Below are 113333 nucleotides of genomic sequence, written 5' to 3'. Positions count from 1 at the left end.
TCGTAGACCCGGTGGCCGACCTCGTCCCAGCGGTCGAGGAAGGCCTGCTTGTCCATCTCCGGCGGCTGCGACGGATTGAAGTGGACATTGCCGTCGCCGATATGGCCGAAGGCGACGATCCGGGTGCCCGGGATCAGGTCGACTACATATTCCGATGCCTCGGCGATGAAAGCGGCCATCCTGGAGACCGGCACGGACACATCGTGCTTGATCGAGCCGCCCTCGTATTTCTGCGCCTCCGACATGCTTTCCCGCAGCTTCCACAGCGCCTGGGACTGGGCCTCGGACGCCGCCATGGTGGCGTCCAGCACGCGCCCCTGCTCATAGCCCTCGACCAGGATCGCCTCCATCGTCTCTTTCAGGGCGCCGGTGTCGCGGCCAGCCGACAGTTCCATCAGGACATACCAGTCGTGGCGGCCTTCCAGCGGATCGTGGGTGTCGGCGACATGGCGCAGCACCATGTCCAGGCCCAGCCGGGGCACCAGCTCGAAGGTCGTCACCTGGTTGCCGCTGAGCGCCTTCGCCGTGCCGAGCATGGCGACCGCGGCCGCGACGTCCGGCACCGCCATGAAGGCGGTTTCCACCGCCGCAGGGCGCGGGTAGAGCTTCAGGACCGCGGCGGTGACGATGCCCAATGTGCCTTCGGCACCGATGAACAGCTGCTTCAGGTCGTACCCGGTATTGTCCTTCCGCAATCCCCGCAGGCCGTGCCAGATGCGGCCGTCGGGCAGCACCACCTCCAGCCCCAGGACAAGGTCCCGCATATTGCCGTAGCGCAGCACCGCGGTGCCGCCGGCATTGGTGGACAGATTGCCGCCGATCTGGCAGCTGCCCTCGGCCGCGATCCGCATCGGGAACAGGCGCCCGGCCTCCTCCGCCGCCTGCTGCACGTCCTGCAGGATGCAGCCGGCCTCCACCGTGATGGTGTCGTTCTCCAGGTCGATCTCGCGCACGGCGTGCATCCGCGACAGGCTGAGGACGATCTCGTCGCCGCCCTCGAACGGCACCGAGCCGCCGCAGAGCGAGGTATTGCCGCCCTGCGGCACCAGCTTGGTCCCCGTCTCCGCGCAGAGGCGCACGATCTCCGCCACCTCTTCCGTGCTGGCGGGCCGCAGGATCAGCGGCGACACGCCGTGCCACAGGTCGCGCCATTCGGTCAGGTAGGGCCGCATCTCCGCAGGGTCTGCGATGACACCCTTGTCGCCGACCACGGCGCGGAGGCGGTCGAGGATGTCCGGCGCGATCTGGTTCATGGCTGTCACCTGTCGTCTGGGATATCGGCGGCGGAGTCTATCGCGGGGCCGCCGCCCGGGCGAGGCGGTCGTTGATTGCCGCCCCCAGGCCGGCCCGGGGCACCGGCATGACGGCGATGCGGTCCGCCAGCGCATCCAGCTCCCGCAGCATGCGGAACAGGTTGGCCGCGGCCTCGACCGGGTCGCCGGCGGGGGAGAGGTTGCGCACCGGCCCGGCGCAGGCCGGCACCGTCGGGCCGAAGGCGAGCAGCGCCTCGCCCGGTTCGGCCGCGGCGGCATCCAGGCGCAGGCGGGCCGCGGGGGCATAGTGGCTCAACAGCATGCCCGGTGCCTGCACCCTGTCGTCGCCGGGCCGGCCGAGCGGGCCGCAGACCGCTTCCAACTCCTCTTCCGCGATGCCGCCCTGGCGCAGCAGCACGGGCCTTTCCCCGGCGAAGCCGACGATGGCCGATTCGACCCCGATGGGGCAGGGCCCGCCGTCCAGGACCAGGGAAAGCTGTGCGGCGTCGAAGGCGCCGGCCACGTCGGCGGCCCGGGTCGGGCTGAGCCGGCCGGACGGGTTGGCCGATGGCGCGGCAATCGGCAGGCCGGCGGTGCGCAACAATGCCCGGGCCACCGGATGGGCCGGCACCCGCAGCGCGATCGTGTCCAGGCCGGCGGAGACCAGATCCGCCAGCCCGCTGTCGGCCCGCCGGGGCACGACCAGGGTCAGCGGACCGGGCCAGAAGGCCTCGGCCAGGGCCCGGGCTGCGTCCGTGAGCTGGCCGAGCCGGCCTGCCGCCGGCAGGTCCGGGACATGCACGATCAGCGGGTTGAAGGCCGGGCGGCCCTTGGCGGCGAAGATCCGCGCCACCGCCAGCGCATCGCCGGCCGCCCCGGCCAGGCCGTACACCGTCTCCGTCGGCAGGCCCACCAGGCGGCCGGCGGCAAGCGCGGCCGCGGCGGCGGCGAGAGCCGTCCGGGCCGGCGCGACGATGGGGGGGCGGCAGTGTGCCGACAGTGCGGCATCTGGCCGCCGATTGGCAGACAGGGACATGGTATCCATTTCACGGGCATTGCTGGCCGCGAGACCGTTTCCGTATCCGCGGCGCGAACCTACACTCCGGCGGTAGGGTCCGCTCTCTGGGGCAGGCCCGCGGCCGGAGAGCCACCCTATCGGCGGGAGAGGACGTCCAGATGAGCTATACCGCACCTTTGACCGACATGCGCTTCGCGCTGGACCATATCGCCGGACTGCCGGCGCTCGCCAGCCTGCCCGCCTACGAGGCGGCCGAGGCCGATGTCGTGACCGCGGTGCTGGAAGAGGCGGCGAAGCTGGCGGAGAACGTCTTCGCGCCGCTGAACCGGGTCGGCGACGAGGACGGCGCGAAGATCGAGAACGGCGTGGTGCGCACCAGCCCCGGCTTTCCCGATGCCTACCGGCAGTTCCGCGAGGGCGGCTGGAACTCGGTGCCGGTCTCGGCGGAGATGGGCGGCGGCGGCCTGCCCTGGGCAGTGGCGATCGCCGTTCAGGAGATGCTGTCATCGGCCAATATGGCGATCACCCTCTGCCCGATCCTGACCCAGGGCGGGATCGAGGCGCTGCTGGCGCATGGCAGCGACATGCAGAAGGAACGCTACCTGCCGAAGCTGATCTCCGGCGAATGGACCGCCACCATGAACCTGACCGAGCCGCAGGCCGGGTCCGATGTCGGGGCGCTGCGCACCAAGGCGGAGCCGCAGGACGATGGCAGCTACCGGATCACCGGCACGAAGATCTTCATCTCCTTCGGCGACCATGACATGGCGGAGAACATCGTCCACCTGGTGCTGGCGCGCCTGCCGGGCGCGCCGGCGGGCACCAAGGGCATCTCGCTGTTCCTGGTGCCGAAGTTCCTGGTGAACGAGGATGGCAGCCTGGGCGCGCAGAACGACCTGCGGCCGGTCTCCCTGGAACATAAGATGGGGATCCACGGCAGCCCGACCTGCGTGATGTCGTTCGGTGACCAGGGCGGCGCCACAGGCTGGATGATCGGCCCGGAGAATGGCGGCATGCGCTGCATGTTCACCATGATGAACAATGCCCGCCTGGCCGTCGGGCTGCAGGGGCTGTCGGTGGCGGAGCGGGCCTGGCAGCAGGCGCGCGCCTTCGCGCAGGAGCGCCGCCAGGGTCGCGCCGCCGGCGGCAGTGCGGATCAGGCCAGCCCGATCATCGACCATCCGGACGTGCGGCGGATGCTGCTGCTGATGAAGTCGCAGACCGAGGCGATGCGCGCGCTGATCTACCTGAATGCCGGCTGCATCGACCGGGCGCATCACGCCGGAAGCGAGGCGGAGCGGGCGGAGGCGCAGGCCCTGGTCGACCTGCTGACCCCGGTGTCGAAGGCCTGGTGCACCGATCTGGGGGTCGAGATCGCCTCCCTCGGCGTGCAGGTGCATGGCGGCATGGGCTATGTCGAGGAGACCGGCGCCGCGCAGTACTACCGCGATGCCCGCATTGCGCCGATCTATGAAGGTACCAACGGCATCCAGGCCCTGGACCTGATGACCCGCAAGCTGCCGCTGCAGGGCGGTGGCGTGGTGCAGGCGCTGCTGGCGCAGATTCGCGCCGATTGCGCGGCCTTGTCGGGCCGGGACGAGGCGGCGTTCGGCGACATCCACCGCCACCTGCAGCCCGCCGTCGAGGCGCTGGACAAGGTCACCCGCGCGGTGTTGCAGGGGCTGAGCGGGGATATCGCCGGAACCATCGGCGGGGCAACGCCTTTTCTACGCATGATGGGCACGGTCCTGGGCGGCTGGCTGCTGGCCAAGTCCGCCATTGCCGCCCGCGAGGCGGATCCGCAAGGGGACCGGGCCTTCACCCGCGCGAAGGTGGAGACGGCGCGGTTCTATGCCACCCAGGTGCTGAGCCAGGCGCCCGGCATGGCGCCGGCTGTGCTGGAGGGGGCGGAGAGCCTCGCCAGCTTCGATACGGACCTGCTGGTGGCATAGCGGCAGGAACGGACCCGCGGGCCGGCATCCTGGCGACCGGCGCCGCAACGACGACGAGGAGCATCCGACGATGGCCCAGAGCAACCTGCCCGACGGGTTTCCCGGCACCGCCGCGCCCCGCACGGTGCGGCCGCGCGCCGCGGCCGTGGCCGACATGACCCCGGCCGAACGGCGCTGGCGCATGCTGGGCGGCGGTGTCGCCACCGTCGCGATGCTGGCGCTGCTGCTGGCGGCGTCGCCGGTCTGGGCGCAGAGCGATCAGGCCGGCGATGGCCGCGTGCAGGGCGAGCCGCCGAAGCCGCTGGGCACCATGACGGTCACCACGACCACCGACAGGCCGGGCGCCGACGGGGGCACCGACGGGCGGGTTCCGGTGGGCACCCGCGGGCCGAGCCCGGAGGACAATCTGCAGCTGCCGGGCAAGGTGGAGCAGCAACGGGTCATCGTGCAGGAGCGCAGCGGCGATACCTGCGTCGCCGACATCGTCTGCGTGACCACGGAAGCGCGCGACGACTATGCCAGCGTGGTGGCCGACCTGACCGCGCCGCTGATCGTTACCGCCTTCGTCGATATCGACGCCGGCAATATCCCGAATGCGCCGGAACGGGTGCAGGCGCTGCTGGAGGGGGAGGGGCGCCACGTGCTGACCCGCCTCGGCCCGATTCCGCAGGAATACCGGCTCTCCACCCTTCTGCGGGCGCGCCTGGGCGCGGTCGGTGCGCAGCCGGACGGCACCGTCTACAACCTGCCTTTCGGTGCCGAGAAGCGGCGCGAGGTGATCTGGGTCGGCAGTGCCGGCACGGCGCTGCAGCAGGGCTATGTGCAATGGGCGGCGGAGCCCGGCACCGCGGTGCGCGCGGCCCGTGGCGGCGTGGTCGGTGCGGTCCGCACCCAGACGATGCAGGGCGGGCTGGCCGAATATCCCGCCATCTTCGGCAACATGATCGCGATCGTGCATGACGATGGCACGGTCGGCGTCTACGGCCGGCTCGACTTCCGTGGCGTCCAGGTGCGGGTCGGCCAGCGGGTCGCTGCCGGCGACATCATCGGCACGACGGGCCTGACCGGCTACGGGCCCGATCCCGGCATGTCCTTCACGCTGCTGACCCCGGTCGGGCCGGGACAGGAGCTGCAGGTCTGGCCCGTGCAGTTCCAGACGGCGGACGGGGTGATGACGCCGACCACGGGTGCGGAGGTCTCCGCCCTACGCTAGCGGGTCAGCCGGGCGCCGGCCGGCCCGCCGGCGCGCCTTGCATTCGCTGCAACCCTGTCGCGCGGCAGCCCGAATTGACGCTAACGTCAACCGCGGTATGTTGCAGTGCGATAGGACCAGTCAAACGGCCGCGCGCCGGGGATTCGCCCCGGCCGACGCGATGCGGCCGTCAGCGAAAGGGGCTTCCGTGAACGTAGCGACCGTCAGGACCGATCCGAACGCACTCGTCTATCCGATTGCCGGCCGCCCGGAGCAGGGCGAGGTGATGGAGGTGGCCGAGGGCGTCTTCTGGGTCCGCATGGCGATCCCGATCAAGGGCCTCGACTATATCAACCTCTGGCTCCTGGACGATGGCGACGGCTGGACCCTGGTCGATACCGGCCTGCGCACGCCGTCGATCCGCGAGACCTGGGAGCGGATCATCGAGAGCCATCTGGGCGGCCGGCCGATCCGGCGCGTGATCTGCACCCATTTCCATCCCGACCATATGGGCCAGGCGGGCTGGTTCGTGCGGCGCTTCGATGCGCCGCTCTGCATGACCCTGGGGGAATGGCTGTTCGGCCGCTGCCTGCTGCTGGAGCAGGAGGCGCATCCGCCGGCCGCCGCCGTGACCTTCTACCGCCGCGGCGGCTTCTCGGAGGAGGAGCTGGAGGTCTATAGCAAGCGGCCCTACGACCGCTTCAAGGAGGCGGTCTGCCACCTGCCGACCGGCTTCAGCCGGATCGAGGACGGGCAGAGCCTGCGGATCGGCGGTCGCACCTGGCGGGTGATGGTCGGCCGCGGCCATTCGCCGGAACATGCCTGCCTGTACTGCGCGGAACTGGGACTGCTGATCTCCGGCGACCAGATCCTGCCGCGGATCACCCCGCATATCGGCGTCTACCCGATGGAGCCGGAAGCCGATCCGCTGCGCTTCTACCTGAATTCCCTGGGCCTGTTCCGCGGCCTGCCGGCCGATACCCTGGTGCTGCCCGCCCATGGCGACCCGTTCCGGAATCTGTCGGCGCGCCTGGACCAGATCGGCGCCCACCATCACGACCGCCTGCGCGCGCTGCTGGAAGCGCTGGCGGAGCCGAAGACGGTGGTCGAGGTCCTGCCGGTCCTGTTCCGTCGCGACCATAGCGGCGAGCACAAGTTCCTCGCCCATGGCGAGGCGCTCGCCCACTTGCACTGGCTGCTGGGCGAAGGGCTGATCGAGCGCAGCACGTCCGCCGACGGCGTCCACCGCTTCCTGGCGGACGGTGCCGACGCGCCGGCCGCGCTGCGGATCTGAGTCGGCGCCCGGGCCCCGGCCCGGGCGTGCAGCGGACTTTTCAGGCCGCCCGGCGCAGCTCCAGCACCTGCCAGACGTCCAGCAGCGCGGCGACCAGCGCGTCCATGTCCGCCGCGCCGTGGTGCGGGCCCGGTGTGATGCGCAGGCGTTCCGTGCCGCGGGGAACCGTCGGATAGTTGATCGGCTGGATGTAGATGCCGTGCATCTCCATCAGCAGGTCGCTGGCGGTCTTCACCAGGGCGGCATCGCCGACCAGCACCGGCACGATATGGCTGTCGCCGTCTAGGACAGGCAGGCCCACCTCAGTCAGCCGCCGCTTCAGGTCCGCCGCGGCGGCCTGCTGGGCCTGCCGCTCCGCATCGCTGCCGCGCAAGTGCCGGATGCTGGCCAGCGCACCGGCGGCCACCGCCGGCGGCAGCGCGGTGGTGAAGATGAAGCCCGGCGCATAGGAGCGGACGGTATCCACCAGGTTGGCGGAGCCGGCGATATAGCCGCCATGCACCCCGTAGGCCTTGGCCAGGGTGCCCTCGATCACGTCGATGCGGTCCATCGCCCCCTGTGCGGCGGCGACGCCGGCGCCCTGCGGTCCGTACATGCCGACGGCATGCACCTCGTCCAGATAGGTGAAGGCGCCATAGCGTTCGGCGAGCGCGCAGATCCCCGCCACCGGCGCGATGTCGCCGTCCATCGAATAGACGGATTCGAACACCACCAGCTTCGCCCGGCCGGGTCCGGCAGCGGCGAGCAGTTCCTCGAGATGATCCAGGTCGTTATGCCGGAAAATCTGCTTCTCGGCGCCGGAATGGCGGATCCCGGCGATCATCGAGGCATGGTTCAGCTCGTCCGACAGGATCAGGCAGTCGGGCAGCCGGGCGGCGATGGTGGCGATCGCGGCATCGTTGGCGACATAGCCGGAGGTGCAGACCAAAGCCGCCTCCTTGCCGTGGAGGGAGGCCAGTTCCCGCTCCAGCTGGACGATCGGATGGTGGGTGCCGGAGATGTTGCGGGTGCCGCCGGCGCCGGCGCCGAAACGGTCCACGGCCTGCTTCATCGCCTCGCGCACCACCGGGTGCTGCCCCATGCCCAGATAGTCGTTGGAGCACCAGACGGTGATTTCCCGGACGGATCCTTCCGGGCCATGCGCCAGGGCCTTCGGGTAGCGCCCCACCTGCCGCTCGAGTTCCGCGAACACGCGGTAGCGGCGCTCAGCCTTCAGCCCGGCGATCGCATCGGCGAAATATCGTTCGTAGTCCATTGCGGCGGTCCTTGTCCTCGCGACGGTCCGGTCCACATCTCCCAGAAGCCTTGGGCGCCAGAAGCCTTGGGCGCCAGAAGCCTTGGCGACTGCGCCGAGGCGGCGATCCGGCGACGGCATCGTTCTTTCGGTTCGTTGCGCCGCCCGCCCCTTCCCCACTAGTAAATAGGGGTAGGGTTTCTACCAAATAGTGCGGCCTGTGTCGCATCCCGAGGTGCCGCAGATGGCCGCATGCGTCACGGCGCCACGCAGGCCACGGTACAGGTGCAGGTCACGGTAGAGGGCAGGTCACGGACCAGGGAATGTCGGTAGGCGATCTCAGCCAGGTGAGCGTCCTTGTCGTGGACGACAACCTCCAGATGCGCGCGGTCGTCCGAGCCATCCTGCGCGGCCTCAGCGTCGGGCAGGTGCTGGAGGCGGAGACCGTCGAGCAGGCCTTCGATCAGGTGCGCCGGCACAATGTCGACGTGATCTTCTGCGACTGGGTGCTGAACCCCGGCTCCGGCATCGACTTCGTGCTGCGCCTGCGGCGCGACCCCAGGAGCCCCAACCCCTACCTGCCGGTGATCATGATGAGCGCCCATGCGGAACGCAGCCGGATCGAGCGTGCGCGAGACGCCGGGGTGACAGAGTTCCTGGTCAAGCCGATCACCATCAACGCTGTGCTGGCCAAGTTCGTCGAAATCATCGAGCGCCCCCGGCCGTTCATCCGCTGCAACGGGTATTTCGGGCCCGACCGGCGGCGCCGCAACGATCCCCGCTATGCCGGTCCGGAACGACGGCAACCGGACGGGGTGGACGGCGCGGGCCGGCCGTCCGGCGACCAGAGCGACGGGGAGACGGTGCTGCTCTGACGGCGCCGGACCGGTGCCGGCCAATTGTTTCCGGGATCTATTTCAGCTTCCGCCGCACCAGCTCTTCCAGTTCCCGGACCAGTGCCGCACCGGTGGCGCCGCCATCGCCGGCGACCCGACCCCGCAGGATCGCGGCGAGCGCGTCGACATGGGCGCTCACGATGGTCAGGTCGGGCAGCTGCTCCCGTTCCAGCTGGCCCTCGATATAGTGGCAGAGATGCTTCGCCACCTGGGTGACCAGCGGATAGCCGAAGGTGGCGCCCTGGCCCTTCATGTCGTGCGCCGTCTGAAACAGGTCGAGCACGCGCTGCCGCCGGTCCGCCGTCTCCGCCCGGATCGCGGCGAGTCGGGCCTGCAGCTCCGCCAGGTCCTTCAGCGCCCAGTCGATATAGCTTTCGGCGAGCTCCGCCACGGCGGCCTCCGCCTTGGCGATCCGGTCGGGATCGACGCCGCCGCTGCCGACCTTCATCTTCAGCAGGTTCGGCGGGTGGATGATCTCCACCTTGCCGCCCTTTTCGCCGTTTCCGGTGCGGCCGGCATCCGTCTTGCCGTTCTTCTGTGGGATTGTCGCCATGCCAGCCATGCCTCTGGGCAGTCTCCCCGACGGCGTCCGCCACCCGGCCGCGCCAGCCAGGATGATCGGCGCCCTGCCGGCGGCAGTCTAACAGATTCACCCCGGGCCGCGCCTCTTCCCTCCGGCGGAGCCGGGAGCGCGACATCGCGGCCGGCCGATGCCGGTTCATGCCCCGGCCGCCGCGCGGCTATGATACGGGCAGGCATGCGCCGGCCCTGCCGGCGCCAGGTGCAAGCACGGCTCCCGCGCATCCGGCGGGAGAGAGAGGATCGGCGGCCGCATGACGACCCTGCTGTTTTCCCACCAGGACTGCCTGGAGCACAATCCGGGACCCGGCCATCCGGAGCGGCCGGACCGGCTGCGGGCCGTGCTGGCGGCGCTGGAAGGCCCCGGTTTCGAAGCTCTGGAGCGCCGCGATGCGCCGCTGGCGGAGCTGGCCCAGATCGCGCGGGTCCATCCGGAGGACTTCATCCGCAACCTGCTGGACTCTGTGCCGGCGGAAGGGCAGGTCGCGATCGACATGGACACCGCCATGTCGCCCGGCTCCGGGCAGGCGGCGCTGCGCGCCGCCGGCGCGGTCTGTGCGGCGGTGGATGCGGTGATGGGCGGCGCGGCACGGAACGCCTTCTGCGCGGTGCGCCCACCCGGCCATCATGCCGAGCCGGAGCGGTCGATGGGCTTCTGCCTGTTCAATAATGTGGCGATCGGCGCCGCGCAGGCGCGGGCCGCCTGGGGGGCGGGCAAGGTGGCGGTGGTGGATTTCGACGTCCATCACGGCAACGGGACGCAGGCGGCCTTCGCCGCCGATCCGGCTTTGTTCTATGCCTCCACCCATCAATGGCCGCTCTATCCGGGTACCGGCCGGCCGGACGAGCGCGGCTGCGGCAATATCCTCAATGCCGTGCTGCCGCCCGGTGCCGGATCGGACCGGTTCCGTGCCGCCATGACGGACCAGGTGCTGCCGGCGCTGGACGCCTTTGCCCCCGACCTGGTGATGATCTCCGCCGGCTTCGACGCGCATACCGGCGATCCGCTGGCGGAGCTGGACCTGCAGGATGCCGACTATGGCTGGGCGACGGCCGAGCTCTGCGGCCTGGCATCGCGCCATGCCGGTGCGCGCCTGGTCTCCGTCCTGGAGGGCGGCTACAGCCTCTCCGCGCTGGGAAGCGCCGCGCGGGAACATGTGGCGGCGCTGATCCACGCCCCGGCGCCGGCTTGAGGCGCGGCGCCGCCCAACGGCGTTGGTTGCGCCGGGCCGGCGGCGTGGTCACACTGCGCCGCCGCCGCGAGCCGCGGCGGCATGACGGCAAGTTTGGGTGAGATCAGGTCAGGCGAGAGAAGGCGGACAGGATGCAGGAGCGGACGGAAGGCTGGCGGCGGCCGGCGACGGGACCCGGAATGGTGCGATGCCTGCCGGGGCGTTCGGGTGCGGCGGCCCTGGTCGGCGGCGCCCTGCTGCTGGCAGCGGCGGCCGGCGCCGCGTCGGCGGCGGACATGGCGCCGATCACCTCCGTCGACGACAACAGCCCGAAAGCGGTGAGCTACCAGTGCGAGGGCATGAAGCACAGGGTCGATCTGGAGCTTCGGGCCGATACGGCGGAGGATTTCTACATCCAGGCCGCCGGCCCCGAGGTCATGATCCCGGTCACCTGTGCCACGGCCACGCAGGGGCTGTCTGCCTCGGGGGCGACGATCTCCTGCAACAAGCAGGTGAAGGGCAACGAGCCGATGTCTGCGGTGGACGGCCGCGACCTGGCCGATGCCCTGGCCATGGCCGTCGGTTCGAGCGGCTGCCGGCGGGTGAAGTGAGCCGGGCCGGGAGAAAGCTGCCGGGCGCCGGGATGTCAGGCATGGAGGAGTGCGTCCGACGATGACCGATACTGCCGAGCCGGCCGCCGACGCCCTGCCGGCGGATATCGCCGCGATGAGCTTCGAACAGGCCCTGGCAGAACTGGACGAGATCGTCGGCCGGCTCGAGGCCGGCGATGTCGACCTGGAGGAGAGCATCGCCATCTATGCGCGCGGAATGCACCTGCGGCGCCATTGCGAGGCGCGGCTGAAGGCGGCGGAAGAACGGATCGAACGGGTCCGGCTGGGCCCCGACGGGCTGCCGGCCGGCACCGAGCCCTTCGACCAGCAGGACTGAGCGGCATGGCGGATCTCAGCCCTGCCTTCCTTCCCGCACTGGAAGGCATCGCCACCGCTGTCGAAGCGCGGCTGGAGGCGGTCCTGCCGCCGGTGGAAGGGCCGGAGCACCGCCTGCTGGCGGCGATGCGCTATGCCGTGCTGGGCGGCGGCAAGCGGCTGCGGCCGTTCCTCACTGTCGCCACCGCCGACATGTTCGGCGTGCCGCGGGCGCAGTCGCTGCAGGCGGCGGCGGCGGTGGAACTGCTGCACACCTATTCCCTGGTGCATGACGACCTGCCGGCGATGGACGACGACGCCCTGCGCCGGGGCCAGCCGACGGTTCATGTGAAGTTCGATGAGGCGGTCGCGATCCTGGTCGGGGACGCCCTGCTGACGATGGCCTTCGAACTGCTGGCCGATGCCCGGCTGCATCCCGACGCCAGGGTCCGGGTGCAGATGGTCCAGGCGCTGGCCCAGGCGGCCGGCCCGCAGGGCATGGTCGCGGGCCAGGCGATCGACCTGGCGGTTTCCCATGACGAGGCCGACCTTGCCGCGATCACCCGACTGCAACAGATGAAGACGGGCGCCGTGATCGGCTTCTGCTGTGCCGCCGGCGCCCTGCTGGGCGCGGCAACGGAGGAGCAGCGGCTGGCGCTGAAGGCCTATGCCCATGACCTGGGCCTCGCCTTCCAGATCACCGACGATGTGCTGGACGTGACCGGGAATGCGACTCAGTTGGGTAAGAGTCCGGGCAAGGACATGGCGGCCGGGAAGGCGACATTCGTTGCCCTGCTGGGGCTCGAGCAGGCACGCCAGCAGGCGGCGATGCTCGGCGACCAGGCCAGCCAGCACCTTGAAATATTTGGCGAAAGAGCCAAACTGCTGCGCGACTTGGCGGCTTTTGCCGTGGTCCGGGAATTCTGACGCAGGCCGGGGTGGAACAGCCCGGTCGGAACCAGGGATGCCGGGCGTAATATGGAATGGCCATGCGGCGCCGCGATGGGCGGCGTCGGGTCGAACGGGTTCCCGCGGGGCGGGACCGGGCCGGCGTGGCGATCCGGAACCAGCGGGTCCAGGCTTGATGCGGGCAGTGGACGGAACCGCGATGGACGCGGTCCCGGCGTTCCTGCCGTGCCGGCCGCGAATGGAGATGAGAGATGGCCGATAGCGGCAAGCCTGGCCGGACCGGCGACGCCCGCGACGGCGCGGATGGCGCCCCGGGGGCCGGTTCGGACGAGATGGCGCAGCGCCATATCAGCAACCGCACGCCGCTGCTGGACAGGGTTCATCTGCCTGCCGACTGCCGGGGTTTCGACCTGGAGGAACTGCGGCAGCTTGCCGACGAATTGCGGGCGGAGACCATCGACGCCGTCTCGCATACCGGCGGCCATCTTGGGGCCGGTCTCGGTGTCGTGGAACTGACCGTCGCGCTGCACCACGTCTTCCGCACACCGACGGACCGGCTGATCTGGGATGTCGGCCACCAGGCCTATCCGCACAAGATCCTCACCGGCCGCCGCGACCGGATCCGCACCCTGCGGCAGGGCGGCGGCCTGTCGGGCTTCACCCGCCGCAGCGAGAGCGAGTACGACCCGTTCGGCGCGGCGCATTCCTCTACCTCGATCTCCGCCGGCCTGGGCATGGCAGTCGCCCGCGACCTGAAGGGCGAGAAGAACAACGTCGTCTGCGTAATCGGCGACGGCGCGATGTCGGCCGGCATGGCCTACGAGGCGATGAACAATGCCGGTTCGATGGACAGCCGGCTGATCGTGATCCTGAACGACAACGACATGTCGATCGCGCCGCCGGTCGGCGCGATGAGCGCCTATCTGTCGCGGCTTCTGTCGTCGCGCTCCTATCTCAGCCTGCGCCAGCTGGCGAAGCAGGTCGCCAAGGCGCTGTCGCGCCGGGTGGAGGAAACGGCGCACCGCGCGGAGGAATATGCCCGCGGCCTGGTGACCGGCGGCACCCTGTTCGAGGAACTGGGCTTCTACTATGTCGGCCCGCTGGACGGCCACAACCTGGAGCATCTGCTGCCGGTCCTGCGCAATGCCCGGGACGCCCCCGGCCACAAGCCGATCCTGATCCATGTCGTGACCCAGAAGGGCAAGGGCTATGCCCCGGCGGAGGCGGCGAAGGACAAGTATCACGGGGTCTCGAAGTTCGACGTGATCACCGGCGCGCAGTCCAAGGGCACGCCCAAGGCGCCGTCCTATACCGGGGTCTTCGCCGACGCGCTGATCGGCCTGGCGGAGCGCGACGAGCGGATCTGCGCCCTGACCGCCGCGATGCCCTCCGGCACCGGGGTCGACAAGTTCGCCGCCCGCTTTCCCGACCGCGCCTTCGACGTCGGCATTGCCGAGCAGCACGGCGTCACCTTCGCCGCGGGCCTGGCGGCGGAAGGCATGCGCCCCTTTGCGGCGATCTATTCCACCTTCCTGCAGCGGGCCTACGACCAGGTGGTGCACGACGTGGCGATCCAGTCGCTGCCGGTGCGCTTCGCCATCGACCGGGCCGGGCTGGTGGGCGCCGATGGCGCCACCCATGCGGGCAGCTACGACATCACTTACCTGGCGAGCCTGCCGGGCTTCGTGGTGATGGCCGCGGCGGACGAGGCGGAACTGGCGCGGATGACCGCGACGGCGGCGGCCATCGACGACCGGCCCAGCGCCTTCCGCTATCCGCGGGGCGAGGGGACCGGCGTGGAGATCCCCGCCCGGCCGGAGCCGCTGGAGCTCGGCCGCGGCCGGATCCTGCGGGAGGGCGGCACCGTCGCGATCCTGTCCTTCGGCGGCCGCCTGCAGGAGGCGCTGAAGGCGGCGGAGGAACTGGCCGCACGCGGCCTGGGCACCACGGTCGCCGACGCCCGCTTCTGCAAGCCCCTGGACGAGGACCTGGTGCGCCGCCTGGCGCGGGAGCATGAGGTGCTGATCACGGTGGAGGAAGGCGCCATCGGCGGCTTCGCCAGCCATGTCATGCACTTCCTGGCGCATGAAGGCCTGCTGGAGAACGGCCTGAAGCTGCGGCCGCTGATCCTGCCCGACCGCTTCATCGACCATGACAAGCCTGACCGGCAGTACGAGATCGCCGGCCTGGCCGCCCCCGACATGGTCGCCACCGCCCTGGCGGCGCTCGGCCGCAGCGCGGAGCAGCCGGCACGGGCCTGAGGCGGCGGCAGGGCCCGAAAGCAAGGGGTCAGCTGGTCTTGCCCTGCATGGCGCAGGTCAGCCCGGTGAAGCGGTCGTTCGCGAACTGGTACCTGGCATAGTTGTCATAGATCGGCTTGTAGATCGCGCTTGTGCAGGTGATCCAGGGGCCGTTCCAGCCGCGCTGGATCTTGCCCTCGACCAGATAGTCGCCGCTGCAGCTCAGCACGGCCTCCAGATGGCGGCTGTTGTGGCCCACCTTGCTGAAGATCGCCTCCGCCTTCTGACCCGGATCGGTCAGGCAGCGCACGGAGACGGTGCCCGAATAATCCTTGTCCTGCTGGTGCAGGTTGCCGCTGCCGTAGGTGGCGAACAGGTACCAGAGGTGGTCGCGTGCGGCGGTTTCCGCCGCGGCAGGGGTGAGGGCGGCGCCCGTGGCCAGGGCGGCCAGCAGTACGGCGGTCGATGCGGCGGCCCGGCGGCACGTCCGCGAGATCCATTGTTTCGGCATCACATCCTCCATGCCCGTCGCCGGCCGTGGCGGCGGATCGGCACTGTTCTGACCCGGAAACCCGCCGGCTTGATGGCCGCACGGAGGTGCAGCCGGGGCGGTTCCATGGCCGGATTGCGGCCATGCGACCGGGCCTGACAAGACGGGCGGACTGGGGTAAAGGGGCGGCCCGGCGCGATTTGGGATGCCGGGCCGGGCGGCGGCCGTCGCGTCCGGAACCTCCGCCGAGGCTGCCATGGTCGATCACATTGCCGGCGTGCGGGCGCCGCCCGGCTCCGCCCCTGCGGGCCGGCCGTCGCGCGGCCCCTGGCTGCGCGAGCTCGCGGCGACCTGGGCGCTGGGCCTGCCGCTGGCCGGCAGCCAGCTGGCGTGGATGGGGCTGGCCGTCACCGACGTCGTGGTGATGGGCTGGTACAGCCCGGAGACCCTGGCGGCCGGCGGCCTGGGCGCGAACTATTTCTTCATGCCCTATGTCTTCGGCCTCGGCGTCGTCAGCGCCGTGTCGCCGCTGATCGCGCAGCGCCTGGGCGAGGGCGGGCGCGGCCATGTGCGGGCCGTGCGCCGTGCGGTGCGGCAGGGCCTCTGGGTGGCGATCGCCCTGGCGATCCCGGCGATGCTGCTGTGCCTGGCTGCCGGCCCGGCTTTCCGGGCGATGGGGCAGGAACCGGCGGTCGCGACCGATGCCGGTCTGTATGTGCTGGCTGCGATGCCCGGCCTGCTGCCCGCCTTCGCCATTGCCGCACTGCGCGGCTTCATGGCCTCGCTGAGCCGCGGCCGGCCGGTGCTGCTGGTGTCGCTGGCTGCGCTGCCGGCGAACGCGGTGCTGGACTATGGCCTTGTTTTCGGCGCCTGGGGCCTGCCGGAACTCGGCGTGGTGGGCGCCGGGCTGGCCTCCACGGCGGTAGAATATGCGATGCTGGCGGCGCTGGTTGCCCTTGTCCTGGTCGACAGGCAGTTCCGGCGCTATGCGATCTTCGGCCGCTTCTGGCGGGCGGACTGGCAGATGTTCGGCCAGTTGCTGCGGATCGGCGTGCCGATCGGCATCACCCTGCTGCTGGAGGTCGGCATCTTTTCCGCCGGGGCCTTCCTGATGGGCTTCTTCGGCGTGACCGCCCTGGCGGCGCACCAGATCGCGGTGCAATGTGCCGCGGTGACCTTCATGATCCCCTATGGCCTGTCGCAGGCCACAACCGTCCGGGTCGGTCTGTTCGCCGGCCGGCGCGATGCTGCCGGCGCCCTGCGCGCGGGCAAGGCCGGTGCCGCCTCCGCCCTGGCGGTGATGGCGGTGATGGCGGTGATGTTCTGGCTGGCCGGCGGGCCGATCGCCAGCCTGTTCCTGGACCTGTCCGAGCCGGGCTCGCCGGCGGTGGCGGAAATGGCGGCCGCCTACCTGGCCATCGCCGCCGTCTTCCAGATCGTCGACGGCGCGCAGGTGGCGGCCAATGGGGCGTTGCGGGGCCTGAAGGACACCGCGGTGCCGATGGCGATCGTCGCTGTCGGCTACTGGGTGATCGCCTTCCCCCTGGCGCTCTATCTCGGGTTCGAGCTGGACCTGCGGGGCGAGGGGCTGTGGTGGGCCCTGGCCGCCGGCCTGGCCGTGGCGGCGGTGACCCTGACCGCCCGCTTCCTGTTCCGGATGCGCCGGCTGACAGCGCTATGGTCGTCCGCGGCAAGAGCGGCGGCGGCATGAGCGGCGGCGGCAAGCCGCGCGGCCGGCAGCGGCTCGACCAGGCGCTGGTCGAGCGCGGCCTGGTGGAGAGCCGGGCGCGGGCACAGGCGCTGGTGATGGCCGGGCAGGTCTTCTCCGGCGAACGCCGGCTGGACAAGCCCGGCATGCCGGTGGCGGGCGACATGGCGCTGGAGCTGCGCGGCCAGGACCATCCCTGGGTCAGTCGCGGCGGGCTGAAGCTGGCCCATGCCATCGACCGTTTCGGCATCGACCCGGGCGGGCGGACCTGCCTGGACATCGGCGCCTCCACCGGCGGTTTCACCGATGTCCTGCTGGCACATGGCGCCGCCCGCGTCTATGCGGTCGACGTGGGCCGCGCGCAGCTGGCCTGGAAGCTGCGGGAGGATGACCGCGTCGTGGTGCTGGAGGGGGTGAATGCCCGCCACCTGACAGCCGAGCAGGTGCCGGAGCCTGTCGACCTGCTGGTCTGCGACGCCAGCTTCATCGGCCTGCGCACCCTGCTGCCCGCGCCGCTGGCGCTGGTCCGCAGCCCCGGCGAACTGGCGGTCCTGGTGAAGCCGCAGTTCGAGGCGGGGCGGGAGCGTGTGGGCAAGGGCGGCGTGGTCCGCGACCCGGCCGTTCACGAGGAAGTCTGCGCCACCATCGCCGACTGGCTGGCGGTGCAGGACGGCTGGACCGTGAGCGGGATCGAGCCGAGCCCGATCACCGGTCCCCAGGGCAACCGGGAGTTCCTGCTGCATGGCCGCAAAGCCTAGGCGCGGCCGGCAGGGCCGGCCGCCACGCCGCACGGCGCCGCAGCCGGCAGTGGAGGGTCGGATCATCGGCCTGGGCCGCGGCGGCGACGGCCTGGTGGAGAGCGCGGACGGCCGGCGCCTGTTCGCGGCCGGCACCGTGCCCGGCGACCGGGTGCGGGTGCGGCCGCAGGCCGGCGGGCCGGGCAGCGGCAAGGAAGGCCCCGTGGCGGCGGATCTGACGGAGCTTCTGGAAGCCGGCGCAGAGCGGGTGGCCGCGCCATGTCCGCATTTCCCGCCGCCTGGCGGCCAGGGGTGCGGCGGCTGCCAGATGCAGATGCTGGCCTGGCCCGCCTATCTGGACTGGAAGGCGGGGCTGGCGCGGGACGCGCTGGCGCGGGCCGGCGTGCCGCCGGAGCAGGTGCCCGCGCCGGTCGTGGCGCCGGAACGGTCGCGCCGGCGGGCCGGCTTCGCGCTGCTGCGGCAGCCGGACGGGGTGCGGATCGGCTTCCGCGGCCGCCGCAGCCACCGGGTGGAGGACCTCTCCGACGCCTGTCTGGTCTGTGCGCCCGAACTGCTTGCCGTGCTGCCGCCGCTGCGCGCCCTGGGGGCGGAACTGCTGCGCCCCGGACAGGCGCTGGCCGTCCAGGCCACGGCGACGGAGGGCGGGCTGGACCTGGTGCTGCGCGGCGCCGCCGTGACGCCGCCCGATGTCTGGCCGCAGCTGGTCGACTTCGCCGAGACGGCCGACCTGGCGCGGCTCTCCACGGCGGCCGACGACCGGCGGCCGGCGGAGCCGGTGCTGCTGCGCCGCACGCCGCTGCTGCGGTTCGGGCCGGTGCCCGTCGTGCCGGCGCCCGGCGGTTTCCTGCAGGCGGTGGCGGCGATCGAGGCGCGGATGCAGGCGGACGTCGCCGGCTGGCTGGACCGTGCCAGCCGGATCCTGGACCTCTATGCCGGCTGCGGCACCCTTTCCCTGCCGCTGGTCGACGCGGCCACGATCCATGCGGTCGACGGCGACAAGACGGCGCTGGCCGCCCTGCAGGCGGGGGCGGATGCGGCCGGCCGCGGCGGCCGGGTCGGCGTGCAGGCGCGCGACCTTGCCCGCTTCCCCCTGGTCGGTCCGGATCTGGCCGGCTACGACGCGGCGATCCTGGACCCGCCGCGCCAGGGCGCGGCCGAACAGGCCGCCGCCCTGGCGTCGGCGGCGCCGGCCGGGCTGCGCCGGCTGGCGGCGGTGTCGTGCAACCCGGTCACCCTGGCGCGCGACCTGGAGCGGCTGTTCGCGGGCGGCTGGCGGCTGGGCGCAGTACGGCTCTACGACCAGTTCCTCTGGACGCCGCATCTGGAGGTGGTGGCGCTGCTGGAGCGGTAGCGGCTATTCGGCGACAAGGGTGCAGAAATAGCCGTCCTCCCGGCGCAGGGAGATCGAGGCGCGGTAGGTCTTCTCCGAGCCCGGCTCCGGATCGTCGATCGCGTCCTGCTGGCACTTGTGGAACAGCACGCTGGTGTCGAAGATCTCCCACCAGTCGGGATTGGCGCCCATATCGCCGTCGGTGAGGTAATTGTTGCGGCCGATATTCTCGATCATCCGGTCGAAGAAGCTGTCGGAATGCGGTCGCCGCAGGATCTTGCCGTGCAGCACGATGTCCGTGCAGCCGGCCGGCAGCCAGACGATCTGGATGTGCTTCTTCTGCTCCGCCGCGCTGGCGGTGCCCCTGTCGTAGTCCTGCAGGGTGCCGTGCAGGATCGAGCGCATGCGGTTGCCGCAGGTCACCGAGACCTGCACCGGCAGGCCGATGAGGTTCCCGGCATCGCCGGCATCCCGCGTCAAGGTGCTGAGTTCCACGGCGATGTCGCTGGGATCGTGCGCCCGTGCCGCCGGGACGATGACGGCGCAGGCCAGCAGGGCGGCCAGGAAGGGACGGGTCAGGTGGGGGATCAGGGTATGCACGGCCCCGCATCGTTCCAGGTCGATCATCGGCAGCTCTCCCGCTTTGCCAGTGGTCCAGGGCCCGGAGGTCCGCAGTTGAATGCGGAGCACGCGGTTGCACATTAACGGCATGATGCAGTCGCCGGCCATGCCTCATTCCGGATCTGCGCGGCTCGCCGACCGGCGGCGCGGCGCGCCGCCGTCGCCCGCGATGCTGGGGCGCAGGACCGCCTACACCGCCTATCAGGCGGTGCGGGTTGCCTGGTATGCGGGTCATTATGCTCTGGCGTTCCGCAGCCTCGCCTCGCTGGGCCCGCCGCCCTGGCCGGTCGGCCCGGTGCCGGATCGCGCCGCACTGATGCGCGACCTTGCGGGCCTGTTCCGGCGCGACCTGGCCAACATGGAGGCATGCGCCTATCGCGCACCGATCCGGGCGCCTTCGCCCTGGCGGGAGTTGCGGCGCAGCCGCCTGTTCCGGCGCGACCTTCCGGTCGTCGACCGGCGGCGGCAGTCGCGGGAGGTCATCGCCGCCACCGGCGATCCCGCGCTGGACGAGGCCGATCTGGCGGACCTACCCGCCTATTTCCGGCAGGCCTTTCATTTCCAGACCGGCGGCTATCTGACGGCGGAGAGCGCCGAACTCTACGACATGCAGGTGGAGGTTCTGTTCACCGGCGCGGCCGGCGCGATGCGCCGCCAGGTCCTGCCGGAGATGCGGGCCGCCCTGGCCGGCCGGCCGCAGCGCCGGCTGCGGCTCCTGGACCTGGCCTGCGGAACCGGCCGTTTCACCGCCACGCTGAAGGACAACTGGCCGGGCGCCCAGGTCACCGGGCTGGACCTGAGCCCGGCCTATCTGGAGCATGCGCGACGCCGGGCCGGACCGCGCCCGCGGATGGACTGGCGCCAGGGCGCGGCGGAAGACCTGCCCTGGCCGGACGGCCATTTCGACGCCGTCAGCGCGGTCTTCCTGTTCCACGAACTGCCGCGGAAGGTGCGGGCCCGGGTGGCGGCCGAGATGGTGCGGGTGACCCGCCCCGGCGGCGCCATCGTCCTGGTGGATTCGCTGCAGAAGGGCGACCGCCCGGACTGGGACGGGCTGCTGGACCTGTTCCCGCACGGCTTTCATGAACCCTATTTCCGCGACTATGTGCAGGCCGACCTGCCGGCCCTGTTCGCGCCGCACGGCGCCGCCCTGCAGACGGAGGGAATTGCCTTCCTTTCCAAGCACCAGGTCTTCCGCCGGCACGGCTGACCGTCGGCTGCCGGCCCCGGTCGACCCGACCGTATGTCCTGAAATCCGCGCGGATCTTCCAGGATCGCAGGCTGCGGCAACTGCACCGCTTGCCGTTGCCTGCGGGTGGTGGTGGATAGCTCGCAGGAATGATTGTTGCGTGCAGGGCTGCGGAATGACGCCAAAAATCTGGCTTGGGACTGTTGCGGCATGCGCCGTGCTGGCGCCGACTGGCGCGGCGCAGGCGATCTCGATCCGGGACGACGCCGCGCCCGACGGCATTGCCGCCTACTACGACAGCGGCAACGCCTATCCGAATGTCGGCGCGATCCGCATCGGCACCGAATCCTACTGCACCGGCACCCTCCTCAATGCCCGGTCCATGCTGACCGCGTCGCACTGCTTTTTTACCGGAACCACCAACCAGGCCGACGGGCTGGGGCGCCTGACCAATGTCAGCTTCAGCCCGGAGGCCGGCGCCGCTGCGACGGCGCAGGCGACATCGGTGCGGGTCAACGCCGCCTTCGCCGGCGAGATCCCGACCGGCGACATCGCCCTGATCGCCTTCGACCGTCCGGTGACCGGCCTCACGCCGGTCGTCGTGGCGACATCGGAACAGGCGACGGGCCAGCGGGTGATCCTGGTCGGTTATGGCCTCTCCGCGCTGGGCAGCGACCCGGATGGCGCGATCTCCGACAGCCGCAGGCGGGTGTCCTACAACGTTCTGGATTTCGTCGGCGCGGCCACCGGCCTGCCGCCGACCCAGGACGGCAGCAGCCAGGACAGCAGCCAGGTGGTGGCCGCGATCGACTTCGACGCGCCCGGCTATCCCAGCACGAACAGCCTGGGGGCCGCCGTCGCGATTACCGGCGAAGGCTCGGTGCTGCCCGGCGACAGCGGCGGGCCGATGTTCGTGACTCTGGCCGACGGCCAATTGCTGCAGATCGGCGTGCTGAGCGGCGGCTACCCGCCGCAGGGGGTCGATTTCGAGGCGGCCGAACTGCCCGACGGTACGACCGTCATCACCTATGGCGATGTCGACTTCTGGCCCGCCGTCTGGACATTCCAGGACTGGCTGTCGAGCAACAGCTTCCTGCAAACGGCCAGTGCGGTTGCCGGCGACGGCTCCTGGTCGGCGGCCTCGCACTGGTCCGGTGGGGTCGTGCCGAACAACGCCTCCGGCTTCGTCGCGGGGGGCGCGGCGCGCTACTACGACGTCAGCCTGAACCAGGCCGGCACCACCGCCCTGGACATGAACGCGACCGTCGACACCCTTACGGTGAACAATGACGGCGCCGCGCTGGCGCTGGCTTCGCCCTGGACCCTGACGACGGAGGTCGGCACCACCCTGGCAGCGGGCCAGGTGGATGTCGCGGGCGGCCTGGTGGCGCCCTGGCTGCGGGTGACCGGCGGCACCCTGTCGGGCAGCGGCACGGTAACCGCGGCGGTGACGCAGACCGGCGGCACGATCTCGCCCGGCGGGGCGGGGGCGATCGGCACCCTGACGGTGACCGGACCGGTGAGCCAGACCGGCGGCGTGCTGCTGGCGGAGCTGTCGTCGACGGCGGCCGACCGCCTGAGCGCCAGCGGCGCGGTCAGCCTGGCTGGTGGGCTGCAGGTGGCGCTGCTGGGCACGGCGCCGCCGGCGGACGGGGCGGTGTTCACGGTGGCCAGCGGCGCCAGCATGGACGCGGCCGCGCTGGCGGCGCCGGCGGATATCGGTGCGGTGACGTTCAGCCTGCGCGCGGCGGGAAGCGACCTGCAGGTGGTGGTCGGCCGGCAGGCCCTGGCCGGCCAGGCGGACGGCGCGACGGGCCGGTCGGTCGCCGGGGCGCTGGACGGCATGCGCGGGCAGGCGGCCTTTGCCGGCCTGTTCGACAGCCTGGACCCGCTGCCGTCGTTCCAGATGGCGCGGGCGCTGGACCAGCTGGGCGGCGTCTCCACTACGGCCGGCGCGACGTCGCGGACGACCTCGGCGCAGTTCCTGGGGGCGGCGTCGCAGCGGGTCGGGGCGGTGCGCAGCGGCGGCGGCGAACTTGGATCGGCGAACGCGGCGGGCCTGCGGGCGCTGCTGAGCCCGGCGCCGGAGGCGGCAGCTTTGCTGGCGGCGGAACAGGCACCGGCGGGGGAGCGCCTGGTGCGGCCGCGGCTGTCGGGCCCGACGGATGCGCAGGGTGCCACACTGGCGGAGGCGCCGGTCTTCGCACTGGGCCGGGACAGCGGTTTCGGCCTGGCCTCGACGGAACTGCGCTGGGGCGTCTGGGCGCAGCCCTACGGGGTGCGGGCGGCGCGGCGCGGCGATGCGGTGGGCGACCGCTGGGACACGACGGTCGGCGGGGTCACCGGCGGCGCGGACTATCTGCTGCGCGGCGACGGGGTGACGGAAGGCCTGCTGGTGGGCGCCAGCCTGGGCTATGCGAAGGCCGATACCGGCTATCGGGAGATTACCGACGAGGTGAAGAGCCGGGCCTGGCAGGCCGGGGTCTATGGCGGCTGGTGGCAGGGTCCCTGGTCTGCCGATGCCGGCCTGGGTTTCGCGCTGAACCGCTACGAGAGCCGGCGCGACCTGAACTTCGGCACCACGAACGCCACGGCGGAAGGCCGCTATGACGGCCGCGAATATTCCGCCTATGCGGAAGGGCGCTACCGCCACGAGGTGGCTGTGGGCGGCCCCGGCAGGCTGGAACTCGTGCCGCTGGCGGGCCTGCAGGCGCTGCGGCTGCAGACCGACGGCTATACCGAGACGGGCGCCGGGGCGATGAACCTGTCGGTGGCGTCCGACACGGTGACCAGCCTGCGGTCGAGCCTGGGCGCGGCCCTGGCCTATCCGATGGCATTCCAGGACGGCACCACCCTGCGGCCGGAGCTGCGGGCGCGCTGGAGCCACGAGTTCGGCGACACGGACACGGTGGTGGATGCCAGCTTCGCCGCCGCCGGCGGCGGCGCGTTCCAGGTCTCCTCCGGCGATCTGGGGCGCGATGCGGCGCTGCTGGGCGCCGGGCTGGAGGCGCAGTTGAGCCCGCGGCTGACCCTGGGTGCCGCCTATGACGTGCAGCTGCAGGAGGGCTATTCCGCCCAGGCCGTCACCGGCCGGGTCCGGGTCGCGTTCTGACCGGGGCCGGCTGGGTTGCGGACGCAACAAGAAAAGCGAGGAAACGATGGCCGGACAGGGCAAGACGAAGCGATTCCTGCTGGGAACCGCGGCGGCCGCAGGGCTGCTCGCGCCGCTCGCGGCGGCGCATGCGATCTCGGTCCGCGACGATGTGGCGGCGGCGGCCGGCGGCGTCGCCGACTGGTACGACAGCGGCAATGCCTATCCGAATGTCGGTTCCCTGCGGCAGGGCGGGCAGAGCAGCTGCACCGGCAGCCTGATCAATGCCCGCACCCTGCTGACCGCGGCGCATTGTTTCGAGGACGATGCCTCCCAGACCGTTCAGTCCGACGCGGCGGGCCCGCAGATGGAGGTCAGCTTCAGCCCCGTGTCCGGCACGACGGTCGCGGCGAACGTGCAGTCGGTGGTGGTGCGTCCGGATTTCCGCACGGCAGAGGGCAATTTGGCTTTCCACGACATCGCCATCGTCGCGTTGGACAGGCCGGTTGCCGGCATCACCCCGGTCATCCTGACGACCAGCCAGCCGGCAGCCGGCGGCAGGGTCCTGACGGTGGGCTATGGCGGCGCCTTCACCGGCAGCGACCCGGCCGCCCTGGTCTATGACGGCAAGCGGCGCTTCGCCTACAACGTGCTGGACTTCGTCGCTGCCGGCAGCGGCCTGCCGGCGGACCGCGACGGCGATCCGCTGGCCGACAATGCCCTGGTGGTGCTGGCGGCAGATTTCGACCGGCCGGGCGATCCCTCCTATTCCAGCCTGGGCAGTGCCGAGGCGCTGGAGGGCGAGGGGGCGACGGTCGCCGGCGACAGCGGCGGGCCGCTGTTCCTGGTCATGCCAGACGGCAGCCTGGTGCAGGTCGGCGTCCTGGCCGGCGGCGACGGCACCGCGGTGGCGCAGAGCATCGCGGTGGAGATCGGCGGCCAGGTCTATACCGGCTATGGCGACCTGGAGATCTGGACCAACGTCGCCAACTACCTGGACTGGCTGTCGACCAACGCCTTCCTGAAGGAGGTCGCGGGCCAGGCCGGGGACGGCAGCTGGTCGTCCGCCGCCCACTGGTCGGGCGGGGTCGTGCCGGACAATTCCACCGGCTATGTGAACAACGGGGGCGCGCGCTACTACAACGTCACCCTGAACCAGGCCGGCACCACCGTGCTGGACATGGACCCGCGCATCGACAGCCTGATGGTCGACAATGATTCGGCCGTGCTGGACATCGCCGCCGGGCGAACGCTGACCGCGGAGGTCGGCAGCACCCTGGCGGCCGGCACCGTCGCGGTGGCCGGCAGCCTGGTCTCGCCCTGGCTGCGGCTGAGCGGCGGCACCCTGTCCGGCAGCGGCACCGTCACGGCCTCCCAGGGGGTGACGCAGACGGGCGGCACGATCTCTCCCGGCGGGACGGGTGCGATCGGCAGCCTGGGCATCGCCGGCCCCTTCACCCAGAGCGGCGGCATCCTGCTGGCGGAGCTGTCGTCGACGGCTGCGGACCGGCTGGCGGTCAGCGGCGGCACGGCCAGCCTGAAGGGCGGCCTGCAGGTGGCGCTGCTGGGCGAGACGCCGCCGGATGCCGGCACCCGTTTCGCGGTGGTGACCGGCGATGCGGTGGACGCCGCTTCGCTGGCGGACCCGGCGGCGATCGGTGCGGTGACCTTCACCCTGGAGCGCAGCGCGACCGGGGTCACCGTACTGGTCGGCCGCGAGGAACTGACCGATATCGGCGCCGATGCCGACCAGGACGGGGTCGCGGCGGCGCTGGATGCGCAGCGCGGCAATGCCGCCTTCGAAGGGGTGTTCGACGCGCTCGACGACCTGCCGCAGGGGCAGATCCGCGAGGCGCTGGAGGACATGTCGGAGGTGCCGACCACTGCCGGCGTCACCGGGCGGGCGAGCAGCGCGCAGTTCCTCGGCGCGGCGTCGCAGCGGGTGGCGGCGGTCCGGCTGGGCCTGGCCGGCGATGCGGGGGAGAGCATGCTGGCGCTGCAGGCGCTCGGCGCGGCGCCGCTGAGTCCCGCCGGACTGGCGGAGGCGAGCCGGCTGGCCGCGGACGCGACCGGCCCGGCGCGGCTGGCGCGGCCGCGCTTCGCCGGGCCGGTGGACGGCCTTGGCAGCGCCGTGGCGGCGGGACCGGCCCTGCATGTCGGCGCAGGCTCGAGCCTGGCCGCGATGACCGGCACCGAGACTGACTGGGGCGGCTGGCTGCAGCCCTACGGCACCCGCACCCTGCGGCGCGGCAACGACCAGGGCTCGCGCTACGACGCCACCCTGGGCGGTGCGGCGGCCGGCATCGACTACCGGCTGGCCGACGGCCTGATCGTCGGCGCCAGCCTGGGCTATGCGCGGGCCGATGTCGGCTATCTGGACAGCAGCAACAGCCAGCGCATGCGCAGCTATCAGGGCGGGCTCTATGCCGGCTGGTGGGACGGGCCCTGGTCGCTGGAGGGCGGGCTGGGCCTGGCGCTGAACCGCTACGAGAACCGCCGCGACATCGTCTTCGGCACCGTCAACACCTCGGCAGAGGGCCGCTATGACGGCACGGAATATTCCGCCTATGCCGAGGGCGGCTACCGCTTCGACCTCGCTTTGGCCGGGCGGCCGGTCGCGCTGACCCCGGTCGCCAGCCTGCAGGCGCTGCGGCTGGACACCGGCGGCTATACGGAGACCGGCGCCGGTGCGTTGAACCTTGCGGTTTCGGGCGACCGGGTGAGCAGCGTGAAATCGGGTCTCGGCCTGTCGCTGGCGACACCCTTCATGCTGGACGACGGCCGCCGGATCACGCCGGAGGTCCGCGGCCGCTGGCTGCACGAATTCGCCGACACCAACGTCTCGGTCGACAGCCGCTTCGCCACGGCCGGCGGCGCCGCCTTCCAGGTCGCCTCCGACAGCCTGGGCCGGGATGCCGCGGTGCTGGGCGCCGGGCTGCAGGCGGAGCTGGGCCCGCGCCTGGGCTTCGCCGCGGGCTATGACGTGCAGCTGCAGTCCGGCCTGACCGTGCATGCGGTGACGGCGAAGCTGCGGCTCGGCTTCTGAATGGCGCTGCGGCCAGCCGGGCCCTGCCCGTCAATCCGCGCCCGGCGGCCCGCCTGCCGGCGCCATGCCGTCGGCGTCATGCCGAACTGCCGTCGGAAGCGGTTGTTGAAGGTCGACAGGTCGCCGAAGCCGGCATCGAAGGCGATGGCGGCCACCGGCTCCGCGGTCAGGCGCAGTGCGACGGCCGCATGCTGCATGCGGGCGCGCAGCAGGTAGCGGTAGGGGGTCGTCCCCACGATCGCGGCGAAGCTGCGCAGGAAGTGGAAGCTGCTGACCCCGGCCGAGGCGGCCAGCGCCTCCAGGGAGAGCGGCTCGGCCTGCTCCCGCTCCAGTCGCTGCAGAGCCTCCGCCACCCGCCTTCGGTCCTTCGCGCCCGGCGATCGCGGCACCGGGGGGGCGCCTTCCTGGCCTGCCAGGACGGCCCCGGCGAGCGCCAGGGCCAGTTCCTCCAGCGCTGCCGGATCCGGTGCGGCGGCCAGCGCTTCCGCCTGCGCGGCGAGCGGCAGCAGGGACTCCAGCGGCGGCAGGTGCGGCCGTGCGAACCGCCGCTGGCGGATCCCGGGCAGATCGCGACATATCGTGTCGAGCAGGGCCTCGTCATAGTGAAAGGCGATGCAGGTATCGCCCCAGCTATGGTCGTGGCCGCATTCATAGACCTGGCCGGCATTGCCCAGCATGACGCCGCCGGGCGCCAGTTCCGCATCGCCGAGGGTTGAGCGGTAGCCGAAGGTCCCTTTCGTCACGACGGCGATGCAGGACCGCCCGTGGCATTCCTCGAACGGCCGGTCCGCCGGGCCGGCGCGGCAGGTGATCGCCACGGCGCTCCAGCCGCCGCGCGGATCCTCTGCCAGGGGGCGCCAAGTCGTGCTCATGCCGCAAGGATAGCAATTATCCCCAAGCCGCCGCCCGCGGAATCCGGCCTCCTTCACCGCGGCCGGCGACAGGGCGTTCCGTGCCCCGGCGAGCGGCATCGGACAGGAGGATAAGGATGCTGAACCATGTCTCCATCGGCGTTGCCGACATCGCGCGCGCCCGGGACCTCTACGATGCGGCGCTGGCGCCGCTCGGCTATCGCTGCCTGGACAGCGGCGAGGCCCATCTGGGCTATGGCGCCGACGCCATCGGGCTGTGGCTTCTGAAGGAGGAAGGTGTGTCGCCCGGCGATCCGCGGCCGGGCCTGCATCTGTGCTTCGAGGCGCCGGACCGGTCGGCGGTGGCGGCGTTTCACGAAGCGGCCCTGGCCCGGGGCGGGCGCGACAACGGCGCCCCGGGGCTGCGGCCGGACTATGGCGCGGACTATTTCGCCGGCTTCGTCATCGACCCGGACGGTTACCGGATCGAAGCCTATTGCGGCGGCTGACCGGCCGGCGCGGCATGGCGGCCGGTCCGTGGCGGGCCGGCCGTCCTACCGCCGCGGACGTTTCGGCCAGTCGACATAGTCGGCCGGTTTCTTCCGCACCCAGCGCACGAAGCGGGCAATGTCGGGATCGCCGGCGACCGCCGCGGCCGTGTCGTAGGCGGCCGCCAGCTCCGTCTCGCTGAAGCGGCGGTGGATCATCCGGTGGCAGACCAGGTGCAGCCAGCTCCAGTCGCGGCCGCCATGCGACTTGGGCCGCCAGTGATGGCGGTCGATGCTCGGCCCGTCGACCAGCGGCCGGCCGCAGATCGGACAGTTGCCGGGCAGGGCGGGCGGCATGCCGCTCAGGCCGTCGCCTTCCGCCTGCCGCCTTTGCGGGCCCGGGCTGCGGCGGCGCGGTCCGCCGCAGACATCCCCGCCGCCGCCTTCGCCCCCGCGGCTTCGGCCGCGCTGGCGCGGTGCGGCTTCGCGGCGCCGGCCCTGCGGCCTCGCGCCAGCCGGGCCTTGGTCGCGGCCTCGGATTCCTCCGATTCCGCCTGGGCGACATGCTTCGCCGCGGCGCCCTTGGCGCTCTTCGCCTTCTTGGCCCCCTTCGGCTTCGCGCTTGACGCCTGGAGATGGCTCTTGCGGGCGCCGGAGCGCAGAGCCTCGGCGATCGCCGCAGCCGGGGCCCCGTCCTTGCGGGCACGATCGCCCCGCGCCTGGCCGTGGTATTCGAGGTTCGGCATCATGTCGATCGCCGCCGCCATGCGGTTCGACATGTTGAAGAAGCTGGCCGTGGCGGCGATGTCCCAGATGTCGCGGTCGGTCCAGCCGGCCTTGCGCAGCGCCTTGCGGTCCTCCTCCTCCATCTTGTCCGGCGTCTCCGTCAGCTTGGCGGCGAAGTCGAGCATGGCGCGCTGCTTCTTCGGCAGGTCGGCGGCGCGGTAGTTCATCACCATCAGCTCGCCCAGGACCGGGTCGCCGGACAGCTCCCGCACAGCCGCGCCATGCGCGGTCAGGCAGTAGTAGCAGTGGTTGATGCTGGACACCGTGACGGCGATCATCTCCCGCTCCAGCTTGCTGAGGCCGGAGGGGCCGAGCATCAGCTCGTTGTACATGGCGGAGAAGCCGTTCAGCTTGTCCTCGTCGAAGGCATAGGCGGCGATCACGTTGGGCACCATGCCCAGCTTCTCTTCGCACTTGTCGAAGTATTTCTGGGTACGCTCCGACATCGCCGACCGCTTCGGCTGCGGGATCTTCAGCGCGTGGACGTGTTTCGGCTGGCTCATCCGTTTTCTCCCTTGATGTCGCCGCGATGCCCGGGGCGGTGCAGCGGGACAAGCTTCGCCGCCAAGCCGCCGGACGGCAACGGCGCGGGCGGCGGGTGCGTCAGTCGGTCCGGCGTTTCAATCGGACCGGGGAAAGCGGGCCGGTTCGCCCACCTGGCCGCGATGGCGCAGCAACTGGTCCGCCAGCACGCAGGCGGCCATCGCCTCGCCCACCGGAACCGCGCGGAGGCCGACGCAGGGGTCATGACGGCCCTTTGTCGCCACATCGATATCCCGGCCGTCGATGTCAACCGACCGGCGCGGCGTGGTGATCGAGGAGGTGGGCTTCACGGCGAAGCGGACGATCAGGTCCTGGCCGGTGGAGATGCCGCCCAGGACGCCGCCGGCATGGTTGGACAGGAAGTCGATCCCGGCCGGCGTGTTGCTGCCGGGAGGTGCGGGGCGGGCCCGCATTTCGTCCGCATGGGCGCTGCCGGTCGCCTCCGCCGCCGCGAAGCCGTCGCCGATCTCCACGCCCTTGACGGCGTTGATGCTCATCATTGCCGCGGCGAGTTCGGCATCGAGCTTGCCGTAGATCGGTGCGCCCAGGCCCATCGGCATGCCGGAGGCCACGACCTCGATCACCGCGCCGGTGGAATCGCCGGCCCGCCGCAGCTCATCGATATGCCGCTCCCAGACCGGCACCATTTCGGGATCCGGGCACCAGAACGGATTGCGCTCCACCTCCGCCCAGTCCCAGCGGGCGCGGTCGATGCGGTGCGGGCCGACCTGCACCAGGGCGCCGCGGATCGTGACGTCAGGCCCCAGGACCAGCCGGGCAACACCGCCGGCAGCCACCCGCGCCGCGGTCTCCCGCGCCGAGGAACGGCCGCCGCCGCGATAGTCGCGGATGCCGTACTTCGCCCAATAGGCCAGGTCGGCATGGCCGGGGCGGAAGGTGCGCGCGATCTCCGAATAATCCTTCGAGCGCTGGTCGACATTCTCGATCAGCAGCTGGATTGGCGTGCCGGTGGTCTGCCCCTCGAAAGTGCCGGAGAGGATACGAACCTGGTCCGGCTCCCGCCGCTGCGTGGTGAAGCGCGACTGGCCGGGGCGCCGGCGGTCGAGCCAGCGCTGGATCGCTGCCTCGTCGAGGGGCAGGCGCGGTGGTACGCCGTCCACCACGCAGCCGAGCGCGGGCCCATGGCTTTCGCCCCAGGTGGTGACGCGGAACAGAGTGCCGAAGCTGTTGGCGGACATGGCGGGCGGCGGCGGCCGGGTCCTATTCCTTGCGGAAGCTGGTCAGCAGCTCGCCCACCTGGCGGGCGGCGTCGACGGCCACCATGCCGACGGTGTGATAGCCCGAATCGACATGGTGCACTTCGCCCGTGACCCCCGCGCCCAGATCGCTGAGCAGGTAGAGACCGGCATTGCCGACCTGCTCGATCGTCACGTTGCGGCGCAGCGGCGAGTTCAGCTCGTTCCACTTCAGGATGAAGCGGAAATCGCCGATGCCGCTGGCGGCCAGGGTGCGGATCGGGCCGGCGGAGATCGCATTCACCCGGATATTTTCCGGCCCCAGGTCGGTGGCCAGATAGCGCACGCTGGCCTCCAGCGCGGCCTTGGCGACGCCCATCACGTTGTAGTGGGGCATCACCCGTTCCGCACCATAGTAGGTCAGGGTCAGGATCGAGCCACCGGCCGACATCAGCGGCACGGCGCGCTGGCAGACGGCGGTGAAGGAGTAGCAGGAGACCTGCAGGGTGCGGGCGAAATTCTCCGGCGTCGTCTCCAGGTAGCGGCCCTTGAGCTGGTCCTTGTCGGAATAGGCGATGGCATGGACCAGGAAGTCCAGCCCGCCCCATTTTTCCTTCACCTCAGCGAACAAGGCGTCCAGCGAGCCCGCGTCGGTGACGTCGCATTCGGCGACGAGGTCGGCCGAAACGCTCTCCGCCAGCGGTCGCACCCGCTTGGCGAGCTGTTCGCCCTGATAGGTGAAGGCCAGGCGGGCACCCTGGGCGGCGCAGGCCTGTGCGACGCCCCAGGCGATGGAGCGATCGTTGGCGACACCCATGATCAGGCCGCGCTTGCCAGCCATCAGTGATTGCGCTTCGGACATATGAAAAGCCTCGGAAGGGGAAAATGCCCCGCAGAAGTGGCAGCCGGACGCGGCAGGCCGGAACCGCCGGAGCCGGGCACCGGAACCCGCAGGGGCAGCAACGTATACTAAAGCCGGTCATGGCGGCAAAGTAGGGTGCGCGACGGAATGCATGCGACCAGGGAGCCAGGCGTTGAACGGCAGGGCTGAAGCGGACGAGGCCGCGGCGGGCGCGTCGTCGACGGAGGACGAGGCCTGGGACGGCGAGGCCGAGGTGACGGCGCCGGACGCGCCGGATTCGCCCCCCGGGGCAGGCGACGGTGCGACCGCCGGCGCAGGGCCGGCAAACACGGCATGGGCGCTGCCGGACTGGATGCCGCGCCAGGCGGAGGCGCTGCGGCAGCTGGTGGTGGCGGTCGTGCGCCGCTTCCTGGGCGACAATGGCCCGCAGGTGGCCGCCTCACTGACCTATACCTCGCTGCTGTCGCTGGTGCCGGTGCTGGCGCTGTCCCTGGCCATCATCGCCGTCTTCCCCTCCTTCTCGTCGTTGCGGGGGGAGTTGCGGGAACTGTTCACCGACAACTTCCTGCCCGGCTCCGTCGCCGCCATCGACCAGTACCTGGATACCTTCACGCGCAACGCCGGTCAGCTGACCGCGGCCGGCCTGATCGGCCTGGTGGTCACATCGGTGCTGCTGTTCGTCACCATCGAGAACGCCTTCAACCGGATCTGGCGCGTGTCCCACAACCGCTCCTTCGTGGTGCGGCTGATGGCGTTCTGGACCCTGATGAGCCTGGGTCCCCTGGTCTTCGGCTTCAGCGTGTCGATCTCCGCCACCCTGTCCGACGCGGTCAGCGGCATGCGCGGGACCTTCCAGAGCCTGGCCGCCTTCGGCCCGCCGCTCCTGGCCTTCTGCGGCTTCATGGGGCTGTACTGGATGCTGCCGAACTATCCGGTGCGCTGGAAGCATGCCGCGGCCGGCGCCCTGGTCGCCGCGCTGCTGTTCGAGGTGCTGAAGCGGGGCTTTGCGGTCTACGTACAGTCCTTTCCGACCTACCAGATGATCTATGGCGCCCTGTCGATGGTGCCGATCCTGCTGATCTGGACATACCTGGCATGGTGCGTCGCGATCATCGGTGCGGTGGTGACCGCGGTGCTGCCGAACTTCCAGATGATGTCCGGGATGCCGGAGGAGGAGGCGCGGGACCGCCGCCAGCTGGAGATCGCGCTGCTGCTGCTGGAGGAACTGCGCCGCTGCGCGCAGCAGGGCGTGCCGCTGAAGCTGCCGCCGCTGGTGCGCCGGGCCGGCATCGCATCGGATACCCTGGACCTGGTGATCGCCCGCCTGGTGGCGGCGCGGATCGTGCTGCGCAAGGGCCGGCTGGAGCTGGTTCTGTGCCGCGACCTGCGGCAGCTGCGGCTGTTCGACCTGCTCACGGCCCTGCGGCTGCTGCCCGGCCTGGCCTGGCGGGAACTGCCGCAGCCGGTACGGGGCGACCGTGCCGCAGGCGGCCGTGCGTCACGGCCCTGGGCGGGCGAACTGCAGTCGCGCATGCTGACGGCACGGGGCGCGGCGCAGGATGCCCTGGCCGTCGACCTGGACAGCTTCCTGGCGCAATATTCGTCCGACGCATCGGTCGAGACGCCGCGCCGCGGCCTCCGCCGACTGCTGCGCTGAGGGGCCGGACGGGAAGCCGGCTCCCGAGAGGGAGGAAGAACAATGCATTCACAGTCCGCATCCGCGGGCCATGCCCACTCTGTGTCCCGGGGCCCGCTGTTCCGGGGGCCGCTGTCCCGGGGACTGGCTGCAGCCGCGCTGGCCGGCAGCCTGTTCCTGGCCGGTGCCGCGTCGGCGGCGGACCTGCCGCAGGGCGATCCCGCCAATCTGGGCCTGGCGCCGGACAGGCTCGAGACCATCACGGCGATGCTGAAGGAGAAGGTCGACCAGCAGTTGTTCCCGGGTGCCGTCCTGACGATCGTCCGGCACGGAGAGGTCGGCTATCAGCAGGCCGTCGGCAAGCGCACCCCGGGCGGGCCGGAGATGACGACGGACTCGCTGTTCCGGATCTACTCGATGACCAAGCCGATCGTGACGGTGGCGGCGATGATGCTGGTCGAAGAGGGCAAGCTGACGATCGGCGATCCGGTCGCCCGCTACATCCCCGAATTCAAGGAACTGCAGGTCGCCGTCGACCAGCCGGGCGGCGGCGAGGCCCAGATGGAGCCGGCGCGTCGGCCGATCACGGTGCAGGACCTGATGCGCCACACGGCGGGGCTGACCTACGGCTTCTTCGGCGCAGGCGCGGCCCGCAAGGCCTATCTGGACAATGGCATCGGCGATCCCGCCAAGACCAACGAGGAATTCGCCAAGGCGATCGCCCAGATGCCGCTGGAGCACCAGCCCGGCACGACCTGGGAATACAGCCACGCCACCGACGTCCTCGGCCGGGTGGTCGAGGTGGTGTCCGGCCAGCCGCTCGGGGCCTTCCTGAAGGCGCGCATCTTCGATCCGCTGGACATGCAGGATACCGGCTTCGAGGTGGCCGACACGGGCAATCACGGGCGGATCGCCGAACCGATGGAAAGTGACCGCCAGATCGGCCCGGTGGCGCTGTACAATCCGGCGGAATCCCGGGCCTGGGAATCCGGCGGCGGCGGGCTGGTCTCCACCGCCCGCGACTATTCCCGGTTCCTGCAGATGATGCTGAACGGCGGCGAGCTGGACGGCGTCCGGATCCTGGGCCCGAAGACCATCGCCTTCATGACGGCCGACCATCTGGGGCCCGACATCAAGCCGGGCAAGTACTACCTGCCGGGCCCGGGATACGGTTTCGGTCTGGGCTTTGCGGTGCGGACCTCAGAAGGGCTGTCCAACGTTCCCGGCAGCGTCGGCGAGTATTACTGGGGCGGCGCCGCCGGGACCTATTTCTGGGTCGACCCGGCGGAGGACATGTTCGTCGTCTACATGATGCAGTCGCCGAAGCATCGCGTGCCGATGCGCTCGGTGCTGCGCGACATGGTCTACGGCGCGGTGGTGGAGAGCGGCGCGCAGATGCAGCAGGGCTCGAACTGACGGGCGGTTGCGGCGGGCCGGCGCGTGCCGGCCCGCCGCACCTCAGTCGACCGTGAAGCGGCGGCGTACGTCGTATTCGCCGCCCCATTTGCGGATGGCCTTTTCCAGTTCCGGATCCGGCACCTCCGGCAGGGTGACGACCAGCTTCACATACTGGTCGCCGCGCCGCTGGGCCTTCTCCCCCGGAACGCCCTTCTCCCGCAGGCGCAGGACGGTGCCCGAATTGGAGCCTTTCGGCACGGTCAGGTTCACCATGCCGTCGATGGTGGGCACCTGGATCCGGCTGCCCAGCACCGCTTCCGAAAGGGTGATCGGCAGGTCCAGGTGGATGTCGTCGCCCTTGCGGGTGAAGAAGGCATGCGGATCGACATTCACCTCGATCAGCGCATCGCCGGAAGGCGCCCCGTGCGGCCCGGCCTCGCCCTGGCCCTTGAGGCGGATCTGCTGGCCGCTGTCGATGCCGGCAGGGATCTTCACGTCCAGGGTCTTGCCGCTGGGCAGGGTGATGCGCCGCTTGGTGCCGCGGGCGGCGTCCAGGAAGCCGATGCGGATCGCGTAGCTGCGGTCGGCGCCGCGCTCGGTGAAGGGATTCGACCGCTGTTCGCGCCGGCCCCCCTGTCCGAACAGGTCGGAGAAGATGTCCTCCGGCCCGCCGCCGGCGGAAGCCCCTTCGAAGCCGAACTGGCGGAAGAACTCGCTCTCCTCCCGGGCGCGGCTGCGCCGGCCGCCGGCCCCGCGGAAGCCGGACCTGAAGCCGTCGGCGTTGCAGCCCCCCGCCTGGGAGCCCCCCGCATGGAACCCCCGGGCACGGTCGTTGCCGTTGCCGTCGATCTCGCCGCGGTCGTAGCGCCCGCGCTGCTTGATGTCGCCCAGGATCTTGTAGGCGCTGGAGACCTCCTTGAACCGGTCGGCGACGATCCGGTCGTCCGGGTTGTGGTCCGGGTGCAACTCCTTTGCCAGCCGTCGATAGGCCTTCTTGATATCGTCCTGGCTGGCGGTGCGGGGCACCTCGAGAATGGTGTAAAGGTCGCGCATCTCAGATCAGTCTGGGGCCGGTCCCGGCATGGTTCACCCGGCACGATTCACATTGTGCGCCGTACGGCCGGCCGGAAAGTATAGGCCGATTTGCGGTGCCGGCCGCACAGATTCGGCGCACCGTTAAGGTTTGCCTCCGGGCGACGAATGCAAGTCCCCTGCCGTTTTGCTGCCGGCATGGGCGGCCGCTGCCCGCAGTCGCATCACCGGCCGCGGATCAGGCGGTTGCGGGCCGCCTCCCGTGCGGCCGGGTCGATCCGCCGCTGCAGGTCCTCCAGCGCGCGCCGCCCCTCGAAATCGCCGCCGGTGCTGGCCCGCATATACCAGTAATAGGCCGTCGCCGGGTCCGCCGGAGCGCCCAGGCCCTGTTCGTTCAACCAGCCGAGCAGGTATTGCGCCCGTCCCACACCGGCATCGGCCAGGGGCTGCAGTTCGGTGCGGGCCATTCCATAGTCGCCGGCGCGATAGGCCTGCAGGGCCTGTGGCGCGACTCCCTCCAGCGGACCGAGGTCGCCCGGTGCGGCCGAGGCGGCATCCGTGCCGCCGGGTGTCGCCGTCCCAACCGGGCTCGGCGGCGCTGCCCCCTGCGTTGCGGGCTCGGCCGGAAGCGGCTGGGTGGCAGGCGGCTGGGGCGCGGCTGGCGTGGCCGGTGCATTCTCGGGTGAAATCGCGTCGGTGATCAGCGCCAGCACCCAGTTCTCCGCATCGCTGCGGCTGTCGGCGGACGGCGGTGTCTCCTCGGCATCGCGGGATGGGGGCGGCCTGGCCGCGACACGCGGTGACAGGGCGCCGCTTTCGGCATCGGGGCGCGGGGTCGGCAAGGGCGGCGGCGATTCCTCCGACGCCCCGCCGAAAACGCCGGCCAGCCGGTCGACGATCTCCGGCGATTCGCTGCTGGCCGGCGTTTCAAGGCTTTCCTCGCCATCGGTATCCACCGGCGCCGTTGGATTGGCGCCGGCCGCCGCGGCGGTCGCACCATCCGCGGCGGATGGCTGCGGCGGGGCAGCGGGAATTGCCGGGGGCGTGGTGGGCGGTGCGGCAGGCGGCGGATCCGCCGGGCCTTCCCGCTTCTGCAGGCCGGGATCGGGTGGCGGCGCCTCGGCCACCAGGGCGCCGAGCTGCGCCAGCGCCTCGGGATGGCCGGCCTTCGCGGCACGCTGCAGCCAGCCCAGTGCCAGCGCCTCGTTGCGCTGGACGCCGCGCCCCTGCTGGTAGAGCTGTGCCAGATTGTACTGCGCCACGGTATGGCCCTGGATCGCGGCCTGGCTGAACCAGTAGGCGGCCTGGGCGGGGTCTTCCTCCACGCCCTGGCCCTGCAGGTACATCATCGCCAGGTTGGCCTGCGCCCGGTCGAGGCCCATCTCGGCCGCCCGCCGGTACCAGTCGGCCGCGGCGGCGAGGTCCTGCGGCACCCCCTGTCCCCAGCGGTACAGATGACCGACATTGCGCATCGCCGCCGGGTCGCCGTCGCGGGCGAGCTCGATCCATTCCTCGAAGGCGGCCGGGAAGTCGCCCCTCTGATAGGCCCTCAGGCCTTCCTCGAAACCGGCGAGGGCGCCGCCCGGCGCCGGCCAGGCGAGCAGCAGCAGGGCGAGCAGGAACAGTGCCGGCAGAAAAAGTGCCGGACGGGCACGCACAGATCCAGACATCCGTCTTTCCGATTGCCGCGGCGACGTCCGGCGTCGTGTGCGAAACGAAGGCCCGCCAGATGCGGGCCGGCAGAGGTCCGGCCGGCCGCTTCGATGCGGCCGCCGGTCCCTCCCCCGGTCGGAGACCCTGCGCTGGATCAGTTCACCACTTTCCAGCTGCCGTCGGGCTGGCGGCAGGCCTGGCCATAGGCCTTCTGGGATTCCCCGCCCACGACGATGGTCTGCTGGTATTCGCGGCAATACTGGCCGGATGCCTCCTGATAGGTCCGGGTCGGCGTCACTGTGCCGTAGTTGCCGCTGTCCGGATTGCGCCAGGACGCCGGCCGGCCGGAGGGGTTGTTCTCCAGCGCGTTGGAGGTGGCGGAAGACATCGCCTGCTTGTCGGCGCGATCCAGCGACTTGCCGATCTCGCTGCCCAGGAAGGCACCGGCCAGGGTGCCGGCGGCCACGGCGGCGAGCTGGCCGGTGCCCTTGCCGAACTGCGCGCCGGCAACGGCGCCGCCGACGCCGCCCAGCAGGGTGCCGAATGTCTGCTTCGTTCCGGTATCCTCGGCGCAGGCCGTCAGGAGGCCCGCGGAGACGACCACGATGGCGACCTTGCCGGCCGCCGATTTCGCGAAGCTCAGCATGTTTACGTCTCTCCTCGCTTCCCGCGGCCGTCCAGGACAGGCCGGCCCGGCGGGACAATGTTTCACTGCGCAGTCGCGCGACCGATTTTCGCGCCGGCGGACGGATCCCGCCAAAGGGCGACACTTTCGAACACACAGACTGCGGGCGCCAGCCTGAACGACGGCTGAACGTCCTGATGCCGCCTGCCGAAGACGCTTCGGGCAGCGCGAATTCCTGTCCCGGGCGCCTCCGGCCGGCGCAACCCGACATTGCCAGGATACACGCTCCGCCGCCGGGATCGAACCGCTGCCTCAACCCGGCGGGCCGGCCCTGCGCCAGAATACCGGCGCATCTGGCCTCTGGACTCCGCCTGCTTGCTGCCGCATGGAATAAGCGCGTAAACGCGGCGATTTCAAGGCCATGGCCCGAAAGGCTGCCGCGGCCGGCATTCACGCTTCCGGTCGCAGCGCCGCGACCGGGCATCCTGGCGACACAAAGGCAAAGGTGGCGGCATGTTTCCCGGTCCCGACGACGACCCCTTCCGGTGTTTCGCCGCCTGGCTGGCGGAGGCCGAGGAAAGCGAACCCAACGACCCGAACGCGATGGCGCTGGCCACCGTCGATGCCGATGGGTTGCCCAGCGTGCGCATGGTGCTTCTGAAGGGCGCCGACCCGTCTGGCTTCGTCTTCTACACCAACCTCGACAGCCGAAAGGGCGGCGAACTGGCTGGTAACCCGCAGGCCGCCCTGCTGTTCCATTGGAAGAGCCGGCGCCGCCAGATCCGGGCGGAGGGCGCCGTCACGCCCGTCACCGAGGAAGAGGCGGATGCCTATTTCGCCAGCCGCGCGCGGCCCAGCCAGATCGGCGCCTGGGCCTCGAAGCAGTCGCAGGCGCTGGAAAGCCGCTATGCTCTGGAACGGGCGGTGGCGGCGGAGACGGCGCGCTTCGGCGTGTCCAAGGTGCCGCGTCCGCCGCACTGGTCGGGCTTCCGCCTGAGCCCCTCCCGAATCGAGTTCTGGCAGGACGGGAAGTTCCGTTTGCACGACAGGGCACAATATACCCGGGACGGAGAGGGCTGGAGCTATACCCGGCTCTATCCCTGAGCGGTCGCCGGTACGAGGCGACAGGCGGCGACAGGTCGACGTACGGAATCGGAAGCGGATGGCGCAGGGCGAGGAGAGCGAAGCTGCGACAGCGGAAGCTGCGACAGCGACCCCGTCGGCGGAGGCGGCGGCGCGCCAGGCGGCGATCCGGCTGACCAAGCGGGCCGGCTATGCCTCGGTCGGCGTCGCGCTGCTGCTGATCGCCGTGAAGGTGGTGGCGTGGATCGCCACCGGCTCGGTCGCGATGCTCTCGACCCTGGTCGATTCCATGCTCGACAGCCTGGCCAGCGTGATGACCCTGCTGGCGGTGCACCATGCCGCCCGGCCGCCGGACCGGGAGCACCGGTTCGGCCACGGCAAGGTCGAAGGGGTGGCGGGGCTGGTACAGGCCGCCATCATCGCCGGTTCGGCGGTCTTCCTGCTGTTCGAGGCCGTGTCGCGGCTGATCCGGCCACAGCCGGTCGAGAACAGCGTCGAAGGCATCGTCGTCATCGTCTTTTCGATCGTCGTCACCGGGCTGCTGGTCGGCTACCAGCGGTTTGTCGCCCGGCGCACCGGGTCGGTCGCGATCACCGCCGATTCCATGCACTACGCGACCGACCTGATGGTGAATGCCGGCGTGATCCTGGCCCTGGTGCTGGCCGGCCATTTCGGCATGACCCTGGCCGACCCGATCATCGGGCTCGTGATCGTGGCGCTGATCCTGCGCGGCGCCTACGGCATCTTCCAGGAGTCCTTCAACCACCTGATGGACCACGAGATGCCGGACGAGAAGCGCGCGGAGATTCTGGAGGTGGTGCGCGCGCATCCGCTTGCCGAGGCCGTGCACGACCTGCGCACCCGCTATTCCGGCACAATCCCCGTCATCCAGATGCACCTGGAACTGGATCCGAACATGACCCTGTCGGCCGCCCATGCCATCGCGGACGAGATCGAGGATCGGATCCGCGCGCGTTTCCCGGGCGCGGAAATCATCATCCACCAGGATCCGGCGGGCCTGGAGGGCCCCCATTCGCCGGTGGCCCGGCGTCCGCTGACCGGCCGGCGGGCGGGCTGACCGCCATGGCGGGACGCGACGGTGACGGCGCCCCCGGCGGCCGCCAGGACGAGAGCTTCGCCACCCTGGCGGATCCTGCGGCCTGGCCGCCGGCCCTGGAGCAGCCGGGGGACGCGCCGATCCGGCGGGTGGACACGCATGCCGCGGCGGTCTTCCTGGGCAAGCGACATGTCCTGAAGATCAAGCGGGCGGTGCGTTTCTCCTTCCTGGATTTCACCACCGTCGACCGCCGACGCGCGGTGTGCGAGGCGGAGCTGCGGCTGAACCGTCGCACGGCGCCGGAGATCTATCTGCGGACCGGCGCGATCGTGCGGCGCGGCGACGGTCTGGCCCTGCTCGACGATGCGGCGGATGCCGGTGGCCACCCGGTCGTCGACTGGCTGGTGGTGATGCGGCGCTTCGACGAGGACGGCCTGCTGGCCGACGTGGCGAAGTCGGGACGCCTGACCGATTCGATCTGCGACGAGGTGGCCCGGCAGGTCGCCGCCCTGCACCGGGCGGAGGCGCCGCGCCGCGACCTGGGCGGGGTTCCCGCCCTGCAGCGGACCCTGGAGGGCGCCCTGGGCGAGATCCACGCCCATGACGATGACGGCATCCTGGACGCGGAACGGGTCGCCGCGGCGGAAGAGGCGCTGCGGGCGGCATTCGAGGCGGCACGCGACGGCATCGAGGCGCGGCGCCGCGACGGCTTCGTCCGCCATGTCCATGGCGACCTCCACCTTGGCAATATCTGCCTCTTCGGCGGCCAGCCCCGCCTGTTCGACTGCATCGAGTTCAACGAGGAATTCGCGGTCATCGACATCCTCTACGACCTGGCCTTCCTGCTGATGGACCTCTGGCATGCCGGCAGGCCGGCGCAGGCGAACCGGGTGCTGAACTTCTGGCTGGAGGACCTGCACGACATGCCGGCCCGGCTGGACGGGCTGTCGCTGCTGCCGCTCTACCTGGCCCTGCGCGCGGCGATCCGCACCCATGTCCATTGCAGCATGGCGGCGGTCCAGCAGGATGCGGCGGCAGCGCGGTCGCAGGCCGAAACGGCGCAGGCCTACCTGGCGGAACTGACCGCGTTCCTGGCGCCCGCGCAGCCGGTGCTGCTGGGCATCGGCGGCCTGTCCGGCACCGGCAAGTCCACCCTGGCCCGCCGCCTGGCGCCGATGCTGGGCCGCATCCCGGGCGCGGTCGTGCTGCGCTCGGACGCGATCCGCAAGGCGATGTGGGGCGTCTCACCGACGGAGAAGCTGCCGACGGAGGCCTATGCCGCCGGGCAGAGCGAGGCCGTCTATGCCGAACTCCGCCGGCAGGCGGCGGCGGCCTTGCAGGCGGGGCAGGCTGTGATCGCCGATGCGGTCCATGCCCGGCCGGAGGAGCGTGCGGCGCTGGCGGATCTGGCGCGGGAATGCGGCGTGCCGTTCCACGGCCTGTGGCTGGATGCGCCCGACCCGGAACTGGAAGCGCGGCTGGCGGCGCGCCACGGCGACGTGTCCGACGCCGATTCGGCCGTGCTGCAGCGGCAGAGGGCGTACGATATCGGTCCGCTGGACTGGTCGCGGGTGGCGACCGGCGGGGGGATTGACGCAACGGTTGCGGCGGTTCGCGATGTCATGCCCGGGGGATGGCTCCGCGTCCCGCCGGGAATGGCGTAGACTACGCCGCGTGGGAGGCGCGCCGGCGCCGCGGCGGGGGACAACCCTGCCGATGCCGGCCAGGACAAGGCGGGACGCTGCCGATGCACGATCTGTGTCGAACCATATTGGTGCCGATGACCGACCATCCGGCCGATGCCGACAGCCTGAAGGTCGCGCTGCGCCTGGGCCAGCGATGGGGCGCGCATGTCCGGGCACTCTATACCGCCATCGATTCGCGCGACGCGGTCGCCTTCCTGGGCGAAGGGATGACCGCCGGCATGATCGAAAAGGTGATGGAGGCGAGCGCCGCCGATTGCCGGGTGCGCAACACCCATTGCCACGAGATCTACGAGGCCGCGGTCAGTTCCGTCGGCGCGCCGCGGCGCACCGAGCCGCCGCCGATCGACGATGGGACGCCGCATTCCGCCTACAGCGTCTCCTACGAGCATGCGACCGGTCGCGAGGACGAGGTGGTGGCCGAACGGGGCCGCATGGCGGACCTGATCGTCATGCCCCGGCCGCTGCCGGAGAACGGTCCCTCGCCGGTGCTGGAGGCGGCGCTGCGGGATACCGGCCGGCCGGTCTTCGTGGTGCCGCAGGGCACGGTCCCCGATGGCTTCGGCCAGCGGGTGGCGGTCGGCTGGAACGGCTCGATCGAATGCACGCGGGCGCTCACCGCCGCCCTGCCGTTCCTGTCGGCGGCATCGGAGGTCCATATCCTGGGGGTGGAGCCGGAACGCAATTTCGGCCCGCCGGCCGAGGCGGTGGTCGACTATCTCGCCTGGCACGGCGTGCCGTCGGCCCATCGCATCGTCACCCGCGATCCGGCCGGCCCGGGCAAGGCGCTGCTACGGATCACGCGGGAACTGAACGCTGACATGCTGGTTCTCGGGGCCTATTCCCGCAGCCAGATGCGCCGCCTGATCTTCGGCGGCGTGACGGCCGAAGTGCTCAACAGGTCGCCGATTCCTGCCCTGATGACGCACTGATACCGGCCTGCGGGGCGGTCGCCTCGCGCTGTGGTCGCTCTCCCTCGTCACAGGACCCGAAGCAGAGCATGGAGACAGAGTCGGGAGAGGGTGGCCGCAGGCGGCGTCTGAGCGCCCTGTTCCGCCACTGGCAGCGGCGCTGGCGGGCGCCGATCGGCCCGCTGGTGATGCTGCTTTCCGGCGGACTGGTCCTGGTGTCGGTCGCGACCGTCCTCTATCTCGGCTATCGCGGCATCACGACCACGACGGTCGACATGGGGCGGGAGAAGGCCGCCCTGGTCGCCAATATCGTCGAGGCGCGGCTGAAGGACAGTTTCGACGGGGTGGCGGCCCAGACCCGCCTGCTGGCCGACATCGCCGAAAAGCAGGGCATCGCCCCGCCGGAAGGCGATGCGGGCGGCGAAGGCTTCATCGATCTCCTCGCCGGGGCGCTGTCGGCCAATGCCGGCCTGACCGCGCTGGACTATTTTTCGCCGGACGGGGCGTGGCTCCGTGTCACCCGCAGTTCGGAAACCGGGATCGCGGTACGCCGCCGCCAGGTCAGCGGCGCCGACGCCGCCACCGCTCTGGCGCGCACGCTGGAGCAGGAGCGGCCCAGCTGGGGCCGCATCTTCTGGGACGAGAGCCTGAAGCAGCCGCTGCTGAACTATCGCCTGCCGGTCGCCGGCCCGGACGGCCGCGGCGGCGTCCTGGTGGCGGTGATCGGGGTGGCCGACCTGTCGCTGGCCTTCGACGATCTCTATGACCGCTACGGCGTGGTGCCCTTCATCCTGCTGCAGCGACAGTTCGTGCTGGCGCATCCGAACCTCGCGCGCGGCTTCACCGGCGTTGGGGCCGCCCACCCGCTGCCGAGCCTGGACCAGGTCGGCGACCCGGTCCTGGCCAAGATCTGGGAAGAGGGCAGCCTGGTGGACCGGCTGCGGTCGGACCGGGTGTTCGGCGGCCGCGGCCATCTGCGCCATGCCGACGGCACGACCTATGTCTACCTGTACCGCGAGGTGCAGCGCCCCGGCGCCGATCCCTGGCTGGTCGGCTCCATCCTGCGCGAGGACAGCCTGGATGCCGCCCTGGACCGGGCGCTGAACATGGCGCTGGCCGGCCTGGCGATCCTGATCCTTGCGGTTTCGGCCGCCGGCCTGGCGGCACGCCGGCTGAGCCGCCGCTTCCACGAATTCGCCGGCCTGGCCGGCCTGATCCGCAGCCTGGACTTCGACGATGTGCCGGGCCTGCGCCGCAGCCGCATCCGGGAAGTCGACGATACCGCCCAGGCGATGAACCAGATGGCGGACGCCATGCGCTGGTTCGTCAGCTATGTGCCGCGCGGGCTGGTCCGCCGTCTGGTCCGGATGGGCAGTTCCCACCGCCTGGAAAGCGAGAACCGGGTGATGACGGTGATGTTCACCGACATCACCGGCTTCACCGCCCTGTCGGAGGCGATGCGGGCGGACGAGGTGGCCGCCTATCTGAACCGGCATTTCTCCATGCTGGAGGACTGCGTGGAGGCCTATGACGGTACCGTCGACAAGATGCTGGGCGACGGGCTGATGGTGTTCTGGGGCGCGCCGGACGCGGTGCCGGACCACGCCCGCCGGGCCTGTGCGGCGGCCCTGGCGATCGCGGAGGCGGTGCGGGCCGACAATACCCGCCTGTCCGCCGAGGGGCTGCCCCCGGTGCGGCTGCGCATCGGCCTGCACAGCGGCCCGGTCACGGTCGGCAATATCGGCGGCACGACCCGGGTCAACTACACCATCGTCGGCGATACGGTGAACACCGCGCAGCGCATCTGCGATTTCGTGCGCGAACTGTCGGAGCGGGCGGAGATCACGATCCTGCTGTCGGAGGAGACCCGCCGCGCCGTGGGGGACGAGGCGGGCTATGGCTTCGCAGAGGAGGCCGAGGTCTGCCTGCGGGGCCAGAAGCACGCGACCCGGATCTATCGCCTTGCCGGCCGCCACGGGAACGACCGGGCGCCGGCAGGAGATGGGCCGGAGCACGCCGGGAGCGGCTGAGGGCGGCACGCAATTTCGTGGAAATGGCCCGGCCGTTCCTATAGCGTGCCGCCCATGGCAGAGCAGCGGAACGAGCGTCAGCGCAACCTCATCCTGACCGGGGCGAGCCGGGGCATCGGCCATGCCACCGTGAAGCGTTTCAGCGCGGCCGGCTGGCGGGTCATCACGATCTCCCGGCAACCTTTCTCCGAACACTGCCCCTGGGACGGCGGCGAGGAGAACCATGTCGTCCTCGACCTCTCCGACCTCGCGGGGCTGGAGGCGGGGATCGAGGATCTGCGCCGGCGGCTCGACGGTGCGGGCCTGGATGCCCTGGTCAACAATGCCGGGATCTCTCCCAAGGGCCCGGACGGGGAGCGGCTGGGCACCCTGAACACGCCGATCGCCGACTGGCTGACGGTCTACAACGTCAACCTGCTGTCCACTGTGATGCTGGCGCGCGGCCTGTTCGCCAACCTGGAGGCGGCGAAGGGCAGCATCGTCAACGTCACGTCAATCGCCGGCTCGCGCGTGCATCCCTTCGCGGGCGCCGCCTATGCCACCTCGAAGGCCGCCCTGGTCGCCCTGACCCGCGAGATGGCGCACGATTTCGGCCCCCACGGCATCCGCGTGAACGCCATCGCGCCGGGGGAAATCGACACCTCCATCCTGTCGCCGGGCACGGAGGAGATCGTGGAGCGCGAGATCCCGATGCGGCGCCTGGGCAAGCCGGAGGAGGTGGCGGCGACGATCTATTTCCTCTGCTCGCCGCAGGCCTCCTACGTCAACGGCGCGGAAATCCACATCAATGGCGGGCAGCACGTCTGAACCGCCCCTGGCCCCGCCCGCCGGCGGTGCCGGACGGGAGGAATGGCTGCGCCGGAGCGATGGTCCCGACCTGGGGCTGCGGCTGTGGGCGGTCGATGCGCCGAAGGCCGTGGTGCAGATCGTCCACGGGCTGGCGGAGCATTGCGTGCGCTATGCGCCCCTGGCCGCAGACCTGAACTGCGCCGGATATGCGGCGATCGCCCATGACATCCGCGGCCACGGCCTGAGCGCCGGGACGGCAGGCCCGTTGGGCCACATGGCCGACGGGCCTGGCGACTGGCCGGCCCTGGTGGCCGATCTTGCCGCTGTCGCGGCCGCGGCGCAGGCGCGCTGGCCCGGGCGGCCGCTCCTGCTGTTCGGACATTCCATGGGGTCGGTCCTGTCGCTTGCGGCGCTGGAAGCCTGGGAGCCGCCGACGGCTGCGCCCTGGGCCGCGGCGATCCTTTCCGGACCGCCCGGCCTGCCGCCGCCGATCGCACCGCTCGGCCTCGCCATCGCCCGGCTGGAGGCGCTGCGCCTGGGCCGGCGGGGTGTCTCGCCGCTGCTGCATGCGCTGACTTTCGGCGGCTACGCCAAGGCGGTAGACCGCGGGCCGGCCGATCGCGGCACCGCCTTCGACTGGCTCAGCCGCGACCCCGACCAGGTCGCCGCCTATATCGCCGATCCCTGGTGCGGCTTCCGGGCCAGCATCGGCAGCTGGATGGCGCTGGTGTCCGGCCTGTCGCAGGCGACCGCCGTCCGGAGCCTGCAGCGCCTGCCGCAGGACCTGCCGCTGCTGGTCATCGCCGGCGCGGAGGATCCGGTCGGCGGCAAGGGCAAGGCGGTGCGCGCGCTGGCCGCACGGATGCGCCGGACGGGCAGGCTGCAGCCGGACCTGCGGCTGCGTCCCGGCGCGCGGCACGAGGTGCTGAACGAGACCGACGCCGCCGCGGTGCGCGCCGAGACCCTGGACTGGCTGGCCCGGCTGCCGCTGCCGGCCTGAAGGCGCGCCGCCGCCGGCGGCGGGACCTTCTGTCCCGTCCTGGCGCTTTGGCTTGCGGCGGTTCCGCCGCCCTCCCTATAGTCCGCCACACGAAACACCGGTCCGCGCCGGTGCTGCCTGCCCCGGTCCCTCCGGACCGGCTGGCGCATGGTGCGTTCCGCCAGGACTTGAGGAGACACCCATGCTTGGATTGATGCAGAAAGAGCCGCTGCTGATCTCGTCGCTGATCAAGTACGCCGCGCTGTACCATGGCGATACCGAGATCGTGACCCGCACCATCGAGGGGCCGATCCACCGCTACACCTATCGCGACCTGCATGCCCGGTCGAAGCGGCTGGCCAATGCCCTGACCCGCCTTGGCGTGGGGCAGGGCGACCGCATCGGCACCCTGGCCTGGAACACCTACCGGCATATGGAGCTGTATTACGGCGTGTCGGGCATGGGTGCAGTGCTGCACACCATCAACCCGCGCCTGTTCCCGGAGCAGATCGAGTACATCGCCAACCATGCCGAGGACCAGTTCATCTTCGTCGACCTGACCTTCGTGCCGCTGCTGGAAGCGCTGGCCGACAAGCTGACGACGGTGAAGGGCTATGTGGTGATGACCGACCGGGAGCATATGCCGGCGGACAGCAAGCTGCCCAACCTGCACTGCTACGAGGACCTGCTGGCGGCGGAGAGCGACGATTTCGACTGGCCGGAGTTCGACGAGAACACCGCCTCCTCGCTCTGCTACACCTCCGGCACCACCGGCAATCCGAAGGGCGTCCTGTACAGCCACCGCTCCACGGTGCTGCATTCCTTCGCCGTCTGCATGAAGGACTGTCTGGGTCTGTCCTCCTACGACAATGCCCTGATCATCGTGCCGCTGTTCCATGCCAATGCCTGGGGCATCCCCTATGCCGCGGCGATGTGCGGCGCCAAGCTGGTCTTCCCCGGCGCGAAGCTGGACGGTGCCTCCGTCCACGACCTGCTGAAGACCGAGCAGTGCAACTTCTCGCTTGGCGTGCCGACCGTCTGGCTGATGTTCTTCCAACACCTGGACGCCAATCCGGATATCGACCTGAAAGCCGACATCAAGCTGGAGCGGGTGGTGATCGGCGGCTCCGCCGCGCCGCGCGCGATGATCGAGCGGTTCTGGAACCAGCTGGGCGCCTATGTCGTCCATGCCTGGGGCATGACGGAGATGAGCCCGCTGGGTACCACCGGCACCCTGCTGCCCAAGCATGCCAAGCTGTCGGACAAGGAGCGGTTCGACGTGCAGAGCAAGCAGGGCCGCGTCGTCTATGGCGTGGAGACGAAGATCATCGACGATGACGGCAACGAGCTGCCGCGCGACGGGGTGGCCTTCGGCAACCTGATGGTGAAGGGCCCCTGGATCACCGCCGGCTATTTCAAGGGCGATGGCGGCGAGATCCTGGACGGGGACGGCTTCTTCAACACCGGCGACGTGGCCACCCTGGATCCGGACGGCTACATGCAGATCACCGACCGGGCGAAGGACGTGATCAAGTCCGGCGGCGAGTGGATCTCCTCCATCGACCTGGAGAACGCGGCAGTCGGCCATCCGGCCGTCCAGGAAGCCGCAGTGATCGGCGTCTATCACGCGAAATGGCAGGAACGGCCGCTGCTGATCTGCGTCAAGAAGGAGGGCCAGGAGGTCGATCGCGAGCAGATGCTCGCCTTCCTGGAGGACAAGGTCGCCAAGTGGTGGCTGCCCGATGATGTCGTCTTCGTCGACCAGCTGCCGCATACCGCCACCGGCAAGCTGCTGAAGACCAAGCTGCGGCAGGACTTCGCCGAGCACAAGCTGCCGACGGCGGACGCCGCGGAGTAGCGCGGGCACGCGGCGGCAGCGCAGGCATGGCAGCGCGGCCGCCGCCGCCGAAGGCGCAGGCGATGCTGTCGCGTGCGGTCGCCGCCCATCAGGGCGGCGACCTGGCCGCGGCGGAGGCCGGCTATCGCGCGGTCCTGCAGAAATGGCCGAAGACCGCCGACGCGCTGCACCTGCTGGGGCTGGTGGCGCAGGCGCGCGGCGATGGCGATCGTGCGGAACAGCTGATCCGGCGGGCGGTGAAGCTGTCGCCCGGCACCGCGGACATGCAGTTCAATCTGGGCCTGGTGCTGCGTGAGCGCGGCGCGACGGATGAAGCCGAGGCGGCCTTCGCCGCCTGCATCGCGGCGGCACCGGGCCATGCCGGCGCGCATCATGCGCTGGGCGTGCTGCGCTTCGGCCGCGGCGACCTGGACGGGGCGGAGGCCTGCTACCGGCAGGCGCTGGCCGCCAGCCCGCGCGATCCGAAGCTGCAGGCCGACCTGGCCTTCCTGCTCGTCGAGCAGGGCCTGCCGGAGGAGGCGGCGGCTCTGTGCCGGCGCGCCCTGCAGGCCGCGCCGCAGGACGAGGATGCGGCCAGCACCCTGGGCAAGGCGCTGCAGGAGACCGGCGACATGGCCGGCGCGGTCCGGGCCTTCCGCGACCTGCTGGTCCGCCGTCCCGACAGCGTGAAGGCGCGCATGGGGTTGCACCCGCTGCTGCTGGAGACCGAGGGCGCGGCGGCGGCGATCGCCTGCCTGGACGAGATCCTGGCGGCCGCGCCGGGCCACCAGTCGGCGCTGCTGCATCGCGGCATCCTCACCGCGCTGGACGATCCGGATGCGGCCGAGCCGTTCTTCGCGCGGCTGCAGCCCGATCCGGACGGCGGCAATCTGGGGCTGGACTGCTGGCGCTATGCCGCGGCGCAGCGCGATGCGCAGACCCTGTTCATGGGCAGCCGCTGCGGCCTGCTGGCGGCGGCCGACGAGCGCGCCGGCCTGGATGGCTTCACGGCGGAGTTCGGCGTCCGCCATGGCGCCTCGCTGCGCTTCCTGGCCGGCCGCATCGACGGGCTGGTGCATGGCTTCGACAGTTTCGAGGGGCTGCCGGAGGACTGGCAGCACTTCAAGGCCGGCACCTTCACCACCGGCGGGCAGCTGCCGCAGGTGCCGGACAATGTGCGCCTGCATGTCGGCTGGTTCACCGATACCCTGCCGGACTTCCTGGCAGCAGAGCCGGGCCCGGCGCGGCTGTTGAACATCGACTGCGACCTGTTTTCTTCCACCCGCGACGCGCTGGAGGGGCTGGGCCCGCGCATCGGGGCCGGGACGGTGATCGTCTTCGACGAATATTTCATGCAGCCCGACTGGCGGGCGCACGAATATCGCGGCTTCCAGGAAGTGGCGGCCGCGCGGGGCTGGCGCTATCGCTACCTGGCCTTCAACTTCACCACCCGACAGGCGCCAGTGCAGATCCTGGACTGACCCGGCGGGGACGCGCAGGCGGCGCTATCCGGTGCCTGTCGCGTCGCCGGCGGAGCTGCTGTCCGGGGCGGGCGGCAGATCGCACCAGAAGGTGCTGCCCCAGCCCTCCCGGCTCTCGAAGCCGACCCGGCCGCCCATCCCCTCGGCGATGCGCTTCACCACCGTCAGGCCGATGCCGGCGCCCTCGCCGGCGAGCAGGGCATCGCCCCGCAGGCTGCCGACCGCATCAAAGACATGGGCCTGCCGGGCGGCCGGGATGCCGCGGCCGGTATCGGCGACGGACAGCCGCACCCAGCCGTCGGGCTGCCGCGCGGCGGAGACGGTTACCGTGCCGCCGCGCCGGTTGTAGCGGATCGCGTTCGACAGATAGTTCAGCAGCACCTGGCGCAGGCGCATCGGATCCGCCAGCACCCGGGGGACCGGGCCATCCGGGGCCCTGTGGACTTCGATGCCGGCGCGTTCCGCGATCGGCCGCGTCTGGGAGATGGATTCGGCGATGATGCCGTCGATCTCGACCGCTTCCAGGGTGAAGCGCATGCGGCCGGCCTCCACCCCCGCCAGGTCGAGGATCTCGTTGACCAGGGCCAGCAGCTGCTCTCCCGCCTGGCGGATGCTGCGCACATAGTCGCGTCGCTTCTCTTCCCCGACCGACGCGGGGGCCAGATCCAGCATTTCGGCAAAGCCGATGATCGCATTGAGCGGGGTACGCAGTTCATGGCTCATGCCGGCCAGGAAGTCCGTCTTGGCCCTGCCCATCCGTTCCGCTTCCTGCTTGGCGGCGAGCAGGGCGTTCTCCGCCATCACGCGGGCGGTCACGTCGTGGCAGGTGCCGAACACCCGGACCGCCCTGCCGCCGGCGCGCTCGATCCGGACGTTCGCTTCGACATGGATGATGCTGCCGTCCTTGCGGATCAACCGGTAGGATTCCGGGCCGATCACGGTCGCGCCGGCGTCGATGGCATCGGAGATCCACTGCATGACGCGCGCGCCGTCCTCCGGGTGGTGGATCTCGTCCGTCACCCGGTCGAGGCTGGCCGGATCGTCGGCGGTGACGCCAAGCAGGGCCCGCAGGCCGGGGGACCAGTCCAGGGCATCGGTCTGCAGGTCCCAGGTGAAATCGCCGAACCGGGCCAGGAGCTGGGCCTCGATGAGCTGTTCCTGGCTGTGGCGCAGCTCCCGCGTGGCCTGTGCCACACGGCGGCGCAGCAGGAAGATGAAGCCGGTTCCGACGAGAAGCGCCAGGACCGCTGCCCCCGCGAGCCAGTACAGCCAGGCCGGCAGGATCGGCGGGGGTTCGGGGCCGAGCCATTGGTCGTAGGCGCCGAAATAGGCCGATTGCGGATCCGACTGCAGGGCGGCGACCACCGCGTCGACCCTTTCGATGGCACCATCGTCGAAGACGGGGGAAAAGCCGAGATAGAGCGGTGTCGGGTTGAAGGTCATTTCCGAACGGGAAAGCGCGAAGCGCGCCTCCATCTCCCGGCCCAGGAAGTTGTTCACCACCGCCAGGTCCGCCGTGCCGCCGGCCACCGCCTGCAGGCTGGCCTCGTGGCTGTCCGTGGGCTGGATGCGGAAATCGCCCTGCCGCCCGGGCAGTTGCTGCAGCGCCCTGTGCTGCACGCTGTCGCGCAGCACGGCGATGCTGCGGCCGCGCAGGTCGTCCAGGCTGCGCACGAGGGTGCCGGGGCGGGCATAGAAGTACGAGAAGCTGCGCAGCACCGGCACCTGGCTGAACTTGAACGCCGCCGCCCGCTGGGCGGTATGGGCCACGTCGGGCAGGATGTCGATGCGCCCGTCCGCGAGCATCTCCAGGCAGCCGGTCCAGGTGCAGGGCCGGTAGTCGAGGTCCCAGCCCAGCTCTGCGGCCACTGCGGCGAGGACGTCCGGGAACAGCCCGGCCGGTTCGCCCTGCCGGTCCAGGAAGAGCTTCGGCGGGTTCTGGTAGATCCCGACGCGGAGCGGCGCCCCGTCGGCGTCCGCCCCTGACTGCGCCGCTGCAGCCGTCCCGGATGCCGCCGCGGGCGGCAGGAAGGCCAGCACCAGGCCCAACAGGGTGCCTGCCGCCGCGCGACGGCACGCCGGACGCCATGCCCGATCCCCCTTAGCCGCCCCGCCCTGGCCCATGCTTTCGAGTCCGCTCTCTTCCCCGAGGTCCCGAACCTCCGGGACAGGTTAGCAGGTGGGGCGGACGGCGTCGGCAGCCAGCTAGGCCACCCGGACCACGGCGGACATGCCGGCCGCCTGATGCTCCAGGATGTGGCAATGGAACATCCAGTCGCCCGGATTGTCGGCGACCAGGGCGATCTCCACCCGCTCGCCCGGTGTCATCAGGACCGTGTCGCGCCATTCCCGGTGCGGGGTTGGCGCACCATCGCGGGAGATCACCCGGAAGGCATGCCCGTGCAGATGCATCGGGTGCGGGAAGGCCGTCGCATTGGCCATGGCGATGATGTATGTGCGTCCCCGCTCCAGGGTCAGCACGGGCGCCATGGCATGCCCGTCGGCCGCGATGCCGTTGACGAACCACATCCGCCCGTCCTGCATCATCCGCTGCATCCGCGCCATCGGCATGGACGCCATCGGGCCGCCCATTTCCTGCATCATGCGCCCGCCCATCATGCCGCCGTTGAACACCACCTCGTGGCGGGTCGCCGCATCCAGGTCCGGTTCCGCCAGCGGGTTGGGCGGCAGGGCCAGCGACCAGTCCGGCGCATTGTCGCGCAGGGGCCGGTCGGCATAGGCGATCTCCGTCACCTGGTAGGTCTGGCGCGGATAGTAGCGGTCCGTCACCTGATGGCGGCTGCCGGCCGCGCCGGTCATGTCCAGGATCAGGTCGGTGCGCATGCCCGGCCCGACCACCACAACGCCTTCCGGCGGCGCATGGGGGGGCACAGGCTGGCCGTCGAGGGCGATGATCTGCGGCCGATGGCCGGCGAAGTCCAGGCCGAAGATGCGGGCATTGGCCGCGTTGATCAGGCGCAGGCGGATCCGCTCCCCGCCGCGCGCCTCCAGTGGCTGCGGCTGGCGGCCGTTCACGGTCAGGATGTTGCCGAAGCGGCCGGCATGGCTGGCATCGTGGAGGTTGCCGAAATCGTCGCTGATCTGCGCCTTCTCGGTCAGCCGCCAGTCGTCCAGGATCCAGGTCAGGTCGCGGTCGACCCGCGGCGGCTCGCGCTCCTCCACGATCAGGGGGCCATAGAGCCCGCGTCCGACCTGTTCCGAACTGCGCTGGTGCGGGTGGTACCAGAAGGTGCCCGCGTCGGGCACCTCGAACTCGTAGCTGAATTGCCCGCCCGGCGCGATCGGCTTCTGGGTCAGGTGCGGCACGCCATCCATGGCGTTGGGCACACGCAGGCCGTGCCAGTGGATGCCGGTCTCTTCTGCCAGGCCGTTCTCGACCGCGATCCGCACCCTTTGGCCCTGCCGCAGGCGAATTTCCGGGCCTGGCAGGCTGTCGTTGAAGCACCAGACGGGTGTGGGTTCGTAGGGTGCGCCGACAAGCGGCGCCGTGCCGGGGGCGGGCCGCAGCGACAGGGTCTGCTCCGGTGCTGCCACGGCGGGACGCAGGATAGCGGGAAGGGCGAGGCCACCGACGGCGGCAAGGCCGGTCGCGGCGAGGAATGCGCGCCGGGTCGGCGCAGCTTTCTTGGTCATCACGGGGCTTCCTGAATGACAGGTCTGACGAATGACGGGCCGGCGCCGGCGGGACTGCCGGCGGACCGTCAGGTCGACGCCGCTTCCCCGGAGGGCGCGGCTCAGCTCAGGAAACGAAGGCGTGGCGGGTGGGGATCGGGCGACAGCGCCTCGCCGTCCCGGGATCCGATTCGGCCGGGCCGGAGCCGGCTTCCGGCCGGCGGTACGGCCGCCTGTCCCTGGGCGGCCAAGCCCGGCGGAGGGGCGGCGCAGCCGTTGCAGGTCTTGCCGCTGTCGTCGCGATCGTCGCTGCCGGCCGGCATCGCCGGGCAGCCGTGGCAGTCCGCCGGCACTGCCAGCACGGCGCTGCCGGGCGCAGCCGCCGACAGGCCCTCCGCTGCGGGTGTGCCGGAGGGACAGGGTGCAGCCGCCATTGCACCGGGCGCCAGGAAGACGGCGGTCGCGGCAGCCGTGGTGCCATTGCCCGCGCCGACAGCCAGGAGCGTTGCCAGAGCGGCGCAGAGCAGCAGCCGAAGCATGCCGGTCCTGTTTCCACCGTCGATCATCGTCGCAGGCTAGGCCGGTCGCCCGCCGGCGTCGACCGCCAATCTGACGCAGCCTGTGGTGCTGCCGGGCGGCGGCCTATTCGGCCCAGAGTGCGGCGCGGACGTTGCGCGGCAGGATGCCGATCTCGTTGCGGACGGCGGTGACGCCCGGCACGTTCTCCGCTGCGACACCAGCTGCCCGCCGTTCGGCATCCGAATTCACAGAGCCCCAGAGATGCGCCTGGCCGGCGGTGACGACGACGCTCAGGAAGTCGGTGCGCAGCCCGGCCTCCTTCAGGGCCGCTTCCACCGCGGACTTCAGTTCCGGATCGTCGCGCTCGGGCACCGGACCGGCCTGCCGGGCGATGAGCCCGCGCAGCAGATCGGCGCGGCTGACGATGCCGACCAGCCGGCCATCCGCCACCACCGGTACCCGCTTGATATGCCGGCGCTCCAGGATTTCTGCGATCTTCTCCAGGCTGGTGTCCGGCGTGACGGTGTAGGGGTCCGGGGTCATCACGTCCCGGGCATGGCCGCCATGGCTCTTCACATAGTCGAGCGCGCGCTCGTGCGGTTCGGAGAGCAGCGACAGCCACCAGGAGGGATGGCGCTCTGTGCCGGATTCGCGGCGGCGCATCAGGTCGCCTTCGCTGACGATGCCGAGGATGGCGCCCTTGCCGTCCAGCACCGGCACGGCGCTGATCCGCTTCTCCATCAGCAGGGCGGCGATCGCCGCCACCGCGGTCTCCGGACCGACCGTGAACACCGCCTCGGTCATCACGTCCCTGGCCTGCATCTCGTCTCTCCCCTGTGGCGCGACCTGTCTGTCGCCCATTCGTCCGCGTCGTTGCGTGCGCGCAACGATGATGGACCCGGCACGGTTCCGCCACCTTGCGCCAGATCAAGTTCCGGCGCAGCCGGCACCGCCCCTCGCAGCAGCCCGCGCAGGTCAGCCCGCCGTCGTGGCCGTGGCAGCCAGGGGGCCGAAAAATCCGACGACCAGGGCCAGGCGCCCCTCCGGATCGACCTGTACGATATCGATGCTCTCCGGCTGCGGGCTGCCGTCCGCCGCGACCAGGTGCCAGGCGAAGCGGGCCATGTCGTGGTGCAGGTCGACCACGCTGGTCACGACAAGCCGGGCGCCGGGGCGCGCGGCACGGCGTTCCTCGATCAGGTCGACCAGGGCCGCCCTGCCGCGGACATCCGCGCGCGGGTCCACATAGCGGCCATCCGGCGCCCAGATGCGGGCCAGCACGGCGTCCCGGTCGGCGCGATGCTCCAGGTTCCAGGCGCTCAGATAGGCATCCACGAGGCGGCGGGCGCTGTCGCTGTCGAAGGGCATGTCCGGCGGTCCACCATGTTGGGAGCGGAAGGTCGGGCCAACGGTGCGGTCCGGCGGCGAAGGGGTCAACGCCCCCGGTTGCGGAGCCGGACATCGGGGCCTTGCCGGTGCGGCGGGATCCCCGCATCCTGTCCCGATGACGGAGAATGCGCTTCTGGTCGATCCGGCCTGGCTGGCCGATCGCCTCGACGATCCCGGCGTCCTGGTCCTGGACTGCCGGGTGACCCGCGTGCCGCAGCCCTCGGGCCCTTCGCTCTGGCAGAGCGGGCGAGGGGAGTGGGAGGCCGGCCATATTCCCGGCGCCGGCTATCTGCACATGGTCGACGACCTGTCGGACCCCGATCATCCGGTGCCCTTCATGCTGCCGGTGCCGGCGCGGATCGCGGCGGTGCTGGCGCGCTTCGGGATGCGGCCCGACACCACCATCGTGGTCTACGGCGCCGCGGCCGATATGGCGGCGCATCGCGCCTGGTGGGTGCTGACGGCATCGGGCTGTGCCGACGTGCGGGTACTGGACGGCGGCCTGAAGCGCTGGCAGGCGGAGGGACGGAAGCTGGATGCTGGCGCGGTCGATTTCCCGCTCGCGCCGCCGCTGGACCTGCAGCCGCGGCCCGGCATGGTCGCCGACCGTGAAGCGGTGCGCCGCGCGATCGACGATCCCGGCGCCTGCATCGCCAATGCCCTGCCCGAGGCGATGTTTCGTGGCGAGGGGGAGCAGGTCTATGGCCGGCGCGGCCGCATCGCCGGCAGCGTCAGCCTGCCGGCGGAGCGGCTGATCGATCCGGACAGCGGCTGCTTCCGGCCGGTCGCGGACCTGCAGGCGCTGTTCGCGGCGCGGATCCCGGCGGGCAGCGAACGGGTGATCCCCTATTGCGGCGGCGGCATCGCGGCCAGCACCCTGGCGCTGGCCCTGACCGCTGCCGGGCACACCGGCATCCAGCTCTACGACGGCTCCCTGATGGACTGGGCCTTGGACCCCGACGCCCCGATGGAAACCGGCTGAGAGCCCTTTACGGCAGGGTGTAGCGCGCCGCCTCACCCGGTTCCGGATCGGCCGCGAGGCGGCCGTCGCCGGTCATGTGGATCAGGTGCGCCAGGACCGAGCGCGCCGCCGCCGGATGCAGGTAGGACGGCACGTCCTTGTACATCCGGGCGACCATCTCCGGGATCGTGTGCAGCCCGTCGCCCACGCAGGCCAGGATCTGCGCCTCGCGCGCCTCGCGATGCGCGATGAAGGCCTGCACATGTTCCTGCGGGTTCGGGATGGCCGGGCCGTGGGTCGGATAGTAGATCTCCTCCCCCCGCGGCAGCAGCTTGCGCAGGCTGGCGAAATAGTCGGCCATGTTGCCGTCCGGCGGCGAGACGATCGAGGTCGACCAGCCCATCACATGGTCGCCGGGGAACAGGACATTCTCCTCCTGCAGGGCGAAGCAGAGATGGTTGGAGATATGGCCGGGCGTGTGGATCGCCTGCATCGTCCAGCCCTCGCCGCGGATCATGCCGCCATCGCCGATCCGCACATCGGGCCGGAACACCATGTCGCCATCCTCCTCCGACTTCGCGCCCCGCGGCGGGGTGGGATGCGGTCCGAAGCCGTAGATCGGCGCGCCCGTCCGGGCCGACAGTTCCACCGCCAGGGGCGAATGGTCGGCATGGGTATGGGTGATCAGGATGTGGCTGACCTTGCCCTCCGCCGTTGCCGCCAGCAGCGCGTCCAGATGCGCCGGCAGCTCCGGGCCGGGATCGATCACCGCCATCTTTCCCTGCGGGTCGCCGACGATATAGGTGCCGGTGCCGTGGAAGGTGAAGGCGGAGGGATTCTCCGCGATCACGCGACGCACCAGCGGCGACATCCGGTCGACCTCGCCGTAGCGGAACTCCATCTCGCGGTGGAAGGTGATGGCCATGTAACCTCGGACTGGGTTCGGGACTGCAGGGTGCCGGTCAGGCTTGCCCCGCACCGGCCGTGCCGGACAAGGGTTCGACCAGGAGCCAGAAGCCGCCCGGCGTGCGCTGCAGGTGCACGATCTCGAAGAAGCGGCAGAGCCGCGGCAGCCACCACGACGGCGGCTGCTGGATCAGGTGGGCGTTGCGCCCGTCGGGCAGGTGCTTGATCGCCGGGCCGGTATGGATGGTGAAGACGCCGACCCGCTGCATGATCCCCTTCAGGTCGGCCAGCACGGCGTCCAGATGCTCCATCTCGATATGTTCCAGCACGTCGATACAGGCGACCAGGTCGGCGGGCTGCGGCGTCCCGTATTCCGGAAAGACCGGGTCGTAGGGGAAATAGTCGAATTCCGCCCGGCCGAGCTCCGTCATCTTCCTGCGCAGGTTGCACTTGCCGGCGCCGTAGTCGGCGATGCTCTTCGCCTTCACCTGGTCGGCGACGGCGATCACCAGCTCGGCATATTGCAGCGAGGCGACGCCGTAGTTCGGGTTCTGGTGCAGCTGCTTCTGCTGTTCCAGATAGGCTGGGGATATGGTCATGTGCGGGACTCTAAGCCGGGCCCGCGAGGTCTGGCTAGGGGGCAGGCTGGAGGACCGACAGAACAGCCGCCGGGAGGACGGAAATGGCTGAAACCGCCGATGCCATCATCATCGGGGCAGGACTGGCCGGGCTGGTTGCCGCGACGGAACTGGCCGATGCCGGGCGCCGGGTGGTCGTGGTCGAGCAGGAGCCGGAGCAGAATATCGGTGGCCAGGCGTTCTGGTCGTTCGGCGGCCTGTTCCTGGTCGATTCGCCGGAGCAGCGTCGCATGGGAATCGCCGACAGCCGCGACCTCGCCTGGCAGGACTGGCTGGGCAGCGCCGGCTTCGACCGCGCGGAAGACCGCTGGCCGCGCGCCTGGGCGGAAGCCTATCTGGAATTTGCCGCCGGCGAGAAACGCGCCTGGCTGCGCGCCATGGGGCATCGCCTGTTTCCCGTCGTCGGCTGGGCGGAGCGCGGCGGCGGCGCGGCGACCGGGCATGGCAATTCGGTGCCGCGCTTCCACGTGACCTGGGGCACCGGGCCGGGCCTGGTCGAACCGTTCGTGCGGCGCGCGCGGGCGGCGGAGGCGGCGGGCCGCCTGCGCTTCCTCTGGCGCCACCGGGTGGATGCGCTGGCGCTCTCGGCCGGCCGCGTGACCGGCATTGCCGGCAAGGTGCTGGAGCCGTCCGACGCGCCCCGGGGCGCGGAGAGCTCGCGGGTGGAGGCCGGCGACTTCGAGCTGTCGGCGCAGGCGGTGATCGTCGCCGCCGGCGGCATCGGCGGCAATCACGACCTGGTGCGCCAGGCCTGGCCGGCGCGGCTGGGCCGGCCGCCCGGCTACATGGTCTCCGGCGTGCCGGCCCATGTCGACGGACGGATGATGGCCATCGGGGCGGCGGCCGGCGCCCGGATCATCAACGGCGACCGCATGTGGCACTATGTCGAGGGCCTGCGGAACTGGGCCCCGATCTGGCCGGCGCATGGCATCCGCATCCTGCCCGGCCCCTCGCCGATGTGGTTCGACGCCACCGGCCGCCGCCTGCCGGCGCCGAACTATCCCGGCTACGACACCCTGGCCACCCTGGCGCACCTGACGGCGACCGGGCACGACCATTCCTGGTTCGTGCTGAACCGCAGCATCATCCGCAAGGAGTTCGCCCTGTCCGGATCGGAACAGAATCCCGACCTGACCGGGCGCAGCTGGCGCATGGTCGCCCGGCGAGCCGTGGGCGGCCGGCCGCCGGCGCCGGTGGAGGCCTTCCTGGCGCATGGCGCGGATTTCGTGACCGCCACGGCGCTGCCGGACCTGGTGGCCGGGATGAACGCCCTGGTCGGCGCCGACCTTCTGGATGAAGCGGACCTGGAGCGGGAGATCCGCGCCCGCGACCGGGAGATCCGCAACCCCTTCACAAAGGACGCGCAGGTGGCGGGGATCCGCAATGCCCGCCGCTATCTGGGCGACCGGCTGATACGCACAGCGAAGCCGCACGAGATCCTGGACCCGACGCATGGCCCGTTGATCGCGGTCCGCCTGAACATCCTGACCCGCAAGACCCTGGGCGGCTTCGAGACCGACCTGCAGGCACGTGCCCTGGACGCAAGCGGCGCGCCCGTCCCCGGGCTCTATGCAGTGGGGGAGGCGGCCGGCTTCGGCGGCGGCGGCATGCATGGCTACCGCTCGCTGGAAGGGACTTTCCTGGGGGGCTGCCTGTTTTCCGGCCGGCAGGCGGGCCGGGCCCTGGCCGGGGCGCTGGGCTGACCCCGCCCGGCGCCGCATCGCCGCCCGCCGGGCCGTCGCGGCGAAGCGGCGGGGACAGGCATGCCGGATTGTCGGAAAAGTCGCGGCGCTGGTCGGAGTGAGTGGATTCGAACCACCGGCCCCTGCCTCCCGAAGACAGTGCTCTACCAGGCTGAGCTACACTCCGTCGCCGCGCGGGCGCCTCTATTAGCCGATCATCGGGGTGGGAGCAAGGGGCGAGATCGGCGATGCTGCCGCCGGCGGAAAACCATCTGCCGGCCGCCGCAACGCGGTTCCTCAGTGGCGCCGCTCGATGCAGAACTCGACGACGGACTGCATCGCATTGCGGGTATCGCTTTCCGGGAAGATGTCGAGCGCGGCGATCGCCCGTTCGCCATAGCGGCCGGCCAGGGCGATGGCGTCGGCCACCGCGTTGTGCCGCTCCAGCAGCTCGATGGCGCGGCCCAGATCGGCCTCTTCCTGTTCCAGATCCGCCATCGTGCGGGTCCAGAAGGCGCGTTCTTCGGCATTGCCGCGCTGCATCGCCAGCACCACCGGCAGGGTCATCTTGCCCTCCCGGAAGTCGTCGCCGATGGTCTTGCCGAGTTCCTGCTGTTCCGCCGCGTAATCCAGCGCGTCGTCCACCAGCTGGAAGGCGACGCCCAGGTTCAGGCCGAAATCCTCCAGCGCGTCGGCTTCCTCCACCGGGCGGTTGGCGATCACGGCGCCGACCCGGCAGGCGGCGCGGAACAGCGCCGCGGTCTTCGCCTCCACCACCTGCAGGTAGCGCTCCTGGGTGGTTTCCACGTCGTTCTGGGTGGTGAGCTGCAGCACCTCGCCCTCGGCGATCACCGAGGCGGCGTTGGCCAGGATCCGCAGCACCTCGATCGAGCGGGTCTCCACCATCAGCTGGAACGACCGGCTGAACAGGAAGTCGCCGACCAGCACCGACGGCTGGTTGCCCCAGACCGTGTTGGCGGTGGCGCGGCCGCGGCGCATGTCGCTCTCGTCGACCACATCGTCGTGCAGCAGGGTCGCGGTGTGGATGAATTCCACACAGGCGGACAGCAGGATGTGGCGGCCGCCGCCATAGCCGCACAGTCGCGCCGCGCCGAGGGTCAGCATCGGCCGGATCCGCTTGCCGCCGGATGCGATCAGGTGGCCCGCCAGCTCCGGGATCAGCGGCACGTCGCTGTCCATCCGGCGCAGGATCTCCTCGTTCACCTTCTGCAGGTCGCTGCCGACCAGTTCCAGCAGTGGCGCCAGCTTGGCGCGCTTGGCTTCGTCGATGGCCTGCGCAGAGGGGCGGCCGCGCACTTCGGGGTTCGTCACAAGGGTCACGGAAGCTGTCTTTTCGGGGCTGTCCGGGCGGGCGGCGTCGACCGCGCGTCCGGCATCTGGCTGCAGGTCCTGCCGTGGCGGCGCAGCCGCGGCGCGACGGATTGCGGGACGGGTTTGGAGCGCCTCCGCCCTGGATTAGGGTGTTCGTGCAGGCGAGAATAGTTTCCTGCCTTGCCCGGTCAAGCTGCATGCTGCACCGCAGCGTGGCCGCCGGGCGGCATCCCGGGCACGGAGGGCCGATGATCGAACTGTTGCGGACCAATGACGCGGTGCTGATCTCCTATGTCCAGGCCCTGCTGGCCGATGCCGGCGTGGAGGCGGTGGTGCTGGACCAGCATACCAGCAACCTCGAAGGCTCCATCGGCGCGCTGCCGCGCCGCATCATGGTGCTGGAGGAGGACGAGGCCGCCGCCCGCGGTGCCCTGACGGAGGCCGGGGTCGAGATGCCGGCGAAGCGCGGCTGAGCGTGCCAGCGGCGGCGCCGGGCCGGAGCGCAGGCGGCGCCATGCCGACCGAGAGCCGTCCGACCGGGACCTGTCCGGCCGATGCCTTCCCGACCGATACCTTCGCGCCGGACGCCTTTCTGGGAGGTCGTCTGCACCTGCGGCAGCCGGCCGGTCTGCAGCGCGCCGGTTCCGACGCCGTCCTGCTGGCCGCGGCGGTTCCGGCGCTCTCCGGCCAGCGGGTGGTGGAGATCGGCACCGGCACCGGCGCAGCGGCGCTCTGCCTGCTGGCCCGGGTTGCCGGCACGGCGGTGACAGGGGTGGAACTGCAGGCGGATGCGGCCCTGGCCGCGGCGCAGAACGCCGCGGCCAACGGGCTGGCGGTACGGTTCCGGGTGATCTGTGCCGATGCCTTGCGGCCGGCGTTCCGCCGGCGGCTGGGCCATGCGGTGTTCGATCATGCCATGGCGAACCCGCCGTTCTTCGCCGCGACCGGCCGCCGGCCGGCGGAATCCCCGGCGCGGGAACGGGCCCGGGCGGAGAGCGCAGCCGGCGACCTGGCCGCCTGGGTGGCGGTTCTGGCCCATCTGGTCCGGCCGGGCGGCACGGTGACCGTGATCCAGCGCATCGAACGGCTGCCGGACCTGCTGGCGGCCTTTCCGGGCGGCGGCCGGGGGCTGGCGGCGGCGCCGCTCTGGCCCCGTTCCGGCCAGCCGGCGAAGCGCGTTCTGCTGCGCTGGCGCAAGGATGGCCGGGCGCCGTTCCGGCTCGGTCCCGGGATGGTGCTGCATGGCGGTGACGGGCGCTACCTGCCGGTGGCCGAGGCGGTCCTGCGCGACGGCGCCGCGATCCCCGACACGGCGTTCTGACTGACACGGCGTTCCGACCGGGACGGCTGCCGCATTTCCGCAGATTGCTTGCTGTGGCGCACCGCGCCGCCTATCTACCCGCCATGTCCAGCACAGATCAGTCCGCCGCGCAGCCGGGTCCGGATCCGGCGCGCGCGCCGAGGCCGGCGGAACGGCGCGCCCTCTGGCCGCCGCGCCGCTGGTTCCGCCGCCGGCCGCAGGTCACCGTCCTCAGGCTCTACGGCGTGATCGGCCCGCCGGCCGGGGGGCTGCGCGGCTCGCGCCTGAACCTGGAGGCGCTGGCCGGCCCGATCGAGGAGGCCTTCAAGCCGAAGGGGCTGGCCGCGGTGGCGCTGGCGATCAACTCGCCGGGCGGCGCGCCGATGCAGTCCGCCGCGATCGCCGGCCGCATCCGCCAGCTGGCCGACGAGAAGAATGTCCCGGTCATCGCCTTTGCTGAGGATGTCGCCGCCTCCGGTGGCTACTGGCTGGCCTGCGCCGCGGACGAGATCTATGCCGACCGTGCCTCCATCCTGGGGTCGATCGGTGTGATCGCCGCGGGATTCGGCGCGCAGGGCCTGCTGGAGAAGCTGGGTCTTGAGCGACGCGTCCACACCGCCGGCACGCAGAAATCCTTCCTCGACCCGTTCCTGCCGGAGCGGGCGGAGGATGTTGCCCGGCTGAAGGACCTGCAGAACCGGCTGCACGAAGCCTTCACCGACTGGGTGCGGGCGCGGCGGGGGACGAAGCTGGCCGCCGACCGCGAGGCGGAGCTGTTCAGCGGTGCCTTCTGGCTGGGCGGGGAGGCGCAGGCGCTGGGCCTGGTCGACGGAATCGGCGACCTGCGCAGCGTCATGCGGGCGCGTTTCGGGAAGAATGTCCGGCTGCGGCCGATCCGCACCCGGTCCTCCTGGCTGCAGCGGCGCATGGGGCTGCACATGGATCGCCAGGGCGGCCCGGTTTCCGCTGCCGACTGGGCGCCCGGCCTTGCCGTGCTGCCGGAGCGGATCCTGGCTGCGGTGGAAGACCGCCTGTTGTGGAATCGCTTCGGCCTGTAGCATGGATGCCACGACCGTCGGCGATTCCGCCGCCGGCCATTGCCGTTCCGGTGAGCCCCATCGCGAGAGCCCGACCCTGACATGCTGCTGAAGATCCTCGTCATCATCGTCGCGATCGGCGCGGTGGCCATCGCCTTCCGCTCCTGGGGCCGCAAGGAAGGGCCGCCGGCCCGGCAGGATCCGCCGCCACCACCGCCCGATCGGAAGGCGCATCCCGATGCGGCGGAAACCATGCGCTGCCGGGTCTGCGACGCCTTCGTGCCCGTCGGCTCGAAGGCGGCCTGCGCCCGGCCCGACTGTCCGTTCGGGGAGAAGCCGTTCGGCTGACGACCTCGCGTGCGGCGGCTGCTACGCCGTGTCCGCGGCGAAGGCGGCGTTGATCCGCTCTTCCTGTTCTTTCGCGTCGCGCGGTCGCAGCTCCGCCAACGGCACTTCCAGCCGGTAGGACATGCCGGTTGGCCCGATCTCGCGGCTGGCACGGCCCCGGAGGGCAGTCGGCACCGCGCGTTCCAGCAGCATGGTGCCGAAGCCGCCATGGGCGGCGGTCGCCGCGGCGTCGCGATCCGGTGCCGGGCGGTGCGGCCAGTCCTCCTGCCAGTCCAGAACGAAGGCGGTGCCGGGATCCTCTGCGCCGCCGGACAGCCGCCAGTTGAGCCGGACCCGGCCCGCCTCGCCGGACAGCGCGCCATGCTTCACCGCGTTGGTCGCCAGTTCATGGATCGCCAGGCCCAGCTGCTGCGCCGCTTCCGGCCGCACCAGGAGGTCCGGCCCTGCGATGGCGATCCGGTCGGGGAAGGTGTCCAGGGAATGGGCGAGCTGGCCACGCAGCAGGTCCTCCACCGCGGCGCCGTGCCACTGGTTGCGGACCACGGCGTCCAGCGCATCCGCCAGGGCGGCGAGCCGGCCGGTCAGCTTGTCCAGGAAGTCGCCCTTGTCGTCGCTGGTCTTGGCGGTCTGGTAGGCCAGGCTGCGGATCACCGCCATCAGGTTCTTCGACCGGTGCACCACCTCGCGGGTCAGGATGCGCAGGCGGTGATTCGCCTCCTCCACCTCCGCGGTGCGGTCATGTACCCGCCGCTCCAGCTCCGCCTTCATCGCGCGCAGCTCACGCAGGGTGCGCTCGTGCGCCTCGATCTCCGCGGCCAACTGCTCGTTGCTGCGCTGCAGGATGGCGGGGCTGGGGATCGCCAGGGCTTTCGGGATCAGCGGGAAGATGACGATGGCGGTCGCGACGGAGACCAGGGCGGTCGCCAGCTTCAACGCGCCCTGGACCTCGTAGACGGCGAGCCACAAGGTGATCGCCGACATCACATGGGTCAGACCGCAGAACAGGATGAAGGCTGCAAACAGCATCGCCAGGCCGGAGAACTGCAGGTCCGGCCGGCGGCGCAGGAAGATCACGATGGCCGCTGGAATGGCGAAATAGGCCAGCGCGATGGCGATGTCGGAGCCGGCATGGAGGGCGATCAGCCACGGTTCCCACAACAGGCAATAGCCATGCGCCATGTAGGAGACGGCGTCGAGCAGCTGCTGCATGGTCGGTTCGTTCCCCGCTCCGGGCGTGCCGGTCCCGCGCCGGCACCGCTGTTCTGCGGTCACGATATCCATGCGCCCGGCGACTTGCCATGGCCGCCTGCGGCAGCGTCTGCGCATACCGCCATAGGATCGGCCGCTGCGGACGAAAGCAGAAGGCCCCGCTGCTTGACCGGCCCGGGGCCGCTGGCTAAGTTCCGCGCGCTCTTCCGGAACCCGAGACAGACAAGGCGGCAATGGCGATGGCCAGGCGTCCTGCAGCCGGGGCGCCGTCATTCCAGGATCTCATACTGACCCTACAGCAGTTCTGGGCGGCGCAAGGCTGTATCATCCTGCAACCCTATGACATGGAAGTCGGCGCGGGCACCTTCCACCCGGCCACGACCCTGCGCGCGCTGGGGCCCGAACACTGGTCGGCGGCCTATGTCCAGCCGTCGCGCCGGCCGAAGGACGGTCGCTACGGCCAGAACCCGAACCGGCTGCAGCACTACTACCAGTTCCAGGTGCTGCTGAAGCCCAGTCCCGACGACATCCTGGACCGCTATTTCGACAGCCTGCGCGCGATCGGCATCGACACCAACGCTCACGACCTGCGCCTGGTCGAGGACGACTGGGAAAGCCCGACCCTGGGCGCCTGGGGCCTGGGCTGGGAGATCTGGTGCGACGGCATGGAGGTCACCCAGTTCACCTATTTCCAGCAGGTCGGCGGCTTCGACTGCCGGCCCGTGTCGGGGGAGATCACCTACGGCCTGGAGCGCCTGGCGATGTACGTCCAGGGCATCGACAATGTCTACGACCTGGACTGGAACGGCGCCGGCGCCACCTATGGCGACGTTTTCCTGCAGGCCGAGCGCGAATTCTCCGCCTACAATTTCGAACATGCCGACACCCAGGTGCTGTTCCGCCGCTTCGGCGAGTGCGAGGCGGAATGCCTGCGCCTGACCGAGGCGAAGCTGCCCCTGCCGGCCTATGACCAGTGCATGAAGGCAAGCCACACCTTCAACCTGCTGGATGCCCGCGGGGTGATCGGCGTGGCGGAGCGGGCGGCCTATATCGGCCGGGTCCGCACCCTGGCGCGGGCCAGCTGCACCGCCTGGCTGGAGAGCCGCGGTCATGGCGCTCCCACTGGGGGTTCCTCTGCCGGGGAAGCGGGCTGAACCGATGGCCGAGCTTCTGCTGGAGACCCTGTCCGAAGAAATGCCGGCGCGCATGCAGGCCGATGCGGCCGCTGCGCTGGAGCGGCTGGTGCGCGAGCGCCTGGTCGCGCAGAACCTGGATTTCGACTCGATCGCGAGCTTCGTGACGCCGCGTCGCCTGGCGCTGCAGGTCAGCGGCCTGCCGCTGGAGCAGGCGGGCCGCACGGAGGAACGCCGCGGCCCCCGCGCCGACGCGCCGGAGAAGGCGATCGCCGGCTTCCTGCGCGGCGCCGGGCTGGAGAGCGTGGACCAGTGCGAGGTCAGGGAGACGCCGAAGGGCAGTTTCCTCTATGCCGTGCAGCGCATCGAGGGCCGCCCGACGGCGGAGATCCTGGCGGAAATCCTGCCCGACGCCCTGGCGGCATTGCCCTGGCCGAAGAGCATGCGCTGGGGCGATACCGACCTGCGCTGGGTGCGGCCGTTGCATGCGATCACGGCATTGCTGGACGGCGAGGTGGTGCCCTTCGCCTTCGGCCATCTGACCAGCGGCCGGACCACCCGCGGGCACCGCTTCCTGGCGCCGGACCCGTTCGAGGTGATGGGCTTCGACGACTACCGGACGAAGCTGCGTGCGGCAAAGGTGGTGCTGGATCCGGCCGAGCGGCGGGCAATCATCGCGGAGACCGCGGCGAAGGCCGCCGCGGCCGAGGGCCTGGCCGTGGCCGAGGATCCGGGCCTTCTGGCGGAGACCGCGGGCCTGGTGGAATGGCCGGTGGTCCTGCTGGGCGGCTTCGACCGCGACTTCCTGGAGATCCCGCGCGAGGTGCTGGTCACCTCGATGCGCACGCACCAGAAGTATTTCGCACTGAACGATCCGGCGGGCCGGCTGCAGCCGCGCTTCGTCATCGTCTCCAACATGCAGGCCACCGATGGCGGCGCCCGGATCGTCGCCGGCAACGAGCGTGTGCTGCGGGCACGCCTGTCCGACGCCCGCTTCTTCTGGGACACCGACCGCCGGACGAAGCTGGCCGACCGGGTGGGCGCACTGGACGGCATCGTCTATCACGCCAAGCTGGGGAGCCTGGGCGAGAAGGTGGCGCGGATGCGGGTACTGGCCGCGCGGATCGCGCCACATGTGCCCGGCGCCGATGCCGCCGCCTGCGATCGGGCGGCGCTGCTGGCGAAGGCCGACCTGACCAGCGAGATGGTGGGCGAGTTCCCCGAGCTGCAGGGCATCATGGGACGCTACTACGCCCTGCATGACGGCGAGGATGCGGCCGTGGCGGAAGCCGTGGCGCAGCACTACTCGCCGCTGGGGCCGAACGACCGCTGCCCGACCGACCCGGTGGCGGCGGTGACCGCGCTGGCCGACAAGCTGGACACCCTGGCCTGCTTCTTCCGGATCGGCGAGAAGCCGACCGGGTCGCGCGATCCGTTCTCGCTGCGCCGTGCGGCGCTGGGCATCATCCGCATCGTGCTGGAGAACGGCCTGCGCCTGCCGCTGCGCCCGCTGCTGGGCGAGGCGGCGGAGGAGGTGCTGGCCTACATGGCGGACCGGCTGGTCGTGCATCTGCGCGACGAAGGGGTCCGGCACGACCTGATCGCCGCCGCCTTCGCCCCGGCCGGACAGGAAGCGACCGGCGGCGGCGATGCCGGCGCGCCGGACGATATCCTGCTGCTGATGAAGCGTGTCCACGCGCTGGGCGATCTGCTACAGAGCGATGACGGCGCCAACCTGCTGGCCGCCTATCGCCGGGCGGCGAACATCGTCGCCATCGAGGAGAAGCGCGACGGCCGCGCCTATGACGGCGCCGCCGACCCGGCGCGCTTCGCCGCGGCGGAGGAGCAGGCGCTGGCCACCGCGCTGGAGACGGCTGCGGGCCGGGCCGGCACGGCGCTTGCGGCGGAGGATTTTGCCGGCGCCTGTGCGGCGCTGGCGGGCCTGCGCCAGCCGGTCGACGATTTCTTCGACCGGGTGACGGTAAATGCAGACGAAGCGGACCTGCGCGAGAACAGGCTGCGGCTGTTGCGGCGGATCAGGGGAACCCTTGACGCCGTAGCTGACTTCTCGCGCATCGAGGGCTAGTTGCGGCCGGCCGCGGCGGCGGACGCGGCGCGCACCACCATGACGAGGCAGAGATGAGCGAAACGGCGATGCTCCGGACCGACGAAGCCACCCAGAAATGGGTCCTGAACTTCGGCGGCGGTTCGGCCGAGGGCCGCGCGGACATGCGCAACCTGCTGGGCGGCAAGGGCGCCAACCTGGCGGAGATGAGCAATCTGGGCCTGCCGGTGCCGCCGGGCTTCACCATCACCACCGAGGTCTGCACCTGGTACTACGACCATGGCGAGACCTACCCCGACGGCCTGAAGGCACAGGTCGACGAGGGCCTGCGCGAGATCGAGGCGAAGGTCGGCGAGGCGCGCTTCGGCAGCCCGGAGCTGCCGCTGCTGGTCTCCGTGCGCTCCGGCGCCCGCGCCTCGATGCCCGGCATGATGGACACGGTGCTGAACCTGGGCCTGAACGACGAGACGGTGCAGGGCCTGGCGAAGGCCTCCGGCGACGAGCGCTTCGCCTGGGACAGCTATCGCCGCTTCATCCAGATGTATTCCGACGTCGTGCTGGGGGTCGGGCACGAGCATTTCGAGGAGCTGCTTGAGGTCCACAAGGAGGACCTGGACGTCACCCTGGACACCGAGATCGAGGCCGACCAGTGGCAGATCCTGGTGGAGCGCTACAAGGCGCGGGTGCAGGAGGAGACCGGCGCGCCCTTCCCGCAGGACGTCCACGACCAGCTCTGGGGCGCGATCGGCGCCGTCTTCGGCAGCTGGATGAACCAGCGCGCGGTGACCTATCGCCACCTGCACAACATCCCGCGCGAATGGGGCACGGCGGTCAACGTGCAGGCGATGGTGTTCGGCAATATGGGGGAGACCTCCTGTACCGGCGTCGCCTTCACCCGCGATCCCTCCTCCGGCGAGAAGCAGTGGTACGGCGAATACCTGATCAACGCCCAGGGCGAGGACGTGGTCGCCGGCATCCGCACGCCGCAGCAGCTGACGATCGCGGCGAAGAAGCTGGCGCGCGGCAACAAGCCGGCGATGGAAGAATCGATGCCAGAGCTCTATGCCGAGCTGGTGAAGGTCTTCGAGCGCCTGGAAGGCCATTACCGCGACATGCAGGATATCGAGTTCACGGTGCAGCGCGGCAAGCTCTGGCTCTTGCAGACCCGGTCGGGGAAGCGCACCGCCGCCGCCGCCGTGCGGATCGCGGTGGAGATGGTGCATGAGGGCCTGATCGGCGAGGAGGAGGCGGTCGGCCGGGTCGATCCCGCCGCGCTGGACCAGCTGCTGCACCCGATGCCGGACCCGAAGGCGCCGCGCAAGGTGATCGCCACCGGTCTGGCGGCATCGCCCGGCGCGGCCGCCGGCAAGGTCGTGTTCGAGGCAGACGAGGCCGAGGCGATGGCCCAGAAGGGCGAAAAGGTGATCCTCTGCCGGATCGAGACCAGCCCGGAGGATATCCACGGCATGCATGCCGCCAAGGGCATCCTGACAGCCCGCGGCGGCACCACCAGCCATGCCGCCGTGGTGGCCCGCGGCATGGGCCGGCCCTGCGTGTCCGGCGCCGGGTCGCTCCGCATCGATTCCAAGAAGGGCCAGATGCTGGCCGGCCAGACGGTGGTGCAGAAGTACGACATGATCACCATCGACGGCTCCACCGGCGAGGTGATCCTGGGCGAGGTGCCGACCATCGAGCCGGAGCTGACCGGCCAGTTCGCCGACCTGATGGTCTGGGCGGACAAGGTGCGGCGCCTGAAGGTGCGCACCAATGCGGAGACCCCGGCCGATGCCGAGACGGCGCGCAAGTTCGGGGCCGAGGGGATCGGCCTGTGCCGCACCGAGCATATGTTCTTCGAGGCCGACCGCATCGCGCTGGTGCGCCAGATGATCCTGGCCGGCGACAAGGCCGGCCGGGAGAAGGCGCTGGCGAAGATCCTGCCGATGCAGCGCGACGATTTCGTGCAGCTGTTCCGGATCATGGCCGGCCTGCCGGTGACCGTGCGCCTGCTGGACCCGCCGCTGCACGAGTTCCTGCCGAAGACCGACCAGGACCTGGCCTCCGTCGCCTATGCCACCGGCATGGATGTCGACGAGCTGCGCCAGCGGGCGATGAGCCTGCACGAGTTCAACCCGATGCTGGGGCATCGCGGCTGCCGCCTGGGGATCACCTTCCCCGAGATCTACGAGATGCAGGCCCGCGCGATCTTCGAGGCGGCGATCGCCGTCGGCAAGGAGCTGGGCGAGACCGTCGTCCCCGAGGTGATGATCCCGCTGGTCGGCACCAAGCCGGAGCTGGAGATCCTGAAGCGCAAGGTGGAGGCGGTCGCCGCCACCGTGGCGAAGGAGAACGGCGCCGACGAGATCCGCTATCTGGTCGGCACCATGATCGAGCTGCCGCGCGCGGCGCTCCGCGCCGGCGAGATCGCGGAAGCCGCGGACTTCTTCTCCTTCGGCACCAACGACCTGACGCAGACCACCTTCGGCATCAGCCGCGACGATGCCGGCAGCTTCATGGATGCCTATATCCGCGGCGGCATCCTGCCCACGGATCCGTTCGTCACCCTGGACCAGGACGGGGTCGGCGAGCTGGTGGAGATCGCCAGCGAGCGCGGCCGCAGGACCCGGCCGGACCTGAAGCTCGGCATCTGCGGCGAGCATGGCGGCGACCCCGCCTCCATCGCCTTCTGCGAGAAGGTCGGGCTGGACTATGTCTCCTGCTCCCCCTACCGGGTGCCGATCGCCCGGCTGGCCGCCGCACAGGCGGCGCTGAAGCCGGCCGAACGGGACGTCTGATCGACGGCGGCCGTCGCGCCGCTGTTTCCGGTGGCGCATGCAGGGCGGAACGAATCCAAAGGCCGGCGGGTTTCCGATCGAGGTTTGATCCGGCACGTTTCGGGGACACGCCGCGTCGCGTTTCGGGGACACCCGCGTTTCGGGGACACCCGCGTTTCGGGGACACGATACATAATTGCCGGCAGCCCCCGGCCGTCGCGGAAGCACGATACGTGATTGACGGGTGGTGCCGGAGGCGCGACCCTCCGGCATGGCCCGCCTTGCCCGCATCGTCGTCCTAGGCGTTCCCCATCATGTCACCCAGCGGGGCAATCGCCGTCAGGAGATCTTCTTCGCGCCTGGCGACTATGCCGCCTATTGCGCGTTCGTCGCGGAGGCCTTTGCAGCCCGGGCCGTGACTTGCCTCGCCTGGTGCCTGATGCCGAATCATCTGCATCTGGTGCTCGTGCCGGGCGAAGCGGACGGGCTTCGCGGCGCCCTTGGCGAGGCGCACCGGCGCTATTCACGGCGGGTCAATGCGGCGCAGGGCTGGACCGGCTATCTGTTCCAGGGGCGCTTCGCGAGCTATCCGATGGATGAGGCGCATCTGATGGTCGCGGTGCGTTATGTCGAGCTCAACCCGGTTCGTGCAGGTCTGGTGCGGCGCGCGCAGGACTGGCGCTGGTCCAGTGCGCGACACCATCTGGAGGGAGCCGATGACGGGTTGACCGACCGCGCGGCACTGGCGGGGATCCATCGCAACTGGAACGCCATGTTGCGGCATGGCCTGGAGGCGGGCGACCTGCCCGAGGCGGAGGTGGCCGTCCTCGAGGCACATCAGCGCACCGGCCGGCCGCTGGGGGACGATGCGTTCATCGCACGGCTGGAACGAGAAACGGGTCGGCACCTGCGCAAACGGAAGCCAGGGCCGAAGCCTCGATCGTTGCGTTAGGTATTGTGTCCCCGAAATACTGCGGCCGCTGGGGGACGATGCGTTCATCGCACGGCTGGAACGAGAAACGGGTCGGCACCTGCGCAAACGGAAGCCAGGGCCGAAGCCTCGATCGTTGCGTTAGGTATTGTGTCTCCGAAATACCGTGTCCCCGAAATACCCCGAAATGCCACGGACGGCTCCACCTGGACCGTGGCGGCCGTGGATCCCAGCCGGGACGCGATCTGCATCATCGCCGCGGGCGGTTCCTGGGACCGGATGGAAATCCGGGCGCCAGGGCATCCGTCCTGACCGGTGCCGGCGGCGGCTGCGCCCGCCGCATCCCCATCGCCGTTCCGTCCGCTTGCGTCGGGCCCGTTCCCATGCCGATACTGGCCGCGGCTGACACGCGGCGGTGACACGGGCCGCGCAGGTCACAACCAACCAGCGCCGCCCGTCGTTTGCGGGGAAGGCGCGAATGACAGGGGATGCTTCGATGATCGACAGCAGGACAACTGCGCGATGCGGCATGCGTCGTGGCCGGCGCGCGCTCCTCGCGCTCGCCGCCGGTGCCGTGATGCTGGGCGCCGGCAGCGCCGCCAGCGCGGAGACCTTCACCTATGCCTTCCAGGGCGAGCTGCGGGGCCTGGACCCCTACAGCCTGAACGAGACCTTCTCGCTCGGTACCCTGGGCAATGTCTACGAGGGGCTGACCAAGCGCGGCCCCGACCTGGAAATCCAGCCGGCCCTGGCGGAGAGCTGGGAGGTGATCGAGCCGAACCGCTGGCGCTTCCATCTGCGCAAAGGGGTGAAGTTCCACAACGGCAACGACTTCACCGCGGACGATGTGGTGTTCTCCGCCGACCGGGTGCGGTCGAAGGAATCCGACCTGAAGACCCGCATCGGCCCCGACGTGAAGGTGGAGAAGGTCGACGACTACACGGTCGACTTCGTCTCCCCCGGGCCGAACCCGATCCTGCACTACGAGTGGGATACCTGGGGCATCATGGACAAGGAGTGGGCCGAGGCGAACGACGCCGTGATGGTCACCTCCGCTTCCGACGAGAACCCGAACTACGCCTCCCTGAATGCCAACGGCACCGGGCCGTTCAAGGTCGCCAGCCACGAGACCGGCGTGAAGACGGTGTTCGAGGAGAACAAGGACTGGTGGAACGCTGCCAACAAGGACTTCAATGTCGACCGGGTTGAGCTGGTGCCGATCGCGTCCGACGCCACCCGGGTCGCGGCCCTGCTGTCGGGCGAGATGGACATGGTCTATCCGGTGCCGGTGCAGGACCTGAAGCGGGTCGATGCCAATGACGGCACCAAGGCGCTGACCGGGCCGGAGCTGCGCACGATCTTCCTGGGCATGGACCAGATGCGCGACGAGCTGCTGTACTCCAACGTGAAGGGCAAGAACCCCTTCAAGGACCAGCGGGTGCGGCAGGCCTTCTACCAGGCGATCGACATCGAGGCGATCAAGCAGAAGGTGATGCGCGGCCTGTCGACGCCGTCGGCGATCATGATCTCGCCGTTCATGTTCAAGCTGGCCGACCAGTTCCAGCGCTATCCCTACGATCCCGAGGCGGCCAAGAAGCTGCTGGCCGAGGCCGGCTATCCGGACGGCTTCGAGGTCGGCATGGACTGCCCGAACGACCGCTACGTGAACGACGAGGCGATCTGCCAGGCGATCACCGCGATGCTGGCGCGGATCGGCGTGACGGTGAACCTGAACGCCCAGCCGAAGGCGAAGTATTTCGCCAAGGTGCTGCAGTCCAACAACTTCGACACCTCGTTCTACCTGCTGGGCTGGACGCCGGGTTCCTTCGACAGCTGGAACGTGCTGTCCAACCTGATGCACTGCCGGTCGGAGGAAGGCAGCGAATCCCCCTTCAACCTGGGCGGCTATTGCAACCCGAAGGTGGACGAGCTGACCGCCAAGATCCTGGTGGAGAACGACCCCGAGAAGCGTGACCAGATGATCGCCGAGGCGTTCAAGATGCATCACGACGATGTCGGCCATATCCCGCTGCACCAGCAGGGCCTGGCCTGGGGCGTTGCCGATGGCGTGGACCTGGTCCAGCGCGCCGACAACGTGCTGATGTTCTACCACGTCAACAAGAAGTAGCGGCTGAGCGGCCGGGCGGGCAGACCGCCCGGCCGCCCGTCGTTTCCGGCGCAACGGCCGGCTTTCCGCATGACAGCCTTCGTCATCCGCCGCCTGCTGCAGGCCATCCTGGTCATGCTGGTGGTGGCGCTGCTCGCGTTCCTGATGTTCCGCTATGTCGGCGACCCCGTGAACCAGATGGTCGGGGTGGAGACCACGCCGGCGGAGCGCGAGGCGCTGCGCGAGCGGCTGGGCCTGAACGATCCGGTCTGGCTGCAGTTCCTGCGCTTCGTCGGCGATGCCGCGCAGTTCGACTTCGGCACCTCCTACCAGTTCAAGCAGCCGGTCGCGGGCATGATCCTGGAGCGGCTGCCGGCGACCCTGGAACTGTCCATCGCGTCGGCGATCTTCGCCCTGCTGGTGGGCATCCCGATGGGGGTCTATACCGGCATCAGGCGGCATGCCTGGCTGTCGAAGCTGTTCCTGACCGTGTCCCTGGTCGGCATCTCGCTGCCCACCTTCCTGATCGGGATCCTGCTGATCTTCGTCTTCGCGGTGAACCTGCAGATCCTGCCCAGCTTCGGACGCGGCGAGGTGGTCGACCTGGGCTTCTGGCGCACCGGGCTGCTGACCGTGTCGGGGCTGAAGGCGCTGATCCTGCCGGCGATCACCCTGGGCCTGTTCCAGATGACCTTGATCATGCGCCTGGTGCGGGCGGAGATGCTGGAGGTGCTGCGCACCGACTTCATCAAGTTTGCGCGCGCCCGCGGCCTGTCGGACCGGGCGGTGCATTTCCGCCACGCGCTGAAGAACACCCTGATCCCGGTGATCACGGTGACCGGCCTGCAGCTCGGCCAGATCATCGCATTTGCCATCATCACCGAGACGGTGTTCCAGTGGCCGGGCATGGGGCTCTTGTTCCTGCAGGCGGTGCAGAACGTCGACATCCCGATCATGGCCGCCTACCTGCTGCTGATCGCCTTTCTGTTCGTGCTGATCAACCTGATCGTCGACATTCTGTATTTCGAGGTCGACCCGCGGCTGCGGGTCGAGAAGGCGGTGCAATGACGGTGCAGGGCGAAAGCGCTCCCCCGGCAAGGGCCAGGGGCCGGCTGGCGCGGATCCTCGACAGCGACATGCTGCATTCCTTCCTCGCCTCGCCGGTGACGGTGCTGGCGGCCGGGATCACCCTGCTGTTCGTCCTCGGCGCGGCCTTCGCCCCCTGGGTCGCGCCGCATAATCCCTACGACCTGGCGGGGCTGAGCCTGATGGACAGCCTGACCGGGCCGGTCTGGTCGGAATACGGCGATCCCCGCTTCCTGCTGGGCACCGACGACCAGGGCCGCGACGTGCTGTCGGCGATCCTCTACGGCGCCCGGATCAGCCTCGCCGTCGGCTTCGCCTCCGTCGCCTTCGCGGCGGTGCTGGGCATCTCGCTGGGCCTGCTGTCGGGCTATGTCGGCGGCACCCTGGACACGGTGATCATGCGCATCGCCGACATCCAGCTGACCTTCCCGGCGATCCTGATCGCGCTGCTGATCGACGGCGTGGTGCACGGCATCCTGGAGGATGTGCGGCGGGAGGATACCGCCTTCTGGGTGCTGGTCTTCTCCATCGGCATGTCGTTCTGGGTGCAGTACGCCCGCACCGTGCGCGGCTCCACCCTGGTGGAGCGCAACAAGGAATATGTGCAGGCCGCCCGCCTGATCGGCATCCCGAAGGTGCTGATCATGCTCCGCCATATCCTGCCCAACGTGATGGGCCCGGTGCTGGTGATCGCCACCATCAACCTGGCCCTGGCGGTGATCACCGAGGCGACCCTGAGCTTCCTGGGTGTCGGCGTGCCGCCGACCCAGCCCTCGCTGGGCACCCTGATCCGGATCGGCAACGACTTCCTGTTCTCCGGCGAATGGTGGATCACCATCTTCCCCGGCGCAGCCCTGGCGATCCTGGTCCTGGCGATCAACCTGCTGGGCGACTGGCTGCGCGACGCGCTGAACCCGCGGCTGCGGTAGGTCGGGCGCTTTCACATTGTCGTCATCGCAGGGCCTGCCCCGAGGACCCTGGCGCCGGCGCTGCGGCCGCGCCGGTTCGCTGCGCCACCCGTCGTGATCCTCGGCTCGGTGGCCGAGGATGACGGCGAAGGAGGCGGAAACGGAACGGTCAGCGGTGCTTGCCCGTGCGCCGTCCCTTATTCCACCACGATGCGCGGCCCCTTCGGGCCGCCCGAGACGAGAGCGTCCACCTTGTCCCCGATCCGCTCCGCGATTTCGCGGTAGACCTGCGCATGCGGGCTGTCGGGCGCGCTGGCGACCACCGGGCGGCCGCTGTCCGAGGTCTTGCGGATCTCGATATGCAGCGGCACCTCGCCCAGGAAATCGGCGCCGAGTTCGGCCGCGGTGGCCTTCGCGCCGCCATGGCCGAAGATCTCCGACCGCTCGCCGCAATGCGGGCAGAGGAAGTAGGACATGTTCTCCACGATGCCGAGCACCGGCACCTCCACCTTGTGGAACATGTTCAGCCCCTTGCGGGCGTCCAGCAAAGCGATGTCCTGCGGCGTGGAAACGATCACCGCGCCGGTGATCGGCACCCGCTGTGCCATGGTCAGCTGCGCATCGCCGGTGCCCGGCGGCAGGTCGACGACCAGCACGTCCAGCGACCCCCAGTTCACGTCCCGCAGCATCTGTTCCAGCGCGCTCATCACCATCGGGCCGCGCCAGATCATCGGCGTGTCCTCGGCGACCAGAAAGCCCATCGACATCACCTTCAGGCCCCAGCCCTGCTTCGGGTCGAGGCGCTTTCCGTCCGGCGTCTCCGGCTTGCCCGACAGCCCCAGCATGCGCGGGATGGAGGGTCCGTAGATATCGGCGTCCAGCAGGCCCACCTTGCGACCGCCCGCGGCGAGGCCCAGGGCCAGATTGACCGCGGTGGTCGACTTGCCGACGCCGCCCTTGCCGGAGGCGACCGCGACGATGCTGCGGACGCCTTCGATCGCCGGCTTTTCCGCGACGCGCGCGCGGCCGGAGGCGGGAGGCTGCCCCTGGCTCTGCTGCGGCGGCGGGGCCTTTGCCTGCGGCGCCTCGTTATGGGCGGTCAGCACGGCGGTGACCGAACTGACACCTTTCAGGGCCAGGACCGCATCGTGACAGGCGCGGCGCAGAGGCTCGCGGGCGGCGCCTTCCTTCGGGTCGACCTCCACGGCGAAGCCGACATTGCCGTCGCGCACGACGATGCCGGAGATCATTCCGGCACTGACGACGTCGCGCCCGCTGCGGTCGTCGATGACGGCGGCGAGGGCATGCAGCACGTCGTCGCGGCTGACGGAGGGGGAGGTGGGGCTCGGCGGCATCCTTGATAACTCCGGGGAATACTCGATATCACCCCTGACCGGCGGGATTTGCCGGCCGGGCCGCGGCTGATATAACGCGCGCGCCCGTATCGGCAAAAGTTTCGTGACCCCGGCCGGGCTGCCGGACTTGCAGGAACCCATGTCTGCAGCCCATGGTGGCGGGTCACGCATGCAGCGGCGGCGCCATTCCCGGCGACGGGATCGGGGGGGCGCGGCCGGTGCCGGAGGCGGGATGGAAGACGTGGATGGATTGGAAGGACGTGGCGCTGATGCCGTGGAGTAATCAGGGAGGCGGCGGCCCGTGGGGCGGCGGCAACGGCGGCGGCGGCGGTGGCCCGTGGGGCCAGGGACCGCGCGGCGGCGGCGGCGGTGGTGGCGGCCAGCAGCCGCCCAATCTCGAGGATCTGCTGCGCCGCGGTCAGGACCGCTTCCGGCGCTTCCTTCCCGGCAACATGGGCGGCCGGGGGATCATCCTGCTGATCCTGGTCGTTATCGCGGTCTGGCTGGCCTCCGGCTTCTACCGCGTCAATTCCGACGAGCAGGGCGTCGTTCTGCGCTTCGGCAAGTGGGTCTCCACCACCCTGCCGGGCCTGAACTACCACTGGCCCTGGCCGGTGGAGACCGTGCTGACCCCGAAGGTGACCCAGGTGCGGCGGACCGAGATCGGCCTGCGCACCGGCGCCGAGGCGGTGGGCGCACGGATGCCGTCGGGCACCGACGTGCCGGAGGAGAGCCTGATGCTGACCGGCGACGAGAATATCGTCGACGTCGACTTCTCCGTGCTCTGGGTGATCAAGGACGCGGGCAACTACCTGTTCAACGTCGAGAACCCGCCCGGCACCGTGAAGGACGTGGCCGAGAGCGCGATGCGCGAAGTGATCGGCAAGAACGAGATCCAGCAGATCCTGACCGAGGGGCGGCGGCCGATCGAGGCGGCCACCCGGGAACTGATGCAGAAGATCCTCGATGGCTACGAGATCGGCGTGCAGGTCACCCAGGTGAACCTGCAGAAGGTCGATCCGCCGGCTGCGGTGATCGAGGCGTTCCGCGACGTGCAGGCCGCCCAGGCGGACCGCGAGCGCAAGCAGAACGAGGCGCAGGCCTATGCCAACGACATCATCCCGCGGGCCCGCGGCGAGGCGCAGCGCCTGGAACAGCAGGCGCGCGCCTACAAGAAGGAAGTGACCGATGCCGCCGAGGGTGAGGCGGCCCGCTTCCTGTCCGTCTACAACGAATATGTCCAGGCCAGGGACGTCACCACGCGTCGCCTCTACCTGGAAACCATGCAGAAGATCATGAGCGGGACCGACAAGATGATCATCACGCAGCCGGAGAACGGCGGTCAGGGCGTGGTGCCCTACCTGCCGCTGGATGAGCTGCGCCGTCCCGGCAGCGGTTCTACGTCCTCCCGCCAGGGAGCCGCGCAATGAGCCGCGCCCTCCTGACCATCGTCGCGATCGTCCTGGTGGGACTTGGCATCGTCGCCTCCAGCGCGCTGTTCACCGTCTACGAGACTCAGCAGGCGCTGGTCTTCCAGTTCGGCGACCCGAAGCAGGTGATCCGCCAGCCCGGCCTGCACGTGAAGGTGCCGTTCGTGCAGGACGTGGTGTTCATCGACAAGCGCATCCTGCCGCTGGATTCGCAGCCGGAGGAGATCATCGCCTCCGACCAGCGCCGGCTGGTGGTGGATGCCTTCCTGCGGTTCCGGGTTGTCGATCCGCTGAAGCTGTACCAGACGACGACCACGGTGGCGGGGGCAAGGACCCGGCTGGGGCCGCTCCTGAACTCGTCTTTGCGGCAGGTCTTGGGACGCGAGCCCTCGAACGCCATCGTCTCCGGCGAGCGCAGCCAGGTGATGACCGAGATCCAGCAGCTGCTGAACAGAGAGGCGGAGCGCTTCGGCATCGAGGTGGTGGACGTGCGCATCAAGCGCGCCGACTTCCCCGACGAGGTCAGCCAGACGATTTTCCGCCGCATGCAGACCGCGCGCGAGCAGGAGGCGGCGCAGATCCGCGCCCAGGGCGACGAACTGTCGGAGCGTATCCGGGCCGATGCCGACCGGCAGCGCACGGAGATCCTGGCCGAAGCCCGCAAGAATGCGGAGATCACCCGCGGCGAGGGCGACGGTATCCGGACCAAGACATTGGCGGATGCCGCCAACCAGGACCCGGAGTTCTATGCCTTCTACCGGTCGCTGCAGGCCTATGAGACCGCCCTGCAGTCGGACGACACCCGCATGGTGCTGACCCCGAACTCGGAGTTCTTCCGCTACTTCCAGGGCATTCCCGGACCGATCGTCAGGCCCGGGCCGGGCCGGACGGACGGTGCCGCGATCCTGGAGCAGGCCGGAGACCTGGCGGCGGAACAGACCGCCACCGGTGGCGACGAGGCGGCAGGCCCTGACGCGGCCTCCACCGCTCCGGCGCCCGCCGCTCCGGCCGCAGACGCGGCTTCGGACCAGCAGCCGGCGGCGGCTCCGGCCGCGCAGTAGCCCACTGCGACAGGCCCACTGCGACAGGCCCTGGGCGACCGGCCCTGGGCGACCGGCCGGTGCGACCGCCCCGACGCGAACGCTGCGGGGGCGGTCGCATCACTGTGAACGCGATTGATGCTTCCCTGTGACAGGAAGGGCACAATTCGGACACATTTGGGGCTAGCATGTGGCGCAGGACACATGCAGCGCTTGTGCCGCCGTTCCTGTCCCGTCCCGCCGGCCCCGGTCGGCGGACAGGCCTCGCAGGGCGGCGTCGAGCACCCACATATGTCTGAACGGCTGGCCGGCCCCCGTTGGGGCGCGGACCGCCGCGCCCGGCCCGGTGCCGCATGTCGCCGCATCCAGATGCGACGGTGCGCTGGCGATCCAGGTGCGGGGGCGGCCGGACCGCAGCTCCCGGCGGTCGCCAGACGCTTTCGATGGAAAGTCTAGGGAGTACCATGAGAGCTATGACTATCCTGGCAGAGAAGGTGCGTGGCGCGGCACTGGCCGACATGCCGCCGGCCGCGCCGGCCCGGGCGACGGCGGTGCCGGACGCACGCCGGTTCACACTGGGCCGCGTCGCAGCGCTGGCGGCGGTGCCCCTGATCGCCTTCGGCATCGGGTTGTCGGCGGCGCCGGCCAGTGCCGACGCCCGGCCGGTCCCCGGCAGTTTCGCGGACCTGGTCGACGACCTGTCGCCGGCAGTGGTGAACATCTCCACCTCGCAGCGGCGGGTGATGGCCGCCGGCCCCAACCGCGAGGAAGAGGAGGGGATGCCGGAGCTGCCGCCGGGCACCCCGTTCGAGGATTTCTTCAAGGATTTCTTCGAGAAGCATGGCCGGCCGGCACCCGGCCCGTCGCGACCGGTGAGTTCGCTGGGTTCGGGCTTCATCATCTCCGACGACGGCTATGTGGTGACAAACAACCACGTCATCGCCGAGGCGGACGAGATCAAGGTCATCCTGCAGGACGACACCGAATATGCGGCGGAGCTGGTCGGGCGCGACCCGAAGACCGACATCGCCCTTCTGAAGGTGACGACCGACGACAAGCTGCCGTCGGTGCAGTGGGGCGATTCCGACACCCTGCGGGTCGGCGACTGGGTGGTCGCGATCGGCAACCCGTTCGGGCTGGGGGGCACGGTCACTGCCGGCATCGTTTCCGCCCGTGGACGGAACATCCGGTCCGGCCCGTATGACGACTACATCCAGACCGACGCGTCCATCAACAAGGGCAATTCCGGCGGGCCGCTGTTCAATGTGGACGGCCAGGTGATCGGCGTGAACACCGCGATCTTCTCGCAGACCGGCGGTTCCGTCGGCATCGGCTTCGCGGTGCCCTCGTCGCTGGCCAAGCCGGTGGTGAACCAGCTGATCAAGTACGGCCGTACCCGCCGTGGCTGGCTCGGCGTGCGGATCCAGAGCGTGACGCCGGAGATCGCCGACGGCCTGGGCATGGCCGAGGCGGAGGGCGCGCTGGTCGCAGGCGTGACCGACGACGGTCCGGCGGACAAGGCCGGCATCCAGCCGGGCGACGTGATCCTGTCCTTCAACGACCAGGCGGTGGAGCGGATGTCGCAGCTGCCGCGGATCGTGGCGGAGACCGAGATCGACGTCGAGGTGCCGGTGAAGATCTGGCGCAAGGGCAAGACGGAGACCCTGAAGGTCGATGTCGGCGAGCTCGACGAGTCCGACGAGGTGGCGGCGGCCCCGTCCGAGGACGAGGACAAGGACGACCTGAAGAAGCCCACCGGCACCACGATCAAGGATCTGGGGATCACCGTGGCGCCGGTCACCGCGGAGACCCGGCGGGAGTTCCAGCTCGACGATGCGGAAAGCGGTGTCGTGGTCACCAAGGTGGACACCGACGGTCCCGCCGCCCGCAAGGGCATGCGGCCCGGCGACGTGATCGTCGAGGTGGCGCAGAACCAGGTCACCACGCCCGACGAGCTGGTCGAGCAGGTGAACGACATCCGCGACAAGCAGAACCGCAAGACGGTGCTGTTCCTGGTCAACCGGGAAGGCAGCCTGCAGTTCGTGGCGGTGCCGCTCGGCCAGAGTTGAGCATCGGCGGGGCCGGCAGGCCCCGCACGCAGACCGAAGAGGAAGAGGCGGCGGGCCCGGCAGGTCCGCCGCCTTTTTCTGTTCCGGCTCAGGCGGCCGCGAACTCCGCCTCGCGGAAACCCATCAGGTAGAGCACGCCGGTCAGGTCGGCATGGTGCAGGATGGCATCCGCAACCGCGGCCAGCTTCGGCTTCGGCCGGTAGCCGATGCCCAGCCCGGCATGGGCGATCATGTCGCAATCGTTGGCGCCGTCGCCCAGCGCCGCGGCATCGGCCGGGCCGATGCCCAGCCGGCCGGCAAGTTCGTCGAGCGCGGTGCGCTTCGCCGAGGAATCGAGGATCGGGTCGTGGACACCGCCGGTCAGGCGGCCGCCGTCATCGATCACCAGGCGGTTGGCGCGATCCTCGTCGAAGCCGAGCCGGCCGCGCACACGGCTGGTGAAGTCGGTGAAGCCGCCGCTGACCAGTGCGGTATAGATGCCGGCCTGCCGCAGGGTGGCGATCATCGTGGCGCCGCCCGGGGTGAAGGTGATGGCGCTGTCGAAGACCTCGTCGATGATGGAGGCCGGCAGGCCGGCCACCATGGCGGCGCGGCTGCGCAGCGCGGTGGGGAAGTCGATATCGCCGCGCATCGTCTTCTCGGTGATCGCCGCCACATCGGCCTTGCGGCCGAGCCGGTCGGCCAGCTCGTCGATGCATTCCTGCTGGATCATCGTGGAATCCATGTCGGCCAGCAGCAGCCGCTTGCGCCGGTTGGCGGCGGGCAGCACGACCGAATCCACCGGCAGGCCGGCATGCGCCTCCGCCGCCGCACGGGCGGCGCCGGCGGCATCGACGCCGCTCTTCAGCGGCAGCTCCGCCGCCTTGCCCGGCGCCAGGATCTGCGCTTGGGTCGCATCGGCGCCCGCGGCATCGGCGATGCGGGCGAGCAGGCTATCGTCGACCGCCGGATCGTCCGGCGCCGAGATCAGGATCAGTACGTGGCTCATGGAAGTTCCGCTTTGGGAAGTTCGGCTTCGAGATGCCCGGTATCGGGAGATTCGCGAGACCGCCGGCGCGGTCGCGTGCGGCATGGGCAGGCCGCGCCGCGCTTGTAGGCGGAAAAGCGCCTGCGCTCAACCGCGCGACGGCGACCGGGCCGGGGCGCCGCGGTGACCGCGAGCCTGGCCATCTATGGCCCCACCGGCAGCGGCAAGTCGGCGCTGGCGCTGGACCTTGCGCGGCGCCTGGACGGCGAGGTGGTGAACGCGGACAGCATGCAGGTCTATCGCGATCTGCGCCTGCTGAGTGCCCGTCCCGACGAAGCCGATTGCCGGGCGGTGCCGCATCATCTTTACGGCCATGTCGACGGTGGCTGCCGCTACAGTGCGGCCGCCTGGGCGGAGGAGGCGGCCGCGACCGCCCGGGAGATCGCCGCCCGCGATCGCCTGCCGATCCTGGTCGGCGGCACCGGGCTCTACCTGGCGAGCCTCTACGACGGGCTGGCGGTGATTCCGGACGTGCCGCCGGTCGCCCTGGCGGCGGCGGAGGCGCGCCACGCCGCACTTGGCGGCGAGCGGTTCCGCGCGCTGCTGGCCCGGGTCGATCCGGAACTGGCGGCCCGCCTGCCCGCCGGCGACCGGCAGCGGCTGGTCCGCGGCCTGGCGGTGGCGGAGGCGACGGGGCGCAGCCTCACCGCCTGGCAGGCCGAGGCGCCGGTGCCGCTGCTGCCACCGCCGGCCCTGGCGGTAATCCTGCTGCCGCCGCGGGCGGCGCTCTATGCCCGCTGCGACGCCCGCCTGGTTGCGATGCTCGCGGCCGGCGCGCTGGAGGAGGTCGGCGCGCTCTGTGCGCGGGGCCTCGATCCCGACCTGCCGGTGATGAAGGCGGTCGGCGTGCCGCATTTCGCCGCCCTGCTGCGCGGGGAGAGCGACCGGGCCACGGCCCTGGCCCTGGCGCAGCGCGATACGCGGCGATACGCGAAGCGGCAGATGACCTGGGCCCGCCATCGCGGGGTCGCCCGCAGCGCACCCGCTCCGCTTTTCCTGCCGTCGGCGCCCTGGGCCGCGGACTGGCCGCCGCAGGCGGCGCGGCTGCAGGCGGCGCTGCAGGCGGTGCTGCCGGACCGCGCCTGAGTCCGGACCGGAGGGTCGCGGCGGCAGGGGTCAGTGGGATCCGTGGTTGCTGAACCAGACCACGATCCAGAATACGGTCACCGCGAAGGGAATGAAGAAGTGCGGGGCGAAGGGCAGCAGCAGGCGCGGCACCTGCATCGCCGGATTCACCGATAGCACGCCGCCACGGCGCGTCTGCAGTTCGTTGAAGGTGCGGATCGCCCGCTCCACCGCGCAATGGGCGAAGATGCTGCCGGTCACGCTGCTCAGGCCGAGGATCGCGCCGAGCCAGGGCAGGGCGAACTTGATCGGCTCCACCTCGTCCGATCCGTCCCAGAAGTAGGAGGCGAACATGAAGCCCTGCAGGGTCAGTCCCCAGAGCAGGCGCTGATGGATCAACCCATTCTCCTCCTTGATCGTATCGGCCACGATCTGCAGGTCGATTGCCTGTGGGTCCTGTGTCATCGGTCTTCTCCTGCACTGACGGTCGGATCGTGCAGCCTGAGCGTGCCGGCAGCCAGGGGCGGATGCAACGTATGGGCGAACGCGGTGTGTCCGGTCCGTCCTTGCGGCGGGGATGAAGGCCCGCCGGCCATACGCCCGATGCACGTTGAGCAAGCATGTGAGGTTTAGCCAGCGCTCTGCGCAACAAACCTATCAAAAGTGCGTGCCAACCTTTCCGTTTATTCGCATTTCTGTGTTGACCTCCGGGAAGCCCGCCGTTAGGTTGCAGCGCTTCTGAAATCCTGCCGACAGGGCGCGTGCCGCCAAGGGTTCAAGGCGGTGCGCGGGCCCATTGGCGCGGGCGGGCCGGACAGGCGCTGCCCGGCAGCGGGGTTCATTTCTGCCATCGCCTTCGGCCGTCGCCTGCCGGTAAGGGCCCGGACGGGGCCGGCCGGTGCATGGCGGCGGCAGCCGAAGGCGCGATGTGTGAGGGTATGGGTATGTCCGAGGAACAGTTGTCGGGTGCGGAGATCGTCATCAAGGCCCTGGTCGATCAGGGCGTAGACGTGATTTTCGGCTATCCGGGCGGGGCGGTACTTCCCATCTACGACGCGCTGTTCCAGCAGAACCACATCCGCCACATCCTGGTGCGCCACGAACAGGGCGCCGTGCACATGGCGGAGGGCTATGCCCGTTCCACCGGCAAGCCCGGTGTGGTCCTGGTGACCTCCGGTCCCGGTGCGACCAATGCGGTCACCGGGCTGACCGACGCGCTGATGGATTCCATCCCGGTGGTCTGCCTGACCGGCCAGGTGGCGACCCACCTGATCGGCAACGACGCCTTCCAGGAATGCGACACCACCGGCATCACCCGGCCCTGCACCAAGCATAACTGGCTGGTGAAGACGCCGGACGACCTGTCGCCTGTGGTACATGAGGCGTTCTATGTCGCCACCCACGGCCGGCCCGGCCCGGTGGTGGTCGACCTGCCGAAGGACGTGCAGATCGCCAAGGGCCGCTACACCCCGCCCGGCGGCGAGATCCACCACAAGAGCTACCGTCCGCGGGTCGAGGGCGATCCCGCGAAGATCGCGGAGGCGGTGGAGTTGCTGGCGAAGGCGGAGCGTCCGGTCATCTATTCCGGCGGCGGCGTCATCAATTCGGGGCCGGAAGCCTCCCGGCTGCTGCGCGAATTCGCGCGGGAGTCCGGCTTCCCGGTGACCAGCACCCTGATGGGGCTGGGCGCCTATCCCGCCAGCGACCGGCAGTTCCTCGGCATGCTGGGCATGCACGGCACCTGGGAGGCGAACCACGTCATGCATGACTGCGACGTCATGCTGAATGTCGGTGCGCGCTTCGACGACCGGATCACCGGCCGGCTGGATGCCTTCTCCCCCAATTCGGTGAAGATCCACATCGACATCGACCCCTCGTCGATCAACAAGAACGTGCGGGTGGATGTGCCGATCGTCGGCGATGTCCGCCACGTGCTGGCGGCGATCATGCAGGCGTGGAAGGCCCTGCCGCAGGCGCCGGACCGGCGCCGGCTGGAGCCCTGGTGGCAGCAGATCGACCAGTGGCGGGCGAAGGACTGCCTGCGCTACGGCCAGTCGCCGAAGGTGATCAAGCCGCAATATGCCCTGGAGGTGCTGCGCGACCGGCTCGCCGGCCGCGACGCCTATGTCACCACCGAGGTCGGCCAGCACCAGATGTGGGCGGCACAGTTCCTGCGCTTCGAGGAGCCGAACCGCTGGATGACCTCCGGCGGGCTGGGCACCATGGGCTACGGCCTGCCGGCGGCGCTGGGCGTGCAGGTGGCGCATCCGGACGCGCTGGTGGTCGACGTGGCGGGCGAAAGCTCGATCCTGATGAACATCCAGGAGCTGGGCACCGCCGTGCAGCACCGCCTGCCGGTGAAGGTCTTCATCCTGAACAACGAGTATATGGGCATGGTGCGCCAGTGGCAGGAGCTGCTGCATGGCGGCCGCTATTCGGAGAGCTATGCCGACGCCCTGCCGGACTTCGTGCGGCTGGCGGAGGCGTTCGGCTGCGTCGGCCTGCGCGCCACCGACCCGGCGGAGCTGCCGGCGATGGTGGACGAGATGATCGCCACCGACCGGCCGGTGGTATTCGACGTGGTCGTGGACAAGACCGAGAACTGCTTCCCCATGGTGCCGTCGGGTGCGGCCCATAACGAGATGCTGCTGGCCTCCGACCATGACGAGCTTGGCTCCGCGGTCTCCGATGCCGGCAAGGCGCTGGTCTGACCGGCCCAGATATGATGCAGACGAAAGCCAAATGAGCGAGATCCAGTCGCATACGATTGCCGTCCTCGTCGACAACGAGGCCGGCGTCCTGGCCCGCGTGATCGGCCTGTTCTCCGGTCGCGGCTACAATATCGAGAGCCTGACGGTGGCGGAGGTGAATGCCGCGGAGAAGCTGTCGCGGATCACCATCGTGACCTCCGGCACCGCCATGGTGATCGAGCAGATCAAGGCGCAGCTGGAGCGCCTGGTACCGGTGCACAGCGTGTCGGACCTGACCGTGGAGGGGCCGCATGTCGCCCGCGAACTGGCGCTGATCAAGGTCGTGGGCCGCGGCGAGGCACGGGTGGAGTCCCTGCGCATCGCCGACATCTTCCGCGCGCGCGCGGTGGATTCCTCCACCGAGAGCTTCGTCTTCGAGATGACGGGTTCCACCGACAAGATCAACGCCTTCATCGAGCTGATGCGGCCGCTCGGGCTGGCCGACGTCTCCCGCACCGGCGTGGTGGCGATCAGCCGCGGCCCGGCGACACTGGCGATCGCGGCGGGCGAGGTCGCACCGGCGTCCGGCGGCACTGCCGCGGCGGCCGGCTGACGCCGACAGAATCAAGCGCCAACAGGACAATCAAGAAGGAGCAGAGACCCCGATGCGCGTCTATTACGATCGCGACGCCGACGTGAACCTGATCAAGTCGAAGAAGGTCGTCATCGTCGGCTATGGCAGCCAGGGCCATGCCCATGCCAACAACCTGAAGGAATCCGGCGTGGCCGAGGTGGCGGTTGCGCTGCGCGCCGGCTCCGCCACCGCGAAGAAGGCGGAGGGCGCCGGCCTGAAGGTGATGACGCCGGAAGAAGCGGCCGCCTGGGGCGACGTGGTGATGATGCTCACCCCCGACGAGCTGCAGGCCGGCATCTACGAGGAGAGCCTGGCGCCGAACATGAAGGAGGGTGCCGCGCTGGCCTTCGCGCACGGCCTGAACATCCACTTCAACCTGATCGAGCCGCGCGCCGACCTGGACGTCTTCATGATCGCGCCGAAGGGCCCGGGCCATACCGTGCGCAGCGAGTATCAGCGCGGCGGCGGCGTGCCCTGCCTGCTGGCGGTGCATCGCAACGCGTCCGGCAATGCCACCGAGATCGGCCTGTCCTATGCCTGCGCCATCGGCGGCGGCCGCGCCGGCGTGATCGAGACCAGCTTCCGCGAGGAATGCGAGACCGACCTGTTCGGCGAGCAGGTGGTGCTCTGCGGCGGCCTGGTGGAGCTGATCAAGGGCGGCTACGAGACCCTGGTCGAGGCCGGCTATGCGCCGGAAATGGCCTATTTCGAGTGCCTGCACGAGGTGAAGCTGATCGTGGACCTGATCTACGAGGGCGGCATCGCGAACATGAACTACTCGATCTCCAACACGGCCGAGTATGGCGAGTATGTCAGCGGCCCCCGCATCGTCACCGACGAGACCCGGGCGGAGATGCGGCGCGTGCTGGGCGACATCCAGTCGGGCAAGTTCGTGCGCGACTGGATGCTGGAGAACAAGGTCAACCAGACCTCGTTCAAGGCCATGCGCGCGGCCAGCGCCGGCCATGAGATCGAGCAGGTGGGCGAGCGCCTGCGCGGCATGATGCCCTGGATCGCCGCCAACAAGCTGGTCGACAAGAGCAAGAACTGACCAGCCGGCCCGGATTGCGGCCCGGACCCCTGTCCGGGCCGCGTCAGGCCGCCTTGTTCGCAACCCGCGAACAGGGCAGGATTGCCCAACAGAATTTCGCCAGCGCGACGCTTCGGCCCGTCGGCCGCATGACCGATCGGCGCGGCAGGGGAGGACAGCGCGGATGCATCCGTTCCATCACGCGAAGGCGATGCCGGAGAAGCCCGCCTATATCATGGCCGGCTCCGGCGAGGTGGTGACCTACGGCGAACTCGACCGCCGCTCCAACCGCTATGCGCAGCTGTTCCGGTCGAAGGGGCTGACCTTCGGCGACCACATCGCCATCGTGATGGAGAACAACGCCCGCTATTTCGAGGCCTGCTGGGGCGCGCAGCGTTCCGGCCTGTACTTCACCTGCATCTCTTCCCGCCTGACCGCGGGCGAGACGGCCTATATCGTCCGCGACTGCGGCGCGAAGCTGGTGATCGCCTCCGACGCGCTGCGCGCCATGGCGGCGGACCTGGTGCGGGAACTCGATGACGGGGTGCTGCCGCTGATCCTGGGCGGTGACCTGGAGGGCTGGACCCGCCTGGAACCGCTGCTGGAAGCGCAGCCGGATACGCCGATCGCGGACGAGATCGCCGGCGGCGACATGCTCTATTCCTCCGGCACGACGGGCCGGCCGAAGGGGGTGAAGGTGGCGCTGACCGGCGACGCGATCGACGCGATCCGCCCGCTGCACCAGGTGACGGCGAAGCTCTACGACATGTCGCCGGAGATGGTCTACCTGTCGCCGGCGCCGCTCTATCACGCCGCGCCGCTGCGCTTCAACATGCAGGTTCAGAAGATCGGCGGCACCTGCATCGTGATGGAGAAGTTCGACGCCGAATGGGCGCTGCAGCTGATCGAAAAGTACCGTGCGAGCCACAGCCAGTGGGTGCCGACGATGTTCGTCCGCATGCTGAAGCTGCCGCCGGAAGTGCGGGCGAAGTACGACGTTTCCAGCATGCGGGTGGCGATCCATGCCGCCGCCCCCTGCCCGGTGGAAGTGAAGCGGCAGATGATCGAATGGTGGGGGCCGGTGCTCTACGAGTACTATGCCGGGTCGGAGGGCAACGGCTTCTGCGCCATCACCTCCGAGGAATGGCTGGCCCATCCGGGCTCGGTGGGCCGGGCGCTGGTCGGCGAGCTGCACATCGTCGGCGAGGATGGCGCGGACCTGCCCATCGGCGAGGCGGGGCTGATATACTTCGCCAACGGCCCGGAATTCTCCTACCACAACGACCCCGGCAAGACCGCGGAGAGCAAGAACGAGGCGGGCTGGACCACCCTGGGCGATATCGGCCGGGTGGACGAGGAAGGCTATCTCTACCTCACCGACCGCAAGGCCTTCATGATCATCTCCGGCGGGGTGAACATCTATCCGCAGGAATCGGAGGATGTCCTGATCACCCATCCGAAAGTTGCGGATGTCGCGGTGATCGGCGTGCCCAACGAGGATTTCGGCGAAGAGGTGAAGGCTGTCGTGCAGCCGATGGACTGGGCCGATGCGGGCCCGGACCTGGCGGAGGAGCTGATGGCGCATTGCCGCAGGCAACTGTCTGCCGTGAAATGCCCCCGCAGCGTGGATTTCGAGAAGGAACTGCCACGCCATCCCACGGGCAAGTTGTACAAGCGCCTGCTGCGCGACCGCTATTGGGGAAATCGGGACAGCCGCATCGTCTGAACGCCTCTCCCGAGGGTGCGGGGCGGGCGCAAGAGGGGGAGAAACGCATGACCGAAGTCAGCGCCGGCACGCTTGCCGGCAAGGTGGCCGTGATTACCGGGGGCGCCAACGGCATCGGCCAGGAGGCGGTGCTGCGCTTCCTTGCAGCTGGCGCGGCCGTGGTCGTCGCCGACCTGAACGAGGCGAACGGCGCGCGCACGGTGGAGATGGCGCAGGCGCGCGGCGCGGGCGACCGGATCGCATTCCACCGCACCGACGTTGCGGAAGAGGCCGATGTCGAGGCGGCCGTGGCACTGGCCGTGGAGCGCTTCGGCAGCCTGGACTGCATGGTCAACAATGCCGGGGTCGGCGGCGCCTTCGGGCCGATCACAGATACCACTGTCGACGAATGGGACTTCACCTACCGGGTCCTGGTGCGCGGCGTCTTCCTGGGGATCAAGCATGCCGCGGTGCAGATGAAGCGGCAGGGCGGCGGCGGCACGATCATCAACACCGCGTCGATCGCGGGTCTGGGCGGCGGCGCCGGCGGCCATGCCTATTCCGGGGCGAAGGCGGCGGTGGTGAACATGACCCGCAGTATTGCCTGCGAACTGGCCCCGGCCCGGATCAGGGTCAACGCGATCGCGCCGGGCGGCATTATGACCGAACTGCTGCACCGCGGCGACATGCAGGCCGCCACCGACATGATGCTGGCCCGCCAACCCTGGCCGGAGCCGGGGATGCCCGGCCATATCGCCGACGGCATGGTTTTCCTGGCTTCCGATCAGTCGGAGTTCATCGCCGGCCAATGCCTGGTGATCGATGGCGGCCTGCTGGCAAGCGGGCCGAACATGTTCGGTTTCACCGGCGACAGCCCGCTGCTGCGCAAGGCCGGGCTGGACCAGGGCACTACAGGCGTGCCGATCGCGATCCGCAACCCCAGCGGCCGGTGAGCGCTATGGGCGACCCCGGCGGCGAGGGGGCAGATGGCGATGGCGGCGGAGAGCGGCCGGCGCCCGACTTCGATCCCGCGGCTCATGCCGGCGGGGCAGGGCGCTGGTTCGAGGATTTCGAGATCGGCGAGCGCTTCCCGATCCCGTCCCGGACCCTGACGGCGGCCCATTTCTCCGCCTTCCAGGCGGCCAGCGGCGACAACCACCCGATCCACTACGATGTCGCGTATTGCCGGGCGCGGGGGCATCGCGACCTGCTGGCCCATGGCTACCAGGTGGTGATCCTGGGCGCCGCAGGTGCCGGGCGCTTTCCGTTCGAGGTCGGCGACGCCCTGGTCGCCTTCCTCTCCCAGGACAGCCGCTTCCTGGCACCGGTCTATGCCGGTGACACCCTTTATCCGATGCTTGAACTGGTCGAGAAGGTGCCGCGCCGGACCACCGGCACGGTCACCCTGGCCCTGACGATTCGGAACCAGGACGGCACCCTCTGCCTGGAAGGCCGGCAGAGCTACCTGGTGCGCCGCCGGCCGGCCGCCGTCGGGTGACCATCGCGGTGACGGCCACTCGCCGGGGCGATGGCGGCGGCCAGGCAGCCGTCCGCACCGGCGCAACCGGCTGCCACCGGTCTGACCGCTGGTAGGGCCAACGGGAAGGGGCCCGGCCCTGGGGGCCGCAGTGGCCGGTTCCGCCCTCTCCGCGGTGACGAATCCTTAGGGAATCCCTAGGAGAATCAGCCGGAGCCGGGCGAGATTTCCGGTTGCGACCCATCGGGCATCAGCGTACAAGATATATGAAGGAGCGCGCTGGTCGTGGGTTCTGCGGGGCGTCATTCACGCGTCATCTGCGGTCTGTCCAGTAACTGACAGTTGCGATTAGGTTTTTGGGGATTGCGGCCTTTCGCCGATCGGATCGTGGATCCCGCCCGTCGTACCGGAACTACCGGCCCCCGGGGCCGATCGGCCGCCGGCAGGGCGGTGGATCCTGTCAGATCGTCCCTGCCGGAAACGACCCGGTGGCAATGGTGACCCGGCACCGCCCGAAGTGGCGAATCGAGGCGAATCGCAAGTGCGATTCGGAGATCGAACCGCCGGACGGGGCGCTGGATGAACGGGCCTCGGGACGGGTGAGCCGCCAGGTGGGTCGGCCGTCAAGTAGGTCGGCCTCCAAGTGGGCTGGCCATCCGGTGAGGAGGCCAACGAGTAAGCGGGCCATCGGATATCGGTTCGGGTGGTCACCGGCTGCGGAACAGAACAACAGGCGGGGCCCGCAATCGGCGGGGCCGGCTTCTTTTTTGGGTCGCATGCGTGCGGTCCGGGTCGTGGCTATGCCGGGACCGGGCCGGGTGACGGATAGGGAAGTCCGGGCAGGCTGTCCGGATGCAGGTTGGGCGACAGGCCCGGATCGGGCGATCCCGGTCGGGTGAACTCGGGGCTGCTGGCGCTGTGAGCGGGAATGGCAAGGCATAGATGTTCTCTCGTCTGCTAGGTGTGCTGTCGGCCGACATGGCCATCGACCTCGGAACGGCCAACACCCTGGTCTACGTGAAGGGGCGCGGCGTCGTTCTGAATGAGCCGTCGGTGGTGGCGATCGTCAGCCATCGGGGCAAGAAGCAGGTGCTCGCCGTCGGCGACGAGGCGAAGCTGATGCTGGGCCGCACCCCCGGCAATATCGAGGCGATCCGCCCCTTACGCGACGGCGTGATCGCCGATTTCGAAGTCGCGGAAGAGATGATCAAGCATTTCATCCGCAAGGTTCACAACCGGCGTTCCTTCGCCAGCCCGCAGGTGATCATCTGCGTGCCGTCCGGTTCCACCGCGGTGGAGCGGCGGGCGATCATGGAAAGTGCGGAGAGCGCGGGCGCGCGCCGCGTCTACCTGATCGAGGAGCCGATGGCCGCGGCGATCGGTGCCGGCCTGCCGGTGACCGAGCCGACCGGGTCGATGGTCGTCGATATCGGCGGCGGCACCACCGAGGTGGCGGTCCTTTCGCTGGGCGGCATCGTCTATTCACGAAGTGTAAGGGTCGGCGGCGACAAGATGGACGAGGCGATCATCGCCTATATCCGCCGCAACCATAACCTGCTGATCGGCGAGTCCAGCGCCGAGCGGATCAAGAAGCAGATCGGTTCCGCCTGCCCGCCGGAAGACGGCGACGGCGCGACCATGTTGATCAAGGGGCGGGACCTGATGAACGGCGTGCCGAAGGAGCTGGTGATCAGCCAGCGGCAGATCGCCGAGAGCCTGGCCGAACCGGTCAGCGCGATCATCGAGGCGGTGAAGGTGGCGCTGGAACATACCGCGCCGGAACTGGCCGCGGACATCGTCGACAAGGGCATCGTGCTGACCGGCGGCGGCGCCCTGCTCGGCAATCTGGATTTCGTCCTGCGCCATGCGACCGGCCTGCCGGTCTCCATCGCCGACGAGGCGCTGAGCTGCGTGGCACTGGGCACCGGGCGTGCGCTTGAGGAGATGAAGACCCTCAAGCACGTGCTCTACAACCCGATCTGACACCGGCGCGGCCGGCCGCTGGGGGGCGGCGGGTCGGCAGAACGGCAAGGATCGGAACTGCGGGTTCCCGCCGGGCAAACAGCGGCGGCGGGGGATCGGGGCATTTGGGGGAACCTGATCGGGAGAAAGAGCGTCAGGCGGCAAGTTTCGAGCGGGATAACAGGGACAGATGCGTATCCGCGAGACCAAAGTGATGCATCATGCCATGCCCCTCCGGGCGTGGGGGCATCGTCTCGCCTTCGTGCTGTTCGTCGCCGCCGCGATCGCCCTGATCATCCTGAGCCGTGTCGACCATAGCCTGACAGACCGCCTGCGGCAGAGCGTCCTCGACGTCTTCGCCCCCGCCATCACCTTCATCCAGGAGCCGGTCGGCGCGGTGAACCGCGGCGTGGCGGAGGTGCGCGCCTGGATCGCCCTGCGCGACCAGAACGCCGCCCTGCTGGAGGCGAACCGCCGGCTGCAGCACTGGCGCGACGCCGCGCTGCGGCTGGAGCAGGAGAACAACCAGCTGCGCGACCTGCTGCTGACCAGCAAGGAGCCGCTGCAGAACTTCGTCACCGCGCGCGCCATCGGCGATCCCGGCGGCCCCTTCGTCCGCACCCTGATCCTGCGCACCGGCGTCGACGCCGGCATCGACAAGGGCGACCCCGTGCTGGGCGACAACGGCCTGGTCGGCCGGGTGATCACCGTGGGCCGGACTTCGTCGCGCGTGCTGCTGCTGACCGACCTGAACAGCCGTGTACCGGTGCTGATCGCCGACAGCCATGTGCGCGGCATCCTCACCGGCGACAATACCGCCGAGCCGCGGATCGCCTTCCTGCCCCAGTCGGCCGAGGTCGCCAGGGATGACCGGGTCGTCACCTCCGGCGATGGCGGGCTGTTCCCGCCGGGCCTGGTGGTCGGCCGGGTGACGGAGGTCGCGGACGGCCTGGTGCGGGTGGCGCTGGCGACCGACATCGCGCGGCAGGAATTCCTGCGGGTGCTGAAATACACGCCGCTGGTGGTCGATCCGGTGCCGCAGCCCGACCTGGCCGGGCCGATGCGGATGCTGGCGCCGCTCTGGGGCGCGGCGAAGGACGCGCCGGCGACGGGACAGAGCTGCGACGGCCCCTCGGGCGCGGCGGCCGGTACCGGCAACGGCATCCCGCTGCCCGCGCAGCGGCCGGCCGATGCACGGGGCGCAGAGGCATTGGGCGGCGGGACCGGAGCGCCGCCCGCGGCCGCGATGCCGCGTCAGGCAGCGGCGCGCTAGGGCCCGGCGATGGGAGAGACCCTGCCCCCGCAATGGCGCCGCAACCTGATCCAGGTGGTGCCGATGGTGATCACCCTGGCGCTGATCATGCTGGGCGCCGCGCCGGCGCAGAGCAGCGCCGCGGTGCCGGTAACGCCGATGCTGGCGCTGATGAGCATCTACTACTGGAGCGTCTACCGCCCGGAATGGCTGTCGGCGCCGGTGGTGTTCTTCCTGGGGGTGATCGCGGACTGCCTGCTGGGCGGCCCGCTGGGGCTGAACGCGATCCTCTACCTGTTCGCCTATGGCATCACCACGTCGCAGCGGCTGATCCTGCAGAGCCGGCCGTTCCCGATCGCCTGGCTGGCCTTCGGCATGGTCACCCTGACCTGCACGGCGCTGTCCTGGGCGATCGGCTGCCTGTTCTATGGCAACCTGTTCGACCCGCTGCCCTTCGCGGTGCAGGCGCTGCTGACGATCCTGCTGTTTCCCCTGGTCGCGCGCGCCTTCATCTGGGCGGAAGTGCGGCTCGCCCGGCTCGCCTGACCGGCGCCGTGGCCCGGAACCGGTCCCGAGGAAAGGCCCCTTAGGAAAGCCCGATGCCCTATCAGGAGACGGTCCAGCACAAGCAGTACACCCGCCGCACCCTGGTGGTCGGCGCGGCGCAGGTGGCGCTGCTCGGCGCGCTGGGCGCGCGCCTCTACCACCTGCAGGTGGTGGAGCAGGACCGCTACCAGCTGCTGGCGGAGGAGAACCGCATCAACCTGCGCCTGCTGGCGCCGCCGCGCGGCCGGGTGCTGGACCGTTTCGGCGTCGAGCTGGCCAGCAACCGGCGCAATTACCGCCTGCTGCTGGTGGCGGAGGAGGCCGGCGACCCGGCGGCGGTGATCGACAAGGTGGCCCGCCTGGTGCGACTGGAGGAGCGGCAGATCGAGCGGGTGCTGCGCGAGGTGCGGCGGCGGCGCAAGTTCGTGCCGGTGGAGGTGGCGAGCAATCTGGACTGGGACGACTTCGCCCGCATCAACGTCAACACCCCCGACCTGCCGGGCATCCACATGGAGGTGGGGGAGACCCGCGACTATCCGCTGGGCCCGGTCTTCGCCCATGTCGTCGGCTATGTCGGCGCGGTGTCGGAAAAGGAGATCGGCGGCGATCCGGTACTGGAGCTGCCGGGCTTCCGGATCGGCAAGACCGGGATCGAGCGGATCTACGACGTGGCGCTGCGCGGCCGTGCCGGCGACAGCCAGGTCGAGGTGAACGCCTATGGCCGGGTGATCCGGGAACTGTCGCGCACCGAGGGCAAGCGTGGCGACGACCAGATGCTGACCATCGACGCGGCGCTGCAGAACTACATCGTGAAGCGGCTGGAGGGGGAGAGCGCGGCCGTCGCGGTGCTGGACGTGCATGGTGGCGATGTTGTCGCCCTGGTCTCCAACCCCTCCTTCGACCCGAACCTGTTCAATGTCGGCATCAGCCAGCGCAAGTGGCAGGAATATTCCTCGTCGAAATACAAGCCGCTGATCAACAAGGCGATCCAGGGCAGCTATCCGCCCGGTTCAACCTACAAGATGATCGTCGCCCTGGCGGCGCTGGAGGCCGGAGCCGTCAAGCCCGACACGACGGTCACCTGCCGCGGCATGATGCAGCTGGGCAAGGGCAAGTTCCATTGCTGGAAGAAGTGGGGCCATGGCCCGGTGGCGCTGCACCAGGCGCTGGAGGAGAGCTGCGACGTCTATTTCTACGAGCTGGCCAAGCGCCTGGGTCCCGACCGGATCGCCGCGATGGCGATGCGTTTCGGCCTGGGGGAGAGGACCGGCATCAACCTGCCGGGCGAGCGCGAGGGCATCATCCCGACCAAGGCCTGGAAGGAGGCGGTGATCGGCCGTCCCTGGCTGCAGGGCGAGACCCTGGTCGTCTCCATCGGCCAGGGCTATGTGGAAGCCACCCCGCTGCAGCTGGCGGTGATGGCCGCCCGGCTCGCCAATGGCGGCTATGCGGTGGTGCCGCGGATCGTGCGCCCGCGCGCGGCGCTGGAGAGCATGTCGGACGACCGCCCGCCGCCGCAGCCGGGCAGCTATGACGGTCCGCCGCCCTTCCCGAAGATCGACGTGAAGGCCGCCAACCTGCGCCTCGTGCAGGAGGGGATGTGGGGCGTGGTGAACAAGCAGAACGGCACCGCGAACAAGTCCCGGCTGGTGGAGACCGAGGTGCCGGAAGGCGTGGAGATGGCCGGCAAGACCGGCACCAGCCAGGTGCGTCGCATCACCATGCGCGAACGCGAGCGCGGCGTGCGGAAGAACGAGGAGAAGCCCTGGGAGGAGCGGCACCACGCGCTGTTCGTGGCCTATGCCCCCTATGACGCGCCGCGCTATGCCCTGGCCGTGGTCGTGGAGCATGGCGGCGGCGGCTCGTCCGCCGCGGCACCGGTGGCCAAGGACATCATGACCGAGGTGCTGCGCCTCGACCCGCTGAGCCCGCGGCCGCGTGGCGAACTGGCGCGGCGCGCGACCCCGGTCGAGCGCGGCTGAGCGGCCGCGCCCGGCGGCATCACGACGGAGGCGGCGCGTTGGCGCATCTGAACATCGACCAGGAGCCGGAAATCCCGTTTTCCCGCCGGATGTGGGAGATCAACTGGGGGCTGGTGCTGCTGATCCTGGCAGTCGCCTCGGTGGGCTTCCTGATGCTGACCTCGGTCGCCGGCGGCGAGGTCGATCCCTGGGCCAGCCGCCAGCTGATGCGCTTCGGCGTCGGGCTTGTGGTGATGCTGGCGATCGCCATGGTCGACATCAAGTTCTGGCTGCGCTGGGCCTATGTGATCTATGGCCTGTCGCTGCTGGCGCTGATCGGCGTGGAAGTGATGGGCGAGATCGGCATGGGCGCGCGGCGCTGGATCGCGCTGGGCCCGTTCCAGTTCCAGCCGTCGGAGGTGATGAAGCTGGCCCTGGTGCTGGCGCTGGCGCGCTATTTCCACGGCCTGAGCTACGAGGATATCGGCCGCCTGCGCTGGCTCCTGGTGCCGCTGGCCCTGGTGGCCATGCCGGTGATGCTGGTGCTGCGCCAGCCGGACCTGGGCACGGCGCTGATGATCCTGATCGCCGCCGGGCTGCTGTTCTTCGCTGCCGGCGTGCGGCTGTGGAAGTTCGCCCTGGTGATCGTGGTGATCCTGTCCACCATGCCGGTGGCGTGGGAGATGCTGCACGGCTACCAGAAGCAGCGGGTGATGACCTTCCTGAACCCGGAGACCGACCCGCTGGGCTCCGGCTACCACATCCTGCAATCGAAGATCGCGCTGGGCTCCGGCGGCGTGTTCGGCAAGGGCTATGCCCAGGGCACGCAGAGCCAGCTGTCCTTCCTGCCGGAGAAGCATACCGACTTCATCTTCACGACCTTCGCCGAGGAGTTCGGCCTGGCCGGGGCGATCGGCCTGCTGGGCCTCTACGGTTTCGTCCTGGCCTACGGCTTCGCGATCGGCATGCGGGCCCGCAACCAGTTCGGGCGCCTGATCGCCTTCGGCGTTACCTGCCTGCTGTTCATCTACGTCTTCATCAACATTGCAATGGTGACAGGGCTGGTGCCCGTCGTGGGCGTGCCGCTGCCCCTTGTATCCTATGGCGGGACATCCATGATGACCCTTCTGGCGGGCTTCGGCCTCGTCCTCTGCGTCTGGGTGCATCGCGACGCGATCGTGCCGCGCCGGCCCGGCCGTCTGGTCGACTGAAGGCCGGCCGGCGGACGACTGGACGACCTGGAAAGGGATGACCGTGGGCGCAGCCGCCCCGCCAGCAATGATGTCACCAGCGGAAGGCGGGACCCCCATGCGCGACCTCTTCGACCTCAGCGGCAAGACGGCGGTCATTACCGGCTCCAGTCGCGGCATCGGAAAGGCGATCGCCAGGCTGCTCGCCGCCTACGGGGCAGAGGTGGTGATCTCCAGCCGCAAGCTCGACGCCTGCAAGGCGGTGGCGCAGGAGATCGAGGCGGAGGGCGGCAGGGCAGAGGCGCTGGCCTGCAACATCACCGAGAAGTCGGAGATCCAGAACCTCGTCGCCTCCACCCGCAAGATCTTCGGCAAGATCGACATCCTGGTCTGCAATGCCGCGGTGAACCCGCATTTCGGCTCGTCGCTGGAGATCCCCGACGACGCCTTCGACAAGGTCATGCAGTGCAACATCCACAGCAATCTGTGGCTGGTGCAGGCGGTGGCGCCCAAGATGATCGAGCGCAAGGACGGCGCGATCATCATCGTCTCCTCGATCGGCGGCTTTCTGGGCAGCCCGGTGCTGGGCGCCTATGCGATCTCCAAGGCCGCCGACATGCAGATGGCGCGCAACCTGGCGACGGAGCTGGGCCCCCACAACATCCGGGTGAACTGCATCGCGCCGGGCCTGGTGCGCACCGACTTCGCCCGCGCCCTGTGGGAGGACGAGGCGCGGCGCAAGAAGCGCGAGGCGCAGACCCCGATGCGCCGCCTGGGCGAGCCGGAGGATATCGCCGGCGCCGCGCTCTACCTCGCCTCCCGCGCCGGCGCCTGGACCTGCGGCCAGACGATCACCGTCGACGGCGGCTATACCATCGACAACAGCTGATCCGGCTGCGTTCAGGCCGCGCGGAGAGCTGTTGCGGTGCCGGTCATTTTTCCGGGTCGGGCCGGTAGGCCCAGACACGGCGTCCGGCCAGCACCCACAGGGCCAGCGGCAGGACCGCGATCGGCGCCGCCCACATGGCATGGCCGGGCCCGGCCAGGTCGGTCAGCCAGCCGCCGAGGAAGGCCCCCACCGGCACGCTGCCCATGAAGCCCAGCTGGAAGGTGGCCAGCACCCGCGCGCGCTCCCGCGGCGGCGCCAGCTGCTGCACCACCGTGCGGCTCATGCTGGCGGAGATTCCGGCGATGCCGCCCCAGACCAGCATCAGCGCGAACATCCATGCCGTCGGCGGCGCGAAGGAGGCGATCAGCATGCAGCCCGACGAGCCCAGGATCGACAGCAGCAGGGCGCGGCCGGGATGGCTGAGCGGGCCGAAGCGGATGATCGCCGCCATCATGATCACGCTGCCGGTGGCCCAGACCGCATAGAAGGCGGCGAACTGCTCGGCGCTGCCATAGGCGTCGCGCACCAGGACCGGCAGGATCGCCAGGAAGCCGCCGACATAGAAGAAGCCGACGAAGGCGCCCATCGCCACGACGGTGCGGATGGTGGCATGGCCGGCGACAAGCCGCAGGCCGTTGCCGATGGCGCGCAGCGGCGCCTCCCGCTGGCCGGGCTCCGGCGGGGCGGGGTGCAGCATGACGGCCGACAGCACGCCGAAGGCCAGGATCGCGACTTGGATGCCCAGCACCGGGATCAGGCCGACCAGGCCGGTCAGGCCGGCGGCCAGGGTGCCGCAGAGCTGCGGCCCGTACTGCAGGGCGATGGTCATCAGCACCATGCGCTGGATCCGCCCGCCGGCGATCCGCGCCAGCAGCCCGTCGCGTGCCGGCTGCAGGAAGGCCATGATCGTCCCCATTGTCAGGCCATAGGCGATGATCGGCCAGAAGGTCAGCACGCCGGCCCCTTCCAGCAGGGCCACCACCGCCGGCGGGACCAGGGCGGCGGCATGCAGGACGATCATGATCCGGCGCAGGTCGTAGCGGTCCGCCACCGCGCCGCCGACCAGCAGGAACAGCAGCAGCGGCAGCCAGAGGGAGGCCTGTGCCATGCCGATGCGCAGCGGGCTCTCGTTCAGCAGGAAGGCGGTGATCCAGGGGAAGGTGACCGCCTGGATACCGAAGGCGGCGAACCAGCTGCCGATACCCGACAGGTACCAGAACTGCTGCGCGGGCGAGGCGGCCGGTGCCGCAATGTCGGTCGCGCGCCCGGCCTGCGTACCGGTGCTGGCGGGGGGGCTCGCCGGGGTGCTGCCTGGGGTGCTCGCTGGAGATCGGTCTGGACTGGACATGCGGTGCGGATGCTACGCCCGGCCGGCGGATCGCGCCAATGGTCGGACCGCCAACGCGCGCTCATGGCGGCCATGCATCGATCCCGGTCGAATTTGCGGCCTGGGGTATCGACAGCCCCGCCGGCATTTGCTAAAGACCCGCCTCCGACCGGTGGCCGGCCCCGTGCCGCGCCGCCCCGGCGGGCGCATAGCTCAGTTGGTAGAGCAGCTGACTCTTAATCAGCGGGTCCAAGGTTCGAGTCCTTGTGCGCCCACCACCTTCTCCCTGTCCGACCCGGACAGGCAGGTGGCCGGCCCCCTCGCCGCACGGCGATGGCGGGGCCGGGTCCAGTCTCTCCCCCTCCGCATTCTTCGCCACCCGGTTTGCCCGGGCGCCGCGCCGCTTGGAACCGCCACCGCGCGGTGCCTGTTGATATCGCGGGTCTTGCGACAGCCGCTCGACAGTTCCGTGTCGCGGCCGGTCGCGGGCCGGGGTGCGGTTTGGGCAGGCATCTGCCGTCACGGACGTCTTGCGACAGCGACGGCGGCCGGATAGCGGCGTCCTGCAGACTGGATTGTTGGAGGAGAGCCGGGATGCGTACCCTTCTTGACCGTTTGCGGCGCCAACCCATCGGCGAAGCCCTGCGCGACGCGCGCATTGAGATCCATCGCGACCGCCAGCGCGAGCTGGTGCAGCGCGCCCTGAACGGTCAGCGCGTCTATGACGAACTGGAACGGTCCTGCCGGGCCCTGGCCAGGGCGAGCCGCACGCATCGCGGGACCGCCCGGCAGGCCTGACATACCCATCGCCGCCGGGCCCATCGCCGCCGGGCTTCCGCCTCCCGCTTTGGCCCGGCGGCATGCCGTGACCTAGACTGCCTCTCCCGCCCAGTCGGATACGCCGCGGGGGCGTATCCGGCGGACGGTTGCGGAGAGGCCGGAATGAAATCAGCCAGCAGGACGTTGCCTATGCCGGGCCGCCGCGAGCGGGCGCCAGGGGGCCGGGCCGTGATCCTGATCCTCGCAATGGCCAGCGCCATAAGTTCCGGCCCGGTGCATGCCGCACAATCCAGCGCCGGCAGCGGGCTGAGCACCGCCACCCTTGCGCGGGAATGCGATCCGGCCCTGCGCGCGGAGCAGCCGCTGGACGCCTTCCCGTTCTGCAGCGGCTATCTGCTGGGGATCATCGACGGCATCGTCATCGCGCGCCGCGACGGGGCCGCTCCCCATTTCTGCCCGCCGGAGGACGGGCTGACCACGGCGCAGCTGCTGCCGCTGTTCCTGGGCTGGACGAAGGACCATCCCGGCATGGCCACGCAGCCGGCCCGCCGCAGCATGCGCCAGGCGCTGCTGGCGGCCTATCCCTGCAGGGCGGAATGAACGGGCCGGGCCCGAGCGACAGGTCGTGGTCTGATGGGGCGGTCGCCCAGATCGCCGCTGACCAGCGGCGCTCTGCCGACACCCACCTGATCCGGCTCGACCTGCCGGCCCTGTCGGCGGGGCCGGACGGGGTCGACATCTACATGAAGGACGAGAGCACCCATCCGACCGGCAGCCTGAAGCACCGGCTGGCGCGCTCCTTGTTCCTGTACGGCCTGTGCAACGGCCTGATCCGCGAGGGCGCGGCCGTGGTGGAGGCCTCTTCGGGGTCCACCGCGGTGTCGGAGGCCTATTTCGCCCGCATGATCGGCGTGCCGTTCTATGCGGTGATGCCGCGCAGCACCTCGCCGGAGAAGATCGCCGCGATCGAGCATCAGGGCGGCATCTGCCATTTCGTCGACAGCCCGTCGGCGATCTATGCCGAGGCGGAGGCCCTGGCACGCCGGCTGGGCGGCCACTACCTGGACCAGTTCACCTTCGCGGAGCGGGCGACCGACTGGCGCGGCAACAACAACATAGCGGAATCGATCTTCGAGCAGATGGCGGCGGAGCGGCACCCGGTGCCGCGCTGGATCGTGATGGGGGCGGGCACCGGGGGCACCTCCGCCACCATCGGCCGTTATATCCGCTATCGCGGCCTGCCGACCCGGCTGTCGGTGGTCGATGTGGAATTCTCCGCCTTCTTCGACGGCTATCGCAATCGTGACGGACACGCGGTCAGCGACCGCGGGTCGCGCATCGAGGGGGTGGGCCGGCCGCGGATCGAGCCGTCCTTCCTGCCGGCGGTGATCGACCATATGGCGAAGCTGCCGGACGCCGCCTCGCTGGCGGCGATGCGGGTGCTGTCGCGCCGCATGGGCCGGGCGGTCGGCGGCTCCACCGGCGCCAATTTCCTGGGCCTCTGCCTGATGGCGGACCGCATGCGCCGCGACGGCGGCGGCGCCATCGTCAGCCTGATCTGCGATTCCGGCGAGCGCTACCGCCACAGCTATCATGCCCCCGACTGGCTGACCGCGCAGGGCTTCGACACCGCGGCGACCGAGGCGGCGATCGAGCGCTTCCTGGACGGCGGGCCGCTGGCGCTGGAGGTCGCGGAGGCCTGGGGCGCGGGCGATGCCGCAACGCCATAGCCGTCGCCCGAGCCTGCGCGCACGACCATGACCCGCACATGACCCGCAGCTATCATTTCATCGGCGATGTCCACGGCCTGCCCGATGCCCTGGAGCGTCTGCTGGCGGTCCTGGCGCCGGCGGCCGGCGACCTCGTCGTGCTGCTGGGCGACCTGCTGGACAAGGGGCCGGATTCCGTCGGCGCGGTGCGCCTGGCACGCGAACTGGCAACGGGCGCGGCGCACGGCCTGATGCTGCTGGAGGGCAATCACGAGGACCTGTACCGGCGCTACCGCCGCAACCGCGAACTGCGGCCGGACACCGCCGCGGCGCAGGCCGCGCGTCATCCCGGGCTGGCCGCGGTGCATGACCGGCTGTCGGCGACCGATATCGACTTCCTGGATGCCGCCCTGCCGTTCCTGCGGGTGCCGGCGCATGGCCTGTTGGCCCTGCATGGCGGCATACCGGGCGACATGCGCAGCTTCCCGCCGGATGCCGGGGCGGTGGCGCGGATGACGGCCGGCCAGAGGCGGCGCTTCAATGCTGTCCTGCGCACCGGCCATGTCTCCGCCGCCGACGGCCGCTACCTGATGTCCGGCCATGAGGGGCCGGGCGATCCGTTCTGGGCCGATATCTATGACGGCCGCTTCGGGCATGTGATCTTCGGGCATATCCCCTTCATGGACGGCCCGGCGATCTTTCCGCATGCGACCGGGCTGGACACAGGCGCGGTGCAGGGCGGCCGCCTGACCGCGCTGTCGGTGGGCCCCGACGGCAGCCGCCGCTTCGCGGCGGTGCCGGGCCGATAGCCTCAGCCGAAGATGACCTCGGGCAGCAGCGCGCTGACGGTGTAGTTCGGCACGTCGACGACGTTGCTGACATGCAGGTCGCAAGCGACGGAGCAGATCACATAGGCCTGCTCGCGGCTGAAGCCGCGCTCCTGCAGCAGGGCGATCATGTTGAGCAGCGCGTTGCGGGCGGCGAGGGTCAGGTTCTCGCCGTCGATCTCTCCGTCTTCGGTGAAGGGCATGCCCATTGCCGCCAGCACGGTGCCGGTCTTCAGCGGCTCGGGCTGGGTGATCTCCTGCCGGAAGGAATACACGGGTGCGTTGATGTGCTGGCGCTTCGCCGCCAGGCCCTTGTGCAGCTTGAAGCGGACGGCCGCCGTGGCACCCATCTCGACCGCGGTGACGCAGACCTCGCCATCGCCCTGCGCGAAATGCCCGTCGCCGACGGAGAACAGCGCGCCGTCGACATAGACCGGCAGCAGGAGCTTCGATCCCTTCGTCAGCTGCTTGACGTCGAAATTGCCGCCATGCTCCCGCGGCGGCAGGGTGCGCAGGCCTTTCAGGCCGCAGCCGCCGCCGGGAATGGCGCCGGCGCCGTCGGGCGGGAAGACCATGCCGCCGCGGTCGATCAGCCGCTGCTCGCGGTCGGTCCATTCGACCAGCTTGTCATGGCTGGGCGCGGTGGCGGAGATGCCCATGAACGGGGCGCCGGGGATGCGCACGCCGGGGATCTGCTCCGATGTCGCCCAGCCGTCGGCGATCTTCCAGTGCGCCAGGAAGGGCGTGTCGATCACGTCGCGCAGGAAGCCCAGCCCCGGCATGATGCAGGAGAAGGCGTAGGGCTGTGCCTCGATCTCGAGGAACTCCACCTCCAGCGCGTCGCCGGGTTCCGCCCCCTTCACGAAGACCGGTCCGGTCAGCGGGTGGATGCGGCCGGAATCGAGGTTCGGGAAGTCGTCGACCGTGGTGCTGCCGGTGATCTGGCCGTCCAGGCCGTCGCGGCATTCCAGAACCACCTCCTCGCCCTCCGCGACCTCCAGCACCGGCGGGATATCGGGATGGTAGCGGTTGTGGCCGCAGCCCGGCTGTTCCGCCAGGCCCTTGCTGCGGTCGATCCTGATGGCGTGCATCCGGCCCTCCTGTCGCGATCGGCGGCAGCGGCGCAGCGGCCGTAAGCAGCCGGAGTTTGCAGTGCAAAAAAATACTGTAGCGGCGATTGCAGTGCAGCGGAAGCGGCAGCGGATCGCATCAACGGCGGATGAAGGTCTCCAGCGCAGGCAGCGGCACCGGGCGGCTGAACAGATAGCCCTGGCCTTCGTCGCAGCCATGCTGGTGCAGCAGCTGGGCCTGGCTGCGGGTCTCGATCCCCTCCGCCGTGACGGCGAGGCCGAAGGTCCGGCCCAGCGACAGAATGGCGTCGACGATGGCGCAATCCTCCGGTGAATCGTCCAGGTCGGCGACGAAGCTGCGGTCGATCTTCAGCCGGGTGAGAGGAATGCGCTTCAGCATGCTGAGGGAGGCATGGCCGGTGCCGAAATCGTCGAAGGCGATGCCGCAGCCCAGCCTGCGGATCTCCTGCAGCCCCGCGTGCAGGCCGGCGTCGTTGCGCAGGATGACGTTCTCGGTCACCTCGATCTCCAGCCGTTCCGGCGGCAGGTCGTGGCCGGCCAGCGCCGCGCGCAGCAGGTCCGGCACGCCACCGGTGCGGAACTGGGCGGCGAACAGGTTGATGGCGATGCGCAGGGAATGGCCCTGCGCATGCAGCCAGGCGGCGTCGGCAACGGCCTGGCGCACCACCCAGTCGCCGACGGCCAGGACGGTCGCGGTGCGCTCCAGCACCGGGAAGAAGGCCCCGGGTGCCAGCAGCCCGCGCTTCGGGTGGCGCCAGCGCAGCAGGGCTTCCGCGCCCATCACCGCGCTGCCGGCCAGGCTGAGCTGCGGCTGGTAGTGCAGCTCGAACTCGCCGGCCTCCACGGCGCGCCGCAGCTCCAGGTCCATGGTCTGCCGGGCGGCGACCTCTTCCGCCAGGCGCGGCAGGTAGAATCGGGTCAGGGCGGGCGCGGCCGCCTTGGCATCGTGCAGCGCCAGGTCGGCATGGCGCATCAGGTCCTGCGCCGAGGCGGCATCCCGCGGCGCCAGGGCGATGCCGATACTGCCGCCGACGGGCACCGGATGTCCCTCCACCAGGAACGGCTCTGCCAGCAGCGCCTGCAGCCGCTGCGCCAGGGCGGCGGCGGCATCCGGCCGGGTGACGTCGGGCGCCAGCAGGGCGAACTTGTCGCCGCTCAGGCGAGCGACGAGGTTGCGGCTGTCGGCGAAGCCGTCGCGCAGCCTGCGGGCGATCTGGACCAGCAGCAGGTCGCCCAGGCGGTGGCCCAGGGTGTCGTTGGCGAGCTTGAAGCCGTCGATGTCCAGCAGCAGCAGGGCGACCGGATGCCCGTCCTGCAGCAGGGTGTCGGCCTGCAGGGCGACCAGGCGACGGTTCGGCAGGTCCGTCAGGCCGTCGTAATGGGCCTGGTGGAACAGCCGCTCCTGCTGCATCCGCTTCTCCGTCACGTCGCGCAGGGTGCCGAGCATGCGCACCGGACGGCCGTGGATGTCGAAGATCGCGCGTGCCGTGCAGGCCGCCCAGCGCGGCGCCTCCGCCGCTGCGGCGTGGATGCGGAACTCCAGGTCCAGCGCGCCGTCGGCGGTGCCGGCGATCGCCGCGCGCCGCGCCGCATGAAAGCGTTCGGCATCGTCGCCATGCAGATGACGCCAGGCGATTGCGTCGTCCAGTTCCATCGCCTCCGGGCCATGGCCGAGAATCGCCGCGGCGAGGTCGGAGCACCACAGGCTGCCGCCGGCCAGGTCCAGGTCCCAGATCCCCAGCGCCGTGCTGCGCAAGGCCAGGCGCAGGCGCTCCTCGCTCACCGCCAGGGCATTCTCCGCCGCCACCGAATCCTCGATATCGACCACGGTGCCGATCCATTCGCGCACCTTTCCCTCGGCATCGAGGAGCGGCCGGCCGCGACCGAGGGACCAGCGATAGCTGCCATCCAGATGCAGCAGCCGGTAGCGTGCCTCGAACGGGGCGGCGGTGCGCAGCGCTTCCCGCCACAGGGGGCGCACGCGTTCCCGGTCGGCGGGATGCAGATAGGCCAGCCAGCCTTCCGCGCCCTGCGCCACCCCCTGCGGGTTGCGGCCATAGTCAATGGTCCAGGCGTTCGGGCTTAGCGGCGCCCCGTCGGGCCCGGCGCGCCAGATCGCCAGGCCGTGGATCTCCCGGATGGCATGGATCTGCTGCTCGCTGACGACGCTCTCTGCCGGTTCATCGGCGCCGCTCCGGAAGAAGGCCCCGGCGCCCTTCAGCATGCCGGCCTCCGCCGCGACCGGCCGCCGCGAACGATGCAGGATCGCCGCCCCGGGCCGGTTCTCGCTTTCGCGCCGGTCGGTCCATCGCGGTCTCGCGGGCGGCAGCATGTCATAGGCGCCATTCTGGAAAATTCAATACGACATTCGATGATATGCTACCGGTCATGGGCGGGCCGACCAAGGCGCTTGGCATTACGCGATCGCGGATGATGGCGGCCGGGAAGCGGCGATTGTGACGAGGATCAACGTGCGGGTGCCGTTCGCTGTCCTACCCTGGGACATTGCGTCCGCGGCGCAGCGGCGGGACGGGCATCCGGGCGTCCCCGGGGGTGACGGCACGAGAGCAGGCATGGTTCGTTTGGGCGGCAGCGAGGGGCCGGGTCCGTGACATCGAAAAGCAAGACCGTCCGGCCGGCCGTCGCGCTGCCGGAGATCCTGGGCCTGCAGGCGGTGGTCGAGGCGATGCCGGTCGCAATGTCCTGGGCGAGCCTGGAGAATGCGCGGATCCTGTTCATGAACGCGAAGTTCCGCGATCTGTTCGGCTATGACCTGGGGGATTTCGAAACCGTGCAGGACTGGGTCGACGGCGCCTATCCGGTGGCCGCCCAGCGCGACCGTGCGACAGCGACCTGGATCGACACATTCGGCCGCTGTGCCCTGCAGCCGCGCGAGATCGCGCCGGTCGAGGTCGATGTCCGCTGCAGGAACGGCAGGATCCGGACCGTCATTCATGGCGGCGCCCTGGTGCCGGAAGCCGGCCTGGCGGTTGCCACCTTCGTCGATATCAGCGAGCGCAAGCGGGACGAACAGCTGATCCGCCATCTGGCGGAGGCCGATCCGCTGACCGGCCTGCACAACCGCCGCGCCTTCGAGGTGCATCTGGCTCATGCGGTGACCGAGGCGCGGCTTGCCGGACAGCCCATGCACCTGCTGGTTCTGGACCTGGACCATTTCAAGGCGGTCAACGACAGGCTCGGCCACCAGAACGGCGACCTGCTGCTGAAGACGGCGGGGGCGCGGATTGCCGCCAGCGTCCGCTCCAGCGATCCTGTCGCGCGGTTCGGCGGCGACGAATTCGGCGTGATCCTCATGGGATCCGCCACGCGGGAACAGGTCGGCCAGATCTGCCGGAAGATCACCGATGCGATGGCTGCGCCCGTCCTGCTGGCGGGGGAGCAGATCACGATCGGCGTGTCGATCGGCGCAGCCCGCTTTCCCGACGACGCAGCGGACCAGGACGCCCTGTTCGAGGCGGCGGATCGTGCCCTCTACCGGGTGAAGCGCGGCGGCCGCGGGCACTGGCGCTTCGCGGGGGCCGGCGACATCGCCCGCTAGCCGGACCGCCCTGCGGTGCAGCGACCGGAACGATCTGGCGGCGGCAACCGTTCAAGCGGAGCGGCTGCGCGGAGAAGCCCGCCCGCGCGCCGCCGGATCGCCCGGCGACGCCCGGCACCACGGTGCAGGGCTGTTCCTTCCCGGGTCGGGCGGCCGCGACGGACGGGCCGGAGCCGCCATTGGCACTGAAAGGTTTGAAGAAGGCCGCCCGCAGGCTGTCGCGTCCCGTCCGTTTCGGGCGCGGGGCACCCGATACCGCGATCCTGCCCTACCGCGGCTATGGCACGGCGGAACTGTTCCATGTCACCGGCCGCGTCTTCCGCCAGCCCACATTCGGCGCGCACCTGCCGAGCGACGCGCGGCGCTGGTACCTCGATCTCCTGCGGCGCTTCCTGCGTCGCGGCCTGGGCGATTGCGAACTGGTGGCGACCTGCCTGGGCACGGAGCAGCGGATCCGGACCGACCGCTACGGCTATTTCGACCTGCAGCTGAGCCCGGCCCGGCCGCCCCCGGACGACCGTCTGTGGCACCGGGTGGACGTCACCCTGATCGAGGACGGCAGGCCGCGGCATAGCGCCTATGCGGAGGTCTATGTGCCGCCGCCGGCCAGCCGCTTCGTGGTGGTCAGCGATATCGACGACACGGTGGTGCTGACCGGCGTCGGCAACGCGCTGGCGATGATGTGGCGGCTGTTCGTGCAGAATGCGCGGGCACGCACGGCGTTCCCGGGCGTGTCGGCGCTGTATCGCGGCCTGCACGGGCCGGACCACAACCCGATCCTCTATGTCTCGCGCGGGCCGTGGAGCCTGTACGAGGTGCTGGGCGAATTCTTCGAGATCAACGATATCCCGGTCGGCCCGATCCTGTTCCTGCGCGACTGGGGGCTGACCCTGCAGCACCCGCTGCCACGCCGGGCCCGCGACCACAAGCTGGCGCTGATCCGGCAGATGCTGAAGGTCTACGACAGCCTGCCGGCGCTTCTGATCGGCGACAGCGGCCAGCACGACCCGGAGATGTACGCCCGCATCGTCGCGGAGCATCCGGGCCGCGTGATGGCGGTCTATATCCGCGATGTCAGCCACAGCGCCGACCGGGATACGGAAATGGCGGAACTGTCGGCGGCGCTGGATGCCGCCGGCAGCGAACTGGTCGTGGCACGGAACAGCCTCGCCTTCGCGCGCCATGCGGCGGCGAACGGCTGGCTGTCGGCCGAGGCGCTGCGCGAGGTGGCCGCGGATGCCTTCGCCCGCCCGGCGCCCGAGTGAGCGGGGGATCAGTCGGTGAAGACCACGGTCTTCGCGCCGTTCATCAGCACCCGGTCCTCCAGGTGGTAGCGGACCGCGCGGGCCAGCACCCGGCGCTCGATGTCGCGGCCCTTGCGGACCAGCTGCTCGGGGGTGTCGCGATGGCTGATCCGTTCCACGTCCTGCTCGATGATCGGCCCCTCGTCCAGGTCGGCGGTGACATAGTGGGCGGTGGCACCGATCAGCTTCACGCCGCGGGCATGGGCCTGGTGGTAGGGCCGCGCACCCTTGAAGCCCGGCAGGAAGGAGTGGTGGATATTGATGCAGCGCCCGTGCAGCTTCGCCGACAGGTCGTCGGACAGGATCTGCATGTAGCGGGCCAGCACCACGAGGTCGGTGCCGCTTTCCCGCACCAGGTCGAGCAGCTTCGCCTCCTGCGCGGACTTGGTGTCCTTCGTAACCGGCAGATGGTGGAAGGGCAGGCTGCCCAGGTTCAGATGGGCATAGGTCTCCGCCGGGTGGTTGGCGACGATGCCGGCAATGTCCATCTCCAGCTCGCCGGTGCGCCATCGGTACAGCAGGTCGGCCAGGCAATGGTCGAACTTTGAGACCAGCAGCATGACGCGGCGGCGGTCGGTGCGGTCGCGCAGCAGCCAGGTCATGCCGAAGCTGTCCGCCAGCGGCGCGAAGCGGCTGCGCAGGCTGTCACGATCCGTGTCGCCCTGCACGATTGTGAACAGGATCCGGGCGAAGAAGCGGCCGGTCTCCAGGTCGTCGAACTGCTGCGCGTCCAGGATGTTGCCGCCAGCCTCGTACAGCCAGCCGGTCACGCGGGAGACGATGCCGGGCCGGTCGGGGCAGGCCAGGGTGAGAACGAATTCGCCGGGTTGCACGTCGGACCCTCACAGCATGTGGCGCAGCGGGCCCTTCCCATAGTCGCACGCGCCGCCGGGCGCAACGGCAGCAGCCGGTGAGGGGCCGACAGTCGGTGCGGCGGCCGGCAGCGCGTGCGGAGCGGCGTCAGTCGTACTTCTTGGCCAGCAGGTCGAGCGCGGCGTTCACCGCGTCGCTGGAGCATTTGCTGGCGTCCTCGATGCGGCCCGCCAGGACGCGCCGCTTGAAGCCGCTGGAGAGGATGTCGGCGATCTCTTCCGGGGTCTTGCTGTCGGCCTTCATGCGTTCCTCGACGGTGCTGGAGATGGACTCCGGCGCGCATTTGTCCTGGGCCAGGGCCGGCGCAATGCCGGCCAGCAACACCGGCATGCCGGCGGCAAGAAGCAGACAGGAGAGGGGCGGCGGGAATCGCAGGGTCATGGTGACGAGGGTCCTTCTGGCTGGCCCCATGCGCGGGTCGGAGCGGGCAGGGGCTGGTGAGGCGCGGATCCTAGTGCATTGCGGCCCCGCCTGCCTGCACGAAGCGATGACGGCCTGGCGATTGGCGGCGCGCGGGCTCAGGACGGCGGTGCGGCGTCGAACAGCACCGTCACGACGGCACCATCGTCGTTCGCCAGCTCGATGCGCCCCTGCAGGCCTTCCATGATCCGCTTGCAGATGTAGAGGCCAAGGCCGGTGCCGCTCATGGAGCCATCGCCGCTGAGCTGGCTGTCGCGGTCGGTGTTGAAGGGTGTGCCGAAGCGCTGCAGCACCGTCTGGCTGAAGCCTTCCCCGTTGTCGCGGACGCGGAAGCCGCGCAGGGCGGTGGCGCGATCGCCCGCTTCCGCCGGGCCGCCCTCATCGCCGGCGGAGCCCTCCCGGCCCGCGATCGCCTCGATGGCGATGAGGCCGCCCTCGGCGGGTACGAAGCGGCTGGCATTCGCCACGATGTTCAGCAGCACCTGGCGCAGCGCCCGTTCGTTGGCCAGCACCGGCAGGCTCGTATCGAAGCCCGACATGTCGAAGGTGACCCCGCCGGGCAGCCGTTCCCGGAAGGAGCGCACCACGTTCTGCACCACCGGCGACAGGTCCGTGGGCCGCCGCTGTGCCGGCTCGGTGTCCAGATCCAGGCGGGAGACATCGAGGATGTCGCTCAGGATCGCCAGCAGATGCGCGCCGGCGGAGCCGATATCGTCGACATATTCGCGGTACTTCTGATGGCCGAGCGGGCCGAAGGTCTCCAGTTTCATCATCTCCGCGAAGCCGATGATGCCGTTCAGGGGCGTGCGCAGCTCGTGGCTCATATTGGCCAGGAACTCAGTCTTCGAACGGTCGGCCAGCGCCGCCTGCCGGGCTGCGGCCTGCGCCCGGACCGCGGCGGCCTCCGCCTCCAGCTTCGCCCGCTCCAGGGCGCTGAGGTCGCGGACGATCGCGATCAGGACGGTCTCCCCGCGCAGTTCCGCCCGGCCGATGGAGGCGGCGATCGGGAATTCGCTGCCATCGCGCCGCCGCCCCATCACCACGCGGTCCTGCGCCATGGCGGCCTGCATGTCCGGGCCTGCCGCGAACCGCTCGACATGGTCGCGGTGGGCGGCGCGGTGTTCCTCCGGAACCAGCAGGTGCAGCGGGCGGCCGATCAGGTCGGCGGGCTGGTAGTCGAACAGGCGGGCACAGGTCCGGTTGATCCGGGCGATCGTCTGGTCGGGGCGCACCACGATGATGCCGTCGGGCGCGGCCTCCACCAGGGCGTCCACCATGTCCAGCTGCGAGGCGGCGCGGACCGCCCGGCCGTGCAGGCGCCGCAGGGACAGCAGGGTCCCGGCCTCCAGCCGCTCGACCTGATCGAGGCTGTCGGTGCGGAAGGGGATCGCGCCGTCCGGCGCCAGGCGGTGCAGCCTTGCCTCCGCCCGGGCGAGGCGGCTGCGGGTGCGCAGGACGAGCAGCAGCCAGACCGCCAGCGCAACCGCCAGTCCCTGCATCGCGGTCCAGGCCATGACCTCCAGCGGTCCTGCAGGGAAGCCAGCAAGCAGCGCCAGACCGCCGGACAGCAGACCAAGGGCGGTGCCGCTGAGAACCGCCCATCCCAGTCCCCGCTTCAGGTCCGGACCCAGGCCCCGTCCCCGTCCCTGTTTACCTCCCTGCTTCCGGCCCGGCGACCGCCGGGGACCGGCGAGCCAGCGGCGGACCCGCATGCCCGGGGTGAAGGCGTGGGTGGCATCATTCATGCGGCATTCCGGTCACTCCCCTCGCGGCGCCGGTACCCGTGGCGACCGGGCGGCGCCGCAATGTCGCCGGCCGGTCAGTCGATCGCGCAGACTTTCACGAGATTCGTGGAGCCTGGCGTGCCGAATGGGAATCCCGCGATCGCGACAACCCGGTCGCCGCTGCCGGCCATGCCCGCCTGGCGGACGAGGCGCGCCACGATGCCGTCGACCTCCTCGATCGCGAAGGCGTCGCGATCGACGATCGGCGTCACCCCCCACATCAGGGTGACCCGCCCGGCGATCCGTTCGTCGGGCACCACGGCCGCGATCGGCACCGGCGGCCGTTCACGGCTGGCGCGGGCGGCGCTGGTGCCGGTGGTTGTGAAGGCGACGATCGCCCGCGCCGAAATCTCGGCGGCCAGAGACACCGCAGCCGCGGTGACCGCATGGGGCACGGTCATCGGATGGCCCGGCGGCGTGGCCGCGAGCTGCCGGCGGAAATCGGGATGGTGTTCGGTGGCGCGGATGATCCGGTCCATCACCGCCACCGCCTCCACCGGATAGCTGCCGGCCGCGGTCTCCGCGGACAGCATGACGGCATCGG

The 113333-nt window shown here is 70.3% G+C and carries 94 protein-coding genes and 2 tRNA genes (1 of these 96 running past the window's edge); 63 read left to right on the top strand and 33 right to left on the bottom strand.

The window, feature by feature from the left end:
• Positions 1–1253, bottom strand: the 5' portion of a protein-coding gene (locus tag ACFOGJ_RS30280) for an FAD-binding oxidoreductase (RefSeq protein WP_379907074.1). 178 nt of this gene lie to the left of the window's left edge; 1253 of the gene's 1431 nt are visible here — the first part of the coding sequence; it begins with the start codon at positions 1251–1253; the stop codon falls past the left edge of the window.
• A gap of 37 nt (positions 1254–1290) precedes the next feature.
• Positions 1291–2289, bottom strand: coding sequence for an L-threonylcarbamoyladenylate synthase (locus ACFOGJ_RS30275; protein WP_379907073.1), 999 nt, complete (start codon positions 2287–2289; stop codon positions 1291–1293).
• Positions 2290–2429: 140 nt separating this feature from the next.
• Here ACFOGJ_RS30275 and ACFOGJ_RS30270 point away from each other — a divergent pair, with 140 nt between their 5' ends.
• From ACFOGJ_RS30270 to ACFOGJ_RS30260, 3 genes are all read left to right on the top strand, one after another.
• Entirely contained in the window at positions 2430–4223 is a 1794-nt protein-coding gene (locus tag ACFOGJ_RS30270) for an acyl-CoA dehydrogenase (protein WP_379907072.1), read from the top strand.
• 70 nt (positions 4224–4293) lie between these two features.
• Positions 4294–5436 (top strand): M23 family metallopeptidase, encoded by a 1143-nt coding sequence (locus ACFOGJ_RS30265; RefSeq protein ID WP_379907071.1) that lies wholly within the window; start codon positions 4294–4296, stop codon positions 5434–5436.
• Between the two features lie 187 nt (positions 5437–5623).
• Positions 5624–6709 carry an MBL fold metallo-hydrolase gene (locus ACFOGJ_RS30260; RefSeq protein ID WP_379907070.1) on the top strand — a complete coding sequence of 362 codons (1086 nt, stop codon included), beginning with the start codon at positions 5624–5626 and terminating at the stop codon, positions 6707–6709.
• A gap of 40 nt (positions 6710–6749) precedes the next feature.
• On the opposite strand, the gene hemA is transcribed toward ACFOGJ_RS30260, so the two are convergent.
• A complete protein-coding gene (gene hemA, locus ACFOGJ_RS30255) occupies positions 6750–7964 on the bottom strand; it encodes a 5-aminolevulinate synthase (protein ID WP_379907069.1) in 1215 nt (404 codons plus the stop codon).
• A 302-nt stretch (positions 7965–8266) separates the two neighbouring features.
• Between hemA and ACFOGJ_RS30250 the strand changes: the two genes are divergently transcribed.
• The gene (locus ACFOGJ_RS30250) at positions 8267–8818 is read left to right on the top strand and encodes a response regulator (protein ID WP_379907067.1); all 552 of its coding nucleotides are present in this window, start codon (positions 8267–8269) and stop codon (positions 8816–8818) included.
• A 37-nt stretch (positions 8819–8855) separates the two neighbouring features.
• Here ACFOGJ_RS30250 and ACFOGJ_RS30245 read toward each other — a convergent pair whose 3' ends face one another.
• The gene (locus tag ACFOGJ_RS30245) at positions 8856–9392 is read right to left on the bottom strand and encodes an Hpt domain-containing protein (protein WP_379907066.1); all 537 of its coding nucleotides are present in this window, start codon (positions 9390–9392) and stop codon (positions 8856–8858) included.
• 280 nt (positions 9393–9672) lie between these two features.
• Here ACFOGJ_RS30245 and ACFOGJ_RS30240 point away from each other — a divergent pair, with 280 nt between their 5' ends.
• The 5 genes from ACFOGJ_RS30240 to dxs all read left to right on the top strand — a co-directional run bounded on the left by ACFOGJ_RS30240 (position 9673) and on the right by dxs (position 14686).
• The gene (locus tag ACFOGJ_RS30240; RefSeq protein WP_379907065.1) at positions 9673–10611 is read left to right on the top strand and encodes a histone deacetylase family protein; all 939 of its coding nucleotides are present in this window, start codon (positions 9673–9675) and stop codon (positions 10609–10611) included.
• 131 nt (positions 10612–10742) lie between these two features.
• Complete coding sequence (locus ACFOGJ_RS30235; RefSeq protein ID WP_379907064.1) at positions 10743–11201, top strand: hypothetical protein; 459 nt, start codon at positions 10743–10745, stop codon at positions 11199–11201.
• 61 nt (positions 11202–11262) lie between these two features.
• On the top strand, positions 11263–11538 hold the full coding sequence (locus ACFOGJ_RS30230; RefSeq protein ID WP_379907063.1) for an exodeoxyribonuclease VII small subunit: 276 nt from the start codon (positions 11263–11265) through the stop codon (positions 11536–11538).
• A 5-nt stretch (positions 11539–11543) separates the two neighbouring features.
• Entirely contained in the window at positions 11544–12443 is a 900-nt protein-coding gene (locus tag ACFOGJ_RS30225) for a polyprenyl synthetase family protein (protein WP_379907062.1), read from the top strand.
• Positions 12444–12757: 314 nt separating this feature from the next.
• Positions 12758–14686 carry a 1-deoxy-D-xylulose-5-phosphate synthase gene (dxs, locus tag ACFOGJ_RS30220; protein ID WP_379907094.1) on the top strand — a complete coding sequence of 643 codons (1929 nt, stop codon included), beginning with the start codon at positions 12758–12760 and terminating at the stop codon, positions 14684–14686.
• Between the two features lie 28 nt (positions 14687–14714).
• On the opposite strand, the gene ACFOGJ_RS30215 is transcribed toward dxs, so the two are convergent.
• Positions 14715–15176, bottom strand: coding sequence for a hypothetical protein (locus tag ACFOGJ_RS30215; RefSeq protein WP_379907061.1), 462 nt, complete (start codon positions 15174–15176; stop codon positions 14715–14717).
• 235 nt (positions 15177–15411) lie between these two features.
• On the opposite strand from ACFOGJ_RS30215, the gene ACFOGJ_RS30210 reads away from it, so the two are divergent.
• The 3 genes from ACFOGJ_RS30210 to ACFOGJ_RS30200 are packed head-to-tail and all read left to right on the top strand — an operon-like array spanning position 15412 to position 18972.
• The gene (locus ACFOGJ_RS30210; RefSeq protein ID WP_379907060.1) at positions 15412–16866 is read left to right on the top strand and encodes an MATE family efflux transporter; all 1455 of its coding nucleotides are present in this window, start codon (positions 15412–15414) and stop codon (positions 16864–16866) included.
• Positions 16863–17621, top strand: a complete 759-nt coding sequence (locus tag ACFOGJ_RS30205; RefSeq protein ID WP_379907059.1) for a TlyA family RNA methyltransferase — start codon at positions 16863–16865, stop codon at positions 17619–17621. The genes ACFOGJ_RS30210 and ACFOGJ_RS30205 overlap by 4 nt, the downstream gene beginning before the upstream one ends.
• Before the next feature lie 49 nt (positions 17622–17670).
• Entirely contained in the window at positions 17671–18972 is a 1302-nt protein-coding gene (locus ACFOGJ_RS30200) for a class I SAM-dependent RNA methyltransferase (protein ID WP_379907058.1), read from the top strand.
• Between the two features lie 3 nt (positions 18973–18975).
• Here ACFOGJ_RS30200 and ACFOGJ_RS30195 read toward each other — a convergent pair whose 3' ends face one another.
• Positions 18976–19578, bottom strand: a complete 603-nt coding sequence (locus tag ACFOGJ_RS30195; protein ID WP_379907057.1) for a hypothetical protein — start codon at positions 19576–19578, stop codon at positions 18976–18978.
• Between the two features lie 100 nt (positions 19579–19678).
• On the opposite strand from ACFOGJ_RS30195, the gene ACFOGJ_RS30190 reads away from it, so the two are divergent.
• The 3 genes from ACFOGJ_RS30190 to ACFOGJ_RS30180 all read left to right on the top strand — a co-directional run bounded on the left by ACFOGJ_RS30190 (position 19679) and on the right by ACFOGJ_RS30180 (position 26898).
• Positions 19679–20782 carry a class I SAM-dependent methyltransferase gene (locus ACFOGJ_RS30190; RefSeq protein WP_379907056.1) on the top strand — a complete coding sequence of 368 codons (1104 nt, stop codon included), beginning with the start codon at positions 19679–19681 and terminating at the stop codon, positions 20780–20782.
• A 196-nt stretch (positions 20783–20978) separates the two neighbouring features.
• Positions 20979–23873, top strand: coding sequence for an autotransporter family protein (locus tag ACFOGJ_RS30185; RefSeq protein ID WP_379907055.1), 2895 nt, complete (start codon positions 20979–20981; stop codon positions 23871–23873).
• A 46-nt stretch (positions 23874–23919) separates the two neighbouring features.
• Positions 23920–26898: an autotransporter family protein gene (locus ACFOGJ_RS30180; protein ID WP_379907054.1), complete on the top strand. Its 2979-nt coding sequence runs from the start codon at positions 23920–23922 to the stop codon at positions 26896–26898.
• Here the strand turns inward: ACFOGJ_RS30180 and ACFOGJ_RS30175 are convergent.
• Positions 26829–27770: a helix-turn-helix transcriptional regulator gene (locus ACFOGJ_RS30175; protein WP_379907053.1), complete on the bottom strand. Its 942-nt coding sequence runs from the start codon at positions 27768–27770 to the stop codon at positions 26829–26831. The genes ACFOGJ_RS30180 and ACFOGJ_RS30175 overlap by 70 nt on opposite strands.
• Positions 27771–27886: 116 nt before the next feature.
• On the opposite strand from ACFOGJ_RS30175, the gene ACFOGJ_RS30170 reads away from it, so the two are divergent.
• The gene (locus ACFOGJ_RS30170) at positions 27887–28258 is read left to right on the top strand and encodes a VOC family protein (protein ID WP_379907052.1); all 372 of its coding nucleotides are present in this window, start codon (positions 27887–27889) and stop codon (positions 28256–28258) included.
• A gap of 45 nt (positions 28259–28303) precedes the next feature.
• Here ACFOGJ_RS30170 and ACFOGJ_RS30165 read toward each other — a convergent pair whose 3' ends face one another.
• The 4 genes from ACFOGJ_RS30165 to fabI form a co-directional block, all read right to left on the bottom strand.
• On the bottom strand, positions 28304–28594 hold the full coding sequence (locus ACFOGJ_RS30165) for an HNH endonuclease (RefSeq protein WP_379907051.1): 291 nt from the start codon (positions 28592–28594) through the stop codon (positions 28304–28306).
• 5 nt (positions 28595–28599) lie between these two features.
• Positions 28600–29526 (bottom strand): peroxidase-related enzyme, encoded by a 927-nt coding sequence (locus ACFOGJ_RS30160; RefSeq protein WP_379907050.1) that lies wholly within the window; start codon positions 29524–29526, stop codon positions 28600–28602.
• A 117-nt stretch (positions 29527–29643) separates the two neighbouring features.
• A complete protein-coding gene (gene aroC, locus ACFOGJ_RS30155; protein WP_379907048.1) occupies positions 29644–30765 on the bottom strand; it encodes a chorismate synthase in 1122 nt (373 codons plus the stop codon).
• Positions 30766–30787: 22 nt separating this feature from the next.
• A complete protein-coding gene (fabI, locus tag ACFOGJ_RS30150) occupies positions 30788–31624 on the bottom strand; it encodes an enoyl-ACP reductase FabI (RefSeq protein WP_379907047.1) in 837 nt (278 codons plus the stop codon).
• Positions 31625–31796: 172 nt separating this feature from the next.
• Here fabI and ACFOGJ_RS30145 point away from each other — a divergent pair, with 172 nt between their 5' ends.
• Positions 31797–33281, top strand: coding sequence for a YihY family inner membrane protein (locus ACFOGJ_RS30145; RefSeq protein ID WP_379907046.1), 1485 nt, complete (start codon positions 31797–31799; stop codon positions 33279–33281).
• A 42-nt stretch (positions 33282–33323) separates the two neighbouring features.
• The gene (locus tag ACFOGJ_RS30140; RefSeq protein ID WP_379907045.1) at positions 33324–34676 is read left to right on the top strand and encodes a serine hydrolase domain-containing protein; all 1353 of its coding nucleotides are present in this window, start codon (positions 33324–33326) and stop codon (positions 34674–34676) included.
• 42 nt (positions 34677–34718) lie between these two features.
• Here ACFOGJ_RS30140 and ACFOGJ_RS30135 read toward each other — a convergent pair whose 3' ends face one another.
• From ACFOGJ_RS30135 to ACFOGJ_RS30125, 3 genes are all read right to left on the bottom strand, one after another.
• Positions 34719–35711: a DnaJ C-terminal domain-containing protein gene (locus tag ACFOGJ_RS30135; protein ID WP_379907043.1), complete on the bottom strand. Its 993-nt coding sequence runs from the start codon at positions 35709–35711 to the stop codon at positions 34719–34721.
• Positions 35712–35914: 203 nt separating this feature from the next.
• Positions 35915–37360, bottom strand: coding sequence for a tetratricopeptide repeat protein (locus tag ACFOGJ_RS30130; protein ID WP_379907042.1), 1446 nt, complete (start codon positions 37358–37360; stop codon positions 35915–35917).
• 137 nt (positions 37361–37497) lie between these two features.
• Positions 37498–37989 carry an RT0821/Lpp0805 family surface protein gene (locus tag ACFOGJ_RS30125; RefSeq protein ID WP_379907041.1) on the bottom strand — a complete coding sequence of 164 codons (492 nt, stop codon included), beginning with the start codon at positions 37987–37989 and terminating at the stop codon, positions 37498–37500.
• A 492-nt stretch (positions 37990–38481) separates the two neighbouring features.
• Here ACFOGJ_RS30125 and pdxH point away from each other — a divergent pair, with 492 nt between their 5' ends.
• The 9 genes from pdxH (at position 38482) to ACFOGJ_RS30080 (ending at position 49838) form a co-directional block, all read left to right on the top strand.
• A complete protein-coding gene (gene pdxH, locus ACFOGJ_RS30120; protein WP_379907040.1) occupies positions 38482–39072 on the top strand; it encodes a pyridoxamine 5'-phosphate oxidase in 591 nt (196 codons plus the stop codon).
• Positions 39073–39130: 58 nt separating this feature from the next.
• Positions 39131–40129, top strand: a complete 999-nt coding sequence (locus tag ACFOGJ_RS30115) for a cation diffusion facilitator family transporter (protein WP_379907039.1) — start codon at positions 39131–39133, stop codon at positions 40127–40129.
• Positions 40130–40134: 5 nt separating this feature from the next.
• Positions 40135–41772 carry a bifunctional aminoglycoside phosphotransferase/ATP-binding protein gene (locus ACFOGJ_RS30110; RefSeq protein ID WP_379907038.1) on the top strand — a complete coding sequence of 546 codons (1638 nt, stop codon included), beginning with the start codon at positions 40135–40137 and terminating at the stop codon, positions 41770–41772.
• Between the two features lie 116 nt (positions 41773–41888).
• The gene (locus tag ACFOGJ_RS30105) at positions 41889–42743 is read left to right on the top strand and encodes a universal stress protein (protein WP_379907037.1); all 855 of its coding nucleotides are present in this window, start codon (positions 41889–41891) and stop codon (positions 42741–42743) included.
• Positions 42744–42811: 68 nt separating this feature from the next.
• Positions 42812–44752 (top strand): adenylate/guanylate cyclase domain-containing protein, encoded by a 1941-nt coding sequence (locus ACFOGJ_RS30100; RefSeq protein WP_379907035.1) that lies wholly within the window; start codon positions 42812–42814, stop codon positions 44750–44752.
• A gap of 54 nt (positions 44753–44806) precedes the next feature.
• Positions 44807–45559, top strand: coding sequence for an SDR family NAD(P)-dependent oxidoreductase (locus ACFOGJ_RS30095; RefSeq protein ID WP_379907033.1), 753 nt, complete (start codon positions 44807–44809; stop codon positions 45557–45559).
• Entirely contained in the window at positions 45540–46541 is a 1002-nt protein-coding gene (locus ACFOGJ_RS30090; protein WP_379907031.1) for an alpha/beta fold hydrolase, read from the top strand. The genes ACFOGJ_RS30095 and ACFOGJ_RS30090 overlap by 20 nt, the downstream gene beginning before the upstream one ends.
• A gap of 181 nt (positions 46542–46722) precedes the next feature.
• Positions 46723–48378, top strand: coding sequence for a 3-(methylthio)propionyl-CoA ligase (locus tag ACFOGJ_RS30085; protein WP_379907030.1), 1656 nt, complete (start codon positions 46723–46725; stop codon positions 48376–48378).
• A gap of 26 nt (positions 48379–48404) precedes the next feature.
• Positions 48405–49838, top strand: a complete 1434-nt coding sequence (locus ACFOGJ_RS30080; protein WP_379907029.1) for a tetratricopeptide repeat protein — start codon at positions 48405–48407, stop codon at positions 49836–49838.
• 24 nt (positions 49839–49862) lie between these two features.
• Here ACFOGJ_RS30080 and ACFOGJ_RS30075 read toward each other — a convergent pair whose 3' ends face one another.
• The 4 genes from ACFOGJ_RS30075 to ACFOGJ_RS30060 form a co-directional block, all read right to left on the bottom strand.
• Positions 49863–51878 (bottom strand): ATP-binding protein, encoded by a 2016-nt coding sequence (locus ACFOGJ_RS30075; protein WP_379907092.1) that lies wholly within the window; start codon positions 51876–51878, stop codon positions 49863–49865.
• A gap of 165 nt (positions 51879–52043) precedes the next feature.
• A complete protein-coding gene (locus ACFOGJ_RS30070) occupies positions 52044–53492 on the bottom strand; it encodes a multicopper oxidase family protein (protein ID WP_379907028.1) in 1449 nt (482 codons plus the stop codon).
• Positions 53493–54113: 621 nt separating this feature from the next.
• Positions 54114–54812, bottom strand: coding sequence for a CBS domain-containing protein (locus ACFOGJ_RS30065; protein WP_379907027.1), 699 nt, complete (start codon positions 54810–54812; stop codon positions 54114–54116).
• Between the two features lie 153 nt (positions 54813–54965).
• Entirely contained in the window at positions 54966–55358 is a 393-nt protein-coding gene (locus ACFOGJ_RS30060; protein ID WP_379907026.1) for a nuclear transport factor 2 family protein, read from the bottom strand.
• Positions 55359–55494: 136 nt separating this feature from the next.
• Between ACFOGJ_RS30060 and ACFOGJ_RS30055 the strand changes: the two genes are divergently transcribed.
• Positions 55495–56361 (top strand): sulfurtransferase, encoded by an 867-nt coding sequence (locus tag ACFOGJ_RS30055; protein WP_379907025.1) that lies wholly within the window; start codon positions 55495–55497, stop codon positions 56359–56361.
• Positions 56362–56368: 7 nt separating this feature from the next.
• On the opposite strand, the gene ACFOGJ_RS30050 is transcribed toward ACFOGJ_RS30055, so the two are convergent.
• Complete coding sequence (locus ACFOGJ_RS30050) at positions 56369–57265, bottom strand: MBL fold metallo-hydrolase (protein WP_379907024.1); 897 nt, start codon at positions 57263–57265, stop codon at positions 56369–56371.
• Between the two features lie 37 nt (positions 57266–57302).
• Complete coding sequence (locus ACFOGJ_RS30045) at positions 57303–57845, bottom strand: hypothetical protein (RefSeq protein WP_379907023.1); 543 nt, start codon at positions 57843–57845, stop codon at positions 57303–57305.
• Between the two features lie 83 nt (positions 57846–57928).
• Between ACFOGJ_RS30045 and ACFOGJ_RS30040 the strand changes: the two genes are divergently transcribed.
• Positions 57929–59587, top strand: a complete 1659-nt coding sequence (locus tag ACFOGJ_RS30040; protein ID WP_379907022.1) for an FAD-binding dehydrogenase — start codon at positions 57929–57931, stop codon at positions 59585–59587.
• 89 nt (positions 59588–59676) lie between these two features.
• Here the strand turns inward: ACFOGJ_RS30040 and ACFOGJ_RS30035 are convergent.
• Positions 59677–59753, bottom strand: a tRNA-Pro gene (locus ACFOGJ_RS30035).
• 110 nt (positions 59754–59863) lie between these two features.
• On the bottom strand, positions 59864–60898 hold the full coding sequence (locus ACFOGJ_RS30030; RefSeq protein ID WP_379907090.1) for a polyprenyl synthetase family protein: 1035 nt from the start codon (positions 60896–60898) through the stop codon (positions 59864–59866).
• Between the two features lie 248 nt (positions 60899–61146).
• Here ACFOGJ_RS30030 and ACFOGJ_RS30025 point away from each other — a divergent pair, with 248 nt between their 5' ends.
• From ACFOGJ_RS30025 to ACFOGJ_RS30010, 4 genes are all read left to right on the top strand, one after another.
• A complete protein-coding gene (locus ACFOGJ_RS30025; protein WP_379907021.1) occupies positions 61147–61371 on the top strand; it encodes a putative signal transducing protein in 225 nt (74 codons plus the stop codon).
• A 41-nt stretch (positions 61372–61412) separates the two neighbouring features.
• Positions 61413–62219 carry a tRNA1(Val) (adenine(37)-N6)-methyltransferase gene (locus ACFOGJ_RS30020; protein WP_379907020.1) on the top strand — a complete coding sequence of 269 codons (807 nt, stop codon included), beginning with the start codon at positions 61413–61415 and terminating at the stop codon, positions 62217–62219.
• 83 nt (positions 62220–62302) lie between these two features.
• A complete protein-coding gene (locus tag ACFOGJ_RS30015) occupies positions 62303–63256 on the top strand; it encodes a S49 family peptidase (RefSeq protein WP_379907019.1) in 954 nt (317 codons plus the stop codon).
• An 81-nt stretch (positions 63257–63337) separates the two neighbouring features.
• The gene (locus ACFOGJ_RS30010; RefSeq protein ID WP_379907018.1) at positions 63338–63583 is read left to right on the top strand and encodes a hypothetical protein; all 246 of its coding nucleotides are present in this window, start codon (positions 63338–63340) and stop codon (positions 63581–63583) included.
• Between the two features lie 21 nt (positions 63584–63604).
• Here the strand turns inward: ACFOGJ_RS30010 and ACFOGJ_RS30005 are convergent, their stop codons facing one another.
• Positions 63605–64792, bottom strand: a complete 1188-nt coding sequence (locus ACFOGJ_RS30005) for a sensor histidine kinase (RefSeq protein WP_379907016.1) — start codon at positions 64790–64792, stop codon at positions 63605–63607.
• 239 nt (positions 64793–65031) lie between these two features.
• Here ACFOGJ_RS30005 and ACFOGJ_RS30000 point away from each other — a divergent pair, with 239 nt between their 5' ends.
• From ACFOGJ_RS30000 to ACFOGJ_RS29970, 7 genes are all read left to right on the top strand, one after another.
• Positions 65032–65946 carry a glycine--tRNA ligase subunit alpha gene (locus tag ACFOGJ_RS30000; RefSeq protein ID WP_379907015.1) on the top strand — a complete coding sequence of 305 codons (915 nt, stop codon included), beginning with the start codon at positions 65032–65034 and terminating at the stop codon, positions 65944–65946.
• 4 nt (positions 65947–65950) lie between these two features.
• Positions 65951–68011, top strand: a complete 2061-nt coding sequence (gene glyS / locus ACFOGJ_RS29995) for a glycine--tRNA ligase subunit beta (RefSeq protein WP_379907013.1) — start codon at positions 65951–65953, stop codon at positions 68009–68011.
• Positions 68012–68064: 53 nt separating this feature from the next.
• Positions 68065–70782 (top strand): pyruvate, phosphate dikinase, encoded by a 2718-nt coding sequence (gene ppdK, locus ACFOGJ_RS29990; RefSeq protein ID WP_379907011.1) that lies wholly within the window; start codon positions 68065–68067, stop codon positions 70780–70782.
• A 250-nt stretch (positions 70783–71032) separates the two neighbouring features.
• A complete protein-coding gene (locus ACFOGJ_RS29985) occupies positions 71033–71713 on the top strand; it encodes a transposase (protein WP_379907009.1) in 681 nt (226 codons plus the stop codon).
• A 475-nt stretch (positions 71714–72188) separates the two neighbouring features.
• On the top strand, positions 72189–73820 hold the full coding sequence (locus ACFOGJ_RS29980; protein WP_379907008.1) for an ABC transporter substrate-binding protein: 1632 nt from the start codon (positions 72189–72191) through the stop codon (positions 73818–73820).
• 69 nt (positions 73821–73889) lie between these two features.
• Positions 73890–74867, top strand: a complete 978-nt coding sequence (locus ACFOGJ_RS29975; protein ID WP_379907007.1) for an ABC transporter permease — start codon at positions 73890–73892, stop codon at positions 74865–74867.
• Positions 74864–75814 (top strand): ABC transporter permease, encoded by a 951-nt coding sequence (locus ACFOGJ_RS29970; protein WP_379907006.1) that lies wholly within the window; start codon positions 74864–74866, stop codon positions 75812–75814. Before ACFOGJ_RS29975 ends, ACFOGJ_RS29970 begins: the two co-directional genes overlap by 4 nt.
• A gap of 176 nt (positions 75815–75990) precedes the next feature.
• Here the strand turns inward: ACFOGJ_RS29970 and apbC are convergent, their stop codons facing one another.
• Positions 75991–77148 (bottom strand): iron-sulfur cluster carrier protein ApbC, encoded by a 1158-nt coding sequence (gene apbC / locus ACFOGJ_RS29965; RefSeq protein WP_379907005.1) that lies wholly within the window; start codon positions 77146–77148, stop codon positions 75991–75993.
• Positions 77149–77393: 245 nt separating this feature from the next.
• Here apbC and hflK point away from each other — a divergent pair, with 245 nt between their 5' ends.
• The 3 genes from hflK (at position 77394) to ACFOGJ_RS29950 (ending at position 81687) form a co-directional block, all read left to right on the top strand.
• Positions 77394–78578: an FtsH protease activity modulator HflK gene (hflK, locus tag ACFOGJ_RS29960; RefSeq protein ID WP_379907004.1), complete on the top strand. Its 1185-nt coding sequence runs from the start codon at positions 77394–77396 to the stop codon at positions 78576–78578.
• Complete coding sequence (gene hflC, locus ACFOGJ_RS29955) at positions 78575–79639, top strand: protease modulator HflC (protein WP_379907003.1); 1065 nt, start codon at positions 78575–78577, stop codon at positions 79637–79639. The genes hflK and hflC overlap by 4 nt, the downstream gene beginning before the upstream one ends.
• Positions 79640–80082: 443 nt before the next feature.
• The gene (locus tag ACFOGJ_RS29950; RefSeq protein WP_379907002.1) at positions 80083–81687 is read left to right on the top strand and encodes a DegQ family serine endoprotease; all 1605 of its coding nucleotides are present in this window, start codon (positions 80083–80085) and stop codon (positions 81685–81687) included.
• An 88-nt stretch (positions 81688–81775) separates the two neighbouring features.
• On the opposite strand, the gene serB is transcribed toward ACFOGJ_RS29950, so the two are convergent.
• Positions 81776–82675: a phosphoserine phosphatase SerB gene (gene serB / locus ACFOGJ_RS29945; protein WP_379907001.1), complete on the bottom strand. Its 900-nt coding sequence runs from the start codon at positions 82673–82675 to the stop codon at positions 81776–81778.
• A 162-nt stretch (positions 82676–82837) separates the two neighbouring features.
• On the opposite strand from serB, the gene miaA reads away from it, so the two are divergent.
• The gene (miaA, locus tag ACFOGJ_RS29940) at positions 82838–83800 is read left to right on the top strand and encodes a tRNA (adenosine(37)-N6)-dimethylallyltransferase MiaA (RefSeq protein WP_379907000.1); all 963 of its coding nucleotides are present in this window, start codon (positions 82838–82840) and stop codon (positions 83798–83800) included.
• 30 nt (positions 83801–83830) lie between these two features.
• Here the strand turns inward: miaA and ACFOGJ_RS29935 are convergent, their stop codons facing one another.
• Positions 83831–84244: a hypothetical protein gene (locus ACFOGJ_RS29935; RefSeq protein ID WP_379906998.1), complete on the bottom strand. Its 414-nt coding sequence runs from the start codon at positions 84242–84244 to the stop codon at positions 83831–83833.
• Positions 84245–84723: 479 nt separating this feature from the next.
• On the opposite strand from ACFOGJ_RS29935, the gene ACFOGJ_RS29930 reads away from it, so the two are divergent.
• From ACFOGJ_RS29930 to ACFOGJ_RS29875, 12 genes are all read left to right on the top strand, one after another.
• Positions 84724–86490: an acetolactate synthase 3 large subunit gene (locus ACFOGJ_RS29930; protein ID WP_379906997.1), complete on the top strand. Its 1767-nt coding sequence runs from the start codon at positions 84724–84726 to the stop codon at positions 86488–86490.
• 31 nt (positions 86491–86521) lie between these two features.
• Positions 86522–87082, top strand: a complete 561-nt coding sequence (ilvN, locus tag ACFOGJ_RS29925; protein ID WP_379906995.1) for an acetolactate synthase small subunit — start codon at positions 86522–86524, stop codon at positions 87080–87082.
• Between the two features lie 52 nt (positions 87083–87134).
• Positions 87135–88154 (top strand): ketol-acid reductoisomerase, encoded by a 1020-nt coding sequence (ilvC, locus tag ACFOGJ_RS29920; protein ID WP_379906994.1) that lies wholly within the window; start codon positions 87135–87137, stop codon positions 88152–88154.
• 163 nt (positions 88155–88317) lie between these two features.
• Positions 88318–89859 (top strand): acyl-CoA synthetase, encoded by a 1542-nt coding sequence (locus ACFOGJ_RS29915; RefSeq protein ID WP_379906993.1) that lies wholly within the window; start codon positions 88318–88320, stop codon positions 89857–89859.
• 47 nt (positions 89860–89906) lie between these two features.
• Entirely contained in the window at positions 89907–90791 is an 885-nt protein-coding gene (locus ACFOGJ_RS29910) for an SDR family NAD(P)-dependent oxidoreductase (RefSeq protein ID WP_379906992.1), read from the top strand.
• Between the two features lie 5 nt (positions 90792–90796).
• Positions 90797–91336 carry a MaoC family dehydratase gene (locus tag ACFOGJ_RS29905; protein WP_379906991.1) on the top strand — a complete coding sequence of 180 codons (540 nt, stop codon included), beginning with the start codon at positions 90797–90799 and terminating at the stop codon, positions 91334–91336.
• A 921-nt stretch (positions 91337–92257) separates the two neighbouring features.
• Positions 92258–93298 carry a rod shape-determining protein gene (locus tag ACFOGJ_RS29900; RefSeq protein WP_379906990.1) on the top strand — a complete coding sequence of 347 codons (1041 nt, stop codon included), beginning with the start codon at positions 92258–92260 and terminating at the stop codon, positions 93296–93298.
• 205 nt (positions 93299–93503) lie between these two features.
• A complete protein-coding gene (gene mreC, locus ACFOGJ_RS29895; RefSeq protein WP_379906989.1) occupies positions 93504–94550 on the top strand; it encodes a rod shape-determining protein MreC in 1047 nt (348 codons plus the stop codon).
• 9 nt (positions 94551–94559) lie between these two features.
• Positions 94560–95075 (top strand): rod shape-determining protein MreD, encoded by a 516-nt coding sequence (mreD, locus tag ACFOGJ_RS29890; RefSeq protein WP_379906988.1) that lies wholly within the window; start codon positions 94560–94562, stop codon positions 95073–95075.
• A gap of 53 nt (positions 95076–95128) precedes the next feature.
• Positions 95129–97057 (top strand): penicillin-binding protein 2, encoded by a 1929-nt coding sequence (mrdA, locus tag ACFOGJ_RS29885; protein ID WP_379906987.1) that lies wholly within the window; start codon positions 95129–95131, stop codon positions 97055–97057.
• A gap of 89 nt (positions 97058–97146) precedes the next feature.
• Positions 97147–98247, top strand: a complete 1101-nt coding sequence (rodA, locus tag ACFOGJ_RS29880) for a rod shape-determining protein RodA (RefSeq protein ID WP_379907089.1) — start codon at positions 97147–97149, stop codon at positions 98245–98247.
• Positions 98248–98344: 97 nt separating this feature from the next.
• Positions 98345–99115 carry an SDR family NAD(P)-dependent oxidoreductase gene (locus tag ACFOGJ_RS29875; RefSeq protein WP_379906986.1) on the top strand — a complete coding sequence of 257 codons (771 nt, stop codon included), beginning with the start codon at positions 98345–98347 and terminating at the stop codon, positions 99113–99115.
• A 43-nt stretch (positions 99116–99158) separates the two neighbouring features.
• Here the strand turns inward: ACFOGJ_RS29875 and ACFOGJ_RS29870 are convergent, their stop codons facing one another.
• A complete protein-coding gene (locus tag ACFOGJ_RS29870; protein WP_379906985.1) occupies positions 99159–100463 on the bottom strand; it encodes an MFS transporter in 1305 nt (434 codons plus the stop codon).
• 181 nt (positions 100464–100644) lie between these two features.
• Between ACFOGJ_RS29870 and ACFOGJ_RS29865 the strand changes: the two genes are divergently transcribed.
• The 5 genes from ACFOGJ_RS29865 (at position 100645) to ACFOGJ_RS29845 (ending at position 103740) form a co-directional block, all read left to right on the top strand.
• Positions 100645–100720: transfer RNA gene (locus ACFOGJ_RS29865), tRNA-Lys, on the top strand.
• A 316-nt stretch (positions 100721–101036) separates the two neighbouring features.
• Positions 101037–101240 carry a hypothetical protein gene (locus tag ACFOGJ_RS29860; protein WP_379906984.1) on the top strand — a complete coding sequence of 68 codons (204 nt, stop codon included), beginning with the start codon at positions 101037–101039 and terminating at the stop codon, positions 101238–101240.
• Positions 101241–101450: 210 nt separating this feature from the next.
• Positions 101451–101822, top strand: a complete 372-nt coding sequence (locus tag ACFOGJ_RS29855; protein WP_379906983.1) for a Rap1a/Tai family immunity protein — start codon at positions 101451–101453, stop codon at positions 101820–101822.
• Positions 101819–102952 carry a PLP-dependent cysteine synthase family protein gene (locus tag ACFOGJ_RS29850; RefSeq protein WP_379906982.1) on the top strand — a complete coding sequence of 378 codons (1134 nt, stop codon included), beginning with the start codon at positions 101819–101821 and terminating at the stop codon, positions 102950–102952. Before ACFOGJ_RS29855 ends, ACFOGJ_RS29850 begins: the two co-directional genes overlap by 4 nt.
• A 38-nt stretch (positions 102953–102990) precedes the next feature.
• On the top strand, positions 102991–103740 hold the full coding sequence (locus ACFOGJ_RS29845; RefSeq protein WP_379906981.1) for a metallophosphoesterase: 750 nt from the start codon (positions 102991–102993) through the stop codon (positions 103738–103740).
• 2 nt (positions 103741–103742) lie between these two features.
• Here ACFOGJ_RS29845 and ACFOGJ_RS29840 read toward each other — a convergent pair whose 3' ends face one another.
• Positions 103743–104849 carry an acetamidase/formamidase family protein gene (locus ACFOGJ_RS29840; protein ID WP_379906980.1) on the bottom strand — a complete coding sequence of 369 codons (1107 nt, stop codon included), beginning with the start codon at positions 104847–104849 and terminating at the stop codon, positions 103743–103745.
• A 118-nt stretch (positions 104850–104967) separates the two neighbouring features.
• Positions 104968–107073, bottom strand: a complete 2106-nt coding sequence (locus tag ACFOGJ_RS29835) for a putative bifunctional diguanylate cyclase/phosphodiesterase (protein ID WP_379906979.1) — start codon at positions 107071–107073, stop codon at positions 104968–104970.
• A gap of 384 nt (positions 107074–107457) precedes the next feature.
• On the opposite strand from ACFOGJ_RS29835, the gene ACFOGJ_RS29830 reads away from it, so the two are divergent.
• Together ACFOGJ_RS29830 and ACFOGJ_RS29825 are read left to right on the top strand one after the other, a co-directional pair.
• Positions 107458–108408, top strand: a complete 951-nt coding sequence (locus ACFOGJ_RS29830; RefSeq protein ID WP_379906978.1) for a diguanylate cyclase domain-containing protein — start codon at positions 107458–107460, stop codon at positions 108406–108408.
• A gap of 179 nt (positions 108409–108587) precedes the next feature.
• A complete protein-coding gene (locus tag ACFOGJ_RS29825; RefSeq protein WP_379906977.1) occupies positions 108588–109673 on the top strand; it encodes an App1 family protein in 1086 nt (361 codons plus the stop codon).
• 8 nt (positions 109674–109681) lie between these two features.
• Here ACFOGJ_RS29825 and purU read toward each other — a convergent pair whose 3' ends face one another.
• The 4 genes from purU to ACFOGJ_RS29805 form a co-directional block, all read right to left on the bottom strand.
• A complete protein-coding gene (gene purU / locus ACFOGJ_RS29820) occupies positions 109682–110545 on the bottom strand; it encodes a formyltetrahydrofolate deformylase (RefSeq protein WP_379906976.1) in 864 nt (287 codons plus the stop codon).
• Between the two features lie 127 nt (positions 110546–110672).
• A complete protein-coding gene (locus ACFOGJ_RS29815; RefSeq protein WP_379906975.1) occupies positions 110673–110966 on the bottom strand; it encodes a hypothetical protein in 294 nt (97 codons plus the stop codon).
• A 137-nt stretch (positions 110967–111103) separates the two neighbouring features.
• On the bottom strand, positions 111104–112750 hold the full coding sequence (locus ACFOGJ_RS29810) for a sensor histidine kinase (protein WP_379906974.1): 1647 nt from the start codon (positions 112748–112750) through the stop codon (positions 111104–111106).
• 74 nt (positions 112751–112824) lie between these two features.
• On the bottom strand, positions 112825–113333 hold a 509-nt coding region (locus ACFOGJ_RS29805; RefSeq protein ID WP_379906973.1), incomplete at its 5' end, for a pyruvate kinase alpha/beta domain-containing protein.

Source organism: Marinibaculum pumilum (assembly GCF_042646425.1).
Lineage (GTDB): Bacteria > Pseudomonadota > Alphaproteobacteria > Ferrovibrionales > Ferrovibrionaceae > Marinibaculum > Marinibaculum pumilum.
This window is presented reverse-complemented; position numbering and strand designations above follow the sequence as displayed.

Excerpts from the sequence above, each read along its gene's own strand:
- ACFOGJ_RS30085 (WP_379907030.1), top strand. The coding sequence starts at position 46,723 with ATGCTTGGATTGATGCAGAAAGAGCCGCTGCTGATCTCGTCGCTGATC.
- ACFOGJ_RS29930 (WP_379906997.1), top strand. The coding sequence starts at position 84,724 with ATGTCCGAGGAACAGTTGTCGGGTGCGGAGATCGTCATCAAGGCCCTG.
- ACFOGJ_RS29815 (WP_379906975.1), bottom strand. The coding sequence starts at position 110,966 with ATGACCCTGCGATTCCCGCCGCCCCTCTCCTGTCTGCTTCTTGCCGCC.
- ACFOGJ_RS30240 (WP_379907065.1), top strand. The coding sequence starts at position 9,673 with ATGACGACCCTGCTGTTTTCCCACCAGGACTGCCTGGAGCACAATCCG.
- ACFOGJ_RS29935 (WP_379906998.1), bottom strand. The coding sequence starts at position 84,244 with ATGACACAGGACCCACAGGCAATCGACCTGCAGATCGTGGCCGATACG.
- ACFOGJ_RS30135 (WP_379907043.1), bottom strand. The coding sequence starts at position 35,711 with ATGCGCGACCTTTACACCATTCTCGAGGTGCCCCGCACCGCCAGCCAG.
- ACFOGJ_RS29915 (WP_379906993.1), top strand. The coding sequence starts at position 88,318 with ATGCATCCGTTCCATCACGCGAAGGCGATGCCGGAGAAGCCCGCCTAT.
- ilvC (WP_379906994.1), top strand. The coding sequence starts at position 87,135 with ATGCGCGTCTATTACGATCGCGACGCCGACGTGAACCTGATCAAGTCG.
- ACFOGJ_RS29910 (WP_379906992.1), top strand. The coding sequence starts at position 89,907 with ATGACCGAAGTCAGCGCCGGCACGCTTGCCGGCAAGGTGGCCGTGATT.
- ACFOGJ_RS30010 (WP_379907018.1), top strand. The coding sequence starts at position 63,338 with ATGCTGCTGAAGATCCTCGTCATCATCGTCGCGATCGGCGCGGTGGCC.
- apbC (WP_379907005.1), bottom strand. The coding sequence starts at position 77,148 with ATGCCGCCGAGCCCCACCTCCCCCTCCGTCAGCCGCGACGACGTGCTG.
- ACFOGJ_RS30230 (WP_379907063.1), top strand. The coding sequence starts at position 11,263 with ATGACCGATACTGCCGAGCCGGCCGCCGACGCCCTGCCGGCGGATATC.
- ACFOGJ_RS29950 (WP_379907002.1), top strand. The coding sequence starts at position 80,083 with ATGAGAGCTATGACTATCCTGGCAGAGAAGGTGCGTGGCGCGGCACTG.
- ACFOGJ_RS29850 (WP_379906982.1), top strand. The coding sequence starts at position 101,819 with ATGAACGGGCCGGGCCCGAGCGACAGGTCGTGGTCTGATGGGGCGGTC.
- ACFOGJ_RS29970 (WP_379907006.1), top strand. The coding sequence starts at position 74,864 with ATGACGGTGCAGGGCGAAAGCGCTCCCCCGGCAAGGGCCAGGGGCCGG.
- ACFOGJ_RS30210 (WP_379907060.1), top strand. The coding sequence starts at position 15,412 with ATGGTCGATCACATTGCCGGCGTGCGGGCGCCGCCCGGCTCCGCCCCT.
- ACFOGJ_RS29980 (WP_379907008.1), top strand. The coding sequence starts at position 72,189 with ATGATCGACAGCAGGACAACTGCGCGATGCGGCATGCGTCGTGGCCGG.
- ACFOGJ_RS29835 (WP_379906979.1), bottom strand. The coding sequence starts at position 107,073 with ATGCTGAAGGGCGCCGGGGCCTTCTTCCGGAGCGGCGCCGATGAACCG.
- serB (WP_379907001.1), bottom strand. The coding sequence starts at position 82,675 with ATGAGCCACGTACTGATCCTGATCTCGGCGCCGGACGATCCGGCGGTC.
- ACFOGJ_RS30175 (WP_379907053.1), bottom strand. The coding sequence starts at position 27,770 with ATGAGCACGACTTGGCGCCCCCTGGCAGAGGATCCGCGCGGCGGCTGG.
- ACFOGJ_RS30055 (WP_379907025.1), top strand. The coding sequence starts at position 55,495 with ATGACGGAGAATGCGCTTCTGGTCGATCCGGCCTGGCTGGCCGATCGC.
- ACFOGJ_RS30000 (WP_379907015.1), top strand. The coding sequence starts at position 65,032 with ATGGCCAGGCGTCCTGCAGCCGGGGCGCCGTCATTCCAGGATCTCATA.
- ACFOGJ_RS30115 (WP_379907039.1), top strand. The coding sequence starts at position 39,131 with ATGGCGCAGGGCGAGGAGAGCGAAGCTGCGACAGCGGAAGCTGCGACA.
- ACFOGJ_RS30235 (WP_379907064.1), top strand. The coding sequence starts at position 10,743 with ATGCAGGAGCGGACGGAAGGCTGGCGGCGGCCGGCGACGGGACCCGGA.
- ACFOGJ_RS30050 (WP_379907024.1), bottom strand. The coding sequence starts at position 57,265 with ATGGCCATCACCTTCCACCGCGAGATGGAGTTCCGCTACGGCGAGGTC.
- ACFOGJ_RS30205 (WP_379907059.1), top strand. The coding sequence starts at position 16,863 with ATGAGCGGCGGCGGCAAGCCGCGCGGCCGGCAGCGGCTCGACCAGGCG.
- ACFOGJ_RS29875 (WP_379906986.1), top strand. The coding sequence starts at position 98,345 with ATGCGCGACCTCTTCGACCTCAGCGGCAAGACGGCGGTCATTACCGGC.
- ACFOGJ_RS29900 (WP_379906990.1), top strand. The coding sequence starts at position 92,258 with ATGTTCTCTCGTCTGCTAGGTGTGCTGTCGGCCGACATGGCCATCGAC.
- mreC (WP_379906989.1), top strand. The coding sequence starts at position 93,504 with ATGCCCCTCCGGGCGTGGGGGCATCGTCTCGCCTTCGTGCTGTTCGTC.
- mreD (WP_379906988.1), top strand. The coding sequence starts at position 94,560 with ATGGGAGAGACCCTGCCCCCGCAATGGCGCCGCAACCTGATCCAGGTG.
- ACFOGJ_RS29845 (WP_379906981.1), top strand. The coding sequence starts at position 102,991 with ATGACCCGCAGCTATCATTTCATCGGCGATGTCCACGGCCTGCCCGAT.
- dxs (WP_379907094.1), top strand. The coding sequence starts at position 12,758 with ATGGCGCAGCGCCATATCAGCAACCGCACGCCGCTGCTGGACAGGGTT.
- ACFOGJ_RS30095 (WP_379907033.1), top strand. The coding sequence starts at position 44,807 with ATGGCAGAGCAGCGGAACGAGCGTCAGCGCAACCTCATCCTGACCGGG.
- ACFOGJ_RS30270 (WP_379907072.1), top strand. The coding sequence starts at position 2,430 with ATGAGCTATACCGCACCTTTGACCGACATGCGCTTCGCGCTGGACCAT.
- glyS (WP_379907013.1), top strand. The coding sequence starts at position 65,951 with ATGGCCGAGCTTCTGCTGGAGACCCTGTCCGAAGAAATGCCGGCGCGC.
- ACFOGJ_RS30170 (WP_379907052.1), top strand. The coding sequence starts at position 27,887 with ATGCTGAACCATGTCTCCATCGGCGTTGCCGACATCGCGCGCGCCCGG.
- pdxH (WP_379907040.1), top strand. The coding sequence starts at position 38,482 with ATGTTTCCCGGTCCCGACGACGACCCCTTCCGGTGTTTCGCCGCCTGG.
- hflK (WP_379907004.1), top strand. The coding sequence starts at position 77,394 with ATGGATTGGAAGGACGTGGCGCTGATGCCGTGGAGTAATCAGGGAGGC.
- ppdK (WP_379907011.1), top strand. The coding sequence starts at position 68,065 with ATGAGCGAAACGGCGATGCTCCGGACCGACGAAGCCACCCAGAAATGG.
- ACFOGJ_RS30160 (WP_379907050.1), bottom strand. The coding sequence starts at position 29,526 with ATGAGCCAGCCGAAACACGTCCACGCGCTGAAGATCCCGCAGCCGAAG.
- ACFOGJ_RS30250 (WP_379907067.1), top strand. The coding sequence starts at position 8,267 with ATGTCGGTAGGCGATCTCAGCCAGGTGAGCGTCCTTGTCGTGGACGAC.
- ilvN (WP_379906995.1), top strand. The coding sequence starts at position 86,522 with ATGAGCGAGATCCAGTCGCATACGATTGCCGTCCTCGTCGACAACGAG.
- hemA (WP_379907069.1), bottom strand. The coding sequence starts at position 7,964 with ATGGACTACGAACGATATTTCGCCGATGCGATCGCCGGGCTGAAGGCT.
- rodA (WP_379907089.1), top strand. The coding sequence starts at position 97,147 with ATGTGGGAGATCAACTGGGGGCTGGTGCTGCTGATCCTGGCAGTCGCC.
- ACFOGJ_RS30190 (WP_379907056.1), top strand. The coding sequence starts at position 19,679 with ATGCCTCATTCCGGATCTGCGCGGCTCGCCGACCGGCGGCGCGGCGCG.
- ACFOGJ_RS30225 (WP_379907062.1), top strand. The coding sequence starts at position 11,544 with ATGGCGGATCTCAGCCCTGCCTTCCTTCCCGCACTGGAAGGCATCGCC.
- aroC (WP_379907048.1), bottom strand. The coding sequence starts at position 30,765 with ATGTCCGCCAACAGCTTCGGCACTCTGTTCCGCGTCACCACCTGGGGC.
- ACFOGJ_RS29870 (WP_379906985.1), bottom strand. The coding sequence starts at position 100,463 with ATGTCCAGTCCAGACCGATCTCCAGCGAGCACCCCAGGCAGCACCCCG.
- mrdA (WP_379906987.1), top strand. The coding sequence starts at position 95,129 with ATGCCCTATCAGGAGACGGTCCAGCACAAGCAGTACACCCGCCGCACC.
- ACFOGJ_RS30110 (WP_379907038.1), top strand. The coding sequence starts at position 40,135 with ATGGCGGGACGCGACGGTGACGGCGCCCCCGGCGGCCGCCAGGACGAG.
- ACFOGJ_RS30105 (WP_379907037.1), top strand. The coding sequence starts at position 41,889 with ATGACCGACCATCCGGCCGATGCCGACAGCCTGAAGGTCGCGCTGCGC.
- ACFOGJ_RS30040 (WP_379907022.1), top strand. The coding sequence starts at position 57,929 with ATGGCTGAAACCGCCGATGCCATCATCATCGGGGCAGGACTGGCCGGG.
- ACFOGJ_RS30020 (WP_379907020.1), top strand. The coding sequence starts at position 61,413 with ATGCCGACCGAGAGCCGTCCGACCGGGACCTGTCCGGCCGATGCCTTC.
- ACFOGJ_RS30090 (WP_379907031.1), top strand. The coding sequence starts at position 45,540 with ATGGCGGGCAGCACGTCTGAACCGCCCCTGGCCCCGCCCGCCGGCGGT.
- ACFOGJ_RS30245 (WP_379907066.1), bottom strand. The coding sequence starts at position 9,392 with ATGGCGACAATCCCACAGAAGAACGGCAAGACGGATGCCGGCCGCACC.
- ACFOGJ_RS30180 (WP_379907054.1), top strand. The coding sequence starts at position 23,920 with ATGGCCGGACAGGGCAAGACGAAGCGATTCCTGCTGGGAACCGCGGCG.
- ACFOGJ_RS29860 (WP_379906984.1), top strand. The coding sequence starts at position 101,037 with ATGCGTACCCTTCTTGACCGTTTGCGGCGCCAACCCATCGGCGAAGCC.
- ACFOGJ_RS30265 (WP_379907071.1), top strand. The coding sequence starts at position 4,294 with ATGGCCCAGAGCAACCTGCCCGACGGGTTTCCCGGCACCGCCGCGCCC.
- ACFOGJ_RS30070 (WP_379907028.1), bottom strand. The coding sequence starts at position 53,492 with ATGACCAAGAAAGCTGCGCCGACCCGGCGCGCATTCCTCGCCGCGACC.
- hflC (WP_379907003.1), top strand. The coding sequence starts at position 78,575 with ATGAGCCGCGCCCTCCTGACCATCGTCGCGATCGTCCTGGTGGGACTT.
- fabI (WP_379907047.1), bottom strand. The coding sequence starts at position 31,624 with ATGTCCGAAGCGCAATCACTGATGGCTGGCAAGCGCGGCCTGATCATG.
- ACFOGJ_RS30130 (WP_379907042.1), bottom strand. The coding sequence starts at position 37,360 with ATGTCTGGATCTGTGCGTGCCCGTCCGGCACTTTTTCTGCCGGCACTG.
- ACFOGJ_RS29905 (WP_379906991.1), top strand. The coding sequence starts at position 90,797 with ATGGGCGACCCCGGCGGCGAGGGGGCAGATGGCGATGGCGGCGGAGAG.
- ACFOGJ_RS30005 (WP_379907016.1), bottom strand. The coding sequence starts at position 64,792 with ATGCAGCAGCTGCTCGACGCCGTCTCCTACATGGCGCATGGCTATTGC.
- ACFOGJ_RS29975 (WP_379907007.1), top strand. The coding sequence starts at position 73,890 with ATGACAGCCTTCGTCATCCGCCGCCTGCTGCAGGCCATCCTGGTCATG.
- ACFOGJ_RS30015 (WP_379907019.1), top strand. The coding sequence starts at position 62,303 with ATGTCCAGCACAGATCAGTCCGCCGCGCAGCCGGGTCCGGATCCGGCG.
- ACFOGJ_RS30065 (WP_379907027.1), bottom strand. The coding sequence starts at position 54,812 with ATGCAGGCCAGGGACGTGATGACCGAGGCGGTGTTCACGGTCGGTCCG.
- ACFOGJ_RS30195 (WP_379907057.1), bottom strand. The coding sequence starts at position 19,578 with ATGATCGACCTGGAACGATGCGGGGCCGTGCATACCCTGATCCCCCAC.
- ACFOGJ_RS29840 (WP_379906980.1), bottom strand. The coding sequence starts at position 104,849 with ATGCACGCCATCAGGATCGACCGCAGCAAGGGCCTGGCGGAACAGCCG.
- ACFOGJ_RS30100 (WP_379907035.1), top strand. The coding sequence starts at position 42,812 with ATGGAGACAGAGTCGGGAGAGGGTGGCCGCAGGCGGCGTCTGAGCGCC.
- ACFOGJ_RS30125 (WP_379907041.1), bottom strand. The coding sequence starts at position 37,989 with ATGCTGAGCTTCGCGAAATCGGCGGCCGGCAAGGTCGCCATCGTGGTC.
- ACFOGJ_RS30165 (WP_379907051.1), bottom strand. The coding sequence starts at position 28,594 with ATGCCGCCCGCCCTGCCCGGCAACTGTCCGATCTGCGGCCGGCCGCTG.
- ACFOGJ_RS29985 (WP_379907009.1), top strand. The coding sequence starts at position 71,033 with ATGGCCCGCCTTGCCCGCATCGTCGTCCTAGGCGTTCCCCATCATGTC.
- ACFOGJ_RS30045 (WP_379907023.1), bottom strand. The coding sequence starts at position 57,845 with ATGACCATATCCCCAGCCTATCTGGAACAGCAGAAGCAGCTGCACCAG.
- ACFOGJ_RS30140 (WP_379907045.1), top strand. The coding sequence starts at position 33,324 with ATGCATTCACAGTCCGCATCCGCGGGCCATGCCCACTCTGTGTCCCGG.
- ACFOGJ_RS30275 (WP_379907073.1), bottom strand. The coding sequence starts at position 2,289 with ATGTCCCTGTCTGCCAATCGGCGGCCAGATGCCGCACTGTCGGCACAC.
- ACFOGJ_RS30215 (WP_379907061.1), bottom strand. The coding sequence starts at position 15,176 with ATGCCGAAACAATGGATCTCGCGGACGTGCCGCCGGGCCGCCGCATCG.
- ACFOGJ_RS29810 (WP_379906974.1), bottom strand. The coding sequence starts at position 112,750 with ATGAATGATGCCACCCACGCCTTCACCCCGGGCATGCGGGTCCGCCGC.
- ACFOGJ_RS30060 (WP_379907026.1), bottom strand. The coding sequence starts at position 55,358 with ATGCCCTTCGACAGCGACAGCGCCCGCCGCCTCGTGGATGCCTATCTG.
- ACFOGJ_RS30025 (WP_379907021.1), top strand. The coding sequence starts at position 61,147 with ATGATCGAACTGTTGCGGACCAATGACGCGGTGCTGATCTCCTATGTC.
- ACFOGJ_RS30080 (WP_379907029.1), top strand. The coding sequence starts at position 48,405 with ATGGCAGCGCGGCCGCCGCCGCCGAAGGCGCAGGCGATGCTGTCGCGT.